Here is a 111,787-nt window from a genome sequence, read left to right on the forward strand (position 1 = left end):
CGGATCCGCTGCTTACGGCGCATGCGGTCGAGGAAGACGTTGGTGGTGATCCGGTGCAGCCAGCCCTCGAAGGTGCCCGGCTGGTAGGAGCCCAGCGAGCGGAACACCCGGATGAACACGTCGTGGGTCAGGTCCTCGGCATCGTGCACGTTGCCGGTCAGGCGGTAGGCCAGGCGGTAGACCCGCGCCGAGTGCTCGGTGACGATCTCCTCCCAGGTGGGCGGCACCCAGGCCTGATCGGGCCCACTCTCGGGTGCCGGGGCCTCGGGGCCCGTCGTCACGTTGGTCACCGTCTCCACCTCCGGCACGCCACCGCACGGCGGCGCTGTCTCGGGAACCACAGCAACCTGACGGTTGCCGAGGTCCCATGGTTCCCGACGAACCTGAGAGATTGCTGGGCAAGCGGTAGGGTCCGGTCCGCAGTGACTAGCCCGCAGGCACACGACAACCGGGTCTGAGCGCCTGAACGGGTCAACTCCCCCTGCGGCAGTAGGGTTGCGCCCATGAGTGCGCAGAAGCCGGCGAGCTGGGCCTATTCGGAAGAGTTCGTCGCCGAGAGTGACGTCATCGAGCAGGCCCGACTGCGCGGTGAGTCACTCGGCTGCGTGCCCGTCCTGCCCGGTGCCGGCGCGACCCTGCGACTGCTCGCCGCGTCCGTCGCGGCCAAGGCCGTCGTCGAGATCGGCACCGGCGCCGGGGTGTCCGGCCTGTGGCTGATGGAGGGCATGCCCAGCGACGGAGTGCTCACCACGATCGACGTCGAGGCCGAGCACCAGCGCGCGGCGCGCGAGGCCTACGCCCGTGCCGGCATCGCCCCGCAGCGCACCCGCGTCATCACCGGCCGGGCGCTGGACGTCCTGCCGCGACTCACCGACGGTGCCTACGACATGGTGGTCGTCGACGGCGACAAGGTGGAGTACCCCCAGTACGTCGAGCAGGCCGTCCGGCTGCTGCGCTCCGGTGGCGTGCTGGCGATGGACAACATGCTCTGGCACGACCGCGTCGCCGACCCGGCCGTCCGTGACGAGATCACCACCACCCTGCGCGACCTGGGCAAGCGCCTGCGCGACGACGAGGCGCTCATCCCCTCGATGCTGCCCGTGGGCGACGGGATCCTCGCGGCCGTCAAGCGCTGACCCCCGGCCCGCGTCCCGGCGCTCGCCGTCACAGGCCGAGCCGGCGGCGGGCCCCCTCGAGGAAGCGCCGGCCCTCGCGTGCCCGGAACGCCGGCAGGGTGGGCAGGCCCGGCGGCGCGTCCCACGTGCCGGCGACCACGAGGTAACCACCCATGGCCAGCAGGATGCCGGTGGCCGGGTCGCCGTCCACCCCGGCGAGCAACGGCGAGGACGTGACGATCTCGTCGAAGCGCGGGCTCTCGGCCCACTCCAGCGCGAACATGACCGTGTCGGCCCACCGCGGGCCGATCCGCGAGATCCCCCAGTCGACGAGGACGACCCCGCCGTCGGGACGGACGAGGATGTTGTCGTTGCGCACGTCCCAGTGGCACAGGGTCTCGCCCTGCAACGACAGGGACAGCGCCCCGAGGTGGCTGGCCACCAGCGCCTGACTGTCCCGGAACCAGTCCGGCAGGGCTCCCTGTCCGGTCGTCGCGGGCGCCTCGAGGGCCGCGGTCCACTTGGCGAGGTTCTTGTGCAAGCTGGGCACCCTGGCCGGCTCCACCGGGCTCGGTGAGAGCTCCTCGGCCTGGACCTCGAGCTGGGCCTGGACGGCGAGCACCTGACGGTCATCCCGCCAGTCGGGGTGCTCACCCTCGACGTCCTCCAGGAGCAGGGCGACCCACTCGCCGTCGTCGAACGTGTCGAGCAGCCGCGGCCGCCACGCGACGGTCGGGAGCGCGGCCAGGACCAACGCCTCGTGACGGTGCAGCCCGCCACTGTCGGCGTTCAGCTCGGCACCGACCGCCTTGACGAACGCCCGGCGCCCATCCGCCAGCCGCAGCCGCGCGGCGCATCCCGGCGACATGCCGCCCCGCTGCGTCTCGGCCACCACCACGGGCGCGCCGAGCGTGTGCGCGACCCAGTCACGCACACGCCCGGGCACGTCGTCGTAGTCGATCCGAACGCCCACGGCACGCAGGTGACCGTGTCCCCTCACGACTCCCCCTGCCCTCCTGCGCCGCACCGGCGCGGCGTGACCCGTCCGCCCGCCGGTGACGACGACGCGATGGGTTACTCGCCCGGGCCGGCGCCGTAGCTGAAGCCGGAGGGCCCCTCGGCGATCGCCACGACCTCGAACGGCTCGATGAAGACCGGGGCGGAGCCGATGATCTGGCTGCCCGGCGAGGTCGCTGCCTCGGCCGAGAAGGTGGCGGCGAAGCTGTCGCGCGCGGCCTTGCTCGCCCACACGTAGGTGCCCTCGAACCACTCGCCGGCACGCATGCGCCAGGTCTTGAACGACAGCCCCTCGCGACGGGCGAACTTGCCCATGGACTCACCCACGACGTAGTCGCGCAGCGTGGCCTCCACGCCCTCCGGGGCCTCGGCCAGGGACCATCGCACGCTCAGCCCGTAACCCGCACTCATCGCACACCCTCCAGGTAGCTCAGCAGCAGCCGGGCACCGAACCCGGTGGCCCCCCGGTTGAGGTGCCCGCTGTCCTTGTCGCTGCGTCCGGCCCCGGCGATGTCGAGGTGCGCCCAGCGGCGCCCCCCGACGAACTCGCGCAGGAACAGCGCCGCGGTGATCGAACCGGCTCCGACCTTGCCCGACGCGATGTGGTTCACGTCGGCGAGCTCGGAGTCGATGGCGGCACGGTAGTCCTCCACCAGAGGGAACGGCCACAGGGCCTCCCCCGTGGCGGTGGCCGCGGCCTGAAGGGCCCGCTCCAGCCGCGCGTCAGTGGTGTAGACCGGCGCCATGCCGCGCCCCAGCGCGAGGGTGGCGGCGCCGGTCAGCGTCGCGACGTCGATGAGCACGTCGGGGTCGAGGTGGGCGTCGGCGTAGGCCAGCGCGTCGGCCAGCACCAGCCGGCCCTCGGCATCGGTGTTGCCGATCTCCACGCGCCGCCCGCCGTACTGGGTGATCACGTCGCCGGGGCGGTAGGAGGAGCCCGAGACGGCGTTCTCGGCCAGCGCCAGCAGCCCGGTGACGCGCACCGGCACCTCGAGGTCGCGGCAGGCCGACAGCACGGCGAGGACGACGGCCGACCCGGACATGTCCGTCTTCATGGACAGCATCGCCTCGGCCGGCTTGATGTCCAGGCCACCGGTGTCGAACGTGATGCCCTTGCCGACCAGCACCACGTGGGGGATCTCCTCCCCCGCGCCCTCGGGCTGCCAGGAGAGCTCGACCAGCCGGGGCGGGGTGGCGCTGCCACCGCCGACCGCGAGCAGGCCGCCGAAGCCCTCGCGGCGCAGGTCAGCGTCAGAGCGCACGTGGACGGTCAGCCCGTGCCGGCGACCGAGGGTGCGGGCCTGAGCGGCCATCCACGCGGGGTTCTTGATGTTGGAGGGCGTGATGGCGAGGTTGCGCGCGAGCATCGTCGCGCGGCAGCGCAGCGCGGACCGCGCGAGGACGCGCTCGTCATACCGGCCGACGAGGGTGACCGCGCGCACCGGCGCGGTGGCCTCGGTGGCACCCCACCGCGGCGGCGTGTAACCCCCGAGGACCAGGCCCTCGACGAAGGCGCTGCCGACGGCGGCAGCGGAGCCCGCGGCGAGCGTCGTCACCAGCCGGGAGCGGCCGCGGACCGCCCGGCCCAGGGCCGCTCCGGCAGCGCGCAGGTCAGCCGGGCGCCCCTCGCCGACCCCGACGAGCAGGAGGGTGCGCGCGCCCCGGTCGCCGGGGACGAGCGCGATGCTGGTGACCGTGCCGGCCTTGGTGCCCGGCTCCCAGGCCGCCGTCAGCGCGGCCGGGTCCTGCCCCAGCGCGGCGAGCGCCGCCGCGACCCCGCCCGAGGTCGGCAGCGGGGCGTCCGGCGCCACCGGCAGGGCAAGCACCAGCTGCGGGTCGTCGGCGTCGACGACCGCGTCGGTGAGCACGCCGGGGCGCACCTGGATCTCGGGCAGCACAGGGCTCAGCAGGTCGGGCACGCGCGCGAGCCTACCCACTGGCCGGCCAGGGCCCCCGGGTGCGACGAAACCCCCGCCCGGCGGAGCCGGACGGGGGTCCAAGTCAGTGCTGGGTCAGCCGACGCCTTCGCAGCCCTTGATGGCCTCGCCGAGCGCCGCTGCCTCGTCGGGGGTCATCTCCACCACCAGGCGGCCGCCACCCTCGAGGGGCATGCGCAGGACGATGCCGCGCCCCTCCTTGGTGACCTCGAGCGGGCCGTCTCCGGTCCTCGGCTTCATCGCCGCCATGGGTGATCCCCTTCCTCGGGTGCGTGGAAATCTTCTCGTGCGCCTCGTCCACGCCGGGGGCGACCCCCACGAATGCACACACTCTTGTGACCATTATCGCGTCAAGGTCCCGCAGGACGAAATCCGGATGGGACAGACTGTGCCGCGTGCACGCCCGCTCCGCGCTGTTCGACCTGTTCGGCGACCACCTGCGCGACCGCGACGGCTGGGCGCCGATCGCGGGCATCGTCCGGCTGCTCGGCGCCGTCGACGTCGCTCCACCCGCCGTGCGCACCGCCGTGTCACGCATGGTGCGGGAGGGGTGGCTGGAGCCGGTCGAGCGATTCGGACAGCGCGGGTATGCCGCGACGCCCCGGGCGCGGGCGCGCCTCGCCGAGGCGCACGCCCGGATCTACCGCACGCGTGCCCCGGGGTGGGACGGCACGTGGCACGTGGTCGTGGTGGAGCACGCGGCCGACCGGGCGCGGCGCACCCGGGTCGCGGCGGCCCTGACCTATCTCGGCTACGCCCGGATGGCACCGGACACGTGGATCGCCCCGCGGGCCAGCGCGGAGCTCACCGCCGCCCTCGCCGCGGAGAAGGTCACGGCGCGCTCGTTCGACGCCCGCTACACCGCCCCGGGCGCCGAGCTCGCGGCGTCCTTGTGGGACCTCGAGAGCCTGGCCGCGGCATACCGGGAGTTCGTGGCGACTGTGCGGGCCGACCGGCCGCAGCGCACCGGGGCGCTCGGGCCGCAGGCGGCGTTCGCGACCCGGACCCTGCTCGTGCACGAGTGGCGCAAGTTCCTGTTCCGCGACCCGGGCCTGCCCGCGCAGGTCCTGCCCGCCGACTGGCCGGGCCACGACGCAGCCGTGTTGTTCGACACAACCGCCAGCGCGCTACTCCCCATGGCCCGCGAATTCGTGGACAGTTGCCTCGCACCCGATCCCAAGCCGAGGAGCTGAGCCGCGCCATGACCGACACCCCGACGACCACCGAGCAGGACCCGACCGCGGACGAGCCCGTCCTGGTCGACCTCGCGGACGGGGTCGCCACGGTCACGCTCAACCGGCCCGGCGCGATAAACTCCCTGGACATCGCCACCAAGGACGCGTTGCTTGCCGCCCTCAAGCGGGTCGCCGACGACCCGGCCGTGCGGTGCGTCGTCCTCACCGGGACCGGCCGCGCGTTCTGCGTCGGGCAGGACCTGCGCGAGCACATCTCCCTGCTGCAGGCCCAGGACGAGGCGCTGTGGCAGACGGTGCCCAGGCACTACAACCCGATCACCGAGCTCATCGCCACGATGAACAAGCCGGTCATCGCGGCCGTCAACGGCGTGGCCGCCGGGGCCGGTGCGGCGTTCGCGTTCGCCGCGGACCTGCGCGTGGTCGTCGACACCGGCGGCTTCAATCTGGCCTTCGCCGGGATCGCCCTGTCCTGCGACTCCGGCTCCTCCTGGTCGCTGCCGCGGCTGGTCGGGACCGCCAAGGCCAAGGAGCTGCTGCTGCTGCCGCGCACCGTCCCGGCCGCCGAGGCGCTCGAGCTCGGCCTGGCCACCAGGGTCGTCAGCGCCGAGGAGCTGCCGGCCGTCGTGGGCGAGCTGGCCCGCACCCTCGCCGACGGGCCGACCCTGGCCTACGGCTCGATCCGGCGGGCCGTCGCGTTCTCGGCAGGGCACGACCTCACCGCGTCGCTGGCCCACGAGAGCGAGCTGATGACGCTGACCGGCCAGAGCCAGGACCACCAGGCCGCCGTCGGGGCGTTCCTCGCCAAGGAGAAGCCGGTCTTCACCGGCCGCTGAGGCCGCCCGGCACCCGCTCCTCCCCCGCCGAGGTCGCCGAGGTCGACGAAGGGCACACGACCGCACGCTGTCGGTGTCACCTTCGTCGCCTCGGCGAGCAGGCGAGGGAGGCGGGAGCCCGGTCAGGGCGGGGAGTCCGACCAGGGGGTGTAGGCCAGCAGGGTGACCGTCCACAGCACCACGCCCAGCAGAAGCGCGAGGGTGAGCAGGCCCAGGCGACGCGGCCAGCCCTCGACGACGTGCCCGCCGTCGCCGCCGCGCACGGTCATGCTGACCGCGATCGCGGCCAGCGGGAAGTCCAGCAGCAGGAAGCGCCACATGCTCGTGATCGGCCGGACGACGGCCAGCAGGTACAGCGGGTAGGCCACCGCCCAGGCACGCACCTCGGCCGGCAGCCAGCGGCCGTGCCGGCCCAGCGCCAGGGAGATGTAGGACGCGACGATGCCGATGAACAGCAGGACGCCGACCAGCCCGATCCGGTCCCACGCCCAGGTGATCCACGGGACGAACGGGCCCTTGTCCGGTCGCTGCCCCCAGGCCGCCTGCACCTCGAAGAAGGCGTCGAGCCGGCCGGTCGCCAGCCCGACCACGAGCGGCCAGGCGACCGCCGAGACCGCCGTCGCAGCGAGCAGCACGCCGGCACTGACCCGCTGGGCGACCGGGAACGAGCGCCCCTCCCGCCGCCACCGCAGCACGAGGTGGACCAGGACCACGATGCCGACCGGCGGGGCGATGGCCCGGGTGAACCCGAGGGCGAGGACGACCAGCGCCGCCCACAGGTAGCTGCGGCGCATGAGCAGCAGGAGGAAGCCGGCGAGCAGCACCATCGCCAGCGCCTCGGTGTAGGCCACCTGGAGCACCGCCGTCGCGGGGTACAGGCACCACAGGAACGCCGCGAGCAGCGCCATGCGCTGGGCCAGCACCGTCGTCGCGCCGTACGACATGACCCGCCAGAGCAGCACGACCGCGCCGGCGCCCGCGACCAGGTTGACCAGCAGCGAGGCACCGATGAACGGCACGCCCAGCCCGGTCAGGGCCCGCACCAGCAGCGGGAAGGCCGGGTAGAAGGCCCAGGCGCTGAAGGTCACCCTGCCGTTGAGCAGGTCCACCGGCAGGGGCAGCGGGTAGCCGGTGGCGACGACCGTGCGGTACCACGCGCCGTCCCAGATGGGGACCATGTCGAGGTAGCCCGGGTGCAGCGAGTGCACCCCGGCGGGCTGCTGGACCCACATCGCGGTCGCCTGGATGACCAGGCCCACGACGACGCGGCTCACGACGAACGCCAGCACCAGCACGACCCACGTGGGGCGGGCCAGGAGGCGGTCGCGCATCGCCCGGATCACGGCGGGTTGTCCGTCGGTGGCACGAACCGCAGCAGCTCCCAGACCCACCACACCTGCCCGGCCAGGCCGAGCAGGACCAGCAGCCCGGCCCGCCAGCGCAGCAGGTGCTCACGCCGGTCGACCCAGCCACCGCCGACCGCGACCACCGCGAGCGGGAACATCGGCAGCAGGTAGCGGTAGATGCTCGTCCACGGGTCGAGGACGGCCACGAGGTAGCCCGCGTAGGCCAGGGTCCACACCCGCAGCTCCGGCCCGAGGCCACGTGCCCACGGCCCGAGCACCATCGCCAGCAGGACCACCGCGATGACGGCCAGCCAGATCGGCCCCCAGACATCACCGGCCAGGTAGTGCGCCATGTCCCACCACGGCTTGACCGGCACGATCTTGCCGGCCCCCCGCCACGTGGCCATGGTGTCGGTGTAGGCGGTCGGCGTGCCGGTGGCCCAGCCGGCGATCACCGGCCACATCAGACCCGAGACGCCACACCCGGCGAGGGCCGACAGGGCGCAGAGCCCCTCGCGCCACCCCAGGGGCTCCTCGGCGCGCCGCCGCCAGCGCAGCCACACCGCGACGAGCGTGACCACGGCGAGCGGGGCGGCGATCGGGCGGGTCAGGCCGATGCCGAGCGCCAGCGCCGTCGCGGTGAGCCACCGCTCCCGGCCGATGGCCAGCAGGTAGCCGCACAGCAACAGCATGGCCAGCGCCTCGGTGTAGGCCAGCTGCAGCACGGGTGCCGACAGGAAGGCGGCGTAGACGGCCACCCCCGCGAGCGCGGCGCGGCGGCCGACCCGGTCGCGCAGCAGCAGCCCCATGACCAGTGCGGCGCCGGTGCCGGCGACCAGGGAGATGGTGGACCCCACCACGGGGAAGCCCAGCCCGGTCAGGCGCATGACGCCGCGGGCCAGCATCGGGAAGGCGGGGTAGAACGCCCAGTCGTTCTGCTGCACGACGGCGTTGATCACCGGGAGCCGGTCGGGGTAGCCCACCTCGGCGATGTGGCGGTACCAGCTGCCGTCCCACAGCACGGTCATCGAGAAGTAGTCCGGGTGCGGCCCGGTCCAGCTCACGGGCGCCTGGTGCGTCGCCACGACGGCGATGACCACCGCGCTGAACAGGCGGCACAGGAGGTAGACCCCGAGGACCATGAGCAGGAACGGCCGCCGGGACAGTCGGGTCATGCGCCGCTCCGGTGGCACCCGGCCACGTGGTCGTCCACGAGCCCGCACGCCTGCATCGCGGCATACATGGTGGTGGGGCCGACGAAGACGAAGCCGTGGCGCTTGAGCGCTTTGGCGAGCGCCACCGACTCCGCCGACGTGGCGGGCACCTCCGCCATCGTGCGCGGCCGGTCGTGGCGCTGCGGGGCGTGCGACCAGACCAGGGCGTCCAGGCCGCCCCTGTCCCGCAGGGCCACCACGGCGCGGGCGTTGGTCAGGGCCGCGTTGACCTTGAGCCGGTTGCGCACGATGCCGGTGTCGGCCATGAGGCGAGCCACATCGGCCTCGCCGAAGCCGGCGACCGCCTCGGCGTCGAAGCCGGCGAACGCCGCCCGGAAGGCCTCGCGCTTGCGCAGGATCGTCAGCCAGGACAGCCCGGACTGGAACGCCTCCAGCGTCAGTCGCTCGAACAGCGGGGTCTCGCCGTGGACCGGCACGCCCCACTCCTGGTCGTGGTATGCCGTGTAGTCAGGAGTGCTCCCGGCCCACCCACAGCGCGCCAGGCCGTCCGTCCCGACGAGGGCGCCGCCCTCACTCACCGCGGGCCTCCCCCTCGGCGCGGGCGACCATCGCGTCGACGGCCCGGCCGAACATCGCGCGGTTGAGCGGGTCCACCGCCGGGGCCAGGAAACGGCCGACCCGCACCGGGCGCAGGGTGATCTCCTCGACCCAGCGCAGCCGCGTGCCGGCCGGGTCCGCCGGGTCCTGGTCCACGGACACCGCCGCCCACCCCGCGAGGACGCGCCCGGTCTTGCGCACCCGGAACTCCCCCCGCCCCTCGACCGGCGGGGACCACTGGGTGACGACCATGGAGTCGGTGAAGCTGACCGGCCCGATGCCGGAGACGCCGGCGAAGGAGAAGCCGAGGCGGGTCGGGCCGGGGTCCTGGCGCATCCGGGTCAGCGGCATCCAGTCGGCGTAGGCGGACCAGTCGGTCACGACACGCCACACCGTGGCGGGGTCGGCGCGCACCGCCCGCGTGATCTCGAAGGTTCCCATGCCCTGCCCCGTCGTCCGCCCGTGTCCGCCGCCGCGTGCGCGCCGGCTCAGCCCTCGGCCGCGCGCGGGGCTGACCGCAGCGCGGCCAGCTCCTCGTCGCGCGCCCGGAGCTCCTCGGTGAGCCGGTCGAGCACGGCGTCGACCTGGTCCATACGGTAACCGCGCAACCCGATGTCGAAGCGCAGGGTCTCGACGTCGCCCGGCGCCACCCGACCCGCGCCGAGACCCTCGAACGGCGAGCTGGACACCGGCTCGGCCATCACGCCACCGATCCGGCCGGTCACCAGGGCGGCGGTCAGGCCGATGAGCAGGACCACCACGAGCACAAAGAACACGATCACGGGATGATCGTGCCATGCCCCTCTCGGTTCCCCCCGGTCGTGACCTGCGCCTGCGCGGTCGCACCTTCTCCCCCGGCACGACGGGGCTCATGGCGATCATCAACCGCACCCCGGACTCCTTCTACGACCAGGGCATGTTCCTCGACGACGACGTGGCCCTCGAGGCGGTCGAGACGGCGGTCGCCGAGGGCGCCGACGCCGTCGACCTCGGCGGCGTGCGCGCCGGCCCGGGCCCGGAGGTCAGCGCCGCCGAGGAGGAGCGCCGGGTGGTGCCGTTCCTGCAGGAGGTCCGCCGGCGGCACCCCGACCTGATCATCAGCGTCGACACGTGGCGGGCCTCGGTCGCCGACGCCTCCTGTGCCGCCGGGGCCGACATCGTCAACGACGCCTGGGCCGGGCACGACCCGGAGCTGACCTCCGTGGCGGCGCGGTGGGGCGCGGCATACATCTGTGCCCACACCGGCGGCCACCCGCCGCGCACCGACCCGCACCGCGTCCGCTACCACGACGTGCTCGGCCAGGCCATGGACGACCTGCTCGGGCAGGCGGAGCGGGCGCTGGCAGCAGGGGTGCGCGAGGACGGCCTGCTCATCGACGCCGCCCAGGACTTCGGCAAGAACACCTACCACTCGTTGCGGCTCACCGGCGGGGTGGCCGCGCTGGTGGAGACCGGCTGGCCGGTGCTGCTGGCGGTGTCCAACAAGAAGTTCATCGCCGAGACCCTCGGGCTGGACGGCAAGAAGTCCGACCGCGTCACCGGCACGCTCACCACGACCGCCGTGGCGGCCTGGGAGGGCGTGCGGCTGGTGCGGGCCCACGACGTGGCCGCCACCCGGCAGGTCCTCGACATGGTGGCCGGGCTGCGCTCGGGCGTGCCGGTCCTGGCACGGCGCGCCCTGGCCTGACCGGGTCCGGCCGTGTCGGGTCCGGCCGTGTCGGGTCCGGCCCTGTCGGGTGGGTCGGAGCGGCCCGGGGCGGCTCAGCCCGTGGCGGTGTCGTCGATGACGTGCTGGTCGACCAGCGTGGCGGTCAGCATCCGGACCAGCTCGGGCACGTCCTCCTCCGCCAGGCGCAGCGTGGCCCGGCAGATGTCGTCCTGCCAGATCGAGAGGACGACGCGTCCGGCGTCGGGGTGCGAGGAGATCCGCAGCCGGCGACCTGCGGTGTCGCGGCCGGCGAGGTTGCTGCCCCGGCGGGGCAACGGCGAGACGACGGGCACGTGCTCACTATGCGACACGCCCGAGCCCCGGCGCCACGGCTTCGCCCGGATTGGTCAGGGCCCGGGCGCCCGCCGCCTCACTCGGGCCGCTGCGGCGGGTGGCCGTTCTCGGCGCGCAGGATGATGTCGACGGCCTCGGCCGGCTCGTCGGTCAGGTGCAGCAGGTCGATGTCGGGGACGCTGATCGTGCCGGCCGCACCGGCCGTGTGGCGCAGCCAGTCCAGCAGCCCGCCCCAGTAGTCCCGGCCCATGAGCACCAGGGGGAAGGACGTGACCTTGCGGGTCTGGACCAGGGTCAGCGCCTCGAACAGCTCGTCGAGGGTGCCGAAGCCACCGGGCAGGACGATGAACCCCTGGGCGTACTTGACGAACATCGTCTTGCGGGCGAAGAAGTAGCGGAAGTTCACGCCGAGGTCGACGTAGCGGTTCAGCCCCTGCTCGAACGGCAGCTCGATGCCGAGCCCGACCGAGGTGCCGCCCGCCTCCAGCGCGCCCTTGTTGGCCGCCTCCATGGCGCCCGGGCCACCACCGGTGATGACCGCGTAGCCGGCCTGCACCAGGGCGCGGCCCACCTCCTCCCCCAGCGCGTATGCCGGTTCGTCCGGCTTGGTGCGCGCCGAGCCGAACACACTGACCGCCGGGCCGAGCTCGGCGAGGGCGCCGAAGCCCTCGACGAACTCGCTCTGGATCCGCATGACGCGCCACGGGTCGGCGTGCAGCCAGTCGACCGGGCCGCGGCTGTCCAGCAGCCGCTGGTCGGTGGTGGTCCGGGGGACCTGGCTGCCCCGGAGGGTGACTGGGCCGGTGTGGTACTCGAGGTTCTTCTCGCTCACCCCGCCAAACCTACGGGAGGCGGCTACGCCAGCCAGCGCAGCAGGGCCGCCTCGGCGTCGATGAGCTGCTGCACCGGCACCCGCTCGTCATCGTGGTGGGCCAGGTTGGGGTCGCCGGGCCCGAAGTTCACGGCTGCGATGTCGAGGGCGGCGAAGCGCGCCACGTCGGTCCAGCCCTCCTTGGCGGTGACCGGCACGGCCAGGGCGTCGACGAAGGCCTTCGCGGACGGCAGGTGCAGCCCGGGGCGGGCCCCGTCCGCGCCGTCGGTGACCCGCACGTCGTAGCCGTCGAAGAGCTCGCGCAGGTGCGCCTCGGCCCCCGCGCTGTCCATGCTCGGGGCGAAGCGGTAGTTGACGGTCACCACGCACTCGTCGGGGATGACGTTGCCGGCGATGCCACCGCGGATGCCCACGGCGTTGAGCGCCTCGTGGTAGTCCAGCCCGTCCACCTCGACCGTCTGCGCCTCGTAGGCGGTGAGCCGGCCCAGGATCTTGGCCGTCTCGTGGATGGCGTTGAGGCCGTTCCACGGCCGGGCCGAGTGGGCCGCCTTGCCGCGGGCGGTGACCTCGACCCGGATGGTCCCCTTGCAGCCGCCCTCGATGCCGTTGGCCGTGGGCTCGAGCAGCACCGCGAAGTCGGCCTCGAGCAGCTCGGGACGGTTGCGGCCGACCCGAGCCAGGCCGTTGCGCTCGCTCTCGACCTCCTCGCAGTCGTAGAAGACGAACGTGATGTCCCGGCTCGGCTCGGCCACCGCCGCGGCGATGCGCAGCTGCACGGCGACCCCGCCCTTCATGTCCACCGTGCCCCGGCCGACGAGCTCGTCGGCCTCCCGGCGGGTCGGCAGGTTCGGCGGGGTGGTGAGCGGGACGGTGTCGAGGTGCCCGGCGAGGATGACCCGCTCGGGGCGGCCGAGCTCGGTGCGGGCCACGACCGTGTTGCCGTCGCGGGTCACCGTGAGGTGCGGCAGGGCCCCCAGCGCCTCCTCCACGGCATCGGCGAGCGCCTGCTCGTTGCCGCTCACGGACTCCAGGTCGCACAGGGCGGCGGTCAGGCTGACGACGTCGGTGCTCAGGTCCAGGCGGCTCATGCCCCGCAGCGTATCCGGCGGGTGGTCACCACACCCCTTGCCTCTTCTAGGCTGTGCGGCATGAACGACACGCGCACCGCCTGGGGCTGGGGACTGGCCACCGTCACGAGCGAGGGGAAGGTGCTCGACACCTGGTACCCGAGCCCTGCCCTCGGGGAGGCCGGCAGCGACGACACGTATGCCGCTCCCCCGGAGCTGGCCGCCCTGGCCAAGGAGGACCCGCGCCGGGGCGTGACCCTGCGCCTGGTCCACGTCGTCATCGACCTCGACGAGGCCCCCGAGGGCGCCTCCGACGCCTACCTGCGCCTGCACCTGCTCTCCCACCGCCTCGTGCAGCCCAACACGATCAACCTCGACGGTGTCTTCGGTGCCCTGGCCAACGTCGTCTGGACCAACTACGGCCCGTGCCCGGTGGAGGGCTTCGAGCAGACCCGGCTGCGGCTGCGCGAGCAGGGCCCGGTGCAGGTCTTCGGGGTCGACAAGTTCCCCCGGATGACCGACTACGTCGTCCCCGGGGGCGTGCGCATCGCCGACGCCGACCGCGTGCGCCTGGGCGCCCACCTGGCCGAGGGCACCACCGTGATGCACGAGGGCTTCTGCAACTTCAACGCCGGCACGCTGGGCACCTCCATGGTGGAGGGCCGCATCGTCCAGGGCGTCGTGGTCGGCGACGGCTCCGACGTGGGCGCGGGCGCCTCGATCATGGGCACCCTCTCCGGCGGCGGCACGGAGCGGGTCAGCATCGGCGAGCGGTGCCTGCTGGGCGCCAACGCCGGCATCGGCATCGCCCTGGGCGACGACTGCGTCGTCGAGGCCGGCCTCTACGTCACCGCCGGCACCAAGGTGACCCTCGAGGACGGGCGGATCGTCAAGGCCAAGGAGCTCTCCGGCACCCCGGGCCTGCTGTTCATCCGCAACTCGGTGTCAGGGGCCGTGGAGGCACGCTCGCGCACCGGGCAGGGCATCACGCTCAACAGCGCGCTGCATGCCAACGCTTGAGGACCTGGCGCCCCCCATGGCCACCGTGCGACCACACCGCCGACGACGGCGCTGGATCGGCCGCAGCATCCTGCTGCTGCTGGTCATCGCCGTCGGCACCGGCGGCTACCTGGGCGTCAAGGGCGTCATGAAGAACTTCGGCGGGCCGAGCTGCCGGGCGGCGGCCGCGGGCCAGACGACGACCTTCACCCCTGAGCAGATGGCCAACGCCGCGACGATCACCGCCGTGGCGGTGCGCCGCGGTCTGCCGGCGCGGGCGGCCACCATCGCGCTGGCGACCTCCATGCAGGAGTCCAAGCTGCGCAACATCCGCTTCGGCGACCGGGACTCCCTCGGCCTGTTCCAGCAGCGTCCCTCCCAGGGCTGGGGCACCGAGGAGCAGATCCTGGACCCCGTCTACGCCTCCAACCGGTTCTACGACGAGCTGGTCAAGATCCCCGGCTACCAGGGCATGGAGATCACCAAGGTGGCCCAGCGGGTGCAGAAGAGCGCCTTCCCGGAGGCCTACGCCGACCACGAGCGGGAGGGCCGCATCCTGGCCTCCGCGCTGGCCGGGCACTCCCCCGGCGGCCTCGGGTGCCGGCTCGACCCGGCCACGAGCGCGCGTCCCACCCCCGGCGTCGTCACGGCCATGACCCGGGAGTTCGCGGTCAAGCCGGCGGCGAGCGGCAAGCACGTCACCGTGCGCGCCGCGTCGGCCCAGCAGGCGTGGGCCGTCGCCTCGTGGGCGGTCGCCCACGCCGAGGCCGACGGCTTCACCACCGTCACGGTCGGCAACCGGACCTGGACCCGCGACCGCGACGAGCAGGCCTGGTCGTGGGGCAAGGCCCGCCGGCCGCTGCCCGCCACGACCGTGCAGGTCACCTCCGCCTGACTCGCCACCCGGCCTGCCGGCGGGTGGCGAGCACCCGGCATACCGGGGTCGTCGCCCCTCGCACAGCGCGAAGCCCCACCTCCCGTGCGGGAGGTGGGGCTTCGTCGTATGCCGGTGGGCTGGCTCAGCGGGCCGACAGCGGCACGTAGTCGCGCTGGTTCTCGCCGATGTAGAGCTGGCGCGGACGGCCGATCTTGGTCTCGGGGTCCTCGATCATCTCGCGCCACTGGGCGATCCAGCCCGGCAGGCGGCCGAGGGCGAACAGCACGGTGAACATGCGGGTCGGGAAGCCCATCGCCTTGTAGATCAGGCCGGTGTAGAAGTCGACGTTGGGGTAGAGCTTGCGGGAGACGAAGTAGTCGTCCTCCAGCGCCACCTGCTCGAGCTTCATCGCGATGTCGAGCAGCTCGTCGCGCTTGCCGAGCTTCTCGAGCAGCTCGTCGGCGGTCTTCTTGATGATCGCCGCGCGCGGGTCGTAGTTCTTGTAGACGCGGTGCCCGAAGCCCATGAGCTTCACGCCGTCTTCCTTGTTCTTCACCTTGCGGACGAACTCGTCGACGCTGCCGCCGTTGTCGCGGATCTGCTCGAGCATCTCCAGCACGGCCTGGTTGGCGCCGCCGTGCAGCGGGCCGAACAGCGCGTTGATGCCGGCCGAGACCGAGGCGAAGAGGTTGGCGTGCGAGGAGCCGACGAGGCGCACCGTGGAGGTGGAGCAGTTCTGCTCGTGGTCGGCGTGCAGGATGAGCAGCTGGTCGAGCGCCTTGACCATGACCGGGTCGAGGTCGTAGGGCTCGGCCGGGAAGCCGAAGGTCATCCGCAGGTAGTTCTCGACCAGGGACAGCGAGTTGTCCGGGTAGAGGAACGGCTGGCCGACGGACTTCTTGTAGGCGTAGGCCGCGATCGTGGGCAGCTTGGCCAGCAGGCGCACGGTCGAGATCTCGACCTGCTCGTCGTCGAAGGGGTTGAGGCTGTCCTGGTAGAACGTGGACAGCGCCGAGACCGCCGAGGAGAGCACCGGCATCGGGTGCGCGTCGCGCGGGAAGCCCTCGAAGAAACGCTTGAGGTCCTCGTGCAGCAGCGTGTGGCGGCTGATCCGGGAGGTGAAGTCCTCGAGCTCGGCCTCGGAGGGCAGGTGGCCGTAGATCAGCAGGAACGAGGTCTCGACGAACGTGGACTTCTCGGCCAGCTGCTCGATCGGGTAGCCGCGGTAGCGCAGGATGCCGGCGTCACCGTCGATGTAGGTGATCGCCGACCGGCACGACGCCGTGTTGACGAACCCCGAGTCGAGGGTGACGTTGCCGGTCTCCTTCATCAGCTTGGAGATGTCGTAGGCGTCGTTGCCCTCGGTGGCCTGGACCAGTGGGAAGGCGAGCTCCTTGTCGCCCGCGCGGAGAACCGCCCCCGTTGCGTCCGTCGTCATGAAGTCCCGTCCTCCTCATCGCCCGGCCTCGTTGCCGGGGCACACACAGTCGACATCGACGTTACCCCAGCGCCCCTACCGGTGGGTAAACGCCCCCGTCCGGGGGCATCGTCAGGCCAGTCGCTCCGCCGCCGCCTCGATGCGCTCGTCGGTCGCGGTCAGCGCGATCCGCACGTGCCGGGCACCGGCCGCGCCGTAGAAGCTGCCCGGCGCCACGAGGATCCCCCGATCGGCAAGCGCCGCAACGGTTTCCCAGCAGTCCTGGTCGAGCGTGCTCCACAGGTAGAGGCCCGCTTCGGAGTGGTCGACGCGGAAGCCGAAGGCCTCCAGCGCCGCGCGCAGCCGTCCTCGCCGCGCGGCGTAGCGCGCCTTCTGAGCGGCCACGTGGGCGTCATCGCCGACCGCGGCCAGCATGGCCTGCTGGACCGGCCACGGCACGATCATCCCGGCGTGCTTGCGGACCTCGAGCAGCGGGCGGACCAGCGCCGGGTCACCCGCGAGGAACGCCGCGCGGTAGCCGGCGAGGTTGCTCTGCTTGGACAGCGAGTAGACGGCGAGCAGGCCCTCGTGGCTGCCGCCGGTCACGCGCGGGTCGAGGATGCTCGGCACCGACCCGGGGCCGGCGTCCTCACGCCAGTCGAGCTCGGCGTAGCACTCGTCGCTGGCGAGGACCACGCCCCGCTCCCGCGCCCAGTCGACCAGCTTCTTGAGGTGCTCGACGCCGAGGACCTGGCCGGTGGGGTTGCTCGGGCTGTTGACCCACAGCAGCCTGGGCGTGCCGGCACTCGTCAGCGGGCCGAGCCCGGTGAGGCTGCGCATCGGCAGCGGGGTGGCCCCGGCGATCCTGGCCCCGACGTCGTAGGTCGGGTAGGCCACCTCGGGGAAGGCGACGACGTCACCGGCGCCGAGGCCGAGCAGGGTCGGTAGCCACGCCACGAGCTCCTTGCTGCCGACCAGCGGGAGCACCGAGTCGGGGTCGACGCCGGGCACGCCGCGGCGTCGCGCGAACCACGCCGCGACCGCTTCGCGCAGCGCAGGGGTGCCCCACGTCTGCGGGTAGCCGTGGGCGTCGGAGGCCTCGGCCAGGGCGAGGCGGACGACCTCGGGCGTGGGGTCGACGGGGGTGCCGACCGACAGGTCGACGATGCCCCCGGCATGAGAGCTCGCCCGCTCCTTGAACGGAGCGAGCGAGTCCCAGGGGAAGTCAGGCAGCTGCATCAATGACCTCGGCCGTCACTCGCATCGATGGTCGTGACTCCACGGGACGCTCCGGGCCTCGCTGCGCTCGTGTCCTCACGCCCCTGTCGTCACTCGTCGTGCTCCTGAGGGGGCAGCGCGGAGATCAGCGGGTGGTCCTTGGGGATGACGCCGAGCTTGGCCGCACCACCGGGGCTACCGAGGTCGTCGAAGAACTCGACGTTGGCCTTGTAGTAGTCCTTCCACTGCTCCGGCACGTCGTCCTCGTAGTAGATGGCCTCGACCGGGCAGACCGGCTCGCAGGCGCCGCAGTCGACGCACTCGTCCGGGTGGATGTAGAGCGAGCGCTCACCTTCGTAGATGCAGTCGACCGGGCACTCTTCGATGCAGGCCTTGTCCTTGAGGTCAACACAAGGCTGGGCGATGACGTAGGTCATGGTGGGTCGGTCCTCCTGCGCACGTGGCTGGCTACGCGGCCTAGTATGCCGAGTCCTCGCCTCCCGCAGTACGCGGGCCCACGCCTCGACCCGAAAGCCCACCGCGATGACCGCTGCCGACCCCGTCGAGGGGCTGCCCGTCGGCGCCCGCGTCGTCGTCCGGTCCCGGCTCAACCCCCGCGGGCAGGCGGACCCCGGCGGCCCGTCGATGACCGACGCGGTCGGCACCCTGGTCTCGGTGGACGCCGACAGCGTGGTGGTGGAGACCTCCCGCGGTGATGTCCGCATCGACCGTGACCGGGTCGTGGCAGCCAAGGTCGTCCCGCCCAGGCCCGCCCGCCGCGGGGCACCGCACCGCGCACTGTCCATCGAGGACCTGCAACGGGTCATGGTCGAGGGCTGGAGCCCGGTCGAGCGGGAGCCGCTGGGCGACTGGCTGCTGCGCGCCGCCGGCGGCTTCACCGGCCGGGCCAACTCGGTGCTCCCCTTGGGCGACCCCGGCAAGCCCCTGCCGGAGGCGGTGACCGAGGCAGAGCGCTGGTATGCCGCGCGCGGCCTGCCGCCGCGGTTCCAGGTCGCCGGGCCGGTCGGCTTCGCCGTGGCCGAGGACCGCCTCGGCGCGCACCTGCTCGAGCGCGGCTACCGCGAGGAGAGCCGCTCGGTGGTCATGACGGCTGCGGCCGCGGAGGTCGCCGCTGCCGCCGGCGCGGGGGGTGGCGCGGTCGACGTCGAGGTGGCCACGGACCTGGCGCCGGCGTGGCTGAGGGCCTACGCCCGGCAGCGCCAGGTGGTCCCCGGCGCGACGGAGGCGGTGCTCACCGGGTCAGCCGGCCAGCTCTTCGCCTCGGTCTCCGAAGGCGGCGCGGTGGTTGCCCTCGCCCGCCTCGGCCTCGGCCCCGGGTGGGCCGGGATCTACGGCGTGTGGGTGGACCCGCAGGTCCGCGGCCGCGGACTGGCGCGCGCCCTCACCGGTGCGCTGGCCGCGCAGGCCGGGGCACGCGGCATACGGTCCCTGTATCTGCAGACGCTGCACACCAACGAGCCGGCCGTCGGGCTGTACGCGTCGCTGGGGTTCGCCGCGCACCACAGCTACTCCTACCTCGAGCGCTGACCCGGCTGCTCACCCGGCCTGCGGGTGGGTGCAGCGCACGTCGTCCTCGGGGATGTAGTGCGTGCTGAACTGCGACGTGCGCACCGTGACGCCCGCCTTCTTCAGGATCCGGGTGACCGTCACGTCGAAGCCCGGCGTCGGGGTCTGCGGCACACAGGTGGGCCGGTCGTCGACGATCGTGCGCGGCTGCTTCACGTTGCGCCGCGGGCCCTTGACCGCCTCCACGTCCCAGACCTTGGTGCCGTAGAAGGTGACCGTGATGGAGCTGCCCGTCATGACGGTCTGGATGTAGATCGCGTGACCGGTGTCGTTCTGCCACCGGTTGTCCACCCCCGGCCACGACACCGTCGCCTCGCGCCCCTCGGGGTAGCGGGCGATGTAGAACGAGTGCGGGGTGTGCTCGAGGATCATGGCGCCGCTGAAGAACACCGCGTTGAACAACGTGGTCGAGACCTGGCTGACCCCACCGCCGTAGTCCGTCTCGAGCCGGCCACCGACGATCACCGGCGCCCGCTGATAGCCCTTGGCCGCGGTCCGCTGGCCCAGCAACCGGTTGAGGCTGAACGTCTCGCCGGCCTTGACGATGGTGCCGTCGAGGGTCCGCGCCGCCACAGTGATGTTGTTCGTGCGCGGCGGGTTGACCGGGAACGCGGTGGTGAAGGTGGAGACCAGGCCGGTGATCCCGAGGGCGCGGACGGCTGCCGTGGTGACCTTCGGCGGCGCGGTGGTGGTGGCCACCACAGCCGTGCGGGTGGCGGAGGTCAGCGCCCGGAGGAAGGCCGGCCCCACGACGGCGGGGTCGAGACGGCGACCGTCCACGGCGGGGACCACGACGGGACGCCCGGCACGGATCTCGATCCTGGCGTCGGCCGGCCCCCGCTCCATCGCCGGGTTCGCGGCGCGGACGGCGGCCACGACGGTCGGGCCGTCGACCACGGGGACCAGCCGGCCCGACGCGTCCACGCGGGTCCTGAGGGCGCCCCCGAACCGGGCCGGGGGGAGCACGGCCTTCTCCCCCGCCGCCTCGACGGTCACCGGCCCCGAGAGCGCCGGCGTCGCGAACGTGCGCACGAGGTCGGCGATCGCGGCCGGCGTCACCGTGGGCTGCACGGAGTCGACGACCGCCTCGATGGTCTCCTGGCGTGGCCAGGCCCGCTGCACCGCTCGCGCGGACTCGCCGACGTCGAGGTGGCGGCCCGGCACGGGCACGACGGTGGTGACGTGGCCGCCGGCGAAGGAGACCGAGCCCTGCTTGACCGGCTGGTCCACGCTACTGGCGAGGTTGGTGAGCGCCTCGCGGAGCCTGGCGTCGTCTGCGGTGATGCGCAGCGGCTGCGCCCTCGTGCCGGTGAGGTGCTGCCACAGGTCGCGCGGGTCGAGGCTGAAGCCGGTGAGGCCGGCGACAGTCGCGTCGACGTCGAGGGCCAGGCCGGCGGCGCTGGGGTCGATGTCGTGGACCTCGTCGCCGACCTGCAGGTGCACGGGGGCCGAGGCCCTGGTCGCGAGCGCCCGCTTGAGGGTCACCCCCGCCTGGGTCGGGCTCATGCCGCCGATCGGGATCCCGTCGACCGTGGTGCCCGCGGGCACGTGGCGGCCGAGGAACACCGCCAGCGCGAGGTAGGCAGCCGCCAGCACCGCGAGGGCCACCCCCGACCGCAGCGCGACCCTGCCTGCACCTTCCTGCTCCACCCGAGCCCCTCCCCCTGTGGCCGGCTAGGCCAGCGTCTCGTAGCGCCCGCGGTAGTACAGCAGCGCGTCCCCGGCATGCTCGACCGCCGCGACCGAGACGACCTCGCCCACGACGATGCTGTGGTCGCCGCCGTCATGGACGGCGGTGGTGCGGCACTCGAACGTCGCCAGCGACCCGTCGAGCAGGGCCACCCCCGTCCCGGCACCGCGGTGGTGGGCGATCCGGTCCAGCTGCCCGTGCAGCGGGCGCCCGCGCGTGGCGAGCCAGTCCGCGGTCGGCCGCCCGGCTGCCGCGAGGACGCTGACGCCCCAGACCCCCGCCTCGAGCACCGCGTCGTGGAAGCGTGCGTCGCGCTCCACGCAGACGAGCAGCAGCAGCGGGTCCAGCGAGACCGACGTGACGGCGTTGGCGGTCATCGCGTGGTCGTGGCCACCGGCCACGGTGCTCACGACGGTGACCCCGGTCGCGAAGCGACCCATCGCCCGTCGGAACAGGTCGACGTCCGGCAGTGACTCCTGAGCGCTCACAGGTCTCCCTCCTCAGGCAGCAGGCCGGTATGCCGTGCGGCATCCCCCGCAGTGTCCGTCACCGGGAGCCCGGTGGCGGGGTCGACCCGCACGAAGGCCTCGCGCCCGGCGAGCCGGGCGGCGATGTCGTTGGACAGGGCGTAGTAGCCCTCGAAGACGCGGACCTGGGTGGCGTGCTCGGCCAGGGCGGCCGACTGGGCCGCCACGTGCTCGGGCACCTCGACGACGTGCGTGGGCAGCGTGTCTGGCACCACAGACGGCGGCCAGGGGGCGTCGGCAGCCGGCACCTCCAGCGCCGGGTCGATGGTGGGGTCGACATGACCGGCCAGCCAGAGCCGGTCCTCGCGGGCCCAGGACCGGGGCGTGACGATGCTGTAGACGAGCGGCTGGCGCGCGGGCTCCAGCGAGGCGACCGCGGCCATGGTCACGCGGTGCGCCTGGATGTGGTCGGGGTGGCCGTAGCCCCCGTGCTCCTCGTAGGTGACGACCACGTCGGGGGCCAGCGCGCCCAGGTGGGCGGCCACCAGGCCGGCCGCGTCGGCCACGTCCGCCCCCGCGAAGGCGTCGGGGTGCGCCGCACTGGGCGTCCCCGCCATACCGGAGTCCCGGTAGCGGGAGAGGACCCCGGTCGCGGGGTCCTCTCCCAGCACGCTGTGCGCGACGCCGAGGCGGTCCATCGCCCGGCGCAGCTCCTCCCGGCGCCACGGCCCGAGCCGGTCCTCGCGGTCGGCGGCGAGGTGGCGCAGCTCGGGCGGGATCACCTCCCCCTCCTCGCCGAGGGTGCAGGTCAGGACGTGGACCTCGTGCCCCGCGGCGACGTAGTGCGCCATCGTCAGGCCGGTCGTGAGCGTCTCGTCGTCCGGGTGGGCGTGGACGAACAGCAACCGGCGGGGCGGGACGGGCGCGGTCACGACCGCCACCAGGTGGCGGCGCCGGCGTCGAGCGTGGACCGGATCATCGGACCGCGATCCCGGCGAGGTCGACGTAACCGCCGAGGGTGACGTTGTCGGAGTAGTTCCTGACCCCGGAGCCGTGGACGAACATGAGCTTCTGGTTGTCCAGGGCCACGTGGGCGCCGGCGCGGGCCAGCGCCTCGTCGAGGTCGCCCCAGGCCTGCTCGCGCTGGCGCGGGTCGACCAGCCGCTGCGCCCGGTCGATGCGGTCGTTGACCGCCGGGTCGTTGAAGTGTCCGAGGTCCTGCCCGGAGTCGCTGAGGCCGCTGCTGAGCCGTCCGTCGAAGACCGGCGGGATGACGGTGGACCCGGACGGCCAGTCCGGCCTCCAGCCCGACCAGAAGACGTCCGCGTCACCGGCCGAGCCCTGGACCGCCGAGTAGTAGTCCCCGGGGATGCCCTTGAGCGTGACCTTGAAGCCGGCCATCTCCCAGGTGACCTTCAGGGCGGCGAACGCCTTGTCGGCGGTGGGCCGCTTCCAGTAGGCGACGGTGATCGGCACCGGCAGCGTCAGGCCGCTGGACTCGAGCACCTTGCGGGCTGCCTGGGGGTCGCCCGCGGTGGGGGTGCCGAAGGGGTTGAAGTCCTTGAACGCCGGCAGGTAGCGGTTGATCACGCCGAAGGTCGGCTCCCCGGCGGCGGGGCCGCCGTAGGCGGTGATGTAGGCGTCGCGGTTGGTCGACATCGCCAGCGCCTGGCGGGCCTTGGAGTGGCTCATCGCCGAGCTGCGGAAGTTCGGCAGGAGGTAGTCCACGTCGGGCGCCAACGGGTTGGTCGACCGCGCGGCCACGCCCTTGCTGGAGCGGATCTGGGCCTGCAGCGCCGGCGGGACCGGCTCCTGTGACACAGCGAACCGGGCGTCCCCGCTGTCGGACATGATCCGCGGGATCGACGACTCGCTGGGCATGCCCTCGGTGTAGGTGATGCGGTCCGGGAAGCCCTTGCGGATGCTGTCCGACGCCGGCTTCCAGGCGGGGTTGCGCACGAAGGTGCCGCCCCGGTCCGGGGACCACTCGCCGGAGAGCATGTAGGGCCCGTTGGAGAAGACGGCGTAGCGGGAGGCCGAGCCCTTGTCCTTGTCCTGCCGGTAGGGACCGAACGCCGGCAGGGTCACCGCCTGGTTGAAGTCGGTGAAGGGCCGGCTCATGTGGAAGGTGATCACCTGGCCCGAGCACGTCACGGCCTGGTCGAACAGGCTCTGGCCGGTCCGGTCATAGGGGCCGAGGTAGGCGCTGGAGCCGTCGTCCCTGCGGGGGATGTCCAGGTAGAGCGCGGCGTAGTCGGGGCCGCCGCTGACCTGCTCGGAGAAGCTGCGCGAGACGCCGTACCTCACGTCCTTGCAGGTGACCGGCTTGCCGTCCTGCCAGGTCGCGTCGGAGCGCAGCGTGAACTTCCAGGTCCGCCCGCCGTCGGACATCCTGCCCGTGTCGGTGGCCAGGTCGGGGACCAGCTTCGACTGCTCGGCAGCACTGTGGCCGCTGCCGAAGGTGGTCAGTGTGCGTTCGAAGACGCGCCCGGCGAACGACATCGTCGCAGGGTCATACATCCGCTGGGGGTCCCAGGTCCGGACCGGGACCTGGTTGAGGACGGACAGCGTCCCGCCCCGCGCCGGAGGGGAGGCGGGGGTCGTCGCCTCGCCGTCCCCGGACGAGCACGCGGTGCCGGTGAGCACCACGAGCACGCCGAGAGCGGCGAGGCGACGGGACCTCGCAGCCGGCATCACGCGTCCGGGCAGCCGGACGGGGACACCACGTCGGGACGAGCGGCCATCAGACGACGGACCGCTCCTCCGGGAAGTGGCAGGCCACCCGGTGACCGGGCTGGATCTCGACGGGCAGGGGCACCTCGACGGCGCACTTCTCCTGGGCCTTCGGGCAGCGGGTCCGGAAGACACAGCCCGACGGGGGGTTCTGCGGGCTGGGCAGGTCACCCGTGAGCAGGATCCGGTCGCGCTTGGCCTCCCGGTCGGGGTCCGGCACCGGCACGGCGGACAGGAGGGCGTGCGTGTAGGGGTGCAGCGGCGCCTCGTAGAGGGTGTCGCGGTCCGCCTCCTCCATGACCTTGCCGAGGTACATCACCACGACGCGGTCGGAGATGTGGCGGACGACCGACAGGTCGTGCGCCACGAAGACGTAGGCGATGCCCTGCTCGTCCTGGATGTCCTCCAGCAGGTTGATCACCTGGGCCTGGATGGACACATCGAGCGCCGAAACCGGCTCGTCGCAGACCAGCAGCTTGGGCCGCAGGGCGATGGCGCGGGCCACACCGATGCGCTGCCGCTGACCGCCGGAGAACTCGTGCGGGTAGCGGTTGTAGTGCTCGGGGTTGAGGCCGACGCGCTCCATCAGGTCCTGCACGGCCTTGCGCACGCCACCCTCGGGCTCGATGCCCTGGATGTCGTAGGGCGCCGCGATGATCTTGCCGACGGTGTGCCGGGGGTTGAGCGAGCCGTACGGGTCCTGGAAGACCATCTGCATCTCGCGGCGCAGGCGCCGGAGCCGGTCGCCCCCGACCTTGGTGACGTCCTCACCGTCGAACTCGATGGTGCCGCCGGTGGGCTCGAGCAACCGGAGCATGGTGCGACCGGCGGTGGACTTGCCACAGCCGGACTCGCCGACCAGGCCGACGGTCTCGCCGCGCCGGACGTCCAGGCTGATCCCGTCCACGGCCTTCACCGGCGCGTCGGGCCGGGAGATGATGCCCGGCCGGCGCTGCGGGAAGTGCTTCTGCAGGTCGGTGATCCGCAGCAGCGGAGCGCCGGCACGGTCGGCGCTCTGCTGCGGGGCGGGTGCGTCCTGGACGCGGGGCGTGGTGTCCATGGGGTTCTCCGTCACAGCTTCTTCCCGAACAGGTTTTCCGCGATCTCCGTGCGGCGCATGGCGTCGATGTGGCACCGGGCGCTGTGACCCGGGCCGACCTCGAGCAGCTCGGGCTCGGTCGTCGTGCACAGGTCGCCGCTGACCTCGCCGCGGTGGGTGCAGCGCGGCGCGAACTTGCAGCCTGCCGGGGCGTTGATCAGGGACGGCGGGTTGCCCGGGATCGGGTCCAGCCGGGCCTTGCGCAGCTTGTCCAGGCGAGGCATGGACTGCAGCAGGCCCCAGGTGTAGGGGTGCTGCGGCTGGTAGAAGACCTCCTTGACACTGCCCTTCTCCACGGCACGACCGGCATACATCACCATGATGTCGTCGGCGACGTCCGCGACCACACCCAGGTCGTGGGTGATGATGATGATGGCCGACCCGAACTCGCGCTGCAGGTCCTTCATCAGCTCGAGGATCTGGGCCTGCACCGTCACGTCGAGGGCCGTCGTCGGCTCGTCGGCGATGAGCAGCTTGGGGTCGTTGACCAGCGCCATCGCGATCATCGCGCGCTGGCGCATGCCGCCGGAGAACTCGTGCGGGTACTGGTCGATCCGACGCTGAGGGTTGGGGATGCCGACCCGGTCGAGCATCTCGATCGCGCGGGCGCGGGCCTTGGCCTTGGACGCGTCCTTGTGGTGGATGCGGTAGCCCTCGATGATCTGGTCGCCCACCGTGTAGTACGGGTGCAGCGCCGAGAGCGGGTCCTGGAAGACCATCGCCATCTGGTCGCCGCGCAGGGCGCGGACCCGGGCGTCGGAGGCCGTGATCAGGTCCTCGCCCTCGAGCAGGATCTGGCCGGAGATCTTGGCCTTGGAGCGGCGGTGGAGCCCGAGGACGGCCAGGCTCGTCACGGACTTGCCGGAGCCGGACTCGCCGACGATGCCGATCGTCTTTCCGCGCTCGAGCGAGAAGCTGATGCCGTCCACGGACTTGACCAGGCCGTCATCGGTCGGGAACTGGACCTTAAGGTCCTTGACCTCCAGGAACGGGTGCTCGGAGGCTGCGGTCACTGCAATACCTTTCGCTGGTGGAACCGGCTCATCCTGGGGTCAGGCGAGGCGGACCCGGGGGTCGATCACGCCGTACAGCAGGTCGACGACGAGGTTGGCCACGACGATGAAGAACGCGGCGACGAGGACCAGGGCGACGATCACCGGCAGGTCGAAGACGGAGACCGCCTCGACGGTGGCCCGGCCCAGTCCGTTGAAGTTGAACACGGTCTCGGTGATCGCGGCACCGGCCAGCAGGCCACCGAGGTCGAGGCCGGCGACGGTCACGATCGGGGTCAGGGCGGCGCGCAGGGTGTGCTTGAGGACGACGGTGCGCTCACCCAGGCCCTTGGCGCGCGCGGTGCGCAGGTAGTCCTCGCCCATCGTCTCGAGCATGTAGGCCCGGGTGATGCGGATGTAGCCAGCGGCGTAGACGGCGGCCAGGGTCAGCCACGGCAGCTCGAGGCCCATGAACCAGCCGCGCGGGTCCTGCGTCAGCGGGACGTACTGCGGCACCGGGAAGAGGCCCCACTGCGTGGACAGGTAGTTGTAGGCCAGCAGCGCCAGGAAGAAGGTGGGGAACGAGTAGAGGACCAGCGAGACGCCGATCAGACCCCGGTCCGCGAGCTTGCCGCGTCTCAGCGCGGCGATGATGCCGAAGCCGACGCCGAAGACGATCCAGATGACGAACGCCCCGAGGGTGATCGACAGCGTGACGGGCAGGCGTTGCTTCACCAGGTCGGTGACCAGCTGCGTCTGCAGCGGGGAGTACCCGAGGCACGGGGCCGGGCAGTGGGTGACCTTGTCGGGGTTGTTCTTGATGAACACCGGGTCGTCCGGGAAGTCCCGGGCGACGACCAGGCCCTTCATGAAGTCGGCGTACTGCACGGACAGGGGCTTGTCCAGACCGAGGAACTTGCGGTTGGCCGCGATCGACTGCGGCGTGCAGTTCTTCCCGCAGGTGAGGCGGGCGGGATCAGTCGGGCTGGCATAGAAGATGCCGAACGTGACGATGCTGATGACGACGAGCATCAGCACCGCAGCCACGATGCGCCGGATGATGTAGTACAGCATGGGAGGTCACCACGGATGTGGTGAGGTCACCTCACTTCTCACTCAGCCGGCGTGGCGTTCGCCGGGGTTGGCTCCACGGCTGGAGGCACGTACCAATGTACGTGCCCCCAGTCGTGGGATGCGATGCCCCCACCGGGGTGATCATCCGAAGACGATCACCCCGGTGGAGTCGGTCACTTGACTCCGATGGTGCCCAGGTCCGGGTAGTCGCTGACGGACGGGTTGTCGATCCAGCCCTTGATGCCGGAACCCCACATCAGGAAGAACTTCTCGTAGGCGAGCGGGATGTAGCCCACGTCCTTGGCGAGAGACTCATCCAGGTCGCCCCACATCGCGGCCTGCTTGTTCAGGTCCGTGGTGGCGTACGCCTCGTCGATCTTCTTGTTGAAGTCGGCGTTGTCGTAGTAGCCGTAGTCCTGACCGTTGGAGGCGGACGAGAGGTTCACGCGGCTGTCGAACAGCGGCGGGATGACCGTGGAGGCCGACGGCCAGTCAGCACCCCAACCGCCCCAGGTGACGTCGTACTTCAGCGAGTTCGCCGGGTTCTGGATGACGTCGTAGTAGGTGTCGGTGAGCTCGTTCAGCGTGACCGCGAAGCCCGCCTTCTCCCAGCCGGCCTTCAGGGCCGCGGCGTACTTCTCCGAGGTGGGCGTGCCACCGCTGTAGGTGAAGGTGATCGGGTACGGCATCTTGACCTTGGCCTGCGTGAGCAGCTGCTTGGCCTTCGCCGCGTCGCCGTTGTCGGGAGCGTTGAACGCGTTGAAGTCCTTGTAGCCGAGCACCGACGGCGAGATCATCGTCTGCGACGGGCGACCAGCCGTGGACCCACCGAGAGCGGTGACGTAACCGGTCTTGTCGGTGGAGACCGCGAGGGCCTGACGGACCAGCGGGTTCGTCATCTTCTTGAAGTTCGGCACCAGGTAGTCGACGTAGGGGGCGTCAACGTTCTCGGAGCGGGACTTCATCTGCGGGTTCGCGAGGATCTGCGGCTGGAACGACGGCGGGACGCGGCGGTCGGTCACCGCGAACTTGTCGTTGCCCTGGTCGCTGATCATGCGCTGGGCGATGACCTCGTCGGTCAGGCCCTCGGTGAAGATGATCGTGTCCGGGTTGGCCTTGCGGACCGTGTCGGTCTTGGCGTCCCACTGGGGGTTGCGGACGAACGTGCCACCCTTGTTCTTCGTCCAGGTGCCCTGAAGCATGTAGGGGCCGCTGGAGAAGATGGAGTAGTTCGACTTGTCGCCCTTGTCCTGGTCCTTGCGGTAGGGGGCGAACGCCGGCATGGTCACCGTGTAGTTGAAGTCACCGACCGGCTTGCTCAGGTGGAAGGTGATCGAGTTGCCCGCGCAGGTGACTGCCTTGTCGAACAGTGCCTGGCCCTTGGCGTCGTTGGCGTACGGGCCCTTGTAGGCCGAGCCGCCCTTGGAGTCCTTGGGGATGTCCAGGAACTGGATGGCGTAGTTGGGGCCACCGGTGATGACGTCGACCGCGAAGGTGCGGGAGACGCCGTACTTGAAGTCCTCACACGTGATGGCCTTGCCGTCCTGCCACTTCACGCCGTCCTTCAGCGTGAACTTCCAGGTCTTGCCACCGTCGGAGGGCGTACCGGTGTCGGTCGCGAGGTCGGCGACGAGCTTGCTGGCGTCCTTGCCCGTGGCGACCGGGAAGGTCGTCAGCGTGCGGTACACCATGCGGGCCTCGTTCGCGATGTCGCGGCCGATGTAGGTGCGCTGCGGGTCAAGGTGCTCGGCGGCCCGCTTCGTCAGGTAGTAGAGGGTGCCCCCCTTTTGGGCAGCGGCGGAGGCTCCCCCACTCGCGGTGTTGCTGGAGGTGGCACCTCCACCGCCACAAGCAGCGGCGGTCAGGGCCACAACGCCAGAGAGCGCTACTGCAGCCACTCTCTTGTCTGTGCGCTTCATGCGCTCTCCTCTTGCAGTCGCTCCGCCACATCGGCGGCTGTCCGCCCCGCGGCGGGTCGCCCGGGGACATCTAGGGGGTGGTGACTCAGTGCCTGTCGGCCTTCGGGTCCATCGCGTCCCGCAGACCGTCACCGAGGAGGTTGCAGCACAGGACGAACACGAAGATGAACATGCCCGGGAGCAGGAAGTACGTCGGGTCGGCGCTGAGGAACGTCACCGAGTCGTTGAGGATGTTGCCCAGGGTCGGCGTCGGCGCCTTGACGCCCACACCGAGGTAGCTCAGCGCGGCCTCGGCCGAGACGTTGGTCGGCAGGATCAGCGTCGTGTAGACGAGGATCGGGGCCCACAGGTTGGGCAGCAGCTCGGTGAACCAGATCCGCGGGCCACGGGCACCCAGGGAGCGGGCGGCCTCGACGAACTCCCGCTCGCGCAGGGAGAGGACCTGCCCACGCACGATGCGGGCGAAGAACGGCCAGCCGAAGAAGCCCAGGACCACGATCAGGTAGACCACGGCGGAGGGGTTGCCCGGCGGCACGCCCATGGCGCTGATCCGGTCGATGAGCACCGGGGAGAGCGCCAGCAGCATGAGCAGCTGGGGGAAGGCCAGGACCAGGTCGGTGAAGCGGCCGACGCCGAAGTCGACCCACTTGCCCATGTAGCCGCTGATGATGCCGAGGATGGCGCCGATGACGACGCTCATCAGGGTGGCGGAGATCGCGATCAGCATCGAGAGCGTGACGCCCGCGACCAGGCGCGAGAGCAGGTCACGGCCGGTCTGCGGCTCGACGCCGAGCCAGTGGTCGGCGCTGACGCCACCGAACGCGCCGGTCGGCATGGACGCCGGCCCCTGCACGAGCTCGTTGTGCAGCGACTGGGGGTCGATGATGCCGAAGTGGTCCAGGATCGGCGCGGCGATGGCCATGAGGAGGAAGAGCACCACGACCACGAGGGAGGTCATGGAGACCTTGTCCTTGCGGAGCCGCGCACGGGCGATCTGCCACGGCGACCGGCCGACGATCTTCGAGGACTCCTCAGGCGCGACCGGCGGCGCCTCGGTCTCGAACTGGCCGGCACTGACAGTCATTCGGGAACTTCCTCTTTCAGCCGGGTGCGACGGGCGAATCATGGCCTTCGGACAGGCTGGTTCGTGGGAACTTTGCCTGCCCTTGACCTTGCGAAACCTTAGACCAGCCGGTCCCGGATGTAACCAGTGCCGAGCGGTTGTCGCCGGATCGTGACCGAATATGGACACATGCTTGACGCCCCGGAGCAACAGTGCTCCGGGGCGCCAAGGGGGTGGTGACCTGTGGTTACTTGCGGGCGCGGGCTGCGGCGCGGGCGCGCTCGGTCTGGTCGAGGTTGACCTTGCGGATGCGGACCGCGTCCGGGGTGACCTCGACGCACTCGTCCTCGCGGCAGAACTCCAGCGACTGCTCGAGGCTGAGCTTGCGCGGCGGGACGATCTTCTCGAAGTTGTCCGCGGAGGAGGCGCGCACGTTGGTGAGCTTCTTCTCCTTGGTGATGTTGACGTCCATGTCGTCGGCGCGGGAGTTCTCGCCGACGATCATGCCCTCGTAGACCTCCGTCGTCGGCTCGACGAACAGCGTGCCGCGCTCCTGGAGGTTGACCATCGCGTAGGCGGTCACGGCACCGCTGCGGTCGGCGACCAGCGAGCCGCTCGTGCGCGTGGTGATCGTGCCGAACCACGGCTCGTAGTCCTCGAAGACGTGGTGGGCGATGCCCGTGCCCCGCGTCTCGGTGAGGAACTCGGTGCGGAAGCCGATGAGGCCGCGGGAGGGCACGAGGAACTCCATGCGGATCCAGCCGGTGCCGTGGTTGGTCATCTGCTCCATGCGGCCCTTGCGGGCGGCCAGGATCTGGGTGATCGCGCCGAGGAACTCCTCGGGGGTGTCGATCGTGAGGCGCTCGACGGGCTCGTGCAGCTTGCCGTCGACCTGGCGGGTGACCACCTGCGGCTTGCCGACGGTCAGCTCGTAGCCCTCGCGGCGCATCTGCTCGACCAGGATGGCCAGCGCCAGCTCACCACGGCCCTGGACCTCCCAGGCGTCGGGCCGCTCGGTCGGCAGGACGCGCAGCGAGACGTTGCCGATGAGCTCCTTGTCGAGGCGGTCCTTGACCATGCGCGCGGTGACCTTGGAGCCACGGACCCGGCCCACCATCGGGCTGGTGTTGGTGCCGATGGTCATCGAGATCGCCGGCTCGTCGACCGTGATGACCGGCAGCGGGATCGGGTCCTCGGCGTCGGCGAGGGTCTCGCCGATCATGATGTCGGCGATGCCCGCGATGGCGATGATGTCACCGGGGCCGGCCTCCTCGGCCGGCTTGCGCTCGAGCGCCTCGGTCATCAGCAGCTCGGTGATCTTGACCCGCTCGACGGTGCCGTCGGTCTTGCACCAGGCGACCTGCTGGCCCTTCTTGATGGTGCCGTTGTGGACCCGCAGCAGGGCCAGGCGACCCAGGAAGTTGGAGGAGTCCAGGTTGGTGACGTGGGCCTGCAGCGGCGCCTCGGGGTCGAACGAGGGGGCCGGGATGGTCCCCAGGATGGTGGCGAAGAGCGCCTCGAGGTTCTCGTCGTCGGGCAGCTCGCCGTTCTCGGGGCGCGTCAGCGAGGCGCGGCCGTTCTTGGCGGAGGCGTAGACGATCGGGAAGTCGATCTGGTCCTCGGTGGCGTCGAGGTCCATGAACAGCTCGTAGGTCTCGTCGACGACCTCGGCGATGCGCGAGTCGGGACGGTCGACCTTGTTGATGCACAGGATGACCGGCATCTTCGCCGCGAGCGCCTTGCGCAGCACGAAGCGGGTCTGCGGCAGCGGGCCCTCGGAGGCGTCGACGAGCAGGACCACGCCGTCGACCATGGACAGACCGCGCTCGACCTCGCCACCGAAGTCGGCGTGGCCGGGGGTGTCGATGATGTTGATGGTCACCCCGCCCGGCTCCCCCGCCGCGGCGGCCGCAGGGCCGGCATACCGGATCGCGGTGTTCTTCGCGAGGATGGTGATGCCCTTCTCGCGCTCGAGGTCACCCGAGTCCATCGCACGTTCGTCGACGTGCTGGTGCTCTCCGAAGGCGCCGGCCTCCCAGAGCATCTTGTCGACAAGAGTGGTCTTGCCGTGGTCGACGTGGGCAACGATGGCGACATTGCGGATGTCGCCGCGGGTCTGCATGGGCATGTGCTCCAGTGTCTCAGGCTTTGGGCGTGCCGCTGACCACTGTGCTGTTCCGCGCGTACGCGCGCGCGAGGTCAAGCGGTGGGTCGGGGCGGCTGGCTCAACGCATCAGGGCGGCGACGGCGTCCACGATCGGCCGGTCCGCGGGCAGCCACGGCACGGCGTGGAGCTCGGCCGCCGGGAGCACGCGCAGCACGTCGTGGTCCTCCAGGGGCTGCGGCTCCCCGGCGGTGATGACCGCGAGCCAGACCGTCATGGCGTAACGGTCCCCCAGCGGCCAGGCCCCGCCCAGGGGCCCCTCGACGACCCGGCCGAGGCGGACCTCGACCCCGAGCTCCTCGGCGATCTCGCGGTGCAGGGCCTCGATCGGGTCCTCGCCCGGCTCGACCTTGCCGCCGGGCAGCTCCCAGCCGCCGGCGAGTGCGGCGGGCTCGGTCCGGCGCGCGGCCAGCAGGGTCGTGGGGCGGTGGAGGTCGTCGACGATCGCGGCGCCGACGACGAGACCGGAGGTGGTGTGGGCATCCATGGCGGTCACAGTGTGCCGTGCCCGGGCACCCCCTTGTGGACAGACCGCCGAAATGCGTCGGTTCGCCTTAGTTTGGCTCCACTGGAGAACGTTTGGGGGGCATGCCATGTATGGCGATCCGCAGCACCTTCGCGTCCTGGCCCACCGCCTCGCGGAGGAGGGGCTGCGGGTCGACGCCGGTGCCACCCGCCTGCGGCGCAGCGCGGCCGGCGTGCACTGGGAGTCCACCGCGGCCGGGCTGATGCGGCGCCGGGCCGAGGACCAGGTCCGGTCGATGCAGGAGGTGGCCCGGCGTTACGCCGAGGGCGCCTCGGCGATGCGTGACCATGCTGCCGCGGTGGAGCAGCAGCTGGACCGGATCCGGCGGGTCGAGGACCAGGTCCGTCAGCTCGGCGCCCGGCTGGAGCACCTGGCCGGCACCCCAGCCGCCGCCGTGGGGCCGGCGCGGCTCGAGGCCCTGGCACTGCCGCCGACCGGCCATCGCGACTGGCTCGAGGTGCCGGCCCGGCTCGCCCGCCTGGGGATCTCGCTGTGAGCGACGACGGCGGCTCAGTGGTGCTGCACGGACGCGGCGGGCCGGGTGGCATCGCGGTGCACCTGGGCGACCTGACCCGGCTCGCCGGGGTGCTCGCTGAGGAGGCGAAGGCCCTGGCCCTCGAGGCCTGGCGGTCCCGGTCCGCGTGCACCGACCCGGACCTCGCCCTGAGCGCACCCCTGTCGCCGACGACGGCTGCCGCCGCCGAGGCGGCGGTCCTGCGCGCGGTCGCCGGACCAGGTGGGGCGCTGGGCGCGGCCGCTGCCGCCGGGGTGCTCGGCGCCTCCCTGGAGGTGGCCGCCCGCGCCTACGACGCCGCCGAGCACGGCGTCGAGGGCCTGTGGACCGTCGTCGACGACGTGGTGGGGCTGCAGGTCGGCCTGCGGGCCCCGGCCCTGGCCGGGATCGGGCTCGCCGGCTGGGACGCGTGCCACGTCGGCGCCGACGTCCCGGGCCTGACGGGCGCGTGCAGCCTGGCCAGCGGCACGCTGCAGTCCACGCTGACCGCCCACCCCTGGCTCGTCGGACACCTCGTCCACGGCGGCGGCGGGCTGATCACCGGGATGTCGCTGTGGGCCGGGCCGGCCGGGGCGCTGGCGCGGCCGGCAGGCCTCCCCCCGCTGACCACCCGCGAGGCGTCCGGAGGGGTGCAGCAGCTGTTCCGCGACGGCACCTCGGTGGTGCGCGCCACGGGACCGATCGACCCCGACGGCACGCCGGCTTGGCAGAAGGACCCGGGGTCCGTCACCGGGGTCGGCGCGCTGGTGCAGAGCCTGAGGACCACCGCGGACAGGCCCGGCGGGGCGGTCGACATCCGCCGCGTGACGACCTGGGGCCCGGACGGCCGCGCGCGCACGGCATACATCGTCAACATCCCCGGCACGGACTCGTGGCTGCCGCCTCCCGCGCAGTGGCGCAGCCGGTCCGCACCCGACCTCGGCGGCAACCTGCGGCTGGTCGGTGACCGGTCCACGGTCTACTCCCGCGGGGTGCTCCAGGCGATGGAGCGCGCGGGCGTCCCCCGGGACGCGCCGGTGATGCTCGTGGGCCACAGCGAGGGCGGGATGACGGCCTACAAGATCGCCGCGGACCAGAGCCGGCTGCGGGCCGCCCAGGTCGCGCAGCATCACGAGAGCGGGCAGGTCCACGGGCGCGGGCCCGCCCGGCCCGAGGCGTTCCACATCACCCACGTGGTCACGGCCGGGTCGCCGATCGCGACGATGACCCGGCCGGAGGGCGTGCACGTGCTGTCCCTGGAGGCGTCCGGCGACATCGTCAAGGACCTCGACGGGGCGCCGAACCCGGACCGGCTGGACCACCTCACCTACGAGTTCGACCTCGACCGTCACCGCATCACCCTCAACCACGCCATCGACGGCTACGCCGCCGCCGCGGCAGCGGTCGACCGGGCCGCCGCGCAGCGCGATGCGGGTGCAGCGGGTTTCGTGGCGTCGCTGCGCCGCGACGGCTTCGTCGCCGACACCGGCGAGGCCACCGTCGCCACCCAGGGATGGACGGTGGACCGGGCGATCGGCTGAGGGCAGGCGCCGGCGCGCGACGCGGTGAGGCAAGCCTGCGTCGACACCGGGCCGGAACTTTGTCACGCTTCGTGCCGTGAGCCGACTGCTGACGTCCGAGGAGATCACCCGGCAGCTCGCCGACCTGCCCGGCTGGGCGCTCGAGGGCGAGGCGCTGGTCGCCGCCTACGACGCACCCGACTTCGCCGCCGCCATCCGTCTGGTCACCGAGGCGGCCGACGCCGCGGAACAGATGGACCACCACCCCGACATCGACATCCGCTGGAAGGTCACCCGCTGGAGGCTCTCGACGCACTCCGCCGGCGGCGTGACCCAGCTCGACATCGAGCTGGCCCACCGCATCGCCCAGGCCGCCGGCGCGCTCGGCGCCCGCACCCGCTGAGCACCACGTCCCCGAACGGAGCACATCCCGCATGACCATGGAGCACGTCGACGCCTCCGACAACGGCCACGACGAGCCGCACGGCAAGGACGTCGCCAGCCGGCTGAACTGGCTGCGCGCCGGTGTCCTGGGCGCCAACGACGGCATCGTGTCCACGGCCGGCATCGTCGTGGGTGTCGCCGGTGCCACGGCCAACCTCAGCGCGATCCTCACGGCAGGCATCGCCGGCCTGGCCGCCGGGGCGATGAGCATGGCCGTCGGCGAGTACGTCTCGGTGAGCACCCAGCGCGACACCGAGCACGCGCTCCTGGAGAAGGAGCGCCGCGAGCTGCGGGAGACCCCCGAGGAGGAGCTCGCCGAGCTCACCCAGCTCTACTCCGCCAAGGGCCTGTCCGACGACCTGGCCCACCAGGTCGCGGTCCAGCTCACCGAGCACGACGCGCTGGCCGCCCACGCCGAGGTCGAGCTCAAGATCGACCCGGAGAACCTCACCAGCCCCACCCACGCGGCGCTGGCCTCGTTCGTGGCGTTCACCGTGGGCTCGATCCTGCCGCTGCTGGCGATCGCCCTGCCGCCGGCCGGCGGCCGCGTGGCGGTCACCGTCGTCGCGGTGATCCTCTCCCTCGCCCTGACCGGCGTCATCAGCGCGCGACTCGGTGGCGCGAAGCGCACCAAGGCGGTGTGGCGCAACGTGGTTGGTGGCCTGGTCGCCATGGCCGTCACCTACGGGATCGGTGCGCTCGTCGGTATCGCGGTCTGACGCCACGGCGCGCCGCGGCTCCCGTCGGGGGCCCTACCAGCCCAGGGTGCCCGGCTCGCCCTTGAACGGGCCGACCACCTTGGTGGTGATCCAGCCACCGTAGAAGCCGCCGGGCTGCGGCTGCACCGGCTCACCGTCGACGGTGCAGCGGTCCATCGCCGCGGGGTAGACGGCGACGTGGTCGAGCAGGTCGGCGAAGCGAGGGTTGGGCCGCGGGTAGAACCAGGCGGCCCGCTCGGCCACGCGGTCGCCGGCCACGACGTCGAGGTAGTGCGCGGTGCCCTTCCACTCGCACCAGCTCGTGCCGGCCGCCGGCCGCAGCGCCCCCTCGGCGAACGCGCCGCGCGGCAGGTACCAGGTCGGCGGGTGGCTGGTCTCCAGCACCTGCAGCGCGGCACGAGTGTCGGCGACCAGCCGGCCGCCGAGCCAGACCTGGACGTGCTGGTGGGCGGCGCGCAGGGCCGGCGGGCGCGGGTAGTCCCAGACCGACTCCTGTCCGGGACCGGGCGGCTGCCTTCGCGGTGTGCTCACGGGGTCAGCGTAGGCACGGGACGCCCCGCCTACTCGCAGACGATGCCGTCGTGGTCGCGGTCCTGGTACCAGTCGTACTCGGGGTCCCGGCGGCTTACGTAGGGGCCGTAGCCGTGCGCCTTGGCCTCGGTGCAGGTGCCGAAGCGCGGGTCGAGCCCTCCCCCGACCGTGGGCGCCGGCGGCAGCGGGGCAGGCGGCACCGGGGCAGGTGCGGGCGCCGGCGTCTCCACCCGGCCCCCGCCGAGCCGGAAGGCGGGCGCGCTCGGCAGCGGCTGCCCGGGACACGCGGCGAGCACCCGGCGGATCGCTTCGCGCTCGGCGGCGGTGACCCACAGGTGGTAGCGCGCCTTCACCGCGACCTGCCGCGCGACATACGCGCACCGGTAGCCCTTGGCCGGCGGCAGCCAGGTCGCCGCGTCGCCGTCGCCCTTGCGCTCGTTGGTCGGCCCGTCCACGGCGAGCAGGTTGAGCGAGTCGTTGGCGAAGGCGACGCGCGTGGTGGGGCTCCAGCCCTGCGCACCCTTCTGCCAGGCGTCGGACAGCGCCACGACGTGGTCGATCTGGACGGCCAGGGACGTGGTCGTGCCCCGCACGAACGCGATGGTGCGCCCGGTGTAGGGGTCGTGCAGGCTGCCGCGCAGGACCAGGCACCCGTGGGTGCCGGCCTTGAGCACGTATGCCGTGAGGTCGCGTCGCAGGACGTCGTTGCGGGTGTCGCAGCCGTTGCGGTCGACGTCCGCCCACGCCTGGCCGAAGTCGGTGCGGGCGTAGCCGGTCTTCGGGGCGCGCCCCTTGACCGCCAGGGTGGCCAGCGCGGCGAGCGCCGAGCCGGGGCGGGCAACCTCCGGCGCCGCGGCTGTGGCGGTCGCGGGCAGTGACCGGGGCGCCGTGGTCGAAGGGGATGGGGCGGAGGCGGTCCCCGGGGCGGCGGGCGTGGGCGCCGTGGTGGGGCTCGGGGCGACGACGGACGGGCGCCCCGACGCGGCGAGCGTGGAGGGGCTGCGCGGCGCGGCCGCGGCGCTGCCGACGGCCAGCACCAGGCCGGCCGCGGCGATGCCGGCGCCGACCGTCCGGGACCGCACGTGGGCCCACCGCACCTGGCCTCGGAACGTCGCAGTCAGGCCGACCCCGGCCACGGCCAGACCCGCCAGGGCCAGCAGACCGGAGGCGGCCCCGTCGAGAAGCATCACCGGCAGCAGGAGCACGAGCACGCGACGACGGTAGGCCCAAGAGCCTTGCCGCGTGGGCGTTTTGGCGCGGAACCACCCATCCTTGCCGGCCTCCGAGGTGACGCGCCCCGGCCAGCTCGAGGGGGCCGGTGGTCCCGGTTGGTCCCGTCCCCGGACCGTCAGGCCGCTGCACCCTCCAGGTGCGACTTGAGGCCGCCCAGGGTGCTGGCGACGAGCCCGCGGATCACCCGCGAGCGGACGAAGCCCGGCAGCGGCAGGTTGTGGTGGATCGTCAGCTCGTAGGTCACCCGAACCCGCCCCGGCGCCAGAGGCGTCACCGTGTAGCGGCCCTCCTGCCCGGTCTGCAGCACCCCGGAGAGCATCGTCCAGCTCATGCCGTCGTCGTCGTGGTCGTAGGACAGCGTGTAGCGGTCGGTGCCGACCGTGGCCTTGGCCTTGAACCGCGCAGTCTCGGGCAGCCCGGAGTCGAAGGTCGTGAGCACCTCGGCCTCCAGGATCTCGGGGATCCAGTCGGGTTGGCCGGCCACGTCCCGCAGGGTGGCGAGGACGTCAGCCGCGGAAGCCGCGATCTCGACGCTCTGGGTCGAGGTGTCGGTAGGCATCTGGTCCTCCCTCTCCCTGGCCGCGCTAGACGGCCCGCGCCAGGGCCACGAGGTCCGCCAGCTCACGGTCGAGGCCGTCCAGGAGCTTCTCCGGCTCGGGGACGCACCCGGCGTCGACGAGGAAGCCCACCCGCAGGGTGTCGGCGTAGGTGAAGATGCACACCCCGACCGTCTGACGCCCCGAGCCGGGCACCCATCCGAGGGCCCCGCTGATCGGCACCCCGGCCAGGTAGCGCCGGCTGCTCGGCCCCGCGACGTTGGTCGTCACCCCGATCACCTTGTCCGCGAAGAAGTTGACCACGTATCGCTCGAGCTGGGCCGCGGTCCGGCCGATCGCGGTGATCAGCCCGAAGGTCACGGCCGCCTCCGGTGAGTGCTTGAGCCAGTCCATCCGCCGCTTCGTCTCCGCCAGCCGTTCGAGCGGCGCCTGCACGCTGCAGGGGAAGGTGAAGAAGACGAGCGCGAACTTGTTGCCGAGCTCGCGCGGCAGCGGCTTGTCCAGGGGCCGCACGTTGACCGGCACCATGGTCGCCAGGTCGACCGGCACGCCTCCGTGGTCGAGCTGGTAGCGCCCCAGGGCCCCCGCAACGGCGCTGAGCAGGACGTCGTTGAGCGTGGCTCCGGCCAGGCGCCCGATGTGCTTGAGGTCGGCCAGCGGCCACGGCTGGGACCACACGGCCCGCTTGGGCACCCCGGGTGTGCCGCCGAGCGCGGTGTCGGGGTTCTGGGTGAACAGCAGGTCACCCACCACCTGCCCGGTCCGGACCGTCAGCCCGACGGCGTCGGCCAGGCCGGCCGGCCGCGTGAGGCGCAGCGCAGCACCGACCGCGTGCTGCGCCGCCGACACCCCCGTGGACAGGGCGGCGACCAGGGGCCCGGCGACCGTGCCCGGCCGCAGCGGCACGAGGTCCCCGCCGCGCCCGGCGAGGTCATCCCCCGCCGACTCGTCGGTGAGCGAGAGCATCACCCGGGTCAGCGCGATCCCGTCGGCCAGCGCGTGGTGGAACCGGCAGAAGACGGCGGCGCCGCTGCCGTAGCCCTCGACGAGGTGGACCTCCCACAGCGGGTGGGCGTGGTCCAGCGGCACGTGCAGGTGCCGCTCGATGTGCCGTTGCAGGGCCAGGTCGTCGCCCGGAGGGCGCAGCCTCACCCGGCGCAGGTGCCGGGTGAGGGAGAAGTCGGGGTCGTCCTCCCAGTGCGGCAGCCCGACCGGCGTGCGCGGTGGCACCGCCCGCTGGTGGAACACCGGGAACGGCTCGATCAGCCGGGCCTGCACCACGCTGACGAACCGCTCCCACGCAGGGACGGCCTCGAGGAACATCACCGACTCGATCACCATGAGGTTGTTCGGCCGGTCCATGTTGAGCCAGATGGTGTCGACCGGCCCGATGCCGCGCCTGCCGCTCATCGGTCGGCCCCGGCGCCCGCCCCGTAGTAGCCGCGTCGCAGCAGGTCGGTGATCTCGGCGACCAACGGCATCCGGGGGTTGGTGCGGTTGCTCAGGTCCTGGAACGCGGTCATCGCCAGCTCGGGCAGCGCCGCGAGGAACTCCTGCTCGTCGACACCGGCCTCACGCAAGGTGCGCGGCATACCGACGGTGTCCAGCAGGTCCTCGACGGCGTGGAACAGCCGGCGCCGGCTCTCCTCCGCGCTGCGCCCACCGAAGATGACCCGCCCGAGCTGGGCGTACTTGTCGGGCGCGACGTAGGCCGTGTAGCCCGGTGCGGGCATGAACTTGGTGGGCAGCCCCGCGTTGTAGGCCAGGACGTGCGGCAGGAAGATCCCGTTGGCCCGCCCGTGGGCGAGGTGGAACCGGGCGCCCACCGCGTGGGCGAGGGCGTGGTTGGTGCCCACGAAGGCGTTGGAGAAGGCCAGCCCGGCCAGGGTCGCGGCGTTGGCCATCTCCGTGCGCGCGGACAGGTCCCCGGGGTCGGTGTGGACCCGCGGCAGGGCCTCGAAGACCAGCCGGGCGGCCTGCACGCAGAAGGCGTCGGTGTACGGCGAGGCGAACACCGACACGACCGCCTCAAGGGCATGCGTGAGCGCGTCGACCCCGCTGTCGAGCGTCACGGCGTCGGGCATCGACAGGGTCAGCAGCGGGTCCACGATCGCCATGTCGGGCACCAGGCTGTAGTCGACCAGGGTCTCCTTGCGGTCCCCCACGCTGATGACCGCTGCCGGTGACACCTCCGAGCCGGTCCCGGAGGTGGTGGGGATCGCGACGAGCCGGACGGTGTGCGCGTCGCGGGGGTAGTCGACCACCCGCTTGCGCGGGTCGAGGAAGGGCAGGGTCAGCCGGTCAAGGCTGAGCTCCGGGTGCTCGTGGAAGAGGCGCATGGCCTTGGCCGCGTCGATGACCGACCCGCCGCCGACGGCGACCACAAGGTCGGGGTGGACCCGCCCGAGGAGCTCGACCCCACGGCGGATCGTCGCCTCGTCCGGCTCCGGCGTGACCTCGCTGAACACCAGGACGTGGGCTGCCCGCAGCTTGGCCCGCACCGTCGCCGCGACGCCACGGTCCTCGCTCGGCCCGTCGGTGACGATCACGGCGCTGGCGGTGTCGACGTCGCGCAGGTTCTCCAGAGCCCCGGCGTTGAAGTAGGTGTTGGCCGGGACCCGGAACCACTGCGGCGGCGTACGCCGGTGCGAGACGGTCTTGATGTTGAGCAGCTGCCGGTAGTTGACGTTCTCGGTGGTGCTGGACCCGCCCCAGGTGCCGCAACCGAGGGAGAACGTCGGCGTGAGGTTGTTGTAGACGCCGCCGAGGGCGCCGACCGCCGTGGGTGCGTTGACAAGGATCCGCCCCGTGCGCACGGCCCGGCTGTAGGCGGAGACCACCGCGTCGTCGTTGGCGTAGATCGCCGAGGTGTGGCCCAGCCCCCCACGCTCCGTGACGAGCACGGCGACGTCGATCCCGTGCCGCTCGTCGGGTGAGCGGACGACACCGAGAACCGGCATCAGCTTCTCCTGGACCAGGGGGTGGGTCCGCAGCTCGTCGAGGTCCGCGGGCAGCAGGGCCAGCAGCACCTTGGTATGCGCGGGGACCGCGAACCCGGCCCGCCGGGCCAGCTCCGGCGCCAGCTGGCCCAGCGCCGCGAGGTTGACCTTGTCCCCACTGCCGAAGGCGAAGGCGGCCAGGAGCTCGGCCTCGGCCGGGGTGAGCACGTGGGCGCCCATGCGCTCGAACTCGGCGATGGTCTCGTCGTAGATCTCCTCGGCGATGATGCAGGTCTGCTCCGCCGGGCAGATGACCGAGGCGTCGAAGGTCTTGGAGATGAGGATGTCGACGACGGCGCCCTTCACGTCCGCGGTCCGGTGCAGGTAGACCGGGGCGTTCCCCGGGCCGACGCTCAGGCTCGGTTTCCCGGCCGCGTTGGCGAGCGCGACGATCTTGTGCCCACCGGTGACCCAGATGAAGTCGATGCCCGGGTGCGCGAAGAGGTAGTGGGTGACCCGGTGCTCCGCGTCGGGGATCACCTGGAGGGCACCGGCCGGCATACCGGCTGCCTCGGCGGCCTCCCGGAGGATCTCCACGGACCGCTCGCAGCAGCGGATCGCGAACGGCGAGGGACGGAACACGATGGCGTTGCGGGTCTTGGCCGCCACGATCGCCTTGTAGAGGACCGTCGAGGTCGGGTTGGTGACGGGCGTGATCGCCAGGACCACGCCGATCGGCTCGGCGACGTGCACGAGGTTGCGCTCGACGTCCTCGTCCACGACGCCGACCGACCGCTTGTCGCGCAGGTAGTCGGCCAGGAACTCGGTGGCGACGTAGTTCTTGACCACCTTGTCCTCGAAGACGCCGAACCCGGTCTCCTCGACCGCCAGCTGCGCCAGCTCGATGGCCGCCCGCACCCCGGCCTGGACCATGGCGTCGACGATGCGGTCCACCTGCCCCTGGTCGAGCTCCCGGAACGCCCGGGCTGCTTCGGCTGCGCGATCGACCGCGGCGTCAACAGCGGCGCGCTGCCCCGGCTCGAGGGCCACGCCGCCCGGGGCCGTCGGGTCGGTGACGGCCGGCTTCGGGGCGACCGTCGGCGCAGCCTCAGGCGCTCGCGTCCTGGTGGAGGTCATCCTCGGCTCCCCGGTCGGGTTGGTCCGTCCCGATCACCGTGTCGCGCCGGGAGCCGGCGAGGGCAGAGGCAATGGTCCCTGCGGGCCGCTCCGCGTCACCACGGTGACGCTCGCCTGCGGTGGGGCTTTCCTCCGGGGGTCGTCACCTCGGGTGCCGCCTCGGGGCCGACCATCACCCACGCGAAGCCCAGGGCGCCGCCGATCGCGGCCCGGCGCCTCAGTCCCGGGCGACCAGCCGGAACAGGCGAGGCCGCTGCTGGCCCGCCCACGCGCGATACGAGCGGTAGTTGGGGCTCAGGGTCTCGAAGAGGCCGTAGAGCCGCTCCCACTCCCCCTCCTCGCGAACCGGCACGGCTGTCACGTCACGGACCCGGCCGCCCAGGTGCACGCGCGCCGCCGGGTGGGTGAGCAGGTGGCGGTCCAGGCCGGGTGGCGCTCAGGCGCGCGCGCCCGCCAGCGACCCACTCGGCGACGCGGACGTCACGAACGCCTCGATGTCCTCGGCCACCCGGCGCTCCTGCTCCTTGCGCCAGATGCGGACCGCCTCCCGCGCCATCTCCGTCTGCGACTCCAGCACCGACTTTGCCGCCTCGACCTCCGCCTGGAGCTGGTTGCGCACCCGTGACTCGTGCGCCTCCAGCGCGGCGCTGGCCTCGAGCTCGGCCCGGGCCAGCTGCGCCTCAAGTTTGAGCCGTTCCTCGGCCAGCACGGCTTCGTCGCCGATGGTGACCAGCTGCTCGTAGAGCGAGGGCTTCCCGAGGGTGAGCAGGAACTTGAAGAGCACCGGCAGGCACTCGATCGAGGTCAGGAACAGGAACAGCATCGTGTGGGCGGTGCCCATGGTCGGGTCGCGCCGACCGAGCCGGTGCAGCGCCTCGAGCCGGGCGAGCAAGCCGTCGCCGTGGTTGACCGCCGAGTTGTTGCTGGCACTGTCGGCGTCACGCGCAGCCTGGATGCTGGCGATCCGCTCCTGCAGCCGCGTCACCTCGGGGCCTTGGGTGGCCCGCTCCGCCTTCGCCGTGCTCGCGAGGCTGGACTGCACCTGCGCCGTGCGCGTGTCCAGGGCCGACTGGAGCTGGCTGTGCTGCTGCTGCAGGTGGTCCCGCAGGCGGACCTTCTCCTTGAAGGCCGGGCCCGATCCGGCCTTGCCGCTGCCGCAGGTGCCCTCCTGCTCGCAGACCACGGCCTGCTCCGCCTTGCTGAGCTGGGTGTCGACGGCCGCGAGCCGGGAGCGCAGGTCGGCCACCGAGGGGTCGGAGAAGACGGCGTCCGAGGAGACGCCTCGCGCGAGGTCGTCCTGCATCTGGGCGAGTTTGGCCCGCAGTGCCGGGAGGTCGCGGTACCGGGGGTCATGGGCGAGGCGCATCTCGAACTGCGCCTTCTCCTCGGCGTGCATCACCGTGAGCTCGTCGTTGATCTCGCTGCTGAAGACCTGCAGCGTCAGCGGCGTCGAGACCACCGTCCCGATCACGACGGCCAGCGCGACGCGCGGCAGCGCCATCATCAGGTTCTTCAGCACCGTGGGCTGGCGGCTGCTCGCGGTCACCAGCCACTTGTCGAGGTTGGCGATGGCCATGCCCCAGAGCAGGCCGAGCACCACAGCGACCACGAGCGGCGCATGGACGGCCATCTTGAGGGCGAAGGCGAAGGAGAGAGCTCCGAGCCCGGCCGTCGTCAGGATCACCCCACCAGCCGTGGCGTGCTTGACCCGCTCGCCGGGGGCCGTCGCGAGGACGCTGCGGTTGGCGCCGGACATGGACAGCAGGAACTCGGTCACTGCGCCGCGACGGCGAACCGCGCGACCCGTGGCCCGGATGGCCCGGGCGACCCGCGGCCCGGTAGCCAGCAGCAGGCCGGCTGCACTACGAGTGAGGTTCCGCAGGACGTGAAAAGCCTTGCGGGGCGCCGCCATTGGCCGGCGACGGTTCATCGGTCCTCCTGGAGGAGTTGAGGTGAGTCGGAAGTGGTCGGCTGCGGTCGTGCGTCCGCGTGGCCCCTTCGGCCCGGGCGCAGCGGGTGCTCGCGCAGGAAGGTCATGCCCGGGAACGGCGCCGGCCGGCTCCTCAGCGACTCGGCCACATCATGGCCGCGGAGCACACCAGCGAGGGTGCTGACCAGGGGCGAGTCGTCGTGGCTGCCGAGACGAACCGTCGAGGACAGGGTGATCCCCGGCCCGGGAGGCATGGTGACGCTGGTGATCTGCGCCAAGGGAAGGGCGGGAACGCCGAGCGCCACCACGCGCGAGTCCGTGCCTCCCGGACCGTGTGCGGTCACGACGAAGCCGGCCTGGGCGTCCTCCTCGCCCACGACAACGTAGCCCGCGATGGGGTGGCCCCCGGCGCCGGCGACCGTGACGGAGTCGGCGTTGAGCGCGCGCCAGGACACCCGCGCCGCCCCCTCGGAACCCTCCGCAGTCGGGGTGACATTGAGCGAGACGAACTGCGGTGGGGCCGAGTCCAGCCGGGCGCGTAGCGGCTGGCGCCGACCCGCGGGAGCGTTCAGCGAGCCCGCACCTCGGTGGCCCCAGTCTCCGCCACGGCCCACCCGGCCGGCGCGGGCCCAGTCCGCATCCAGGTCCGCGGCGCCCCGGTCCTGGCGGCGGCTGCCGAGACCCCCGTCGCCGCCTCGACCCCAAGTGCTCCGCCAGTCGGTCGGCATGGTCGCCCGTGGTCCCGGGTCGGCCAGCCTGTCCCGGCGCGATCGCCACCAACGCCGAATCAAGGCGGGCAGCAGCGCGAGCAGCAGGAAGCTGAGGAGCGCACCGTTGAGGAAGTCCCGCAGGAACCCGGCGATCCGCCACGCCTCGAGGTGCCCCTGCCACGTGGTGTTGCCGGTCAGCGCGCCGACGCCCAAGACCGCGAGGAAGACGCCCCAGACGAACAGGATCGGGTCACGCCGGAGTGGCCGGTCGAACAGCGTCCGCACCCGCGCCTCATTTCCATGTTTCCGGGCCTGTGCCAGAAGTATGAAAGGCGCATCGGGGACCAACCGACCAAAACGGAGAAAATAGTCCTAAATGACCAGTCACCCGGGGGTCAGCTCCAGGAGCGCACGACCAGGGTCAGGCCGACCGGGAAGCCGACCGCCAGGCCGGCGAGGTAGATCCCGTAGCCCGAGCGCAGCTGCCGTCGCGCGAGGTGGGCGAGCGCGGCGATCCCCACTCCGACGACGACCATCCGGGCGGTCCGGGCCAGCGCCGCCGTGACGGCCAGCGCCGGCAGCGGGACGTGCTGGGCACCGGCCTGGGCCGCGTAGACCTTGACCGGTATGCCGTTGAGCACCTGCTCGAACATCGCCCGGGCCCCCTCGCCGGCCAGCTCGGCGCCGGCGGTCGCCTGCATCCGGGCCGTGGTCAGCGGCGCGGGCAGGGACACCCCGTGACGGGCCGCGAACGCGTGCACCAGCACGCCCGCCACCGAGCCGGCGGCCAGCGCCGGCACCAGCCGCCAGGCCCGGAACGCCGCCGACGGCACGACCAGCGCGAGCAGCAGCTCGGCGACCAGCGGCCAGGACAGCGCCTCGGCGACCCCCCAGCCGAAGGCCAGCGCCACGCCGGCGTGCCCGGTCGCGAGGCGGTGGGCAACCGCGTGGCTGCGGGCCTGCGCCGCGACGGCCGGCCCGCGTGCGGACAGGGCCGCCACCGCCTCCCGGGCCAGGGCGGGCGCCTCGGCGCGGCCGGGGTCGAGCGGCGCACCGAAGCGGACCTCGACTGGTCCCGGGGTCGGGCGCTTCGCATCCGCGGGCAGCAGCTCCCGGGTGCCCAGGATGGCGGCCGGGACGACCGGGACGCCGGCCTGGGCGGCGAGGCGGAACGCCCCCGAGTGGAACGCTGCCAGGTCGCCCGAGCGGGAGCGCGTGCCCTCGGGGAAGACGACCACCACGCGGCCGGCGCGGGTCTGGGCGCCGAGCGCGTTGAGGTCGGCCCACCCTCCCCCGCCCCGGCGCACCGGCCTCCCGCCGGTGAGTGAGCGGCAGACCCACGCCCGCCACGGGACGGCAAACCAGTGGTCGGCCGCGGCGGCGATGACCGGCGCGGTGGCTGGACGCAGCGCCGCGAGCAGGGCGGCGGTGTCCGCGTGCGAGCTGTGGTTGGCCACCACGACGCAGCCGCCGCGCGGGGGCTCGCCGGTCACCCGCACACCGGCGCCGCCGAGGGTGAACGCGCTGCGCCAGAGGGCGCGGCGCAGCGCGGCTGCGAGCCGGTGCCGCGGGCCCACCCCGGCGGCCGCCCGGGCCGGCACACGGGCAGAGGCCAGGGTCGTCGACCGGCTCACCACGTCAGCACCGCCGCGAGCGGCAGGACGATGAGCAGGGAGTCGACACGGTCCAGCAGGCCGCCGAAGCCGGGCAGCCACGCGCCGGCGTCCTTGACCCCGGCCTGCCGCTTGACCATCGACTCGAGCAGGTCACCCACGACGCCCCCGACTCCGACCGCGAGCACCCAGCCCGCGGTGAGATGGCCGGCGACGGCGAGGACCAGGGCGGCGCCCAGCACGGCGCCGACGACCCCGCCGACAGTCTTGTTCGGCGACAACGGGGACAGTGGACGGCGGGCCCAGCGCAGTCCCCCCAGTCCCTGTCCGCCGCACCACGCGGCCACGTCAGCGGCCGCCGCGGCGAAGCAGACGAGGTAGGCGTCCTTCCACAGGACCACGAGGTGTGCCAGCGACCAGCAGAGCCAGATAGCGCCGAAGGCGGTCAGGCTCGCCCGGCGGAAGCCCCCGCTGGTGTCGCCGTCCAGCAACGGCAGCAGCGCACACGCGAGGGCCACCAGCGGCGTGAGCGAGAGGTAGGCCGGGGCGAGCAGCGCCACCACCGGGAAGGCCACCGCCAGCACGACGAGCAGCCACCGGTCCCGGCGCGGCAGCGCCGTGAGGGCGGCATACTCGCGAACCGCTTGCACGGCCAGCAGCGTGGCGAGCACCGCGGTCGGGGCCGGGCCGAGCCAGATCGGCAGGCCGACGACGGGGGCGATGAGGGCCCAGGTGACCCAGCGGCGGCGCAGCTCGGCGCGGCGGGCGAGCGCCACGGCGACGCCGGCGAGGGCCAGCGCGGACACGGTCAGCCAGAACAGGAACACGCCCCGGCCGGTGGTCGCCACGTGGACCGGCCCCAGGTCGACCGCCAGGCCCCAGCGCGACCAGTCCGCCCAGGGCACGCTCATCGCGCCACCGCCGCGGGGACGCGGTCCGGAGCGGCCAGCTCGCGATGGGCGACGCGGAGCCGGTGCACCGTGGTGGCGACCGACCCCAGTCCCAGCACGAGGGCGACGACCCCGAGGTATGCCGGGAGGCCGGCTGCGAGGACGGCGAGCGCGCAGCGCTCGGTCTTGCCGACGGGCCCTCCGTTGAGCCGGGGCCCGCCGGCGGCCGCGCTCGCCAGGGAGGCGAAGGTGGGCAGCGTCGCTGCGCCCGCCGCGACCAGGACGAGCACCAGCGCCGAGACGTGCACGGACCCGACCCCCACCGTCGAGGGGCGGGGCTCGTGGATGACCGCCAGACCGACCAGGCCGGCGAACATCAGCGCGTCGCCGGCGCGGTCGCCGATCTCGTTGAGCACGAAGCCCCATGGGCGGGAGACACCCCTGGCCCGGGCGACGGCGCCGTCGAGGTTGGCCCCGGCCAGGCGGCCCGCGAGCAGGATCCCGGCCGCCGGCCACCACCCTGCGGCGATCGCGACCACGGCGGCCCCTGCGCAGGCCACCCCCCAGGGCCGTGAAGAGGTCGGGGCTGAGCCGGCGGCGCGAGGCGAGGGCGACGGCGGCGGAGAGCCGGGCGGTGTACCAGGGCTTGAGCGCGTAGAGACCGCGCATCGGTGCCTCCAGGGGTCAGGACGGGCGGGGCGGCCCGTCCTCCCACTGTCCCGATGTACGCGGGCCGGCGGATGAGTACCCGCACCCATTCGGTGCCACCCCTGTGGTGGAGGCGGTGACGCTCCGCCCGCCGCCACGGGCCGCCCGGCGGGCGTGTTCAGCGGGCGCGTTCAGCGGGCGTCGTGCCCGGCGGGTGCCCCGGGCTTCTCAGGCGCCTCGGGCACCGCGGAGGCCCGGACCGGGAGCCGGACCGTCAGGACCGTCCGACCCGGACGGGAGTCGATGGCGATCGCGCCGCCGTGGCGCTCCTGGACGATGCGCCGGGCGATGTCGAGGCCGAGGCCGGTCCCCTGCCCCACGTCCTTGGTCGTGTAGAACGCCTCGAACGCGCGGGCCGCCACCTGCGGGCTCATCCCCGGCCCGGTGTCGCCGATCTCCACGACGACCTCCCCGTCCTCGCCGCGCGTCGCGATCCGCAACGTGCCGGCCCCGCCCATCGCGTCCACGGCGTTGTCGATCAGGTTGGTCCACACCTGGTTGAGCTCGCCGGCGTAGGCGGTGAGGGGCGGCACGTCCTGGCCGTACTCCCGCACGACCGTGACCCCGTCACGCAGCTTGTGCCCCAGCATCACGAGGGTGCTCTCCAGGCCGTCGGTCACGTCCACGACCTGCATCGAGGCGCGGTCCATCTGCGAGTAGGAGCGCACTGCCGCCACGAGGTCGGAGACCCTGCGGGTGGACTCCCGCACCTCGCCCAGGAGCGTGGTGGTGTCCAGGGTGCTGGCCACCCAGGCCAGCCCGGGCGCGAGCGCGGTCCCCTGGAGAGCGGCGGCGGCCCGGTCGCACCAGTCCCGGTCCACGCCGGCGACGGCGAGCGTCGAGGCGATGCTCCCCGCCCGGGCCACCCCGTGCTCGGTGAGCCAGTCGGCGAGCTCGTCCTCGAGGTCGGCAACCGCCAGCGGATCGAGCGCCCTTGTCCCGGGCCGGATCTCGCGGCGCAGCTCGTCGAGGGCGGTGAACTGGCGGGCCGAGATCTCGTCGTGCGCGAGCCGGCCGAGCGAGGAGAGCAGCGTGTCGCACGCGTCCTCGAGGGCGGCGACGGCCCGGGTCGCGGCGGCTGCCGGGTTGTTGATCTCGTGGGCGAGGCCGGCGGCCAGGGTGCCGAGGGTGACCAGGGCCCCGCGCTGCCGGACGGTCGACTCGATGGAGCGCGCCGTGCCGTAGAGCCCCTCGATGAGGTGGCCGGCGAAGGGGAACCAGGCGAAGGACCGCTCGCGCAGCGCCGCCGCAGGCACCCGCAGCACCCGCCCGTCCGCCACGCCCCGGCCGGTCGCGAGGTAGACGCCGTGCTCGTCCCAGGCGCGGAACCCCCCGGCCCAGCGCCCCGGCACGTCCATGCTGCCGACCACGGTCTCCTCCCGGCCGACGTGCCGGACCAGGTGGATCGACCCGTCGACCAGCACCCACCAGTGGTCGGCGTGCTCGCCCTCACGGAACAGGTCGACCCCGGGCTGGATCCGCACCTCCGTCCCGGCCGCCAGCAGCTCGGCCAGCTGGGTGTCGGTCAGGCCCTCGAAGACGCTGAGCGGGCGCAGGTCGTCGACGCGCATCAGGTGGTGGCCAGGTAACGGTGGACGAGGTGGACGGCCATGGCCCCCTCGCCGACGGCGGAGGCGACCCGCTTCATGGAGTCGAGGCGCACGTCGCCGGCCGCGAACACCCCGGGCACGCTGGTCTCCAGCGCGAACGGGGCCCGCGGCTGCGACCATCCCGTCGGGCGTCCCGGCAGCAGCAGGTCCTGGCCGGTGACGACGAAGCCCTTGTCGTCGCGGACGACGTCCGGGCCGAGCCACCCGGTGCGCGGTGAGGCGCCGATGAACACGAACAGCCAGCTCGCGGGCACCTGCTCGATCGCGCCGGAGTCCCGGTCCACGAGCGTCAGCGACTCCAGGTGACCCTCCCCGGAGGCCGCGCGCACCTCGCTGCGGCAGCGCACCTCGATGTTGGGTGCCGCCGTGATCCGCTCGACGAGGTAGCGCGACATCGTCAGCTCCAGCGTCGCCGCCCGGACCACCAGGACCACCCGCTTGGCGAACCGGGCCAGGTTGAGCGCGGCCTGGCCGGCCGAGTTCGCGGCACCGACGACGTAGACGTCCTCACCCTCGCACTGGCTCGCCTCGCTGGCGCTGGCGCCGTAGTAGACGCCCCGGCCGGTGAGCTCGGCGAGGCCGTCCGCCTCCAGGCGGCGGTAGGACACGCCCGTGGCCACGACCAGCGCCCGGGCCTCGATCTCGCCGCCGCCCTCGAGCAGCACCGCGCGGACCGGACCGCGCGGCTCGAAGCCGCTGACGTCCCGGGCCAGGACCAGCTCGGCGCCGAAGCGGACCACCTGGGCCAGCGCCCGCTGGGCCAGGTCGGACCCGGTCAGGCCCTTGGGGAAGCCGAGGTAGTTCTCGATCGACGCGCTCTGCCCCGCCTGTCCGCCCGGCGCCTCCCGCTCGACGACCACGGTGCTCAGACCCTCCGAGGCGGCGTACACGGCAGCGGCCAGGCCGGCCGGCCCCCCGCCCACGATGCACACGTCATACAGGGGCTGGCGTGCGGTGGTGCGCAACCCCAGCGCTCCGGCGAGGTCCAGCACCGACGGGGAGGTGAGGGTCGCCCCCTCGGGCAGCAGCACCAGCGGGAGGTCGGCGGCGGACGCCTGCGCGAGCCCGGCCAGCCGCTGCGCCTCGGCGTCCCGCTCGACGTCGTACCAGCGGTAGGGCACGTGGTTGCGCGCGAGGAAGGTCTTGACCTCATAGCTGCGCTCGGACCAGCGGTGCCCCACCACCCGGACGTCGGAGGTGTGGTCGGGGTTGGCCTGGTGCCAGTCGCCGAGGAGGTCGTCGAGGACGGGGTAGAGCCGCTCCTCGGGCGGGTCCCACGGCTTGAGCAGGTAGTGGTCCAGCCCGATCTCGTTGATGGCCGCGATGGCCACGTCGGTGTCGGCGTAGGCGGTGAGCAGCACGAGCTTGGCCGTCGGGGCGTGCGTGCGGGACTGCTCGAGCAGCTCGATGCCGGTCATCTGCGGCATGCGCTGGTCGGCCGCGATGAGGGCCACGGGCTGGTCGCGCAGCGCGAGCTCGGTCAGCGCGGCCAGCGCCTCGGCCCCGGACGTCGCGCGCACGATCCGGTAGTCCTCGCCGTAGCGGCGGCGCAGGTCGCGGCCGATGGCGGCGGAGACCTGGGGGTCGTCGTCGACGGTCAGGATGGTCGGTCTGGTCATGACCTCAGCCTTCGGGCGACCTCGTGGCCCGCCGCGTGCAAAGGCCTGAGGGACGATGGAACCGGCTACCTCCGCAGCATAGGTGCGGGGTGGGCCGCGGCGGCAGGGCCCGAGCGGCCACACCCGCGGCGGATGATGGGGCGGTGAGCAGTCCGCTGCCCTACTGGGTCGCCGTGGGCATCGGCGCGGTGACCTGCACGGTCCTGTGCGTGGCGTGCCGGCGGTCGCCCGGGCCGTGGACCCGCTGGCCAGGGCGGGTGATCGCGGTCGTGCTGGCGACCGACGCGGTCGTCTTCCTGCTGTCCCCCGTGGTCAACGGGCGCTGGTCGGTGCAGACCTCGTTGCCGCTGGCCCTGTGCGACCTGGCCCTCATCGTCGCCGCCGTGGCGTGCTGGGCACCGTGGTGGGCGCTTGCCGTGGAGCTGACCTACTTCTGGGGCCTGACCGGCACGCTGCAGGCGGTCCTGACCCCGGACCTGTCCGCGAGCTTCCCGCAGCTGGAGTTCTTCGAGTTCGTCGTCGGGCACGTCGGGATCGTCATCGCCGCGCTCTACCTGGTGGTGGGTCTGCGGCTGCGCCCCCGGCCGGGGTCGGTGCCCCGCGTCTTCGCCATCACCGTGGCGTGGACGGCCGTGGTGGGCGTGTTCGACTGGGCCACCGGGTCCAACTACATGTTCCTCGCCGCGACCCCGCAGAACGTCTCGCTGCTCTCGGTCCTCGGCCCGTGGCCCTGGTACATCCTCAGCGCCGCCGGGGTGGCCTTGGTCCTGTTGCTGCTCCTGGACGCACCCTTCCGACGCCGCCGCACCGTCTCCCGGTGACGCGCCCTCGTCCGCCTCCGCCCGGCATCTCGCGCCGCTGGGTGAGGACAGCAGCGGTATCGCGCGGGCGCGGCTGTGCCGCGTCCCTCACCGACCGGTCCCGCCCCTCACCGACCGTCCCTCACCCAGGTGAGTGGCGGCATACTTGGGGCCCGAGGACAGACAGGAGTGCCCGTGGGCCGGTGTTCGCGCTACCACTCCGACGGGGAGCGCTGCGCGAACGCGACCGACGCCTCGGACGGCTGGTGCCGGCAGCCGGGCTGTCAGGGCTTCATCCGCCCCAGCGGCGACCTCGCCCCGGAGAGCCACCGCGCGCTGCGCGGCACGGCCCGGCACATCCGCGAGACCGGTCACGTGCCGGTCGACATCGAGCTCGACGAGGTCGAGGACATCCGGATCAGCCAGCGCGCCGAGGACAGCTTCCGCTTCCACCACGGCGGCTCCGGCGCGGCGGCCCGCACGCAGCTGACGGCGATGCTGGAGGACTTCCTGCTCAAGAGCGCCCGGTCCTACCGTGACGGCTACGCCCACCTGGCGCGGGCCGGCTTCCACCTGTCCCTGTCCCCCGACCTCAGCACCGTCGTCGGCTACTCGACCGTGCACCGCGAGCGCACCTGGGAGCAGGTCAAGGCCGACGTGCCCTCCCGCTTCCCCAAGGTGCGCCGCGCCTCCCCCAGCCCACACCGCCGCGACCGCTCCGGCGCGCAGCCCCCGGCCGGTCCGGTGCTCGACCCGGCCGACGTGGGCGCGGCAGTGGACCCGTCGACGGTCCACCTCACCGGCCTGATCCGCACGAACTTCGCGCGGTTCGCCGGGCTGCGGCAGGCCAGTGACGAGGAGCTCGACGCGGCGCTGCGGGCCCGGCTGGGCGCCCTCGCCGGCGGCGAGCTGGGCGCGCCGCGCGAGTTCGGCGTGGAGATCATCGCCGGTGGGCTGCGCTGGATCATCAGCCCCGACGCCCGGATGGCGATCAACGTCGGGCGGCTGCGCGGCGCCGACGCCCAGGCGGACGATCGGGCGGACGAGCCCCGAGCGGGGTGATCGGTGCGGGGCTCGTCCGCGGCAGTGCGGGTGGGCCGTCCGAACGTGAGGACGGGGGCGCCGCACGGTGTGAGACTGGCGGGAGACCCCGACCGAGGAGGACCGGCATGTCACGCGTGGTGCACTTCGAGATCCAGGCCGACGACGTCGAGCGGGCCAAGGCGTTCTACGCCGCGGCGTTCGGCTGGGACTTCCAGGACTGGAGCGGGACCACCGGCTCGGCGTACTGGGGCATCCTCTCCGGCCCCGAGGACGAGCCGGGCATCAACGGCGGCCTGCTCCAGCGGCCGGTCCCGGCGCCGGCGCCGCAGCAGGGCACCAACGCCTTCGTCTGCACGATCGGCGTCGGTGACTACGACGAGACCGAGCGCCGCATCCTGGGCGCCGGCGGGCAGGTGGCCCTGCCCAAGATGGCCCTGACCGGGATGGCGTGGCAGGGCTACTACCTCGACACCGAGGGCAACACCTTCGGCATCCACCAGCCCGACCCGAACGCGGCATAGCCGGCCCGGGCCACTCGCGCGGTCGACGCCTCAGGACGGTGGGGAGTCCGGGCCCGCCCCGCCGCGCCAGTAGCCGGGGTCGGTGCCGGGCTCGACCCGCTCGACGTCGAGCGAGCCCTCTGCCAGCAGGTCGTCGACCAGCTCGACGCTGCCGCCGATGCCGGTCCACGGCAGGTCGATCTCGGTGGCGACGAACCACGCGCGGTCCGCGGGCCACATCAGGTTGGGGCTGTTGCCCGGGCGCGGCTGGCCGGGCGCCATCTCGGCGGCGCCCCACTGCCCCGCCTGGCCCAGCGGCCCACGGAAGAGCAGGTAGTCGCGCGCCGGGATCCTGACCCGCGGGCCGGCCATCACCTCCGGCGGGAACGCGGGAGCGACGGTGAGCCGGACGGCCTGTCGCGCCAGGCGGCGCTGGACGAACCCCTGGTACATCGCGATCGACGGACTGCCCCGGATCCAGCCGAACCCCTCCCACAGGCCGAAGAAGCAGTCCCCCGGTGTTGTGGTGTGCCGGCCCAGGACGGTCAGCAGCCGCTGCAGGGTCGCCGGTTCGAGGTCGCCCCGGCGGTTCATGAGGTCATCCGGGTCGCCTGCGTCGTCACCCTGGCCGGCCGGGTGGAACAGGCGCGCGTATCGCGCGTAGCCGCCCGGTCCCAGCGCGCACAGCTGCCGCCACTGCTCCGTGCGAAGCGCGAACCAGTCGGCCTGCGACACGTCCGGCTCGAAGCGAAGGGACATGCGCCGACCGCCCTTCGCTGCGCTGGAGCGGGCGCCCCCCGTTGGCCCCCGCGATGGTCACGGTCTATGGCATCCAGCGGCGTCGGTCAACCAGCAACGGCCCGGAGGTCGGCGACGATGACCGTGACGTCGTCCTCGGCCTCGGACACGGCGAAGGTGTCCATGAGGTGGTCACAGAGGTCGGCCGCGGACTCGGGCCCGCCCCGGACGGCGGACTGGAGCAGGGCCAGGGAGTCCTCGAGCCGCATGTCCCGCCGCTCGATCAGACCGTCGGTGTAGAGGACGAGCCGCGTCGACGGGCCGATGGCCTTGCCCTTCTGCCGGTACGGCGTGTTGGCGACCACGGCCAGCGGCGGCTGCCCGGTGCCGCCCAGCAGCGTGGTCGTGGCAGAGGAGCTGAGGACCGGCGGCGGGTGACCGGCGTTGGCCCAGGTGATCCGCCCCTGATCCGGGTCGATCGTCAGGTAGCAGCAGGTGGCCAGCAGGTCATCGCTGCCCAGCTCCATCGCCGTCCGGTTGAGCCGGCGCATGACGGTGCACGGCTGGGACCCCGGGCGGGAGCGGTCCCGAAGGCTCTGGCGCAGCTGTCCCATCCGGGCCGCGGCCGTGACGCCGTGCCCGGACACGTCGCCGATGACCACGGCGAACCTGCCGCGCGGGAGCTCGAAGGCGTCGTACCAGTCGCCGCCGACCTGCGCCGTCAGCCCGGAGGGGCGGTAGCGCACCGCGAGGTCCAGCCACGGCAGCCGGGGCAGCGTCCCCGGCAGGAGGGCGCGCTGGAGCTCCTCTGCGATGTCGTGCTCGGCCTGGTAGAGCCGCGTGCGTTCGAGCGCGGCCGCGCACAGGTCGGCGATCAGCTGCATGGTCTCGAGCTCGGCCGGCGGGAACGACTGCTCCTCGCTCCAGCCGAACCCCACCGATCCGAGCGCCACGTCGCCGTGGACCAGGGGCAGGATCGCGAAGGCACGCTCGGCCACCGTGACGGATGCCAGCGCGGGATAGAGCTCGTCGCGTTCGCGGATCGAGCGCATCAGGACCGGCCGGCGCTCGGACAGCGCGTCGCGGGTCGGCAGCGGGGCATCGAGCGGGTAGGTCGCGAACTCCTCCGCCACGTCGCTCGGGGTCCCCGTCGCCGCGACCAGGTGCAGGGTCCGGGTCCGTGGGTCCAGCAGCGAGACGTCGGACAGGCTGGCCCCCAAGGCAGCGGGCGCCTCGGCGGCGAGGACGTCGACGACGTCCCCCGGCACCCGGGCATACGCCAGGCGGATCGTCAGCGAGGTGATGGCCCGGGTCCGCGCCAGCTCCTCCTCGACGGCACGGACCCGCCGGCGCAGGGCAGCCGTGTCGGTCTGGGCCTCCGCAGCGACCGACGGCGCGCCGGCCGGAGGAGGAGCGACGTCGTGCCCGGTCACACGTCAAGGCTCGGGTCGGGCCGGGCCCGCCGTCCAGATGCCGTTGGTCCGAGGTTCGTCAGGCAAAGGGAGCAGGCGCCCGCGGAAGGCCTAGCTGAAGGGGACGGTGACTGGGCCCGGCGACCGTTGGTACACCGCGAAGAAGTCGCGGTCGTCGGGGACGAGGTAGCGGGTGTCCGACTGCATCGGGTTGCGTCCGACCTGGGTCGGGGTGAGGCCGTGGAGGTGGGTGTAGGTGACGAACGTGTGCCATTCGGGGTTGATGTCGAACTCCATCGCCCGCACCGCACCGAGGTGCTGGAGGATCTTGGCCAGGGTGATCACCGTCTGGCCGGGGGCGGCGACGTAGATGAGATTGCCGCGTCGGTCGATGCCGACGCCGGTCCGCCAGACACGGGTGACCCCGCCGAGCGTGTAGCCCCATTGGGGGCTGTTCGGGTTCGAGTTCAGCGCGGGATTGACGCGGCCGTTCTCGACGATCGGTGCCAGGCTCTGGCGGGCCCACGCCACGTCCGGCCCGGCGTTCGCGCCGCCCCTCCAGCTCACGATGTCGACGTGCCCGTCGCGATAGCCCACGAGCGTGGCGTTGCCGCGCTTCAACGGTTCGTTCACGAGGCCGTTGTCGGTCGAGCCGTTGTGGCCGTCCACGTAGGTGAAGCCCCCGTTGAAGGTGGCAAGCAACCGCGAGCGCTGCGAGTTCGGGACCATCATCGGCCCGCGCACGGCGGCGCGCGGTGGCTCGTACCGGCCGGGGTAGAAGCCGATCGCGGTACGCGTGTGGTCGAACCAGCCGACGTACGCGACGATGCTCGGGTAGTCCGGATCAGGGCGATAGGTCGTCACCAGCACCGGTGCGCCCTTGTCGAAGCGCGGGCCGACGGGCACCCAGACACCTTCACCGGCCAGCGGGTGCGGGAAGACCGGCGTGACCGGCCTCGGCCAGGCCGAGGCCTCCCCGGGCGCCGCGGGGGCCTGCAGGCGGCTCCGTGGGGGCTGGCGCAGCCCGACGGCGGGCAGGCTCTTCAGCGACGGCCCGCCCCTCTGGGGCGCGGTCCAGCTGTAGTAGGCGTGCTCGACCTCGTCGACCAGCGGGTTGCCGAAGGGCACCTCGGCCCTCACCCACTCGACGCTGCGCACGCCGGGAGACATGCTCGTCGGCTGCAGCATCCAGGCCCCGTACGACACGATCGCCCACAGCAGCAGGGCCAGGAGGGGCACGGACGCCAGGAGGCGTCGACGTCGTCGACGTGCGACAGCAGCCGGGTCGCGCAGCTTCCGCCGGCGGTCCCGCCCGGTCCCGCCGGGGGCCGCGCCGGGCAGTGAGTCAGCCGCCGCAGGTGGCACGCCCACCCCGGGACCCGTGCCCGTGCGTTGTGGATCATCCATCCTGACCGCCCGTCCTCTGCCCCTCCAACGCCTGACCGCCCGCGTGTGCTGCGCCTCCTCGTCCTCCGGCAGTTCGAGAGCGCCACCGTGCTGACGGGCTCATCTAAGCCTCAACAGCTTCAGGCTGTCTGTGAAACGCCTGCACAGTGGGCTGCGCAGACGGTCGCCGTCGTCGGTGGCTCAGGGGCGTGGCACCGGGTAGCCCAGGCGCTCCAGCCTGCTGGGCTTCCTCGGGGACGAACGTCCAGAAGACCCAGCGTCTGCCGTCATCGAGGAGCAGCTCGATCCCGGTCGACCACCAGATGCGCGTCGCGCGAACCCTTCGCACCTGCGCTCGATCGACGCTCCAGGGGCCGGTGAGCTGGCGAAGTCCGAACCGCGGCCGGAACGACAGTCGCTCGCTCGTGGCGAGAAGGCTGACCAGCGGCCACGTCACGTTCTGCATGGGTGACCGTTGCAGGCCGCCAACGGCCTCCCACGCGTCGTCGCCCATTGCCCGCCTCCCCTGCCTGACCGTCACAGTCTGGCGGAGGCGCCGTCGGCTCAGACGTTGAAGCGGAACTCGACCACGTCGCCGTCGGCCATGACGTAGTCCTTGCCCTCCATGCGGACCTTGCCGCGCGACTTCGCCTCGGCCATCGACCCGGCGTCGACGAGGTCGTCGAAGGAGACGATCTCGGCCTTGATGAACCCGCGCTGGAAGTCGGTGTGGATGACGCCGGCGGCCTGCGGGGCGGTCCAGCCCTTGCCGATCGTCCAGGCGCGCGACTCCTTCGGCCCGGCGGTCAGGTAGGTCTGCAGGCCGAGGGTGTGGAAGCCGACCCGGGCGAGCTGGTCCAGGCCTGACTCCTCCGCGCCGAAGCTCTGGAGCAGCTCCAGCGCCTCGTCGGCCTCCATCTCCATGAGGTCCATCTCGAGCTTGGCGTTGAGGAAGACGGCGTCGGCGGGCGCGGCGAGCTCGCGCAGCGAGGCCTGCAGCTCGGTGTCGGCCAGCTGGTCCTCGTCGAGGTTGAAGACGTAGATGAACGGCTTGGTCGTGAGCAGCCCGAGGGTCTTGGCCTCGGCGAGGTCGACCCCGGCAGCCGGCCCGGCGGCATACAGGGTGTGGCCCTCCTCGAGGACCTTCTGCGCGGCGACGGCCAGCTCGAGGGAGGCCTTCTTGTCCTTGTTGATCCGGGCCTCCTTCTCGAGGCGCGGCACGGCCTTCTCGAGGGTCTGGAGGTCGGCGAGGATCAGCTCGGTGTGGATCGTCTCGATGTCGCTGGCGGGGCTGACCTTGCCGTCGACGTGGACGACGTCACCATCCTCGAAGGCCCGCACGACCTGGCAGATCGCGTCGGCCTCGCGGATGTTGGCCAGGAACTTGTTGCCCAGGCCCTCCCCCTCGGAGGCGCCGCGGACGATGCCGGCGATGTCGACGAAGCTCACCGTGGCCGGCAGGATCTTCTCCGACCCGAAGATCTCCGCGAGCCGGCCCAGGCGCGAGTCGGGCAGCGGCACCACGCCGACGTTGGGCTCGATCGTCGCGAACGGGTAGTTCGCCGCGAGCACGTTGTTCTTGGTCAGGGCGTTGAAGAGCGTGGACTTGCCGACGTTGGGCAGGCCGACGATGCCGATAGTGAGAGCCACGGGGTCAGGAGTCTAACGGCCAGACCCGGTATGCCGTGAATGCAGCAGGAGGGCCCGGTCACCTGGACCGGGCCCTCCCTCGCGTCAGGACGCGATGTGCTGGATCAGAACGCGCTGGTGCCGTTCGGCGTGCCCAGGCCCGTCGGGCCGTCCCAGCCGGCGCCGGAGGTGCACCACACGGTGGTCGTGCAGGTGCCGTTGGAGCCGGAGGTGACGTCGTTCAGGCCGGAGGTGTGCGCCCAGGTGTAGGACGCGGGGTAGCCGGAGGTGTTGCCGGAGAGGGCGTAGACGCTGCCGATGATCGGCGACGAAGCGCTGGTGCCGCCGTAGACCTGCCAGCCGCTACGGCCCTGGTAGACGGTGGAGTCGTAGACCGCGACGCCGGTGTTCGGGTCGGCGACCGCGGAGACGTCCGCGTTGGCCTTGCCCGAGCACTGGGTGGCCGAGGTCTGCCAGGTCGGCTTGGCGTTGAGGGTGGAGCAGCCGCTGCCGGCGCCGCTCCACGCGCTCTCGCTCCAGCCGCGGGCGTTGCCAGCCTTGGTCAGGCTCGTGCCACCGACGGCCACGACCGTCTTGAAGGAGGCGGGCGACTCGATGCCGTAGCCGTTGTCACCGGTGGACGCGGTGATCGCGATGCCGGGGTGGTCGTAGGCCGCAAGCTGGGAGCTGTCCGAGCCGCCGTAGCTGTTGCTGATCGCGGCGACGCCCTGGGTGGCGGCGTAGTTGACGGCCGTACCCAGGTCGGCGAACGAGGCGGACTTGGCCTCGACGAGCAGGATCTTGCAGTCGGGGCAGGCCGCCGAGACCATGTCGAGGTCCAGGCTGATCTCGGTCGCCCAGCCGGCGTCGGTCCTGGGAAGAGCGGTGGTGCTGCCGGTCTGGCTCACCTTGCGGAAGCAACCGTTGGCCGTGGTGCAGGCCGGCAGCCCGAACTGCGAGCGGTAGGTGGCGAGGTCGGCCTCGGCTGTCGGGTCGTTGTACGCGTCGACGATGGCGACGGTGCGGCCACCGCTGGAGGCGCTGGTCAGGCCGTAGGCCGAGCGGATGTCGCTGGGGCCGAGGCCGCTGGGGGTCACGTTCGCGACCGGCTTGCCCGAGGCGTCGGTGACGACGATCGCGTTGCAGCTGGCGTAGCCCTTGGCGGGCGCGGCGCAGATGTGCTCGGTGCCACGGGCGGAGCCGGAAGGTGTTGGCTGGGCCATGGCGCTGGTCGTCGTGCCGACCAGCAGGGCCGCGGCAGCCGATCCGACCGCCACAGACAGGGTGAAGCGCTTCATGAGACCTCCAGATCGGGGGTGGCCCGGGCTGGGCCACGGCGGGATCGTGTGTCGTGAGACGGACGTCACGCCATCCCAAACGGGCGATTCCGGAAGTTCTTGCACTGGATCGGCGCAATCATGACGATCCCTTGACCTGCGTCAGGCAACCGCATGGCAATGCAGGGCGTTGCGGCCGAGCCGTTGTCGGTGGCGTGTGCGACGGTCTGCGCCATGGGAATCGTGTTGGCGTTGCTGGGAGGCCTGCTGCTGGGGGCCTTGGGAGCGGTTGTGGTCTGCCGCCTGCTGTTCGCGGGGCGCTCGGCCGCTCTGACGACCGAGCGTGACCTGCTGCGCGAGCGCATCGTCGACCTGGAGGCGGCCGTCAGCGACGACGCCCAGACCGCGACGATCCTTGCCCCCCTGCGTGACGCCCTCGGCCGGGTGGAGCGGCAGGTGAGCACCCTCGAGCGGGACCGGGTCGAGCAGTTCAGCGCCCTGGGCCAGCAGCTGACCGCCGTGTCGAGCACGACGGAGGCCCTGCGCTCCCAGACGGCCTCCCTGGCCGGTTCGCTCAACGCCTCCACGGTGCGGGGCTCCTGGGGCGAGGTGCAGCTGCGCCGGGTGCTGGAGCACGCGGGCATGCTCCCGCGCTGCGACTTCGACGAGCAGGTCAGCGCGATCAGCAGCCACGACAAGGGGATTCGCCCTGACGTCCTCGTGCGCCTCCCCGGCGGCAAGTGCCTCGTCGTGGACTCCAAGGCGCCGATGACGGCCTTCCTTGCTGCGCAGAGCGACACGATCGACGCCTCCGAGCGGACCCGCCTGCTGGCCAGCCACGCCGCCTCCCTGCGCGGCCACGTCGAGCAGCTCGCCGCCAAGGCCTACTGGTCGGCGTTCACCACCTCACCGGAGATGGTGGTCTGCTTCGTGCCCGGCGACGCCATCCTCGCGGCGGCGCTCTCGGCCGAGCCCGGCCTGCACGAGCAGGCCCTGAGCCGCAAGGTCGTCATCGCCTCCCCCGGCACGCTGATGGCGCTGCTGCGCACCGTCGCCTTCACGTGGCAGCAGGACGCGCTGACCACCAATGCCCGCCAGCTGCTCGATCTCGGCAACCAGCTGTACGCGCGGCTGGGCACCCTGGGCTCGCACGCCACGAAGATGGGCGCCTCCCTGCAGAAGTCCGTGGAGAGCTACAACGCGCTCGTCGGGGCGCTGGAGGCCCGGGTGCTCGTGACCGCCCGCAAGATGCACGACCTCGAGCTCGCCGACACCCCGCTGCCCGAGCTCATGCCGCTGGAGGTGGGGCCCCGTCCGCTCACCGCGGCCGAGCTGCTCGACGCGCTCGACACCGAGGTGGCTCGCCCCCAGATCGGTCCGCAGGTCGCGCCGCAGCACGTGGACGGCGCGGCCGAGGGGCACCGCTCCGCGTCCTGAGGACGTGCTCACCACGGGCCGGCGCCCTCGGGGCGCCGGCCCGTGGGCAGTGCAGGGAGCTCGCGGTCAGTGCAGAGAGCTCGCGTCCAGCGCGGACGGGTCGTGGCGGACCTTCTCGGGGTCCTGCCCCGACAGGCGCTTCATGTCGCGGCGCAGCTCGTTCGGCAGGGCGAACAGCAGGCTCTCCTCGGCCGAGACGACGGTCTCGACGTCGCCGTAGCCGCGCTCGGCCAGGAAGGCCAGGACGTCGCGGACCAGCACCTCGGGGACGCTGGCGCCGGAGGTGACGCCGACCGTGGCGACGCCTTCCAGCCAGGCCGGGTCGATCTCGTCGGCGTAGTCGACCAGGTGCCCGGCCTTGGCGCCGTGCTCCAGGGCCACCTCGACCAGGCGCACCGAGTTGGAGGAGTTGCGCGACCCGACGACGATCATCAGGTCCGTCTGGGCGGCCATCTGCTTCACCGCGAGCTGGCGATTCTGCGTGGCGTAGCAGATGTCGTCGCTCGGCGGGTCCTGCAGCTCGGGGAAGCGCTCCCGCAGCCGGCGCACCGTCTCCATCGTCTCGTCGACCGACAGCGTGGTCTGCGAGAGCCACACCACCTTGGCGGGGTCACGCACCTCGACGTTGGCCACGTCGTCCGGGCCGTCGACCAGCGTGATGTGCTCGGGCGCCTCGCCGGAGGTGCCGACGACCTCCTCGTGGCCCTCGTGGCCGATGAGCAGGATGTCGTAGTCGTCGTTGGCGAAGCGGACCGCCTCGCGGTGGACCTTGGTGACCAGCGGGCACGTGGCGTCGATCGTCTTCAGCGAGAGGGCCCTGGCCTCCTCGTGGACGATCGGCGCGACACCGTGCGCCGAGAAGATGACCGTGGCGCCCTCAGGGACCTCGTCGGTCTCGTCGACGAAGATCGCGCCGCGCTTCTGCAGCGTGGTGACGACGTGCTTGTTGTGCACGATCTCCTTGCGCACGTAGACCGGCGGCCCGTACAGCTCCAGGGCCTTCTCGACCGTCACCACCGCACGGTCGACACCGGCGCAGTAGCCACGCGGCGCGGCGAGCAGGACACGCTTCGTCGAGTCAGTCACCGCCCCATCGTAGGTCGACTGCCGGTGCCCGACGGTCACGGGGACCCTCGTCGCCGTTGTCGGGGACCCCGCCGAGGCGGGGGGCCGGAGATGCCCAACCGGCATACCGGCGTCGGTCCCCGCACCTAGGGTTGCGGCGTGAGCAGTCCAGCCCCCCTCCCCGAGCGCGCGGCCGACACCACGGCTGAGCAGCCGTGGCCGGTGCGGCTGCTCAGCCTCAAGATCGCCGACTACGTCGACAAGATGTCCCCGCTGTGGGTCGAGGGGCAGGTGGTCCAGCTCAACCGCCGGCCCGGGGCCGCGACGGCCTACCTCACCCTGCGTGACGCCGACGTGGACATGTCGCTCAGCGTCACCATCCGGGTCAACGCCCTCGACGCGATGGCGGCGCCCCTGACCGACGGCGCCCGGGTGGTCATCCAGGCCAAGCCCACCTTCTGGACCAAGCGCGGCACGCTGCAGCTCGACGCCCGCCAGATCCGGCCGGTCGGGGTCGGCGAGCTGCTCGCCCGCCTCGAGCACCTCAAGCGCACCCTCGCCGCCGAGGGGTTGTTCGACCACGACCGCAAGCGCCCCCTGCCGTTCCTGCCCCGCACCGTCGGCCTCGTCTGCGGGCGGGCCAGCGCCGCCGAGAAGGACGTCGTCGAGAACGCCCGGCGCCGGTGGCCGGCGGTGCGCTTCGCCATCCGCCAGGTCGCGGTCCAGGGTCCCGGCACCGTGCCGGAGGTGACCGAGGCCCTGCGTGAGCTCGACGCCGACACCGAGGTGGACGTCATCGTCATCGCCCGCGGCGGCGGCTCCTTCGAGGACCTGCTCGGCTTCAGCAACGAGGCGCTCGTGCGCGCGGTCGCCGACTGCCGGACGCCGGTGGTCAGCGCCATCGGGCACGACGTCGACACCCCGCTGCTGGACTTCGTCGCCGACTGGCGCGCCTCCACCCCCACCGACGCCGGCAAGCGGGTCGTGCCCGACGTCCACGAGGAGCGGGCCGGCCTGCGGACCAGCTGCGAGCGCATCCGCCGGGTGGTCGGCGGCCGGGTCGAGTCCGAGCGGCGGCACCTGTCCACCCTGATGTCCCGACCCGTCATGGCCGACCCCCACGCCGTCCTGTCCGTCCACCGCCGTGAGCTCGACGGGCTGACCCACCGGGCCCGGCAGCGCGTCGAGACGGGGTTGCACCGCGCCCAGGACCAGGTCGGCCACCTGCGGGCCCAGGTCCGGGCACTCTCACCGCAGGCGACCCTGGACCGCGGTTACGCGGTGGTCCAGCACGCCGACGGGCACGTGGTCATGGACCAGGCCGAGGTCCGGGCCAAGGAGCTGCTGCACGTGCGTGTGGCCCGCGGCGACTTCGGCGCCACGGCGGTCGGCTGAGGGCCGGCGGACAGGCGCCCGGGGGCTTGCGTGATGCGAAACCGACAATTGGGCCTAGGGTGATGGGCGTGGCAGCCAAGGATCAGCAGGGCTTCGGCGACTCCGAGGGACAGTTCCCCGACATCGCCGACCTGACGTACGAACAGGCCCGCGACGAGCTCATCGCCATCGTCGCCCGCCTGGAGTCGGGGCAGGTCGGCCTCGAGGAGAGCCTCGGCCTGTGGCAGCGCGGCGAGGCCCTGGCGGCCCACTGCAGCACCTGGCTCGACGGCGCCGAAGCCAAGCTCGGCAAGGTCAGCAGCAGCAGCAGCTCCTGACCGGAGCGCTCAGCGGACCGGGCGGAGGGTGGCCGCGAAGGCGGCCAGCTCGTCATACGGGCCGGTGCCGGTCACGATCGTGGTGAGGTCCTTGGGCCCGCTCCCCCGGCGCACGAGGCTGAACTGCACCTTGTCCTTGCGGTCGACCTTGGTCCACGTCGAGCCCGCCACCTGCAGCGTCCCCTCCTCGCGGCCCCGGTTGGTCTGCGCCTCGACCCACTCGCTCGTCGCCCCCTGGGTCTGCTCGATCGCGACGTAGTCGCCCTTGGGCGACTGGTAGCCCGCGTGCCAGGTCATGAAGTCGCCGGTGGAGCGGACGAAGCGCACGCTCGTGGCCTTCCAGCCGTCCGGCAGGCCCTGCGGCTGCAGGATCGGCCAGTGGGTCTGCGCCCGCACCTGCTGGGCGACCGAGGTGACGTCCACCGGAGGCTGGGAGATCGCGTTCGGCCGGGGCACCATCGCCACCCACACCACGACGAAGGCCATCACGACCAGCATCGAGATGATCATGCTGCGCAGGTTGCCCATGCCACGGCGGCGACCGCCCTGCCCGGGGGCCGCACTGGGGGTCGCACTGGTGGGGGAACTCGTCGCGCTCACCCCCCTATCGTCGCCGACGACACGACCGCGGGTCGAACCGGCCCGTCACCGGGCGTCAGCGACCTGCGCGGGACCCCGCTAGAGTCGCCCTGTCGCCGCCGTTGACGGAAGGACCCGCATGTCCGAGGACCACCTGCCCGCAGCCCTGAAGGTCGGCTACGAGCGCCCCGACCGCAACCTCGCCCTGGAGCTGGTGCGGGTCACCGAGGCCGCCGCCATGGCCGCGGGCCGCTGGGTGGGCCGCGGCGACAAGAACGGCGCCGACGGCGCGGCCGTGCAGGCCATGCGCACGATGATCTCGACGGTCTCGATGAACGGCGTGGTGGTCATCGGCGAGGGCGAGAAGGACGACGCCCCGATGCTCTTCAACGGCGAGCAGGTCGGCGAGGGCACCGGCCCGGACGCCGACGTGGCGGTCGACCCGATCGACGGCACGACGCTGTGCGCCAAGGGCCAGAGCAACGCCATCGCCGTGCTCGCCGTCGCCGACCGCGGCACGATGTACGACCCGAGCGCCGTGTTCTACATGGACAAGCTCGTCACCGGCCCGGAGGCGGCCGAGGTGGTCGACATCCGGCTGCCCGTCGCGGAGAACATCGCCCGGGTCGCCAAGGCCAAGGGCGACAACCCCTCCGACATCACCGTGGTGATGCTCGACCGGCCCCGCCACCAGGGGCTGATGGAGCAGGTCCGCGCCACCGGCGCCCGGCTGCGGCTGATCTCCGACGGCGACGTCGCCGGCGCGATCATGGCCGCCCGCGAGGACACCGGCGTCGACCTGCTGCTGGGCACGGGCGGCACCCCGGAGGGCATCATCGCCGCCTGCGCGATCAAGTGCCTGGGCGGCGTGATCCAGGGTCGGCTGATGCCCCGCGACGACGAGGAGCGGCAGAAGGCCCTCGACGCCGGGCACGACCTCGACGCGGTCCTCACCACCCACGACCTGGTGCGCGGTGAGAACTGCTTCTTCGTCGCCACCGGCATCACCGACGGCGAGCTGCTGCGCGGCGTGCGCTACCGCGCCGGCGGCGCCTCGACCCACTCGCTGGTGATGCGCTCCAAGAGCGGCACGATCCGGGTGATCGAGAGCGAGCACAAGCTCTCCAAGCTGCGCGCCTACAGCGCCATCGACTTCGAGCACGCGTCGCCGGCCCAGGGCTGACCGCCGTGGCCGAGCGCACGCTGGTCCTGGGCGAGGCCCTCGTCGACGTCGTGCACGAGGCCGACGGGACCCAGCGCGAGCACCCGGGCGGCAGCCCCACCAATGTCGCGGTGGGTCTCGCCCGCCTCGGCCACGCGGTCGAGCTGGCGACCCGGATCGGGCAGGACGAGCGGGGCCGGGAGATCACCGACCTGCTCGACTCCGAGGGCATCGCGCTCGTCGAGGGCAGCCAGGTGGCCGCCCCCACCTCGGTCGCCGAGGCGACCCTGGACGCCACCGGCGCCGCGAGCTACCACTTCGACATCCACTGGGACCTGCCCGGCCAGGTCGACACCGGCGACGTCGCGCACGTGCACACCGGCTCCATCGCGGCGGTGCTGGAGCCGGGCGGGGCCAAGGTGCTCGACCTGGTGCGGGCCACGCGGGACCACGCCACGGTCTCCTACGACCCCAACGCCCGCCCCTCGCTGATGGGCGACCCGGCCACGGCCCGCGAGCGCGTCGAGGCCCTCATCGCCCTCAGCGACGTGGTCAAGGCCAGCGACGAGGACATCGCCTGGCTCTACCCGGGCGCGGCGCTCCCCGAGGTGCTGCGCCGCTGGGGCACCCTCGGCGCCGTCGTCACCGTCGTGACCCGGGCCCACGAGGGAGCCGTCGTCGGGCTGAGCACCACCGGACAGCTGGTGAGCGTCGGCGCCACGATGGTCGACGTCGTCGACACGGTCGGCGCGGGCGACTCGTTCATGTCGGGCCTGCTCTCCGGCCTGCTCGACGCCAACCTGCTCGGCGGACCGGAGGCCCGGGAGCGGCTGCGCGCGGCTGCGCTGACCGACATCGAGCCGGCCGTCCACCGCGCCCTCACGTGCGCGGCCGTCACTGTCTCGCGCGCCGGCGCCAACCCCCCGGGTCGCCACGAGCTCTGAGCCCCGGTGTGCCGGGTCCCCGCCACGCGCGGGCAGCCGTAGGTCAGGCTCCCGTGAGGTCCTTGTCCTGCATCTCCCACGCGTGGTCCAGCACGTGCCAGGCGATGCGCCGCGCCGCATAGCGCGGCGGCCAGCTCCTGGCGCGACCGAGGCCCAACGCCTCACCGTCCCAGGGGCGGCGCAGCGCCGCAGCGATGCCGACCCGCAGGGCCCGGACCGCCGCCTCGTCGCCCAGCTCCGGCTTGGGCGCCGCCACTCCGATCTTGCGGGCATAGGCGTGCTCGGCGCCCAGGACGTGCGCCAGCATCGGGTCACGGTCGCGTCCCCCGCCCCGTGGCCCCTTGGCCAGGTCGACCGAGGTCCGGGCAGCCACCGCGTCGAGCTCGGCCCAGGCCGCCTCCACGCAGCGGGCGAGCCGGTCGCCCTCCTCCGTGGACATCGGGCGCTCGTCCCCGGGCAGGACCGCGTCGATGGCCCCGAAGTCGGTCGTGGCGTTGCCGGGCACCCGCTCGACCACCTCGAAGGTCACCGCGTCCGGCGCGAAGACCACTGGCAGCCCGGTGCGCCGCGCCACGGGCAGGTAGCGGCCGGCATACTCCGCGAGCGCGTCCAGCGCGGCCTCGTCACCCCTGCCGGAGCGCGCCCATCCGGGCCAGTCCAGCGCGACGGCGAACGTCCTGCTGCGTCCCTGCTCCAGGTAGACCGGGATCGCACCCATCACCCCTCCAGCGGCTCGCTCGTTGGACGAGTGGATCCTGCCACGGCGGCCCGACACCCAGCCCGAGCAACCGTGACGCACGTCTCCACTGGTGTGCTCATTACTCTGGGGGGCGTGGCGGGAGGCCGTCACCACCTGGAGACACCCGAAGGAGCGTCAGTGCCCGAGTTCGTCTACGAGGACCTGCTACCCACCGGACCCGACCACACGGCATACCGCCTGCTCACCACGGAGGGCGTGCGCACGGTGGAGGGCCCGGGCGGCCGGATGTTCCTGGAGGTGGACCCCGAGGCCCTGCGGCTGCTCACCGAGACGGCGATGCACGACATCGCGCACTACCTGCGACCGGCCCACCTGGCCCAGCTGCGCCGGATCATCGACGACCCCGACGCCAGCAACAACGACAAGTTCGTCGCGCTCGACCTGCTCAAGAACGCCAACATCGCCGCCGGCGGCGTGCTGCCGATGTGCCAGGACACGGGCACGGCGATCGTCATGGGCAAGCGCGGGCAGCACGTCCTCACCGAGGGCGGCGACGAGTCCGCGATCGCGCGAGGCGTGTTCGACGCCTACACCCGGCTCAACCTGCGCTACTCGCAGATGGCCCCGATCACGACGTGGGAGGAGAAGAACACCGGCTCCAACCTCCCCGCGCAGATCGAGCTCTACGCCGACACCGCCGAGGGCCACGAGACGGCCTACAAGTTCCTCTTCATGGCCAAGGGCGGCGGCAGCGCCAACAAGTCCTTCCTCTACCAGGAGACCAAGGCCGTCCTGAACCCCGAGCGGATGCTCGCCTTCCTCGACGAGAAGCTGCGCTCCCTCGGCACGTCGGCCTGCCCGCCCTACCACCTGGCCATCGTCATCGGCGGCACCAGCGCCGAGTTCGCGCTCAAGACGGCCAAGTACGCCAGCGCGAAGTACCTCGACGAGCTGCCGCGCGAGGGCACCGTCGCCGGCCACGGGTTCCGCGACACCGACCTCGAGGAGCAGGTGCTCGAGCTCACCCGCAACTTCGGCATCGGAGCGCAGTTCGGCGGCAAGTACTTCTGCCACGACGTGCGCGTCATCCGCCTCCCCCGCCACGGCGCCTCGCTGCCGATCGCGATCGCGGTGTCCTGCTCGGCCGACCGCCAGGCGCTGGGCAAGATCACCCCCGAGGGCGTCTTCATCGAGGCCCTGGAGACCGACCCGGCACGGTTCCTGCCCGAGACCACCGACGAGCACCTCGAGGACGACGCCGCGGCCGACGTGGTGCGCATCGACCTCAACCGGCCGATGGACGAGATCCGCGCGGAACTGACCCGGCACCCGGTCAAGACCCGGCTGTCCCTGACCGGACCGCTGGTCGTGGCCCGCGACATCGCCCACGCCAAGATCAAGGAGCGCCTCGACGCCGGCGAGGAGATGCCGCAGTACCTCAAGGACCACGCCGTCTACTACGCCGGCCCGGCCAAGACCCCCGAGGGCTACGCCAGCGGGTCGTTCGGCCCGACCACGGCGGGGCGGATGGACTCCTACGTCGAGCAGTTCCAGGCCGCCGGTGGCTCGATGGTCATGCTGGCCAAGGGCAACCGCTCGGGCCAGGTGACCAGCGCCTGCGAAGCCCATGGCGGGTTCTACCTCGGCTCGATCGGCGGCCCGGCCGCCCGGCTGGCCCAGGACTGCATCAAGTCCGTCGAGGTGCTGGAGTACCCCGAGCTGGGCATGGAGGCCGTCTGGAAGATCCAGGTCGAGGACTTCCCGGCCTTCATCGTCGTCGACGACAAGGGAAACGACTTCTTCGCCTCGACGATCAAGCCGATGGCGATGAGCATCCAGAAGCGGCCGGGCCTGTGAGCGGGCCGGTGCAGGACCGCCCCAGCACCCCCAGCGAGGCGTGGGCCGCGCTCGAGCAGGGCAACGCGCGCTTCGTCTCCGGACGTCACGAGCACCCCAACCAGGACGTCGCGCGCCGGCACGAGCTGGCCGCGGCGCAGAAGCCGTTCGCGCTCGTCTTCGGCTGCGGTGACTCGCGCGTCGCCGCCGAGATCATCTTCGACCAGGGCCTCGGCGACCTGTTCGTCGTCCGCACCGCCGGGCACGTCATCGACTCCGGCGTGCTGGGCTCGATCGAGTTCGGCGTCGCCGTCCTCGAGATCCCGCTCGTGGTCGTCCTCGGCCACGACTCCTGCGGGGCGGTCTCCGCCACGATGAACGCGGTCGAGCACGGCGTCCTGCCCGCCGGCTACATCCGCGACATCGTCGAGCGGGTCACCCCGAGCGTCCTGACGGCCCACCGCAAGGGCCTGACCACGGCCGACGAGGTCGAGGCCGAGCACGTGCGCCAGACGATCCGGCTGCTCGCCGAGCGCTCCTCGATCGTCGGCGACCGGGTCGGCGACGGGCGCCTGGCGGTCGTCGGCGCGACCTACGCGCTCGACGAGGGGCGCGCCCAGCTGGTGGAGGCGATCGGCGACATCGACTGGGACTTCAGCGACGTCTGAGCACCGAGCGCCCCCACGCGCCGCCCCTGTGCAAACGACGACGGCCCGCCCGGATCTCCCGGGCGGGCCGTCGTGGCGTTCGTGGGTCGCCGCTCAGGCGAGGCGCGCCACCACGTCGATGTTGCCGCGGGTCGCCTTGGAGTACGGGCAGAACTCGTGGGCGAGGTCGACCAGCTTGCGCGCCACGTCGGGCTCCACACCGGGCACGTCGACGACGAGCTCCACGGCCAGGCCGAAGCCGGTGGTCCCGGTCTTGCCGAAGGACACCTCGGCGGTCACGGTCGCGGCGCTGACGTCCACGCCCTCCTTGCCGGCCATGAAGCCGAGCGCGCCGGAGAAGCAGGCCGCGTAGCCGGCGGCGAACAGCGTCTCGGGGTTGGCCTTGGGCTCGGCGAAGCTGCCGGGGCGGGCCAGCTCGAAGTCCACCACGCCGTCGGCGCTGCTGACGCGGCCGGTCCGGCCGCCCGTGGCGGTGGCGGCGGTGGTGTAGGCGACCTCGGTGACTTCCTCGAACGGCATACAGGACTCCCTGGGTGGGTTGGCTGGGGACTGCCCAGTATGGCGACCGGTCACCCGCGCGAGCGCGGGCACCCCCACCGTGTGGCACGGACGCGCACCGTCGCGGACGTGCGACGATGCGCGAATGCGCCTGTCCCAGATCAACATCCACCCGCTCAAGAGCGGGGCGATCCTGCCGGTCGACCACGCCCGGGTGGAGCCGTGGGGCCTGGCCGGCGACCGTCGCTGGATGGTCGTCGACGGTGCGGGGGTCCTGCTGTCGGCCCGGGAGGAGCGACGGCTCTTCACGATGCGGGCGGCCACGACGGACGCGGCCGACACCCTGACCCTGGAGGCGCCGGGCGCGGTGCCGCTGCGGGTCGGACGCCCCGAGGCCGACCACGTGCCGGTCCGGCTCCACCGGCACGACCTCCTGGCCCGGCCCGCGGGCGACGAGGCGGATGACTGGGTCCGCGCCGTCCTCGGGCGCCCGGACCTGCGCCTGGTCTGGTGCGACGACCCGACCCGCCGCTCCCCGAACCCGGCCTACGGCCGCCCCGGCGACAGCGTGTCCCTTGCCGACGGCTACCCGCTCACCCTGGTCACCACCGCATCCCTGCGCCGGCTCAACGACTGGATCACCGAGGCCGCGCTCGAGCGCGGCGAAGCGGCACCCGATCCCCTTCCCGCGCAACGGTTCCGCCCCAACCTCGTCATCGCAGACGTGAGCGAGGCGTTCGCCGAGGACGACTGGAGGCGGGTGCGCATCGGCAAGGTCGAGCTGCGCGCCGTCAAGGGCATCGACCGTTGCGTGATGACCACCGTCGACCCCGACGACCCGCAGCGCCGCGACAAGGAGCTGATCCGCACCCTGTCGCGACACCGGAAGTGGGACGGGGTCACGTGGTTCGGCCGCCAGCTCATCCCGGACACCCTCGGCACCCTGCGGGTCGGCGACGAGCTCACCGTCCTCGCCTGAGCAGCCTGCGGACGGACCACGGGTATGCCGAAGGCCCGGTCCCAGCGGGACCGGGCCTTCGCACGAGGTCGGCTCAGAGGGCCAGGTGCTTCTCCACGACGGCGGCGAGGCGCTCGGCCGCCGCAGTGGCGCGGTCCTGGTCGTCGGCCTCGACCATGACGCGCACGACCGGCTCGGTGCCGGACTTGCGCAGCAGCACGCGGCCGGCGCCGGCCAGCTCGGCCTCGACGGCGCGCACCTCGGCCTGCACGTCGACGTGGTCGTCCACGCGGGTCTTGTCGACCCCCTTGACGTTGATCATGACCTGCGGCAGGCGGGTCATCACTGACGCGAGGTCCTGCAGGCTGCGACCGGTCTCGGCGACGCGGGAGGCGAGCAGCAGGCCGGTGAGCACCCCGTCGCCGGTGGTGCCATGGTCCAGGGCGATGACGTGCCCGGACTGCTCGCCGCCGAGGGAGAGCTTGGAGGCCTTCATCTCCTCGAGGACGTAGCGGTCGCCGACCGCCGTCTGCTTGACGGTGATGCCCTCGCGCTCGAGTGCCTGGAACATGCCCAGGTTGCTCATGACCGTGGCCACGAGGGTGTCCTGGGCGAGCGTGCCGTGGTCGCGCATCGCCAGGGACAGGATCGCCATGATCTGGTCGCCGTCGACGACCTCGCCGCGGGCGTCCACCGCGAGGCAGCGGTCGGCGTCACCGTCGTGGGCGACCCCGAGGTCGGCGCCGTGCTCCACGACGGCCTTGCACAGGTTGTCCAGGTGCGTGGAGCCGTAGCCCTCGTTGATGTTCAGGCCGTCGGGCTCGCCACCGATGACGACGACGTCGGCGCCGGCCCGGCGGAACGCCTCCGGTGAGACCTCACTGGCGGCGCCGTGGGCGGCGTCGATGACGATACGCAGGCCGTCGAGCCGGTGCGGCAGGGCCGCGAGGAGGTGCTCGACGTAGCGCTCGGCACCGCCCTCGAACGGGCGCAGACGTCCGACACGGTCACCGGTCGGGCGCTCCCACGGCTCGCGCATGCGGGCCTCGATGGCGTCCTCGACGTCGTCGGGGAGCTTGTGGCCGCCGCGGGCGAAGAACTTGATCCCGTTGTCCGGCATCGCGTTGTGCGAGGCCGAGAGCATCACGCCGAGGTCGGCGTCGGAGTCGGCGGTGAGGAAGGCGATCGCCGGGGTCGGCAGGACCCCGGCGTCGAGCACGTCGACGCCGGCGGACAGCAGTCCGGCGGTGACGGCGGCGGCGAGGAACTCCCCCGACGCGCGGGGGTCGCGGCCCAGCACGGCGCGCGGGCGGTGGCCCTCGAAGGCGCCGGCCTCGGCCAGCACATGGGCCGCGGCGACGGACAGGTCCAGGGCGAGCTCGGCGGTGACGAAGCGGTTCGCGAGCCCGCGAACGCCGTCGGTGCCAAAGAGTCGAGCCACAGGTTCAACCTCTCGGTGGAGTCAGGCCCCGCACCGGCCCACCCTGCCGACGGCAGGGGCGAGCAGCGTGAGGCATCTGAGGAAACGTACCCCCAAAGCCGCAGTGGCGGCTCCGAAGGCCCCCGCACCGCGGTGCAGGGTCGGAGCCGCCACTGGCGGGACTGCGAAAAGTCAGCGCTTGCTGTACTGAGGCGCCTTGCGGGCCTTCTTCAGACCAGCCTTCTTGCGCTCCGGGACGCGGGCGTCGCGGGTCAGGAAGCCGGCCTTCTTCAGCGTCGGGCGGTTGGCCTCGGCGTCGACCTCGTTCAGCGAACGGGCCACACCCAGGCGCACGGCGCCGGCCTGGCCGGAGGGGCCACCACCGTGGACGCGCACGAGCACGTCGTAGGAGCCGTCGAGCTCGAGCACCTTCAGGGGCTCGTTGACGATCTGCTGGTGGACCTTGTTCGGGAAGTACTCATCCAGCGTGCGGCCGTTGATCTTCCACTCGCCGGTGCCGGGGACGATGCGCACGCGGGCGATGGCCTGCTTGCGACGGCCGGTGCCGGCGCCGGGGGCGGTCACGACCGGGCGGCGCGCCTCGGACGCGGCCGGGGCCTCGGACTCGCTGGTGTAGTTGGAAAGCTCCTGCTCGTCGGCCGCGTTGTCAGCGGTCTCGACGGGGGTGGTGTCAGCCACGATTCTCCTCGTTCGTTTTCTGCACAGGTCAGGCGGAAGCCGGACTTACTGCGCGACCTGTGAGATCTCGAAGGGCACCGGCTTCTGGGCCTGGTGCGGGTGGGCGCTGCCGGCGTAGACCTTCAGCTTGGACAGCTGCTGGCGGCCGAGGGAGTTCTTGGGGATCATGCCGCGGATGGCCTTCTCGACGGCCTTCTCGGGGCTCTTGGCGAGCAGCTCCTGGTAGGTCGTGGCCTTGAGGCCGCCCGGGAAGCCGGAGTGGCGGTAAGCCTTCTTCTTCTCCAGCTTGGCGCCGGTGAGGGCGACCTTGTCGGCGTTGATGATGATGACGAAGTCACCGGTGTCGACGTGCGGGGCGAAGGTCGGCTTGTGCTTGCCCCGCAGGAGGATCGCGGTCTGGCTCGCGAGGCGGCCAAGGACGACGTCAGTCGCGTCGATGACGTGCCAGGCGCGGGTGACCTCGCTGGCCTTGGGGGTGTACGTACGCACGGATATGCCTTCGTTCTCTCGTGATTTCTCAGCGACGTGGAGTGCGCTGCGCCCGACGGAGCGGGCGCCTGCGACCAGGGCCGCCAATCGCACAACGAGGAATGAGTTTACCGACGGCGTGAACGGCCCTCCAAATCCACGCCAGGACCCCTGTCCTGAGCACGAATCCCCCGGTCAGGGCGCTTTTCGCGCCTGCCGCACCGGCCTTGTGCAAAGAGATTGTGCACACGTATTGTGCATCCGTGACCGGCGCTCCTGCATCCTTCCACGTCGACGGACCGGGCCTGCGCGTCCTCGCCCACCCGGTCCGGGCCCGCCTGCTGGCCGAGCTGCGCAGCACCGGACCGGCCACCGCGACCCGGCTGGCCGTGGCCCTGCGGACGAACTCCGGTGCGACCAGCTACCACCTGCGCAAGCTCGCCGAGGTGGGACTCGTCGTCGACACCGGCGAGGGCGCCGGGCGGCAGCGGGTCTGGGCAGCCAACCCGGGTGGCAGCCCGCGACCTGAGCCCGAGGACGACGGCGGCGACGACGCCGCGCTGGACTGGCTGGCCCGCGACTACGTCCAGCACTTCAGCGAGAAGGCCCAGGACTGGCTGGACTCCCGCGAGGACTGGCCCGAGCCCTGGCAGGAGCAGATCGGCCTCGAGGACCACCTCGTGCTGGTCACCCCCGAGCAGCTGGCCGAGCTCCGCGCGCAGATGCAGGAGCTGCTCGGCCGTTACCGCCGGGTCGGCGCCGGCAACCCGCAGGCCAAGCGGGTCACCGTCTACACCTGCCCGCTGCCGGTCGACCCGCCCCGCCGCCCCTGACCTTTGCTCAGCCCAGGCCGGTTTGCTCATCCCAGACCGCTCGAGCACGCCGGGAGCCGCCGACAGAGCGGTCTGAACTGAGCAAAGCCGTCTCGAGTGAGCACCCGGACGGGTAGTCCGCAGCGGAGGTGTTCGCACACGGTCCGCCGGCGGACGATGGGGCCGTGGGTACGACCACCCCCCACCCGCCGACCTCGCGGGCCCCGGAGCCCTACACCTGGCCGATCCTGGCGATGGTGGCGGCGATCCTGCCGCAGGTCCTGGTCCCTGCCCGCTACCGCGTGGGCCCCATCGCGCTGGTGCCGCTCGTCGAGCTGGCCGTCGTGGGCGTCATGGTCCTCATCGCCGCCCGGCCGGGACCGGTCCCGCGCGGTGCCCGCCCAGCCGTCCTGACCCTGTTCGGCGTGCTCGTCGGCGCCAACACGGTCGGCGCCGGCCGCCTGGTCGCCCTGGTCCTGAGCGGCCACCCGGTCGACGGCACGCCCCTCACGGCCGACCGGCTCCTGGTCGCCGGCGCACTCGCCCTGACGACCAACATGTTCACCTTCGCGCTGCTGTACTGGCAGGTCGACGGCGGTGGCCCCAATACGCGCGCCCTCGGGCCGGCCCACCGCCCCGACTTCCAGTTCCCCCAGACGCTCGACATGGAGCTCGGCGGACCCGACTGGGTGCCGCGGTTCGGGGACTACCTCTACGTGGCCTTCACCAACCTGATCTCGTTCAGCCCGGCCGACGCATCGCCGCTGACCGGCCGCGCCAAGGCACTCATGGCGTTGCAGTCCCTGATCGCCCTCATGGTGATCGTGGTGGTCCTCTCCCGGGTCATCAACATCCTGCCGACACCCGCGAGCTGAACACACGAGAGGCCCCGGTATGCCGGTTGGCCGGCACATCGGGGCCCCTCACCTCCGCGGACCGAGGTCAGTGCTGCACGAACACCGCCACGGTGCGGGCGGGCACCGTCAGCGTGCCGTTGGCCGGGTCCCAGGTGGAGGTCTTGACCACGGGGTCGGCTCCCCCGGCCTGGACCGGGGACAGCGCGAGGTGCGCACCCGCCATACCGGGCAACTTCTGCGCCACGGCGTCCGGCGAGGCGTTGAGCACCACGACGAGCCCGTCGAGCGCCGGGTCCTTGTCGGTGCCCTTGGTGTCGTCGATCCGCATGACGACCACGCCCGGGTGGGCGTCGGCGGTCCCGGAGACCGGGAAGCCGACCTTGGCCCGGATCGCGTCGGCCGAGCCGAGGCGGAACAGCGGCGAGGAGAACCGCAGCCGCAGCAGGTCCTGGGCCTGGGCCGAGGCGGTGGCCACGTCCGTGGCCGAGGGCTTGAGCGCCGGGTTGGCCAGCAGCGGCTTCATGTAGGACCACTTGTTGCTGTTCGAGCCCTCACGGGGCAGGCCGTGCCCGAAGCCGTTGTCCGCGCCGGTCCAGTCCAGGGTGTTGAACCAGTCGCCGCTGTCGTAGCTGTCGCGGTCGAAGCTCTTGCTGCGCAACAGGTCCGCGCCGGCGTGCCAGAACGACGGCGTCTGCGACAGGGCTGTCGTCGCCAGGGACAGCGTGTTCATCCGCACGCGCTCGGCCATCGTCGTCGCCACCGGCAGCTTGTAGGTCAGCGAGTCCCACAGCGTCTCGTTGTCGTGGGCGTCGACGTAGCTGACGACCTCGTCCGGCTGGTCGGCGTAGCCCGCCGGCGAGCCGTTGTAGTCGACCTGGTCACCCCGGACGACCGCACCCTCGGTGTCCTTGAAGGTGAACGCCCGCAGGTTGCCGGCCATCCCGAGCTCGACGAGGTCGGTGTCGTGCCGCAGCGAGGAGGCAGCGCCGCTGTTGACGGGCGCACCGTTGGGGTCGGTCGACTCGCCGCTGCCGAAGCCCTGCTTGCGCGGGTCCTCGTCGAACGGCCCACCGCCGCGGACCGCGTCCCGCAGCCGGTCGGAGAACGTGCCGATGTGGGTGCCGCCGAGCTGGCCCTGCGTGGCCTGGGTGAACAGGGCGTTGTTGGCCACCTCGCCGAAGTTCCAGCCCTCGCCGTAGAGGTAGATCGAGCGGCCGTCGACACCGTCGTGCTGCAGCGTCAGCGCATCCAGGGCGTGGCGCACCGCGAGCATCGTGTCGCGGCTGTGGTGCCCCATCAGGTCGAAGCGGAAGCCGTCGACGTGGTAGCTGCGGGCCCACGAGACCACGGCGTCCACCATGACCTTCTGCGCCATGGCGTGCTCCGTGGCGACGTTCTGGCAGCACGTCGAGGTCTCCACCGCGCCCGTGGCGTTCAGCCGCTGGTAGTAGCCGGGCACAACCCGGTCGAGCACCGACGTCGGCGCCTGGCCGCTCGCCGGGGTGTGGTTGAAGACCTGGTCCAGGACGACCCGCAGGCCGTCACGGTGCAGGCCACCGACCATGGTGCGGAACTGCGCCACCCGCTCGCCGCCGTCGGCCGCCGCGGCGCTGGAGGCGTAGGAGCCCTCCGGGGCCATCCAGTGCCACGGGTCGTAGCCCCAGTTGAACGCGTCCTTGCCGGCCACGGCGGTGACGCACTTCTGCTGCTCGGTGCTGTCCGGCGCGTAGGAGCGCAGGTCACAGGCCGGCGTGGCCTGCTTGGCCGGGTCCTCCTCGATCGAGGCGATGTCGAACGTCGGCAGCAGGTGCACGGTGTTGAGCCCCGCGGCGGCGAGCGCCTTGAGGTGCTTCGTGCCGTCGCCGTTGTCCGCGAACGCCAGGTAGGAACCACGGTGGTCGGCCGGCACGCTGGTGTCGCCGATGGAGAAGTCCCGCACGTGCAGCTCGTAGATCGTGGAGTCCACGTCCTGCTTCAGCGCCGGGGACGGGGTGCCGGACCACAGCGCCGGCCGGTAGGCCGGGTCGGCCAGGTCCACCGCCACCGAGCGGGTGGAGTCCCGCGTCAGCGCCACCGAGTAGGGGTCGGTGACCAGGTTGTGCTCGACCTTGCCGGTGGTGGGGGCGAACACCTCCACGTCATAGAGGTATCGCGCGCCGCGCCACTGCGGGCGGCCCTCCACCGTCCACGAGCCGTCACCCTGGCGCTGCATGGTCACCCGGGTCGCGGCGCTCACCGGGGCGTCGCCGGCCGAGCCGGCCGGCCACGTCAGCAAAGAGACGGACCGGGCCGTCGGCGCCCAGAGGGCGAAGGACGGCGTGCGCCCGTCCCAGCTGACCCCGAGCGCGCGGCGGGAGGCGGCCGGCGCGTAGAGGTCATCGAGCACGCCCGGGGTCTGCACCCCGGTAGCGTCCAGGAGCCGGCCGAGCTCGTCGTAGAGCCCGACGGCGACCTGGCCGCGCAGGATGTCCCCGGCCTGCCTCGCGACCCTGGGGTCCAGCCGCAGCGCGAGGTAGCCCTTGAGCTCGGGGTGCGCGGCGGTGACCGACTCCGGGAGCCCGGACGCGTCATACGTCAGGTCCGCGGTGGAGCCGCCGGTGACGGCCTCGGCGTCGACGCCGAGGTCGCCGGTGGGCGACCAGTGCAGGCGCCAGTGCAGCAGGGCGGGGTTGCTCCCGGCCGGCACGCCGTTGGCGGGCCAGGCGAGCAGGTCGCGGCCGACCCAGTAGGCCTTGGCCTTCTTCAGGTCCGGCGCGGCCCCGGCGCGCGAGGTCTTCACGCTTGCCTGGTGGGTCGCCAGGACGTAGGAGAAGGTCACGACGGTGCCGTCCGAGGGCACCGAGAAGCCGATGTTCGCGCCGCCGGGTGCGCCGCCGGCGCCGTAGTTCTCGTCCCAGCTCAGGCCGTGCGCGACCTTGAACTCGTAGCTGCCGGCAGGGATCTGGTCGGTCGACCAGGTGTAGGTGCCGTCCCCGTCGGGGTCCTGCAGCCACGGGCGCATGCAGTCCGGGCTCCAGTCCGCGGGGCAGCCGAGCTTGCTCTGGAAGGAGCCGGGCGCGGTGATGATCGGGCCCTGCGCGGTGTTCGTGGCGTAGTGGGTGGCGTGGTCGTAGTAGAAGGTCACCGGGCCGCCGGGCGCGGTGTAGGCGATGTTGCTGCCGCCCCTGGCCCCGCCGGCGCCGTAGTTCTCGTCCCAGCTCTTGTTGATCGCGGCCTTGTACTCGTAGTCCCCGGCCGGGATCGAGGTGGACGTGCCCTTCCAGACCTGGTCCTTGGCGTCCAGCGACAGCTGCGCCTGGGCGCAGTCGGGCTGCCAGTCGCCGGAGCAGCCCATCTCGGAGTTGTCGCTGCCCGGCACGCTGACGTAGTCCGGCTGGGTGACCGGGCCGACGCCGCCGGAGCCGCCGGAGCTCCCCGCAGCCTGGGCGTCACCGACGACGCCGTAGGAGGAGCTGGCCGAGAGGTTGCCGCTGCTGTCCTTGGCGACCGCGCGGTACTCCAGCAGGGTGCCCTTGGCCAGGCCGCTGACGTCGTGGAAGACGCGGTACGGCGCGTTGTCGTCGGTGCCGAGGGCGTGCCACTGGCTCGTGCCGGCCGCCCGCCAGGCGAAGCTCACCTGGGCGAAGGCGTTGTCCGCGATGGCCGCCCCGATCTCGGCGCGGCCCCCGACGACTCCCCCTGCCTGCGGCGAGGTGAGGTAGACCGCCGGTGCGCTGCGCCGGTGCGCCAGGCCGCTGCGGGCCTTCCACACCGACACCGACAGGGCCGGGACGGTGACGCTGACCCGGTCGTCGGCACCGGAGACGAGGTCGCCGTCGGCGCCGTAGAGCGGCGCGAAGTGCATGCGGTCGCTGTAGGTGCTGAAGGTCGCCGACCTGGCGGTGCTGGCGTTGTTGGCCACGACGACGTACTCGGTGCCCGTCGCCGCGTCGACCCGGCTGAAGGCGTAGACGCCCGGCCCGTCGGAGGCGTAGCGGTGGACCTGGGCGCCGTCGGCCAGCCCCGGGTTCGCGGCACGCAACCGCTCCAGGGACTGGATCTGCCGGTAGAGCGGCGAGGACTCGTCATACCGGTCCCGGCTGCCGGAGGTGCCACCGAGCACCTCCTGCGAGGCGTACTCGGGCACCTTGGTGGCGAACATGTCCTGGCGGGCGTCCTTGTCACCGCCGCTGCCGATGAAGCCCTGCTCGTCGCCGTAGTAGACGACCGGCTGGCCACGGGTGAGGAACATCAGGTCGTTGGCGAGCTTCGTGCGCGCCATCAGGTCCGGCCCGCTCGAGCCGGAACCCTTGAGCATCATGGCGACCCGGCCCATGTCGTGGTTGCCGAGGAAGGTCGGCAGCTCGTAGGCGTTGGAGTCGGTGTCGGTGTAGTAGTCGTCGTTGGCGAAGAAGTCGCGCAGCCCCGTCGTGGCCTTGCCCTGCGCGAACGCCAGGGCGCCCGACTGGAAGCCGAAGTCCAGCGTGGCGGGCAGCCGGCCGGTGGTGGTGTAGCGGCTCATGAGCTTCGGGTCGGCGTCGTAGACCTCACCGAACTCGAAGAACCTGTCGTTGCCGTCGGCCTTGGCGCGGGCCTGGATGGCCGGCACGAACTGCTGCCAGAACTCCATATTGACGTGCTTGACAGTGTCGATCCGGAAGCCGTCGACGCCGAAGTCGACCCACTTGCTGTAGACGTCGGTCATCCCCTGGACGACCTTGGGCTGCTCGGTCCACAGGTCGTCGAGACCGGCGAAGTCGCCGTACTCCGCGGACTCGCCGGCATAGGTCGAGTCGCCGCGGTTGTGGTAGAGCGTCGGGTCGTTCAGCCAGGCCGGGACCTTCACGGTCTTGTCGGCGTCGCTGTGGAACACCGGCTTGTAGGGGAAGGACGTCTCCGGGTCCAGCGCCGGGAAGGTGCTGCCGCCGGCATACGCCTTGTCGTCAAAGGCCTTCCCGCTGGCGTCGGTGTAGGGCCGGGTCGTCTTGGAGATGTAGCCGTGCTGGTCGCCCTGGTAGTCGATGACGTCGGCGGTGTGGTTGGTGATGATGTCGAAGAAGACCTTCATGCCCTTGGCGTGCGCCGCGGCGATGAGCTGCTTCATCTGCGCGTTGGTGCCCAGGTGCGGGTCGACCTGCGTGAAGTCGGTGATCCAGTAGCCGTGGTAGCCGGCGCTGGCGTTGGCGCCACTGCCCTGCACCGGGCGGTTCTTGAACGCCGGCGTCAGCCAGATCGCCGTGGTGCCAAGGGACTTGATGTAGTCGAGCTTCTGGGTCAGGCCGGCGAGGTCACCGCCGTGGTAGAAGCCCTTGTCGGTCGGGTCGTAGCCGGTGTCCATGCGGGTGCCGGTCAGGCCACCGGTGTCGTTGGCCTTGTCGCCGTTGGCGAACCGGTCGGCCATGACGAAGTAGAACCGCTCGCGGGTCAGCGGCCCGCGCAGGCTGGAGCCGGCGAGCGCCTTGTCGGCGGCCGTTGCCGGGCCGGGCAGGTCCGTCGGCGCGATGCCGATCTTGTGCGTCTGGTCGTCGTAGGACACGTGCAGGGTGGCCGGGCCCTGCAGCACCAGCGGGATGTTGGCGCCGCCCTTGACGCCGTCGGCGCCGTAGCTCTCGTCCCAGCTGCCGTTGATGGCCACCTTGAGCTCGTACTTCCCGGCCGGCACCCGGAAGTCCCTGCTGTATGCCGTGCTGTCACCCTCGCGGGTCAGCACGGTGGCCGCACAGTCCGGTTGCCAGTCGTCGGAGCAGCCCAGCTCGGACTGCAGCGACCCGACGAGGGTGGCCGTGCGCTCGGCCGCCGCGGCGGTCGGCGCCGACGACGGCATCAGCCCGATCCCGGCGAGGGTGGATGCTGCGACGGCAGCGACGAGGGTGGACCAGCGACCGGTCACGGGCACTCCTGGACGTCAGCGAGCGCCCCCTGAGGCCGCCCGTCGGTGAGTCGCGGCCCCCGCCCCGGCGGACCGCCCCGGGAACGCTAGGGCGGTGAGCCGCCGGAAACCAGAGGTGAAGTGCAAAGTTTCAGCAACTTCTTGCAAGCCGCCGTGCTCACCTCAAGCCGCTTTGCGCAGCCCAGGCCGCTCACCGGCGCCGGATCACGCCCGGAAAGCGGTCTGGGCTGAGCAAAGCTGCGCGCGCGTCAGCGGGCCCGCTGGACCCGGCCCTCGTCCCACACCGGCTCGTCGGACTCGTAGACGCTGCCGTCCTGGCCGAACACCAGGTAGCGGTCGAACCCCTTGGCGAACCACCGGTCGTGGGTCACGGCGAGCACCGTGCCGTCGAAGGCGGCCAGGCCCTCCTCCAGCGCCTCGGCGGAATGCAGGTCGAGGTTGTCGGTCGGCTCGTCCAGCAGCAGCATCGTCGCGCCGCTCAGCTCCAGCAGCAGGATCTGGAACCGCGCCTGCTGGCCGCCCGACAGCGAGGCGAACGGCTGCTCCGAGGAGCGGGCCAGGCCGTAGCGGTCCAGCGCCCGCGCCGCCTCGTCGCGCGGCTTGCCGGCCCGGTGCTCGTCGCCGCGGTGCAGGATCTCCAGCAGCGTGCGGCTCATCAGCTCGGGGTGGTCGTGCGTCTGGGCGAACCAGCCGGGACGGACCCGGGAGCCCAGGCGCGCGATACCGGTGTGCTCGACCGGGGAGGGGACCACGTCCCCGACCGGCCGGTGCTCGATGTCCGGGTCGCTGCCGCCGCGGGCCAGGAGACGCAGGAAGTGCGACTTGCCCGAGCCGTTGCTGCCCAGGACGGCCACCCGCTCGCCGTACCAGATCTCGAGGTCGAACGGCTTCATGAGACCCGTCAGCTCCAGGCCCTCGACGATGACCGCCCGCTTGGCGGTGCGACCACCGGTGAGGCGCATCCGCACGTTCTGCTCGACGGCCACGGCCTCGGGCGGGCCGGCCTCCTCGAACTTGGCCAGCCTGGTCTTGGCCGCCTGGTAGCGGCTGGCCAGCCCGTCGTTGTAGGCGGCCTTGGTCTTGTACATCAGCACCAGGGCCTTGAGCTTGGCGTGCTCCTCGTCCCAGCGCCGGCGCAGCTCCTCCAGCTTGGCGTTGCGGTCGATCCGCGCCTGCTGGTACGTCGAGAACCGGCCCGGGTGGACCCACAGCGTGCTCCCGGCCGCGCCCGGCTCCAGGGTCGCGACACGGGTGGCCACCCGGTCGAGCAGCTCGCGGTCGTGGCTGACGAACAGCACCGTCTTGGGCGAGGCGACCAGCTGCTCCTCCAGCCAGCGCTTGGTCGGCACGTCGAGGTAGTTGTCCGGCTCGTCCAGCAGCAGCACCTCCTCCGGGCCGCGCAGCAGCGCCTCGAGGACCAGCCGCTTCTGCTCGCCGCCGGAGAGGGTCCGCACGGTGCGCCACTGCGCCTGCTCGAAGGGCACGCCGAGGGCGGCGACGGTGCAGACGTCCCAGAGCGTCTCGTGCTCGTAGCCGCCGGCGTCGGCCCAGTCGGCCAGCGCCTGGGCGTAGGCCATCTGCACCTTCTCGTCGTCGTGCTCCATCATCGCCAGCTCGGCCGCGTCGACGGCCTCGGCGGCCTGCCGGACGGCGGTCGGGGCGACACCGACGAGCAGGTCGCGCACGGTGGTGTCATCGCGCACCTTGCCGATGAACTGGCGCATGACGCCGAGCCCGCCGCTGCGGGTCACGGCCCCCTCGTGGGCGTCGAGGTCGCCGCTGACGATGCGCAACAGCGTGGTCTTGCCCGTCCCGTTGGGGCCGATCAGGGCCACCTTCGCGCCCTCGCCGACGCGGAGGCTGACCTCCCCGAGCAGGGGTCGCCCGTCGGGCAGGGAGTAGCTGATGGCGTTGATGTCGACGTGGCCCACAACCGCCCACTGTCCCTCACCCGGGGCCGCCGAGTCATCCCGGTTTCGCCCGCAATGCTCCCGGCGGGGCCGGGGCCGTTGGTCAGGGGTTCGTCAAACGCGCCCGCGCGAGGGGGCACCCGACCTCATCCTGAACCCCCGGCACCCCTGCTGCCGGTGACGCCGGAGTGGAGGCAGCATGGCTCGGCACGTGGCCCCTGTTCGCGTTCTCACCCTGACCCTGGCCGCCGCGGCCGCAGGTCTCCTGGGCCTGGCCGCCGCAACCCCGGCCCTGGCCGCCAGGGTCAAGCACGCCAGCCCTCCCCCGACTCCACCGACCCGGGCCATGTGGGTGTGGACCGCCGACGACCCGGCCCAGGTCGTGGCCTACGCCCAGGGCCAAGGGGTCACCCGGCTCTTCGTGGCGGTGCCACCCCAGGTGACCTTCTCCCCCGACCTGCCCCGCCTGCAGCAGCTCAGCACCCAGGCCCGGGCCGCGGGGATGCAGGTCGACGCCCTCGGCGGCGACCCCACCTGGGTCGACTCCCCGTCGTGGGTGGTCTCCAGCTGGCTGACCCCCGCCCTGGCCACCGGGCTGTTCACCGGCGTCCACGTCGACGTGGAGCCCTATGCGCTGGCGTCGTGGTCGACCGACCAGTCCGGCACGGTCAAGCGCTACGTCAGCCTGCTCTCGACGCTGGTGTCCTCGGCCGGCACGAGCCACCCGGTGGAGGCCGACATCCCGTTCTGGTTCAACACGGTCAGCTACGGCCGGACGCCGCTGGACCGGGCCGTCATGACCCGGGTCGCCGGGACCGCCGTGATGGCCTACCGCAACCACGCTGCCGGCACCGACGGCACGCTGGACATCGCCGCCGCGGCGCTGGCCAGTGCGAAGGCGACCGGCAAGCCGATCCGGATCGGCCAGGAGACCAACGACCTCGGCAGCGACCCGGCCGACGTCAAGCAGACCTTCTTCGGGATGACCCGCACCCAGATGGAGGCCGAGCTCGCCCAGGTCGACGCCGCCCTGATGGGCAGCGCCACCTACGCCGGTATCGCGGTCGAGGACTACCGCGGCTGGTCCGCCATGGCTCCCTGACCCGCACAGCGGGTGTCCCGGGTGCGGGCTACCGCGCCGGGCTCGCACCTGCCGGGTCCGACGTCGCGTCGACCGTGCGCACGGCGCGGGCCTCCCGGGCCCGGGCGGCCAGCTCCGGGGCGGGCGGGTAGGAGACCTCTTCCAGGGACAGGCCGTGCGGCGGCATGACGACCACCCGCGGGTCGCGCTGACCGGCGGTGAGGACCTGGGCCGGCCACTCCACCGGCTGGCGCCCCTCCCCCACGGGCAGCACCGCCCCGACGAGCGAGCGGACCATCGAGTGGCAGAAGGCGTCGGCCTCCACCCGCGCGAGCAGCGTGCCGTCCTCGGCGCGGGTCCACGCGTAGTCCAGCAGGGTGCGGATCGTCGTGGCGCCCTCACGCTTCTTGCAGAACGCGGCGAAGTCCTTCAGCCCCAGCAGCAGCTGGGCCGCGGCGTGCATCGCCTCGACGTCGAGCCGGTGCCGCACCACGACGGTGTCCCGGCGGCGCAGCGGGTCGGCGAGCTCGGGGCGGTCGCAGATCCGGTAGAGGTAGCGCCGCTGCACGGCCGAGAAGCGGGCGTCGAAGCCCTCCGGCGCCACGGCCACCTCGCGGACCACGACGTCCGGGGGCAGCACCCCGTTGAGCCGGGTCACGGCCGCCTCGACCGGGGTGCGGTCCGACCGGCCGGGCAGCCGGGAGAACGCCAGCGGGTCGATGTCGGCGTGGCACACCTGCCCGCGCGCGTGCACGCCGGCGTCGGTCCGGCCGGCCACCGTCAGGCGCACCGGCTCCGGCGCCCGCAGCACCGTGGTCAGCGCGCCGGAGAGCACCTCCTCGACGGTGCGCAGGCCGGGCTGGGCCGCCCAGCCGGAGAAGTCCGAGCCGTCGTAGGCGAAGTCGACCCGGACGCGGACGAGCCCGCCGCCCCCTGGGTCGGGGACGACGGGCTCGTCACGGGTCATGCGGTGCAGCCTAACGAGGCCGCGTGAGCCGATCGGCTCAGGCGTCGGCCTTGCCGGCCTCGTCCGTGGCCTCGACGGCCGGGGCCTCGGTGGCCTCGACCTCGGTGGCCTCAGCCGCGGGAGCCTCGACGGTCTCCTCGGCCGGGGCCTCCTTGGCCTTCTTGTCCTTGGCGGACCGCTTGGTCGCAGCCTCGGCCTCGGCGACAGTGGCCTTCTTCGGGGACAGCGGCTCGCGCACCAGCTCGATCACGGCCATGGGGGCGTTGTCGCCCTTGCGGTTGCCGATCTTGGTGATGCGGGTGTAGCCACCGGGACGCAGCTCCATGTCGGGAGCGATCTCGGTGAACAGGCGGTGCACGACACCCTTGTCACGGACGACCGTGAGCACCCGGCGGCGGGCGTGCAGGTCACCGCGCTTGGCGAACGTGATCAGACGCTCGGCCAGCGGGCGCAGGCGCTTGGCCTTGGCCTCGGTGGTCGTGATCTGGTCGTGCTCGAACAGCGAGGTGGCCAGGTTGGCCAGGATGAGCCGCTCGTGCGCCGGACCGCCGCCGAGGCGGGGACCCTTGGTGGGCGTGGGCATGGGTTGTTCTCCTCAGAGTTCTGACCGAACCGCCGAATGCGGGTTGGTCACAGAGTCGGTCAGGTGGGTCAGTACTGCTCGTCCTCGACGAAGGACTGGTCCTCGTCGAAGTCGTCGTCGAAGCTGCCCACGACAGCGCTCGGGTCGAACCCGGGCGGGCTGTCCTTGAGCTGCAGCCCCATGCCGACCAGCTTGGCCTTGACCTCGTCGATCGACTTCGCACCGAAGTTGCGGATGTCGAGCAGGTCGGCCTCGCTGCGGGCCACGAGCTCACCCACGGTGTGGATGCCCTCGCGCTTGAGGCAGTTGTAGGAACGGACCGTGAGGTCCAGGTCCTCGATCGGCAGCGCCAGGTCGGCCGCCAGGGCGGCGTCGGTCGGGCTCGGGCCCATGTCGATGCCCTCGGCCTCGACGTTGAGCTCACGGGCCAGGCCGAACAGCTCCACCAGCGTCTTGCCGGCCGAGGCCATGGCGTCGCGCGGGGCGATGCTGTTCTTGGTCTCGACGTCGACGATCAGCTTGTCGAAGTCGGTGCGCTGCTCGACGCGGGTGGCCTCGACCTTGTAGGTCACGGCCAGCACCGGGCTGTAGATCGAGTCGACCGGGATGCGGCCGATCTCGGCGTCGCCGCTCTTGTTCTGGGCGGCGGAGACGTAGCCACGGCCACGCTCGACCGTCAGCTCCATCTCGAGCTTGCCCTTGCCGTTGAGCGTGCCGATGTGCAGGTCCGGGTTGTGGACCTCGACACCGGCCGGGGGGGCGATGTCAGCAGCGGTGACGGCGCCGGGGCCCTGCTTGCGCAGGTACATGACGACCGGCTCGTCATGCTCGCTGGAGACGACCAGGCCCTTGATGTTCAGGATGATCTCGGTGACGTCCTCCTTGACACCGGGGACCGTCGAGAACTCGTGGAGCACGCCGTCGATGCGGATGCTGGTGACCGCGGCGCCCGGGATGCTCGAGAGCAGGGTGCGGCGCAGGGAGTTGCCGAGGGTGTAGCCGAAGCCCGGCTCGAGCGGCTCGATGACGAACCGCGAGCGCGCGTCGGAGACGACGTCCTCGCTGAGGGTGGGGCGCTGTGCGATGAGCACTTTTTTCTTCCTTCCCACGGGCGACCGCTATTTGACGCCTCGTGAAACTGCGGACCCGCGACGGTCCGCGGCCCCTGGCACCTCTGTCCGTGCCACGAGCCCGGGGTATGCCGGGTGGTTGCCTCCCGGGGGAGGTGGCCACCCGGCATACCGGGTGAAAAACCTCAGTTCTTCGAGTAGAGCTCCACGATGAGCTGCTCCGTGAGGATCGTGTCGATCTGCGCACGGACGGGCAGCTGGTGGATCAGGACCCGGAGCGAGCCGGGGACGACCTGCATCCAGGCCGGGACGGGACGCTCACCGAAGGTCTGGCGGGCCAGCTCGATCGGGAAGGTCTCGGCCGACTTCGGACGGACGTCGATGATGTCGTACTGCGAGACGCGGTAGGACGGGACGTCGACGCGGACGCCGTTGACCAGGAAGTGACCGTGGGTCACCAGCTGGCGGGCGGCGCGACGGGTCCGGGCCAGGCCGGCGCGGTAGATCACGTTGTCCAGGCGGGACTCGAGGATCTGCAGCAGGTTCTCACCGGTCTTGCCGGGGCGGCGCGAGGCCTCCTCGTAGTAACCGCGGAACTGCTTCTCCATGACGCCGTAGGTGAAGCGGGCCTTCTGCTTCTCCTGCAGCTGGGTGAGGTACTCCTTCTCCTGGATCCGGCGACGGCCGTGCTGGCCGGGCGGGAAGGGACGGAGCTCGAAGTTCTTGTCGCCGCCGACGAGGTCGACCTTGAGGCGACGCGACTTCTTGGTGATGGGGCCGGTGTAACGAGCCATGTCTTATCTCTCTCCCGGTCTCAGACGCGACGGCGCTTGGGCGGACGGACGCCGTTGTGCGGCGAGGGCGTGACGTCGCTGATGGCGCCGACCTCGAGGCCGGTGGCGGTCAGCGAGCGGATGGCGGTCTCACGACCGGAACCCGGGCCCTTGACGAAGACGTCGACCTTGCGCATGCCGTGCTCCATGGCACGACGCGCGGCGGCCTCGGCGGCCATCTGCGCTGCGAACGGGGTGGACTTGCGGGAGCCCTTGAAGCCGACCTGGCCGGCAGAGGCCCACGAGATCACGGCCCCGGTGGGGTCGGTGATCGAGATGATGGTGTTGTTGAACGTGCTCTTGATGTGAGCGTGCCCGTGGGCGACGTTCTTCTTCTCCTTGCGGCGCACCTTCTTGGCGCCCGCAGCCGTACGGCTCTTGGGAGGCATGCGGTAGATCTCCTACGTGGTTGAAGTGTGGTCCGACTCGGTTCGCCGTCCCGCGGATGTGCGGCCCGGCGATCGGATCACGAGCGGACTTACTTCTTGCCGGCCTTCTTCTTGCCGGCCACAGTGCGCTTCGGGCCCTTGCGGGTGCGCGCGTTGGTCTTGGTGCGCTGACCGCGAACGGGCAGGCCGCGACGGTGACGCAGACCCTCGTAGCTGCCGATCTCGACCTTGCGGCGGATGTCGGCGGCGACCTCACGGCGGAGGTCACCCTCGACCTTGAAGTTGCCCTCGAGGTAGTCGCGGAGCTTGACCAGCTCCTCGTCGCCGAGGTCGCGGACGCGGGTGTCGGGGTTGACGCCCGTCGCCGCAAGGGTCTCCTTCGCGCGGGTGCGCCCCACGCCGAAGATGTAGGTGAGTGCGATCTCCACGCGCTTCTCGCGCGGGAGGTCCACACCAACAAGACGTGCCATCTTGTGTGTTCTCCTGATCAACACGGAGGTCTGGAGCAACGCCGGTCCGCTTCCGGCCGCGGGATCTGTCCCGTGGCCCACGGTCCCCGGCCTCCGTGCCGGGGGTGACGTCCAGGTGGTCCTGGGGTCGGGCGCTGCGTTGTTGTCTTGCGTTCTCGGAAGAGCGCGAGTGGTGCTCGGTGGGTTTCTGCTCAGCCCTGGCGCTGCTTGTGGCGCAGGTTCTCGCAGATCACCATGACCCGGCCGTGACGGCGGATCACCTTGCACTTGTCGCAGATCTTCTTGACGCTCGGCTGAACCTTCATCTGCCTGCTGTCTTTAGATCGGGCCCCCCGTCGCCCACCGCGCGGACGCGGCGGAACCCCGGGGAGTCTGGTGGGATCGGGAGTGGTGAGACACCCGGTCAGCGGTAACGGAAGACGATGCGGCCACGGGTCAGGTCATACGGGCTGAGCTCCACCACCACGCGGTCCTCGGGGAGGATCCGGATGTAGTGCTGGCGCATCTTGCCCGAGATGTGAGCGAGGACCTTGTGACCGTTGGTGAGCTCCACGCGAAACATCGCGTTCGGCAGAGCCTCGACGATCGTGCCCTCGATCTCGATGACACCGTCCTTCTTGGCCATTTCCTCCGCAATCCGATGATCGGGTCGACCCCCGGCGGGGGCCGGCCAGTGACCTCCACTGACGTTTCAACCCGGCACACGGGACGGCACGCGCGGCATGCCTCGGGCGGGCCCGGGGCATGCAGGACGAGACATTCGTGAGCCGACGCACCAGCCTACGCCATCCCCCCACAGGAGGAGAAATCGGCGAGGTGCGGATCGCGGCTGGTCAGGCCCGGTGCGCAGCACCGGGGAGGGTCAGTCCAGCGGTGCGTATGGCGCGCCGAGGGCTTCCAGCCTCGCCTGGCCGCCGTCGAGCTCGGTGAGCACCCAGAGCCCGGCCTCGGTCACGGCGACCGAGTTCTCCCAGTGCGCGGCGCGCGAGCCGTCGGTGGTCACGACCGTCCAGTCGTCCTCCAGGACCGCCGTGTCGGCCGAGCCCAGGGTGACCATCGGCTCGATGGCGACCGTGAGACCCGAGCGCACCGTCGGGCCACGGTCGCGCACGCGATAGTTGGGCACCTGCGGGTCCTGGTGCATCTCGGTGCCGATGCCGTGGCCGACGTAGTCCTCGACGATGCCGTAGTCGGCGCCGTTGGAGGCGGCAGCCGCGGTGACGGCGTCCTCGACAGCCGCGCCCACGGCATACAGGGGCTCGCCGACCCTGAGCGCGGCGATGCCGGCCCACATGGAGGCCTCCGTGGCGTCGATGAGCGCCAGGTCTGCCGGCGTGCCGGCCTCGCGACCGCCGACGACCAGGGAGATGGCGGCGTCGCCGTGCCAGCCCTCGACGATGGCGCCGCAGTCGATGGAGACCAGGTCACCCTCGCGCAGCTCGCGGCTGCCCGGGATGCCGTGGACGACCTCCTCGTTCACGCTGACGCACAGGGTGCCGGTGAAGCCGTGGTAGCCCAGGAAGGACGGGACCGCCCCCGCACCGCGGATGTGCTCCTCGGCCACGCGGTCGAGGTCGGCGGTGGTCATGCCCGGGCGGACCTGCTCGCGCAGCAGGGCCAGGGTCTCCCCCACGACCAGGCCGGCCCGGCGCATGCGCCGGATCTGGTCCTCGGTCTTGGTGTCGAGGCGGTTGCGTCCGAACACGGGCCTCAGGCCCCGAGGGCCGACTCGAGGCGGGCGGTGACGGCGTCGACGTCACCCATGCCGTCCACCTGGCGCAGCAGGCCCCGCTCGCGGTAGATCGCAGCCAGGGGCGCGGTCTCCTCGACGTAGACCTCCTGGCGGTGCCGGATGACCTCTTCGGTGTCGTCGGCGCGCCCCTCGAGCTCGGCACGCTTGAGCAGCCGGCTGACGACCTCGTCGGTGTCGGCGGTCAGCTCGAGCACGGCGTCAAGGCGGTGGCCGCCCTCGGCCAGCATCGCGTCGAGCTCGGCCACCTGGGCCTGGGTGCGCGGGTAGCCGTCCAGCAGGAAGCCCTTGGCGGCGTCGTCCTGCTCCAGGCGGTCACGCACGATCGCGTTGGTGACCTCGTCCGGCACGTACTTGCCCGCGGCGAGGATCTCCTGGACCTGCTTGCCCAGGGCGGTGCCGTTCTTGATGTTGCTGCGGAAGATGTCGCCGGTCGAGATCGCCGGGATACCGAGGCGGTCGGCGATGCGGGCAGCCTGCGTGCCCTTACCGGCGCCGGGCGGGCCGAGGATGATGAGACGCATCAGCGGAGGAACCCTTCGTAGTGACGCTGCTGCAGCTGGGACTCGATCTGCTTCACCGTCTCCAGGCCGACACCGACGATGATCAGGATCGAGGTGCCGCCGAAGGGGAAGTTCTGGTCAGCGCCGACGAGGACGAAGGCGATGAGCGGGATCAGGGAGATGAGTCCGAGGTAGAGGGCGCCCGGCACGGTGATCCGGGTGAGGACGTAGTCGAGGTACTCGGCCGTGGGTCGCCCGGCCCGGATACCCGGGATGAAACCACCGTACTTCTTCATGTTGTCGGCGACTTCATCGGGGTTGAACGTGATGGACACGTAGAAGAACGTGAAGAACAGGATCAGCCCGACGTAGGCGAGCATGTAGATCGGGTGGTCACCGCGGGTGAGGTTCTGGTCCACCCAGGTCACCCAGGCCGGCGGCCGGCCGGTGCCGCGCTGGAACTGCGCGATCAGCGAGGGCAGCGACAGCAGCGACGAGGCGAAGATGACCGGGATGACACCCGCCATGTTGACCTTGAGCGGGATGTAGGTGGAGGTGCCGCCGTACATCCGGCGACCGATCATCCGCTTGGCGTACTGCACGGGGATGCGGCGCTGGGACTGCTCGACGAACACGACGGCCGCGATGACCACCAGGCCGAGCACGATGACGATGAAGAACTTGTCCCAGCCCTTGGTGCGCAGCGCCCACAGCGAGGTCGGGAAGCGCGCGGCGATCGAGGTGAAGATCAGCAGGGACATGCCGTTGCCGATGCCGCGGTCGGTCACCAGCTCACCGAGCCACATGATGACGCCGGTGCCGGCGGTCATCGTGAGCACCATGATGAGGATGGTGGGCAGGCTCTGGTCCGGCATGATGCTGGTGCACTGGGAGCCGAAGAGCTGGCTGGGGTTGCGCGCGATCGTCACCAGGGTGGCCGACTGGAGGATGGCCAGTCCGATGGTGAGGTAGCGGGTGTACTGCGTCAGCTTCGCCGTGCCGGTCTGACCCTCCTTCTTGAGGGTCTCGAAGCGCGGGATCACCACGGTGAGCAGCTGGATGATGATGCTCGAGGTGATGTAGGGCATGATCCCCAGCGCGAAGATCGACAGCTGGAGCAGCGCGCCACCGCTGAACAGGTTGACCAGCGACAGCACGCCGGTCGTCGAGGCGCCCTTGATGCAGTTCTGCACCTGGCTGTAGCTCACGCCCGGGGTCGGCACCAGTGAGCCGAGGCGGAACACGGCCATGATCGCCAGCGTGAACAGGAGCTTCTTGCGCAGGTCCGGCGTCCTGAACGCACGGGCGAAAGCGGTGAGCACTGGTCCTCCTGCGGGCCACCGGATCCGGTGGCCATCTGATGGGGCGAACGAACGGGGGACGACGAGGCTCCCCCGGTCATCCGGTGAGCCTACCGTCCTAGACAGCGCCCCGGGCTTCCGGGCCTCGGGGACCCGGCGCCCGGGGCGCTGACTTACTGCTTCAGTATGCGGTTGTCGACCGGACCGTGTCTGGTCAGACCTCGGTCGCCGTGCCGCCGGCGGCCTCGATCTTGTCCTTGGCCGAGGCCGAGAACTTCTGCACGGAGACGTTCACCTTGACGGTGATCTCGCCGGTGCCGAGCACCTTGACCGGGGCGCCCTTGCGGACGGCACCCTTGGCCACGAGGTCCTCCACGGTGATGTCGCCACCGTCGGGGTACAGCGCCGAGATGCGGTCGAGGTTGACGACCTGGTACTCGGTGCGGAACGGGTTCTTGAAGCCCCGGAGCTTGGGCAGCCGCATGTGCAGCGGCATCTGCCCACCCTCGAAGCGCTCGGGAACCTGGTAACGCGCCTTCGTACCCTTGGTACCGCGACCAGCGGTCTTGCCCTTGCTGCCCTCACCACGACCCACGCGGGTCTTGGCGGTCTTGGCACCAGGAGCCGGGCGAAGGTGGTGCACCTTCAGCGCGGACGGGTCCTTGGCCATGATCAGTCAACCTCCTCGACGGTGACCAGGTGGGTCACCGTGCGGACCATCCCGCGGATCTCGGGGCGGTCCTCCTTGACGACGACGTCGCCGATGCGCTTCAGACCGAGGCTGCGCAGCGTGTCGCGCTGGTTCTGCTTGCCGCCGATCTCTGAACGGGTCTGGGTCACCTTCAGACGAGCCATCAGGAGTTCACCCCCGCGGCACGGGCACGCAGCAGCGCGGCCGGGGCGACGTCCTCGAGGGGCAGGCCACGGCGAGCCGCGACAGCCTCGGGGCGCTCGAGGCCACGCAGGGCCTCGACCGTCGCGTGGACGATGTTGATGGCGTTGTCCGAGCCCAGGGACTTGGACAGCACGTCGTGGATGCCGGCGCACTCGAGCACGGCGCGCACCGGACCACCGGCGATGACACCGGTACCGGGAGCGGCCGGACGGAGCAGGACGACGCCCGCGGCAGCCTCACCCTGGACGGGGTGGGGGATGGTGCCCTGGATGCGGGGGACGCGGAAGAAGTTCTTCTTCGCCTCCTCGACACCCTTGGCGATCGCCGCGGGCACCTCCTTGGCCTTGCCGTAGCCGACGCCCACGGTGCCGTCACCGTCGCCCACCACGACCAGCGCGGTGAAGCTGAAGCGACGACCACCCTTGACGACCTTGGCGACGCGGTTGATGGTCACGACGCGCTCGACGTAAGCGGTCTTCTCCGCAGCGTTGTCGCGACGGTTGTCGCGGTCACGACGGTTGCCGCCACGGTCGCTGCGCTCGTTGCCGGCAGTGCCGGCACCGGTGGCGCCTCGGCGCTGGGGTCCAGCCATCAGACGTTCCTCTTCTCTGAAATCTCGAAGGCAGTGCAGTGGGTCATCACAGAGCCAACCCACCCTCACGGGCGCCGTCGGCGACCGCCGCGATCCGGCCGTGGTAGCGGTTGCCGCCCCGGTCGAAGACGACGGAGTCGACGCCGGCGGCCTTCGCGCGCTCAGCGACGAGCTCGCCGACCTTGCGGGACTTGGCCGACTTGTCGCCCTCGAAGGAACGCAGGTCCGCTTCCATGGTCGAGGCCGAGGCCACCGTCTTGCCGACGGTGTCGTCGATGACCTGGACGAAGACGTGACGGCTCGAGCGCGTGACCACCAGACGGGGACGCAGCGCCGTACCGGCGACCTTCTTGCGGACGCGCAGGTGGCGACGACCGCGAGCAGCGCTCTTGCTCTTGCCGCGCTTGACGATCAATGCCATGGCTTACTTACCAGCCTTTCCGACCTTGCGACGGATCTGCTCGCCCGCGTAGCGAACGCCCTTGCCCTTGTACGGGTCGGGCTTGCGCAGCTTGCGGATGTTGGCGGCGACCTCGCCGACCAGCTGCTTGTCGATGCCCTGGACCGCGAAGCGGGTGGGGTTCTCGACGGTGAAGGAGATGCCCTCGGGCGCCTTCACGGTGATCGGGTGGCTGTAGCCGAGGGCGAACTCGAGGTCCGAGCCCTTCGCGGCCACGCGGTAACCCGTGCCGTGGATCTCCATCTTCTTCTCATAGCCCTCGGTGACACCGAGAACCATGTTGTTGATGAGCGTGCGGGTCAGGCCGTGCAGCGAACGCGAGAGGCGCTCGTCGTTCGGGCGCTTGACCTCGACCGCGCCGTCCTCGGCCTTGTTGACCGTGATCGGCTCGCGCACGACGTGCTCCAGCTGGCCCTTGGGCCCCTTGACCGTGACGGCCTGGCCGTCGATGGTCACGTCGACACCGGCAGGCACGGAAACAGGAAGTCGTCCAATACGGGACATGGGTTCTTCTCCTCCTCTTCCTGTTACCAGACGTAGGCGAGGACTTCTCCGCCTACACCCTTCTTGGCCGCCTGCTTGTCAGTGAGCAAGCCGGACGACGTGGAAATGATGGCCACACCGAGACCGCCGAGGACCTTGGGCAGGTTCGTCGACTTCGCGTAGACGCGCAGACCGGGCTTGGACACGCGACGCACGCCAGCGATGGAACGCTCGCGGTTCGGGCCGTACTTCAGGTCGATGGTCAGCGTCTTGCCGACCTCGGCGTCCTCGACCTTCCAGCCGGCGATGTAGCCCTCGGCCTGGAGGATCTCAGCGATGTGGGACTTGAGCTTGGAGAACGGCATGGAGACCACGTCGTGGTGCGCCGAGTTGGCGTTCCGGACGCGGGTCAACATGTCCGCAATCGGGTCTGTCATTGTCATTGGGCTTCTCCGCCCTTCCTCACCGGGGTTTCAGCGGCCCACGGTTCTGCCGCCGACCTACGGTGTAAGAGGTTTGTAGGGATTACCAGCTGCTCTTCGTCACACCGGGCAGCTCGCCACGGTGGGCCATCTCGCGAAGGCACACGCGGCACAGGCCGAACTTGCGGTAGACCGAGTGCGGACGGCCACACCGCTGGCAGCGGGTGTAGGCGCGAACCTTGAACTTGGGCTTGGCGTTGGCCTTGTTGATCAGCGCGGTCTTGGCCACGGTCAGTTCTCCTTGAACGGGAATCCGAGGTGACGCAGCAGCGCACGACCCTCGTCGTCATTGGTCGCCGTCGTGACGACGGTGATGTCCATGCCCCGGACGCGGTCGATCCTGTCCTGGTCGATCTCGTGGAACATCGACTGCTCGGTCAGACCGAACGTGTAGTTGCCACGGCCGTCGAACTGCTTCGGCGACAGACCGCGGAAGTCGCGGATGCGCGGCAGGGCGACGGACAGCAGACGGTCCAGGAACTCCCACATGCGGTCGCCGCGCAGCGTGGTGTGCGCGCCGATGGGCATGCCCTCGCGGAGCTTGAACTGGGCGATCGACTTGCGGGCCTTGGTGACGACCGGCTTCTGGCCGGTGATCGCGCTCAGGTCGCGGACAGCGCCCTCGATGAGCTTGGCGTCGCGGGCTGCGTCGCCAACACCCATGTTGACGATGACCTTGACGACACCGGGCACCTGCATGACGTTCGCGTAGCCGAACTCCTGCAGCAGCGCCGGCTTGATCTCGTCGGCGTAGCGCGTCTTCAGACGCGGCTTGGTAGCGGTCTCAGTCATGTTCACAGGTCCTTACCGGAACGCACGGCGACGCGGGTGCGGACGGTCTTGGTCTTGCCGTCACGCTCCACCGTCTCGACGCGGGTCTTGATGCGGGTCGGCTTCTTCGTCTCCGGGTCGACGACGGCCACGTTGCTCACGTGGATCGGCGCCTCCTGGGTGACGATGCCGCCGGTGCGGGCGCCACGACCGGTGGTGCCGGCCTTGGTGTGCTTGGTGATCCGGTTGATGCCCTCGACCAGCACGCGCTGGGTGTCGGGGTAGACCGCGATGACCTTGCCCTGCTTGCCCCGGTCGCCGCCGTTCTTCTGCGCGCGACCGCTGATGACCTGAACCAGGTCACCCTTCTTGATCTTCATCTTCGCCATGGGTTACAGCACCTCCGGAGCGAGCGAGATGATCTTCATGAACTTCTTCTCGCGCAGCTCGCGGCCCACCGGGCCGAAGATGCGGGTTCCACGCGGGTCGCCATCGTTCTTGAGGATGACGGCCGCGTTCTCGTCGAAGCGGATGTAGGAACCATCCGGCCGACGGCGCTCCTTGGCGGTGCGCACGATGACGGCCTTGACGACGTCGCCCTTCTTGACGTTGCCGCCGGGGATGGCGTCCTTGACGGTGGCGACGATGACGTCACCAATGCCGGCGTACCGACGACCCGAGCCACCGAGAACACGGATGCAAAGGATCTCCTTGGCACCGGTGTTGTCGGCGACGCGCAGTCGCGACTCCTGCTGGATCACTGTCGAACTCCTGTCGTCGCGCTGGTTCTCATCGCTGAGCCTTGCGGAACGGATCTGTGGTCATTGGTCCGGGTGGGGCGGGTGGCCTGGTGGGCCACCCGCCGCCCGGAGTCCGTGTCTTACTTGGCGCGCTCGAGGATCTCCACCACGCGCCAGCGCTTGGTGGCCGAGAGCGGGCGGGTCTCCATGATCAGGACGCGGTCACCGATGCCGGCCGAGTTGGCCTCGTCGTGCGCCTTGACCTTGTGGCTGCGACGCATGACCTTGCCGTAGAGCGCGTGCTTGACGCGGTCCTCGACCTCGACGACGACGGTCTTGTCCATCTTGTCGCTGACGACGTAGCCCTGGCGCGTCTTGCGGTAGTTGCGCTCGTCGCTCACAGTGCTCTCCTGCTTGTTCTCGCTCATGTGCGTCACTCAGCCTTCTCGGACCGACCGATGTTGAGCTCGCGCTCACGCATCTCGGTGTAGATCCGTGCGATGTCCTTGCGGACGGCGCGCAGACGGCCGTGGTTCTCCAGCTGGCCGGTGGCCGACTGGAAGCGGAGGTTGAACAGCTCCTCCTTGGCCTTGCGCAGCTCGTCGACCAGACGGTCGTCCTCGAGACCACGCAGCGAGGCGGGAGTCAGGTCCTTGGAACCGACTGCCATCAGATGTCACCACCCTCACGCCGAACGAAGCGGCACTTCATCGGCAGCTTGTGCATCGCCAGACGCATGGCCTCACGGGCGATGGGCTCCGGAACACCGGAGAGCTCGAACATGACACGACCCGGCTTCACGTTGGCGATCCACCACTCCGGGGAACCCTTACCGGAACCCATGCGGGTCTCGGCGGGCTTCTTGGTGAGCGGACGGTCGGGGTAGATGTTGATCCACACCTTGCCGCCACGCTTGATGTAACGGGTCATCGCGATACGAGCGGACTCGATCTGACGGTTGGTCACGTAGGCCGGCTCGAGAGCCTGGATGCCGTAGTCACCGAACGCGATCGAGGTGCCGCCCTTCGCAGCGCCCGAGCGACCCGGGTGGTGCTGCTTGCGGTGCTTGACTCGACGAGGAATCAACATCAGGACTCAGCTCCCTCAGTGCTCGCAGCCGGGGCCTCGGTCGTCGCGGTGGCCTCGCTGGCCGGGGCCTCGGTGGCCTCGGTGCGGGCGGGACGACGGCCGCGGGCCGGACGGTCAGCGCCGTCACGACGCGGGCCACGGGCCGGACGCGGTGCGGCGGCCTGCTCGCGAGCGAGCTCCTTGGCCGTGACGTCACCCTTGTAGATCCAGACCTTCACACCGATGCGGCCGAACGTCGTACGAGCCTCGTAGAAGCCGTAGTCGATGTTGGCGCGCAGGGTGTGCAGCGGCACGCGACCCTCGCGGTAGAACTCCGAGCGGGACATCTCGGCGCCGCCGAGACGACCCGAGCACTGCACCCGGATGCCCTTGGCGCCGGCGCGCAGGGCGGACTGCATGCCCTTGCGCATGGCGCGACGGAAGGACACGCGGGCCGAGAGCTGCTCGGCGATGCCCTGGGCGACCAGCTGCGCGTCGATCTCGGGGTTCTTGACCTCGAGGATGTTCAGCTGGACCTGCTTGCCCGTCAGCTTCTCGAGCTCGCCACGGATGCGGTCCGCCTCGGCGCCACGGCGACCGATGACGATGCCCGGACGCGCCGTGTGGATGTCGACGCGGACGCGGTCACGCGTGCGCTCGATCTCCACGCGGGAGATGCCCGCGCGCTCCATGCCCGAGGACATGAGCTTGCGGATGGCGACGTCCTCCTTGACGTAGTCGCGGTAACGCTGACCCGTCTTGGTGCTGTCGGCGAACCAACGGCTCTTGTGCTCGGTCGTGATGCCCAGGCGGAAGCCGTGCGGGTTGACCTTCTGACCCATTAGCGGGTTCCTCCCTTGCTCGCGTTGTCCGGAAGCGCAACGTGCACGGTGATGTGGCTGGTGCGCTTGCGGATGCGGTAGGCACGACCCTGAGCACGCGGCCGGAACCGCTTCATCGTCGGACCTTCGTCGACGTAGGCGGCGCTGATGACCAGGCCACGCTCGTCGAATGCTTCATTTGCCTTGTCGGCCTTCACACGAGCGTTCGCAATGGCGCTCTCGAGCACCTTGCGAATCGGCTCGCTCGCGGCCTGCGGTGCGAACTGCAGCACCGCCACGGCCTCGGTCGCCTGCTTGCCACGGATCAGGTCCACGACGCGGCGGGCCTTCTGGGGCGTGACACGGACGTGCCGCGCCTGCGCCTTGGCTTCCATCGCTGTCCCTTGCTTTCGTTCGAAAATTTCGAATGGTGTTGTGGGTTGTGGACCACCGCTTAGCGGCGGCGACCCTTCTTGTCGTCCTTCTCGTGACCCTTGAACGTGCGGGTCGGCGCGAACTCACCGAGCTTGTGGCCGACCATCGACTCGGTCACGAAGACCGGGACGTGCTTGCGGCCGTCGTGCACGGCGAGCGTGTGACCGAGCATGTCCGGGTTGATCATGGACCGGCGCGACCAGGTCTTGATGACGTTCTTCGTGCCCGCTTCGTTCTGAGCGTCCACCTTCTTGGCGAGGTGGTCGTCGATGAAGGGGCCCTTCTTCAAGCTACGAGGCATTTCCCAGGGCTCCTATCAGCGCTTCTTGCCAGTACGGCGGCGACGCACGATGAGCTTGTCGCTTTCCTTGTTGGGGCGGCGGGTCCGACCCTCGGCCTGGCCCCACGGGCTGACCGGGTGACGACCACCGGAGGTCTTGCCCTCACCACCACCGTGCGGGTGGTCGATCGGGTTCATGGCCACACCACGGACGGTCGGGCGCTTGCCCTTCCAGCGCATGCGGCCGGCCTTGCCCCAGTTGATGTTGCTCTGCTCGGCGTTGCCGACCTCGCCGACGGTGGCGCGGCAGCGCGCGTCGACGTTGCGGATCTCACCGGACGGCATACGCAGCTGGGCGTAGGGGCCGTCCTTGGCGACGAGCTGGACGCGCGCACCGGCGGAGCGGGCGATCTTGGCGCCGCCACCGGGACGGAGCTCGATCGCGTGCACGACCGTACCCACGGGGATGTTGCGCAGCGGCAGGCTGTTGCCCGGCTTGATGTCGGCGCCCGGACCGTTCTCGATCGGGTCGCCCTGCTTGAGCTTGTTCGGCGCCAGGATGTAGCGCTTCTCGCCGTCCGCGTAGTGCAGGAGGGCGATACGCGCGGTGCGGTTGGGGTCGTACTCGATGTGAGCGACCTTGGCCGGCACGCCGTCCTTGTCGTGGCGACGGAAGTCGATGACGCGGTATGCGCGCTTGTGACCGCCACCGATGTGGCGGGTCGTGATGCGACCCGCGCTGTTACGGCCACCGCTCTTGGTGAGCGGACGGACCAGCGACTTCTCGGGCGTCGACCGCGTGATCTCCACGAAGTCCGCGACGCTCGAGCCACGACGCCCAGGCGTCGTCGGCTTGTACTTACGGATACCCATTGTCTGTGATCCTCAGTTCCCTAATCGTCTCGATCGATTCGTTGACCCGGTCAGGCGACCGGACCCCCGAAGATGTCGATCGAGCCTTCCTTCAGGGTGACGATGGCGCGCTTGGTGTCCTTGCGCTTGCCGATGCCGAAGCGGGTGCGACGGGTCTTGCCCTGGCGGTTCAGCGTGTTGACCGAGTCGACCTTGACGCCGAAGACCCGCTCGACCGCGATCTTGATCTCGGTCTTGTTGGCCCGCGGGTCGACGACGAAGGTGTACTTGCCCTCGTCGAGCATCCCGTAGGACTTCTCCGACACGACCGGCGCGAGCAGGATGTCGCGCGGGTCCTTGCCCAGGTTGCTCACTTGGTGTCCTCCTCAACGGACTCGGCCTTCTTCGCCGCAGCCTTCTTGGCCGGCTTCTTGGCCTTGGGGGCCTCGGGGGCCTCCTCGACCTCGACGGCGACCTCGACCTCGGCGGCGGCCTTGCCCTTGACGGGGCCGGCCAGGAAGGTGCTCAGCGCACCCTCGGTGAAGACGACCTCGTCGGCGCACAGCACGTCGTACGTGTTGAGCTGGTCCGGGACCAGGACGTGGACGTTCTCCAGGTTGCGCAGGCTCTTCCACGACGTCGTGTCGGTGCGCTCGACCACCACGAGGAGGTTCGGGCGCTCGGACAGACCGTCGAGGATGGACCAGGCGGACTTGGTCGACGGGGCGTCGCCCTCGACCAGCGCGCTCAGGACGTGGATGCGGCCGTGACGGGCGCGGTCCGACAGGGCGCCGCGCAGGGCAGCGACCTTCATCTTCTTGGGCGTCCGCTGGGCGTAGTCACGCGGCTGCGGGCCGTGGACGGTGCCACCGCCGGCGAACTGCGGGGCGCGGGTCGAACCCTGACGGGCGCGGCCGGTGCCCTTCTGCTTGTAGGGCTTGCGACCACCACCGCGGACCTCGCCGCGGGTCTTGGTGGAGTGGGTGCCCTGGCGAGCAGCGGCCAGCTGAGCGACGACCACCTGGTGGATCAGGGGGACGTTGGTCTGGACGTCGAAGACCTCGCCGGGCAGGTCGACCGAGCCGGCCTTCTTGCCCTGGGGGCTGATGATGTCAATCGTCGTCATGGCGATCAGGCTCCCTTGGCAGCCGTGCGCACCAGGACGATGCCGCCGCGGGGGCCGGGAACGGCACCCTTGATCAGCAGCAGACCCTTGTCAGCATCCACGGCGTGGATCGTGAGGTTCTGGGTGGTCTGGCGGACGCCGCCCATGCGACCAGCCATGCGCATGCCCTTGAACACGCGGCCGGGGGTCGCACAGCCACCGATGGAACCGGGCTTGCGGTGGTTGCGGTGCGCACCGTGGGAGGCGCTGACGCCCTTGAAGCCGTGACGCTTCATGACACCCGCGTAGCCCTTGCCCTTGGTGGTGCCGATGACGTCGATCTCCTGGCCGGTCTCGAACGTCTCGACCGTGAGCTCCTGGCCCAGGGAGTAGTCAGCGGCGTCCGCGGTGCGGAGCTCCACCAGGTGGCGGCGCGGGGTGACGCCGGCCTTCTCGAAGTGGCCCGTCATGGGCTTGTTGACCTTGCGGGGGTCGATCGCGCCGTAGGCGATCTGGACCGCGGCGTAGCCGTCGGTCTCACCGTTGCGCACCTGCGTCACGACGCAGGGGCCGGCCTTGATCACCGTCACGGGCACGAGGCGGTTGTCGGCGTCCCAAACCTGGGTCATACCGAGCTTCTCGCCAAGCACGCCCTTGACGCTGCGCTGGATAGCGTTGGTCATGTCGGCGTCCTCAGAGCTTGATCTCGATGTTGACGTCAGCCGGCAGGTCGAGACGCATCAGCGAGTCGACGGCCTTGGGCGTCGGGTCGATGATGTCGATCAGACGCTTGTGCGTGCGCATCTCGAAGTGCTCGCGGCTGTCCTTGTACTTGTGCGGCGACCGGATGACGACGAAGACGTTCTTCTCCGTCGGCAGCGGCACCGGACCGACAACGGTCGCTCCCGCCCGCGTCACCGTGTCGACAATCTTGCGCGCCGAGTTGTCGATGACCTCGTGGTCATACGACTTCAGTCGGATGCGGATCTTCTGTCCCGCCATCGCTTCGTCTGACTCTCTCTCGTCGTACAGCTGAACTGGCCGATTCGTAGGCCTCCGACCCCCGCGGTCGGGTGTGTCGCACCCGCTGCGTTCCGCGGCGCATGCGGAAACCCGCTGCGCCACTTCTGGTCCTTCGAAGGCCCCGTAGAACCGGGGCTTGCGCTTCCCTCCGTACCGTCGACCCGTCATGCAGGTCGTGGCCGCCAAGGGTGGCGGTGCAGGCATGGGCCTTCACCGCGCGTCAAGCAACCGGTCTAGTGTGCCAGAGCCCGACCCATCCGACCAAATCGGCGCATGCCGCTCCCCCGGCGACAGGACAGACCCGGTGGGGCCTCCGCCCAGGCAGTGGCTCTTGGGCCTGCTCGCAAGCTCCCTTGACGGCCCGGCGAGCCACCGCCCGCGCTGCGGCCGGCTCCGGCGCCAGGACCAGGAGCTGCCTCGCTCAGGCCGAGGGCGTTGGCGCTACCCGCCCGGCGAGGCCCTTGCGACCGGAAGGTGACGGATCGGTCGGGGCTGGGGATGAGGAGTCGCAGGCCATCAAGGGAGCCTGCGAGCAGGCCAAGACCCCTCATCCCCAGCCCACGCAAGCCAGCCCTGCGGGCTTGTGCACTCTCACGCCCGGCCCGCGAAGAGCCAGCCGGGCGGGCGTTTCCGCCATACCGGAAAGCACAGCGGGGCCCGGACCGAAGTCCGGGCCCCGCTGGGTGGTGCTGGTGTCGCGTCAGATCACTTGAGGATCTTGGTGACGCGGCCCGCGCCGACGGTACGGCCGCCCTCGCGGATGGCGAAGCGCAGACCCTCCTCCATGGCGATGGGCTGGATCAGGTCGACCTTCATCTCGGTGTTGTCACCGGGCATGACCATCTCGGTGCCCTCGGGCAGGTGGACAACGCCGGTCACGTCAGTCGTACGGAAGTAGAACTGCGGACGGTAGTTGTCGTAGAACGGCGTGTGACGGCCACCCTCATCCTTGGACAGGATGTAGACGTTGGCGTCGAACTCCGTGTGCGGGGTGATCGAGCCCGGCTTGACGATGACCTGGCCGCGCTCGACGTCCTCGCGCTTGGTGCCACGCAGGAGCAGACCGACGTTCTCGCCCGCACGACCCTCGTCGAGGAGCTTGCGGAACATCTCGATGCCGGTGACCGTGGTCTTGGAGGAGGTCTCCTTGATGCCCACGATCTCGACCTCCTCGTTGACCTTGAGGATGCCGCGCTCGATACGACCGGTGACGACGGTGCCACGACCGGTGATCGTGAAGACGTCCTCGACGGGCATGAGGAACGGCTTGTCGACCTCACGCTCCGGCTCCGGGATGGACTCGTCAACCGCGTCCATCAGCTCCATGAGCTTGTTGCCCCACTCGGCGTCGCCCTCGAGCGCCTTCAGCGCCGAGACACGCACGACCGGCAGGTCGTCGCCCGGGAACTCGTAGGACGACAGCAGCTCACGGACCTCCATCTCGACGAGCTCGAGGATCTCCTCGTCGTCGACCATGTCGGCCTTGTTGAGCGCCACCACGATGTAGGGGACGCCGACCTGGCGGGCCAGGAGGACGTGCTCCTTCGTCTGCGGCATCGGGCCGTCGGTGGCGGCGACCACGAGGATCGCGCCGTCCATCTGCGCCGCACCCGTGATCATGTTCTTGACGTAGTCAGCGTGACCGGGGCAGTCGACGTGAGCGTAGTGACGCTTCTCCGTCTGGTACTCGATGTGCGCGATCGAGATCGTGATACCGCGCTGCTTCTCCTCCGGCGCCTTGTCGATCTCGTCGAACGGCGTGAAGGGGTTCAGGTCCGGGTACTTGTCGTGCAGGACCTTCGAGATCGCTGCCGTCAGCGTCGTCTTACCGTGGTCGATGTGACCGATGGTGCCGATGTTGACGTGCGGCTTGGTCCGCTCGAACTTCGCCTTCGCCACTGGGGTCCTCCTCAGGACTTGATGTGTAACGCCGTACGGCCAAGCAGGACGTGGCGACGTCTGGGGTGGTGATGCGCGACGGGGAGTCTATCCCGCGTCACTCGCCTCGGGTCTTCTTGATGATCTCCTCCGCGACGTTCCGGGGAACCTCGGCGTAGGAGTCGAACTGCATCGTGTACATCGCACGACCCTGGGTCTTGGACCGCAGGTCGCCAACGTATCCGAACATCTCCGACAGCGGGACAAGGGCGCGAACGACCTTGGCTCCGCTGATGTCCTCCATGGCCTGGATCTGGCCACGGCGGGAGTTGAGGTCGCCGATGACGTCGCCCATGTAGTCCTCGGGCGTACGCACCTCGACGGCCATCATCGGCTCGAGGAGCACGGGGTCGGCCTTGCGGACGGCCTCCTTCAGCACCATCGAACCGGCGATCTTGAACGCCATCTCCGAGGAGTCGACGTCGTGGTAGGCACCGTCCAGGAGGGTGGCCTTGATGCCGACCAGCGGGTAGCCGGCGAGCACACCGAGCTGCATGGCGTCCTGGATGCCGTGGTCCACGGAGGGGATGTACTCACGCGGGATGCGGCCACCGGTGACCTTGTTCTCGAACTCGTAGAGCTCGCCCTCGGCGGTGTCCAGCGGCGCGAAGGCCATCTGCACCTTGGCGTACTGACCCGAACCACCGGTCTGCTTCTTGTGGACGTAGTCGATCTTGTCCACGGTGCGACGGATGGTCTCGCGGTAGGCCACCTGCGGCTTGCCGACGTTGGCCTCGACCTTGAACTCGCGGCGCATGCGGTCCACGAGGATGTCCAGGTGGAGCTCGCCCATGCCGGCGATGATGGTCTGGCCGGTCTCCTCGTCGAGGCGGACCTGGAACGTCGGGTCCTCCTCGGCGAGCTTCTGGATCGCCGTGCCGAGCTTCTCCTGGTCACCCTTGGTCTTGGGCTCGATGGCCACGGAGATCACGGGCTCGGGGAAGGTCATCGACTCGAGGACGACCTGCTCCTGCGGGTCGCACAGGGTGTCACCGGTGGTGGTGTCCTTCAGGCCGATCATCGCGTAGATGTGGCCGGCGGACGCGTTCTCGACCGGGTTCTCCTTGTTGGAGTGCATCTGGAAGAGCTTGCCGACGCGCTCCTTCTTGCCCTTGGTGGAGTTCACCACGGGGGAACCGGAGGCGACCTTGCCCGAGTACACGCGCACGTAGGTCAGGCGACCGAAGAACGGGTGGCTCACGACCTTGAACGCCAGGGCCGAGAACGGCTCGTCGGCGGACGGCGCACGGCTGATGACCGTCTCCTCGTCACCCACCGCGTGGCCCTGCATCGGGGGCACGTCCAGCGGGGACGGGAGGTAGTCGACGACCGCGTCGAGCATGGGCTGGACGCCCTTGTTCTTGAAGGCGGTGCCACAGAAGACGGGGTTGACCTCGCCGGCGATCGTCATCTTGCGGATGGCGGCCTTGAGCTCGGCAACGGTCAGCTCCTCGCCACCGAGGTACTTCTCGAGCAGCGCCTCGTCGGACTCGGCGACCTTCTCGATGAGCTCGTGGCGGTACTCCTCGGCCTTCTCCTGGAGGTCGGCCGGGATCTCCTCGATCGCGTAGTCCTCACCCTTGGCGGTCTCGCCGCGCCAGGTGAAGGCCTTCATCGAGAGCAGGTCGACGACGCCGATGAAGTCGGACTCGGAGCCGATCGGCAGCTGCAGGACCAGCGGAGTCGCCCCGAGGCGCTCGACGATGGTCTTGACGGTGAAGTAGAAGTCCGCACCGAGCTTGTCCATCTTGTTGACGAAGCAGATGCGCGGGACGTGGTACTTGTCCGCCTGGCGCCACACGGTCTCGGACTGGGGCTCGACACCCTCCTTGCCGTCGAAGACGGCAACGGCGCCGTCGAGGACGCGCAGGGACCGCTCGACCTCGACCGTGAAGTCGACGTGACCGGGCGTGTCGATGATGTTGATCTGGTTGTTCTTCCAGAAGGTCGTCGTCGCGGCCGACGTGATCGTGATGCCGCGCTCCTGCTCCTGCTCCATCCAGTCCATCGTGGCAGCGCCATCGTGGACCTCACCGATCTTGTACGTGATGCCTGTGTAGAACAGGATCCGCTCGGTCGTCGTCGTCTTGCCGGCATCGATGTGGGCCATGATGCCGATGTTGCGGACCTTGGTCAGGTCCGTAAGGACGTCGAGTGCCACGGTTTCTTGTCTCGTCTCGTCTCGAAGGATGTTTCGACAGTGCTCGGGGCCGGGTTCTGGCCTCCGACCACCAGGTGTCCTCCCCGGGCTGCTCAGGTGAACAGCCCGGGAAGGATCCGGATTACCAGCGGTAGTGCGCGAAGGCCTTGTTGGACTCGGCCATCTTGTGCGTGTCCTCGCGGCGCTTGACAGCGGCGCCGAGGCCGTTGCTGGCGTCGAGGATCTCGTTCATGAGGCGCTCGGTCATGGTCTTCTCACGACGCTGACGCGAGTAGCCGACCAGCCAGCGCAGGGCCAGCGTGGTGGAGCGGCCGGCGCGGACCTCGACCGGGACCTGGTACGTCGCGCCACCGACACGGCGGCTGCGGACCTCGAGGGTCGGCTTGACGTTGTCCAGCGCACGCTTGAGCGTGACGACGGGGTCGGTGCCGGTCTTCTGACGGCAGCCCTCGAGGGCGCCGTAGACGATGGTCTCGGCGATGGACTTCTTGCCGTCCAGCAGGATCTTGTTGACCAGCTGCGTCACGAGCGGGGAGCCGTAGACGGGGTCGATGACCAGGGGACGCTTCGGGGCGGGACCCTTACGAGGCATTACTTCTTCTCCATCTTCGCGCCGTAGCGGCTACGGGCCTGCTTGCGGTTCTTGACACCCTGGGTGTCGAGCGAGCCGCGCACGATCTTGTAGCGAACACCGGGAAGGTCCTTCACACGGCCACCACGCACGAGCACGATGGAGTGCTCCTGCAGGTTGTGGCCCACGCCCGGGATGTAGGCCGTGACCTCGATGCCGCTGGTGAGGCGCACACGGGCGACCTTGCGCAGGGCAGAGTTCGGCTTCTTCGGGGTGGTGGTGTACACACGCGTGCACACGCCGCGGCGCTGGGGGCTGCCCTTCAGCGCCGGGGTCTTGGTCTTGCCGACCTTGTCCGCGCGGCCCTTGCGGACCAGCTGGTTGATCGTAGGCACCTAGTCTCCGTACGTCGTCATGTTGTCCGCCCGCGCCACACCAGCAGGTGCGTCACGGGCTCCTTGTGGTTGCCCTGCCCGACCCCCGAGCTCGGGTGTGTCGGGCGGGGTGCTCTCCCCTGCACTTCCCGTTCCGCGCCTCTGGAGGGAGGTGCGAGGTGGGCTGCCCGGCGAGAGGTCGAGCCCCGACCCCTCCCCCGCGGCGCTGCGGCCACCGGGTCCTGGTCAGGCTCACGCGTCCGGGAGACCCCAGACACAGTGTTCAAGGTTACCGCCTGCCCGGAAACCAACCAAATCCGATAGCACGTCCCCGCCGCGGCCGCCCGCGCAGGCCCGGGGCCCGCGGCCGGCAGGCGACGGGGCCGGCGCCAGGGCCGGTGACGGGAGCGGTGCCGCAGTCGGCGCGGGATCCGGTGGGGGCCGCGGTGTCAGGCCGGCCGGCGTCCCTTGCGGGCCGGTGCCGCGGCCCGTCCCCGGCGACCGGTGCCGGAGAGCACGGCGCTGACGGACTCGGCGAAGTCGGCCCACCCCGAGGCCCCGGCCGCCAGGGCGTCGAGCCCGGCCGGGGTGATCGTGAACCACTTGCGGCCCGGGCCGCCGTCGCCGGCCGCCCAGGCGCTGGTGACCAGGCCGTCCTGCTCGAGCCGGGCCAGCAGCGGGTAGACCGTGCCGCCCTTGAGCCCGTGGATGCCCGCCTCGTCGAGGGAGCGCATCACCGCGTAGCCGTAGCTGCTGCCGCCCGTCGCGAGCCGGGCGAGGACCGCCAGGTCGAGCACGCCCCGCAACCACTGTGCCTGCCGATCCGCCGGAGCCTGCGCTGTCGCCACCACTAGATCGTCCCACACACTAGATGGCGCCGCTGCACGGGTCGGTGCGCCACCCATCGAGCCTCCCATCGAGCCTCCGTGGCGACCCATCCCGCGACGGCGCCCGGCCGGCATACCTGCCGGGCGGTGCGGGACGGCACGCACGGGAAGCACAAAAGGAACGGGACGGACCCTGCGGTCCGTCCCGTTCCCTTCAGCGGTATCGCGCGCGATCAGTCGCGGTCGAAGCCCAGCGTCGCGTCGTCCAGCCGCACGGCCTCGCCCGAGCCCGGCCCGAAGACCGGGTAGTCGAACTGCTCGTAGCTCGGCATGGCGTACATCGCCGCCTTGGCCTCCTCGGTCGGCTCCACCTTGATGTTGCGGTAGCGGGGCAGGCCGGTCCCGGCGGGGATCAGCTTACCGAGGATGACGTTCTCCTTGAGGCCGAGCAGCGGGTCGGACTTGGCCTGGATGGCCGCGTCCGTGAGGACCCGCGTCGTCTCCTGGAAGGACGCCGCCGAGAGCCAGGACTCCGTGGCCAGCGAGGCCTTGGTGATGCCCATGAGCTCGGGACGACCGGAGGCCGTCTTGCCGCCCTCGGACAGGACCCGACGGTTCTCGGTCTCGAAGCGACCACGCTCGGCGAGCTCGCCCGGGAGCAGGTCGGCGTCGCCGGCCTCGATGATCGTCACGCGGCGCAGCATCTGCCGCACGATGACCTCGATGTGCTTGTCGTGGATCGACACACCCTGCTGGCGGTAGACCGCCTGAACCTCGTCCACCAGGTGCATCTGCACCGCGCGCGGACCGAGGATGCGCAGGACCTGCTTGGGGTCGATGGCACCCTGGACCAGCTTGGTGCCGACCCCGACGTGGTCGCCGTCCGCAACCAGCAGGCGCGAGCGCTTGCTGACCGGGTAGGCGTGCTCCTCGGAGCCGTCGTCCGGCACGAGGACGATGCGACGGGTCTTGTCGGTGTCCTCGACGCGGACCCGGCCGGTGGCCTCGGCGATCGGGGCCACACCCTTGGGGGTGCGGGCCTCGAAGAGCTCGACGACACGCGGCAGACCCTGGGTGATGTCGTCACCGGCCACACCACCGGTGTGGAAGGTACGCATCGTCAGCTGGGTGCCGGGCTCACCGATCGACTGGGCGGCGATGATGCCGACGGCCTCGCCGATGTCGACCAGCTTGCCGGTGGCCAGCGAGCGGCCGTAGCAGCGAGCGCAGGTGCCCACCTTGGAGTCGCAGGTCAGGACCGAGCGGACCTTGACCTCCTCGACGCCGCTGGCGATGAGGGCGTCGATCACCACGTCACCGAGGTCGATGCCGGCGAGCGCGAGGGTCTCCCCCTCGTGCACGACGTCCTCGGCCAGGGTGCGGGCGTAGACGCTGGTCTCGACGTCCTCGTGCTCGCGAAGGGTGCCGTCGGTGCCCTTGACCGCGATCGGCATGGTCAGGCCACGGTCGGTGCCGCAGTCGTCCTCGCGGATGATGACGTCCTGGCTGACGTCCACCAGACGACGGGTCAGGTAACCCGAGTCGGCGGTGCGCAGGGCGGTGTCGGCCAGACCCTTACGGGCACCGTGCGTGGAGATGAAGAACTCCAGCACGGACAGGCCCTCACGGAAGTTCGCCTTGATGGGACGCGGGATGATGTCACCCTTGGGGTTGGACACCAGACCACGCATACCGGCGATCTGCCGCAGCTGCATCCAGTTACCACGGGCACCGGAGGAGACCATCCGGAAGATCGGGTTGGTCTTGGGGAGGTTGCCCTCCATCTCCTTCGCGACCTCGTTGGTGGCCTGGGTCCAGATCTCGATGAGCTCCTGGCGACGCTCGTCGTCGGTGATCAGACCGCGCTCGTACTGCGTCTGCACCTTGGCGGCCTTGGCCTCGTAGCCCTCGAGGATCTCGACCTTGCGCGGCGGGGTGACCACGTCGGAGATCGACACGGTCGTGCCCGAGCGGGTGGCCCAGTGGAAACCGGTCTCCTTCAGGGCGTCCAGCGACGCCGCGACCTGCACCTTGGAGTAGCGCTCGGCGAGGTCGTTGACGATGGTCGACAGGGCCTTCTTGTCGACGGGGGCGTCGACGAAGGGGTAGTCCACCGGCAGCGTGTCGTTGAACAGCGCACGACCCAGCGTGGACTCGACGGTCAGGGACGGGACGGTGCCGTCCTCCTTGGCCTCGACACCCTCGGGCAGCTCGGTGCCCAGCGGCGGGACCACGTCGATCATCCGGATCTTGACCCGCGAGCCCAGCTCGAGCTCGCCGGCGTCGAACGCCATCCGGGCCTCGGAGACGGAGGAGAACGCGCGACCGGCGCCCTTGCCGTCCTCCACCTCGGTGGTGAGGTGGAACAGGCCGATGATCATGTCCTGGGTGGGCATGGTCACCGGACGGCCGTCGGCCGGCTTGAGGATGTTGTTGCTCGAGAGCATCAGGATGCGCGCCTCGGCCTGGGCCTCGGCGGACAGCGGCACGTGCACGGCCATCTGGTCACCGTCGAAGTCGGCGTTGAAGGCCGAGCAGACGAGCGGGTGGATCTGGATGGCCTTGCCCTCGACCAGCTGCGGCTCGAAGGCCTGGATGCCGAGGCGGTGCAGCGTGGGCGCACGGTTGAGCAGCACCGGGTGCTCGGTGATGACCTCTTCGAGGACGTCCCACACCACGGGGCGGGCGCGCTCGACCATGCGCTTGGCCGACTTGATGTTCTGGGCGTGGTCGAGGTCGACCAGGCGCTTCATCACGAACGGCTTGAACAGCTCCAGCGCCATCTGCTTGGGCAGGCCGCACTGGTGCAGCTTCAGCTGCGGGCCGACGACGATGACCGAACGGCCGGAGTAGTCGACGCGCTTGCCGAGGAGGTTCTGACGGAAGCGACCCTGCTTGCCCTTGAGCATGTCGGACAGGGACTTCAGCGGACGGTTGCCGGGGCCCGTCACCGGGCGACCACGACGGCCGTTGTCGAACAGCGAGTC

At 71.4% G+C, this 111,787-nt stretch carries 117 protein-coding genes (2 of these 117 cut by a window edge); 25 read left to right on the forward strand and 92 right to left on the reverse strand.

Features of this window, described 5'->3' with window-relative positions:
- Positions 1-290 carry the beginning of an RNA polymerase sigma factor SigE gene (gene sigE / locus AC3ANM_RS07220; protein WP_488287463.1) on the reverse strand. It extends 352 nt beyond the left edge of the window, so only the first 290 of its 642 coding nucleotides appear in the window; it begins with the start codon at positions 288-290; its stop codon lies beyond the left edge, outside the window.
- A gap of 213 nt (positions 291-503) precedes the next feature.
- On the opposite strand from sigE, the gene AC3ANM_RS07225 reads away from it, so the two are divergent.
- Complete coding sequence (locus tag AC3ANM_RS07225) at positions 504-1,136, forward strand: O-methyltransferase (protein ID WP_488287464.1); 633 nt, start codon at positions 504-506, stop codon at positions 1,134-1,136.
- A gap of 28 nt (positions 1,137-1,164) precedes the next feature.
- Here the strand turns inward: AC3ANM_RS07225 and AC3ANM_RS07230 are convergent, their stop codons facing one another.
- The 4 genes from AC3ANM_RS07230 to AC3ANM_RS07245 all read right to left on the reverse strand — a co-directional run bounded on the left by AC3ANM_RS07230 (position 1,165) and on the right by AC3ANM_RS07245 (position 4,318).
- Positions 1,165-2,088, reverse strand: coding sequence for a phosphotransferase family protein (locus AC3ANM_RS07230; protein ID WP_488287465.1), 924 nt, complete (start codon positions 2,086-2,088; stop codon positions 1,165-1,167).
- A gap of 101 nt (positions 2,089-2,189) precedes the next feature.
- Positions 2,190-2,543, reverse strand: coding sequence for a hypothetical protein (locus AC3ANM_RS07235; protein WP_488287466.1), 354 nt, complete (start codon positions 2,541-2,543; stop codon positions 2,190-2,192).
- Entirely contained in the window at positions 2,540-4,051 is a 1,512-nt protein-coding gene (locus AC3ANM_RS07240; protein ID WP_488287467.1) for a leucyl aminopeptidase family protein, read from the reverse strand. Before AC3ANM_RS07240 ends, AC3ANM_RS07235 begins: the two co-directional genes overlap by 4 nt.
- Positions 4,052-4,144: 93 nt before the next feature.
- The gene (locus AC3ANM_RS07245) at positions 4,145-4,318 is read right to left on the reverse strand and encodes a DUF3117 domain-containing protein (protein ID WP_141789273.1); all 174 of its coding nucleotides are present in this window, start codon (positions 4,316-4,318) and stop codon (positions 4,145-4,147) included.
- Between the two features lie 146 nt (positions 4,319-4,464).
- On the opposite strand from AC3ANM_RS07245, the gene AC3ANM_RS07250 reads away from it, so the two are divergent.
- Both AC3ANM_RS07250 and AC3ANM_RS07255 read left to right on the forward strand, forming a co-directional pair.
- Positions 4,465-5,262 carry a PaaX family transcriptional regulator gene (locus tag AC3ANM_RS07250; protein ID WP_488287468.1) on the forward strand — a complete coding sequence of 266 codons (798 nt, stop codon included), beginning with the start codon at positions 4,465-4,467 and terminating at the stop codon, positions 5,260-5,262.
- An 8-nt stretch (positions 5,263-5,270) separates the two neighbouring features.
- Entirely contained in the window at positions 5,271-6,098 is an 828-nt protein-coding gene (locus AC3ANM_RS07255; RefSeq protein WP_488287469.1) for an enoyl-CoA hydratase/isomerase family protein, read from the forward strand.
- Positions 6,099-6,220: 122 nt separating this feature from the next.
- Here the strand turns inward: AC3ANM_RS07255 and AC3ANM_RS07260 are convergent, their stop codons facing one another.
- From AC3ANM_RS07260 to AC3ANM_RS07280, 5 genes are read right to left on the reverse strand one after another with little or no spacing between them, the layout of a single operon-like run.
- On the reverse strand, positions 6,221-7,429 hold the full coding sequence (locus tag AC3ANM_RS07260) for a hypothetical protein (protein ID WP_488287470.1): 1,209 nt from the start codon (positions 7,427-7,429) through the stop codon (positions 6,221-6,223).
- A gap of 8 nt (positions 7,430-7,437) precedes the next feature.
- Positions 7,438-8,619 carry a hypothetical protein gene (locus tag AC3ANM_RS07265; protein WP_488287471.1) on the reverse strand — a complete coding sequence of 394 codons (1,182 nt, stop codon included), beginning with the start codon at positions 8,617-8,619 and terminating at the stop codon, positions 7,438-7,440.
- Positions 8,616-9,197: a DNA-3-methyladenine glycosylase I gene (locus AC3ANM_RS07270; protein WP_488287472.1), complete on the reverse strand. Its 582-nt coding sequence runs from the start codon at positions 9,195-9,197 to the stop codon at positions 8,616-8,618. Before AC3ANM_RS07270 ends, AC3ANM_RS07265 begins: the two co-directional genes overlap by 4 nt.
- A complete protein-coding gene (locus AC3ANM_RS07275) occupies positions 9,190-9,657 on the reverse strand; it encodes an SRPBCC family protein (protein ID WP_488287473.1) in 468 nt (155 codons plus the stop codon). Before AC3ANM_RS07275 ends, AC3ANM_RS07270 begins: the two co-directional genes overlap by 8 nt.
- 47 nt (positions 9,658-9,704) lie before the next feature.
- Complete coding sequence (locus tag AC3ANM_RS07280) at positions 9,705-9,998, reverse strand: DivIVA domain-containing protein (protein ID WP_488287474.1); 294 nt, start codon at positions 9,996-9,998, stop codon at positions 9,705-9,707.
- A 14-nt stretch (positions 9,999-10,012) separates the two neighbouring features.
- Between AC3ANM_RS07280 and folP the strand changes: the two genes are divergently transcribed.
- The gene (gene folP, locus AC3ANM_RS07285; RefSeq protein WP_488287475.1) at positions 10,013-10,903 is read left to right on the forward strand and encodes a dihydropteroate synthase; all 891 of its coding nucleotides are present in this window, start codon (positions 10,013-10,015) and stop codon (positions 10,901-10,903) included.
- Positions 10,904-10,977: 74 nt separating this feature from the next.
- Here the strand turns inward: folP and AC3ANM_RS07290 are convergent, their stop codons facing one another.
- The 3 genes from AC3ANM_RS07290 to dapE form a co-directional block, all read right to left on the reverse strand.
- Positions 10,978-11,217: a hypothetical protein gene (locus tag AC3ANM_RS07290; RefSeq protein ID WP_488287476.1), complete on the reverse strand. Its 240-nt coding sequence runs from the start codon at positions 11,215-11,217 to the stop codon at positions 10,978-10,980.
- A gap of 77 nt (positions 11,218-11,294) precedes the next feature.
- Positions 11,295-12,050 (reverse strand): LOG family protein, encoded by a 756-nt coding sequence (locus AC3ANM_RS07295; protein ID WP_488287477.1) that lies wholly within the window; start codon positions 12,048-12,050, stop codon positions 11,295-11,297.
- A gap of 23 nt (positions 12,051-12,073) precedes the next feature.
- Positions 12,074-13,138, reverse strand: coding sequence for a succinyl-diaminopimelate desuccinylase (gene dapE / locus AC3ANM_RS07300; protein ID WP_488287478.1), 1,065 nt, complete (start codon positions 13,136-13,138; stop codon positions 12,074-12,076).
- Between the two features lie 60 nt (positions 13,139-13,198).
- Between dapE and dapD the strand changes: the two genes are divergently transcribed.
- Positions 13,199-14,137, forward strand: a complete 939-nt coding sequence (gene dapD / locus AC3ANM_RS07305; RefSeq protein WP_488287479.1) for a 2,3,4,5-tetrahydropyridine-2,6-dicarboxylate N-succinyltransferase — start codon at positions 13,199-13,201, stop codon at positions 14,135-14,137.
- Positions 14,138-14,153: 16 nt separating this feature from the next.
- The gene (locus AC3ANM_RS07310) at positions 14,154-15,011 is read left to right on the forward strand and encodes a hypothetical protein (RefSeq protein ID WP_488287480.1); all 858 of its coding nucleotides are present in this window, start codon (positions 14,154-14,156) and stop codon (positions 15,009-15,011) included.
- Between the two features lie 124 nt (positions 15,012-15,135).
- Here AC3ANM_RS07310 and AC3ANM_RS07315 read toward each other — a convergent pair whose 3' ends face one another.
- The 3 genes from AC3ANM_RS07315 to fdxA form a co-directional block, all read right to left on the reverse strand.
- Positions 15,136-16,431, reverse strand: coding sequence for a citrate synthase (locus AC3ANM_RS07315; RefSeq protein WP_488287481.1), 1,296 nt, complete (start codon positions 16,429-16,431; stop codon positions 15,136-15,138).
- Positions 16,432-16,542: 111 nt separating this feature from the next.
- On the reverse strand, positions 16,543-17,649 hold the full coding sequence (dapC, locus tag AC3ANM_RS07320; RefSeq protein WP_488287482.1) for a succinyldiaminopimelate transaminase: 1,107 nt from the start codon (positions 17,647-17,649) through the stop codon (positions 16,543-16,545).
- Between the two features lie 89 nt (positions 17,650-17,738).
- On the reverse strand, positions 17,739-18,065 hold the full coding sequence (fdxA, locus tag AC3ANM_RS07325; RefSeq protein ID WP_488287483.1) for a ferredoxin: 327 nt from the start codon (positions 18,063-18,065) through the stop codon (positions 17,739-17,741).
- 106 nt (positions 18,066-18,171) lie between these two features.
- Here fdxA and AC3ANM_RS07330 point away from each other — a divergent pair, with 106 nt between their 5' ends.
- Positions 18,172-19,176 (forward strand): GNAT family N-acetyltransferase, encoded by a 1,005-nt coding sequence (locus AC3ANM_RS07330; RefSeq protein ID WP_488287484.1) that lies wholly within the window; start codon positions 18,172-18,174, stop codon positions 19,174-19,176.
- A gap of 9 nt (positions 19,177-19,185) precedes the next feature.
- Here AC3ANM_RS07330 and AC3ANM_RS07335 read toward each other — a convergent pair whose 3' ends face one another.
- The 11 genes from AC3ANM_RS07335 to AC3ANM_RS07385 form a co-directional block, all read right to left on the reverse strand.
- On the reverse strand, positions 19,186-20,865 hold the full coding sequence (locus AC3ANM_RS07335; RefSeq protein ID WP_488287485.1) for a VanW family protein: 1,680 nt from the start codon (positions 20,863-20,865) through the stop codon (positions 19,186-19,188).
- Between the two features lie 24 nt (positions 20,866-20,889).
- Positions 20,890-21,393, reverse strand: coding sequence for a flavin reductase family protein (locus AC3ANM_RS07340; RefSeq protein WP_488287486.1), 504 nt, complete (start codon positions 21,391-21,393; stop codon positions 20,890-20,892).
- Positions 21,390-22,304 carry an N-acetyl-1-D-myo-inositol-2-amino-2-deoxy-alpha-D-glucopyranoside deacetylase gene (mshB, locus tag AC3ANM_RS07345; RefSeq protein WP_488287487.1) on the reverse strand — a complete coding sequence of 305 codons (915 nt, stop codon included), beginning with the start codon at positions 22,302-22,304 and terminating at the stop codon, positions 21,390-21,392. Before mshB ends, AC3ANM_RS07340 begins: the two co-directional genes overlap by 4 nt.
- Positions 22,305-22,347: 43 nt before the next feature.
- A complete protein-coding gene (locus AC3ANM_RS07350; RefSeq protein WP_488287488.1) occupies positions 22,348-24,066 on the reverse strand; it encodes an ABC transporter substrate-binding protein in 1,719 nt (572 codons plus the stop codon).
- A 49-nt stretch (positions 24,067-24,115) separates the two neighbouring features.
- The gene (locus AC3ANM_RS07355; protein ID WP_488287489.1) at positions 24,116-25,165 is read right to left on the reverse strand and encodes an ABC transporter ATP-binding protein; all 1,050 of its coding nucleotides are present in this window, start codon (positions 25,163-25,165) and stop codon (positions 24,116-24,118) included.
- Positions 25,166-25,176: 11 nt separating this feature from the next.
- On the reverse strand, positions 25,177-26,217 hold the full coding sequence (locus AC3ANM_RS07360) for an ABC transporter ATP-binding protein (RefSeq protein WP_488287490.1): 1,041 nt from the start codon (positions 26,215-26,217) through the stop codon (positions 25,177-25,179).
- A gap of 39 nt (positions 26,218-26,256) precedes the next feature.
- Complete coding sequence (locus AC3ANM_RS07365) at positions 26,257-27,270, reverse strand: ABC transporter permease (RefSeq protein ID WP_488287491.1); 1,014 nt, start codon at positions 27,268-27,270, stop codon at positions 26,257-26,259.
- Positions 27,271-27,443: 173 nt separating this feature from the next.
- On the reverse strand, positions 27,444-29,189 hold the full coding sequence (locus AC3ANM_RS07370) for an ABC transporter substrate-binding protein (RefSeq protein ID WP_488287492.1): 1,746 nt from the start codon (positions 29,187-29,189) through the stop codon (positions 27,444-27,446).
- Positions 29,190-29,274: 85 nt separating this feature from the next.
- Entirely contained in the window at positions 29,275-30,273 is a 999-nt protein-coding gene (locus AC3ANM_RS07375; protein ID WP_488287493.1) for an ABC transporter permease, read from the reverse strand.
- 226 nt (positions 30,274-30,499) lie between these two features.
- The gene (gene typA / locus AC3ANM_RS07380; RefSeq protein WP_488287494.1) at positions 30,500-32,380 is read right to left on the reverse strand and encodes a translational GTPase TypA; all 1,881 of its coding nucleotides are present in this window, start codon (positions 32,378-32,380) and stop codon (positions 30,500-30,502) included.
- 97 nt (positions 32,381-32,477) lie between these two features.
- A complete protein-coding gene (locus tag AC3ANM_RS07385; protein WP_488287495.1) occupies positions 32,478-32,903 on the reverse strand; it encodes a (deoxy)nucleoside triphosphate pyrophosphohydrolase in 426 nt (141 codons plus the stop codon).
- A gap of 106 nt (positions 32,904-33,009) precedes the next feature.
- Between AC3ANM_RS07385 and AC3ANM_RS07390 the strand changes: the two genes are divergently transcribed.
- From AC3ANM_RS07390 to AC3ANM_RS07405, 4 genes are all read left to right on the forward strand, one after another.
- Positions 33,010-33,438 (forward strand): hypothetical protein, encoded by a 429-nt coding sequence (locus AC3ANM_RS07390; protein ID WP_488287496.1) that lies wholly within the window; start codon positions 33,010-33,012, stop codon positions 33,436-33,438.
- Complete coding sequence (locus tag AC3ANM_RS07395) at positions 33,435-34,976, forward strand: hypothetical protein (protein WP_488287497.1); 1,542 nt, start codon at positions 33,435-33,437, stop codon at positions 34,974-34,976. Before AC3ANM_RS07390 ends, AC3ANM_RS07395 begins: the two co-directional genes overlap by 4 nt.
- A 76-nt stretch (positions 34,977-35,052) precedes the next feature.
- Positions 35,053-35,358, forward strand: coding sequence for a 4a-hydroxytetrahydrobiopterin dehydratase (locus AC3ANM_RS07400; RefSeq protein WP_488287498.1), 306 nt, complete (start codon positions 35,053-35,055; stop codon positions 35,356-35,358).
- Between the two features lie 31 nt (positions 35,359-35,389).
- Positions 35,390-36,118, forward strand: a complete 729-nt coding sequence (locus tag AC3ANM_RS07405; RefSeq protein WP_488287499.1) for a VIT1/CCC1 transporter family protein — start codon at positions 35,390-35,392, stop codon at positions 36,116-36,118.
- A gap of 33 nt (positions 36,119-36,151) precedes the next feature.
- On the opposite strand, the gene AC3ANM_RS07410 is transcribed toward AC3ANM_RS07405, so the two are convergent.
- The 13 genes from AC3ANM_RS07410 to AC3ANM_RS07470 form a co-directional block, all read right to left on the reverse strand.
- Positions 36,152-36,649: a DUF427 domain-containing protein gene (locus AC3ANM_RS07410; protein ID WP_488287500.1), complete on the reverse strand. Its 498-nt coding sequence runs from the start codon at positions 36,647-36,649 to the stop codon at positions 36,152-36,154.
- A gap of 29 nt (positions 36,650-36,678) precedes the next feature.
- Positions 36,679-37,860, reverse strand: a complete 1,182-nt coding sequence (locus tag AC3ANM_RS07415; protein WP_488287501.1) for a GmrSD restriction endonuclease domain-containing protein — start codon at positions 37,858-37,860, stop codon at positions 36,679-36,681.
- Positions 37,861-37,997: 137 nt separating this feature from the next.
- On the reverse strand, positions 37,998-38,441 hold the full coding sequence (locus AC3ANM_RS07420) for an SRPBCC family protein (RefSeq protein ID WP_488287502.1): 444 nt from the start codon (positions 38,439-38,441) through the stop codon (positions 37,998-38,000).
- A gap of 25 nt (positions 38,442-38,466) precedes the next feature.
- Complete coding sequence (locus AC3ANM_RS07425) at positions 38,467-39,849, reverse strand: wax ester/triacylglycerol synthase family O-acyltransferase (RefSeq protein ID WP_488287503.1); 1,383 nt, start codon at positions 39,847-39,849, stop codon at positions 38,467-38,469.
- Positions 39,846-42,515: a bifunctional acetaldehyde-CoA/alcohol dehydrogenase gene (gene adhE, locus AC3ANM_RS07430; protein WP_488287504.1), complete on the reverse strand. Its 2,670-nt coding sequence runs from the start codon at positions 42,513-42,515 to the stop codon at positions 39,846-39,848. Before adhE ends, AC3ANM_RS07425 begins: the two co-directional genes overlap by 4 nt.
- A gap of 217 nt (positions 42,516-42,732) precedes the next feature.
- Complete coding sequence (locus AC3ANM_RS07435; RefSeq protein ID WP_488287923.1) at positions 42,733-42,939, reverse strand: nitroreductase/quinone reductase family protein; 207 nt, start codon at positions 42,937-42,939, stop codon at positions 42,733-42,735.
- Between the two features lie 12 nt (positions 42,940-42,951).
- Positions 42,952-44,445 carry a DUF4407 domain-containing protein gene (locus AC3ANM_RS07440; RefSeq protein WP_488287505.1) on the reverse strand — a complete coding sequence of 498 codons (1,494 nt, stop codon included), beginning with the start codon at positions 44,443-44,445 and terminating at the stop codon, positions 42,952-42,954.
- Entirely contained in the window at positions 44,442-45,440 is a 999-nt protein-coding gene (locus AC3ANM_RS07445) for a hypothetical protein (RefSeq protein ID WP_488287506.1), read from the reverse strand. The genes AC3ANM_RS07440 and AC3ANM_RS07445 overlap by 4 nt, the downstream gene beginning before the upstream one ends.
- 110 nt (positions 45,441-45,550) lie before the next feature.
- Positions 45,551-46,789 carry a lysophospholipid acyltransferase family protein gene (locus AC3ANM_RS07450; protein WP_488287507.1) on the reverse strand — a complete coding sequence of 413 codons (1,239 nt, stop codon included), beginning with the start codon at positions 46,787-46,789 and terminating at the stop codon, positions 45,551-45,553.
- A complete protein-coding gene (locus AC3ANM_RS07455) occupies positions 46,786-47,679 on the reverse strand; it encodes a phosphatidate cytidylyltransferase (protein WP_488287508.1) in 894 nt (297 codons plus the stop codon). The genes AC3ANM_RS07450 and AC3ANM_RS07455 overlap by 4 nt, the downstream gene beginning before the upstream one ends.
- Positions 47,676-48,197, reverse strand: a complete 522-nt coding sequence (locus AC3ANM_RS07460) for a CDP-alcohol phosphatidyltransferase family protein (RefSeq protein WP_488287509.1) — start codon at positions 48,195-48,197, stop codon at positions 47,676-47,678. The genes AC3ANM_RS07455 and AC3ANM_RS07460 overlap by 4 nt, the downstream gene beginning before the upstream one ends.
- Before the next feature lie 300 nt (positions 48,198-48,497).
- Positions 48,498-49,937: an ATP-binding protein gene (locus tag AC3ANM_RS07465; RefSeq protein ID WP_488287510.1), complete on the reverse strand. Its 1,440-nt coding sequence runs from the start codon at positions 49,935-49,937 to the stop codon at positions 48,498-48,500.
- The gene (locus AC3ANM_RS07470) at positions 49,937-51,595 is read right to left on the reverse strand and encodes an NAD(P)/FAD-dependent oxidoreductase (RefSeq protein ID WP_488287511.1); all 1,659 of its coding nucleotides are present in this window, start codon (positions 51,593-51,595) and stop codon (positions 49,937-49,939) included. Before AC3ANM_RS07470 ends, AC3ANM_RS07465 begins: the two co-directional genes overlap by 1 nt.
- A 143-nt stretch (positions 51,596-51,738) precedes the next feature.
- Between AC3ANM_RS07470 and AC3ANM_RS07475 the strand changes: the two genes are divergently transcribed.
- The 3 genes from AC3ANM_RS07475 (at position 51,739) to AC3ANM_RS07485 (ending at position 53,960) form a co-directional block, all read left to right on the forward strand.
- Positions 51,739-52,416: a YwaF family protein gene (locus AC3ANM_RS07475; protein ID WP_488287512.1), complete on the forward strand. Its 678-nt coding sequence runs from the start codon at positions 51,739-51,741 to the stop codon at positions 52,414-52,416.
- Positions 52,417-52,590: 174 nt separating this feature from the next.
- Complete coding sequence (locus AC3ANM_RS07480; protein WP_488287513.1) at positions 52,591-53,457, forward strand: hypothetical protein; 867 nt, start codon at positions 52,591-52,593, stop codon at positions 53,455-53,457.
- Between the two features lie 107 nt (positions 53,458-53,564).
- Positions 53,565-53,960, forward strand: coding sequence for a VOC family protein (locus AC3ANM_RS07485; protein WP_488287514.1), 396 nt, complete (start codon positions 53,565-53,567; stop codon positions 53,958-53,960).
- Between the two features lie 30 nt (positions 53,961-53,990).
- Here the strand turns inward: AC3ANM_RS07485 and AC3ANM_RS07490 are convergent, their stop codons facing one another.
- From AC3ANM_RS07490 to AC3ANM_RS07510, 5 genes are all read right to left on the reverse strand, one after another.
- Complete coding sequence (locus AC3ANM_RS07490) at positions 53,991-54,698, reverse strand: hypothetical protein (protein WP_488287515.1); 708 nt, start codon at positions 54,696-54,698, stop codon at positions 53,991-53,993.
- Positions 54,699-54,784: 86 nt separating this feature from the next.
- On the reverse strand, positions 54,785-56,110 hold the full coding sequence (locus tag AC3ANM_RS07495; protein WP_488287516.1) for a PP2C family protein-serine/threonine phosphatase: 1,326 nt from the start codon (positions 56,108-56,110) through the stop codon (positions 54,785-54,787).
- Positions 56,111-56,200: 90 nt separating this feature from the next.
- On the reverse strand, positions 56,201-57,328 hold the full coding sequence (locus tag AC3ANM_RS07500; protein ID WP_488287517.1) for a phosphodiester glycosidase family protein: 1,128 nt from the start codon (positions 57,326-57,328) through the stop codon (positions 56,201-56,203).
- A 711-nt stretch (positions 57,329-58,039) separates the two neighbouring features.
- The gene (ychF, locus tag AC3ANM_RS07505) at positions 58,040-59,125 is read right to left on the reverse strand and encodes a redox-regulated ATPase YchF (RefSeq protein ID WP_488287518.1); all 1,086 of its coding nucleotides are present in this window, start codon (positions 59,123-59,125) and stop codon (positions 58,040-58,042) included.
- Between the two features lie 104 nt (positions 59,126-59,229).
- On the reverse strand, positions 59,230-60,402 hold the full coding sequence (locus AC3ANM_RS07510; RefSeq protein ID WP_488287519.1) for a S53 family peptidase: 1,173 nt from the start codon (positions 60,400-60,402) through the stop codon (positions 59,230-59,232).
- Positions 60,403-60,615: 213 nt separating this feature from the next.
- Here AC3ANM_RS07510 and AC3ANM_RS07515 point away from each other — a divergent pair, with 213 nt between their 5' ends.
- On the forward strand, positions 60,616-61,818 hold the full coding sequence (locus AC3ANM_RS07515; RefSeq protein ID WP_488287520.1) for a DNA recombination protein RmuC: 1,203 nt from the start codon (positions 60,616-60,618) through the stop codon (positions 61,816-61,818).
- A 66-nt stretch (positions 61,819-61,884) separates the two neighbouring features.
- Here AC3ANM_RS07515 and AC3ANM_RS07520 read toward each other — a convergent pair whose 3' ends face one another.
- On the reverse strand, positions 61,885-62,904 hold the full coding sequence (locus AC3ANM_RS07520) for a 4-hydroxy-3-methylbut-2-enyl diphosphate reductase (RefSeq protein WP_488287521.1): 1,020 nt from the start codon (positions 62,902-62,904) through the stop codon (positions 61,885-61,887).
- A 138-nt stretch (positions 62,905-63,042) separates the two neighbouring features.
- Here AC3ANM_RS07520 and xseA point away from each other — a divergent pair, with 138 nt between their 5' ends.
- Positions 63,043-64,278, forward strand: coding sequence for an exodeoxyribonuclease VII large subunit (xseA, locus tag AC3ANM_RS07525; protein ID WP_488287522.1), 1,236 nt, complete (start codon positions 63,043-63,045; stop codon positions 64,276-64,278).
- A gap of 68 nt (positions 64,279-64,346) precedes the next feature.
- Entirely contained in the window at positions 64,347-64,595 is a 249-nt protein-coding gene (locus AC3ANM_RS07530) for an exodeoxyribonuclease VII small subunit (protein ID WP_488287523.1), read from the forward strand.
- 9 nt (positions 64,596-64,604) lie between these two features.
- On the opposite strand, the gene AC3ANM_RS07535 is transcribed toward AC3ANM_RS07530, so the two are convergent.
- Positions 64,605-65,195, reverse strand: coding sequence for a DUF4245 domain-containing protein (locus AC3ANM_RS07535; RefSeq protein ID WP_488287524.1), 591 nt, complete (start codon positions 65,193-65,195; stop codon positions 64,605-64,607).
- Between the two features lie 118 nt (positions 65,196-65,313).
- Between AC3ANM_RS07535 and glpX the strand changes: the two genes are divergently transcribed.
- Together glpX and AC3ANM_RS07545 are read left to right on the forward strand one after the other, a co-directional pair.
- Complete coding sequence (glpX, locus tag AC3ANM_RS07540) at positions 65,314-66,357, forward strand: class II fructose-bisphosphatase (protein ID WP_488287525.1); 1,044 nt, start codon at positions 65,314-65,316, stop codon at positions 66,355-66,357.
- A gap of 5 nt (positions 66,358-66,362) precedes the next feature.
- A complete protein-coding gene (locus AC3ANM_RS07545; protein WP_488287526.1) occupies positions 66,363-67,280 on the forward strand; it encodes a carbohydrate kinase family protein in 918 nt (305 codons plus the stop codon).
- A gap of 43 nt (positions 67,281-67,323) precedes the next feature.
- On the opposite strand, the gene AC3ANM_RS07550 is transcribed toward AC3ANM_RS07545, so the two are convergent.
- Complete coding sequence (locus AC3ANM_RS07550) at positions 67,324-67,998, reverse strand: hypothetical protein (RefSeq protein ID WP_488287527.1); 675 nt, start codon at positions 67,996-67,998, stop codon at positions 67,324-67,326.
- Positions 67,999-68,157: 159 nt separating this feature from the next.
- Here AC3ANM_RS07550 and AC3ANM_RS07555 point away from each other — a divergent pair, with 159 nt between their 5' ends.
- Together AC3ANM_RS07555 and AC3ANM_RS07560 are read left to right on the forward strand one after the other, a co-directional pair.
- Positions 68,158-69,837: a fumarate hydratase gene (locus tag AC3ANM_RS07555; protein WP_488287528.1), complete on the forward strand. Its 1,680-nt coding sequence runs from the start codon at positions 68,158-68,160 to the stop codon at positions 69,835-69,837.
- On the forward strand, positions 69,834-70,484 hold the full coding sequence (locus AC3ANM_RS07560) for a carbonic anhydrase (RefSeq protein WP_488287529.1): 651 nt from the start codon (positions 69,834-69,836) through the stop codon (positions 70,482-70,484). Before AC3ANM_RS07555 ends, AC3ANM_RS07560 begins: the two co-directional genes overlap by 4 nt.
- 93 nt (positions 70,485-70,577) lie before the next feature.
- Here the strand turns inward: AC3ANM_RS07560 and AC3ANM_RS07565 are convergent, their stop codons facing one another.
- Entirely contained in the window at positions 70,578-71,003 is a 426-nt protein-coding gene (locus AC3ANM_RS07565) for an Ohr family peroxiredoxin (protein ID WP_488287530.1), read from the reverse strand.
- A 124-nt stretch (positions 71,004-71,127) separates the two neighbouring features.
- Between AC3ANM_RS07565 and AC3ANM_RS07570 the strand changes: the two genes are divergently transcribed.
- The gene (locus AC3ANM_RS07570; RefSeq protein WP_488287531.1) at positions 71,128-71,961 is read left to right on the forward strand and encodes an MOSC domain-containing protein; all 834 of its coding nucleotides are present in this window, start codon (positions 71,128-71,130) and stop codon (positions 71,959-71,961) included.
- A 73-nt stretch (positions 71,962-72,034) separates the two neighbouring features.
- On the opposite strand, the gene glmM is transcribed toward AC3ANM_RS07570, so the two are convergent.
- From glmM to rplM, 3 genes are all read right to left on the reverse strand, one after another.
- Positions 72,035-73,381: a phosphoglucosamine mutase gene (glmM, locus tag AC3ANM_RS07575; RefSeq protein ID WP_488287532.1), complete on the reverse strand. Its 1,347-nt coding sequence runs from the start codon at positions 73,379-73,381 to the stop codon at positions 72,035-72,037.
- 171 nt (positions 73,382-73,552) lie between these two features.
- A complete protein-coding gene (gene rpsI / locus AC3ANM_RS07580; protein WP_488287533.1) occupies positions 73,553-74,059 on the reverse strand; it encodes a 30S ribosomal protein S9 in 507 nt (168 codons plus the stop codon).
- Between the two features lie 45 nt (positions 74,060-74,104).
- Positions 74,105-74,548, reverse strand: coding sequence for a 50S ribosomal protein L13 (gene rplM / locus AC3ANM_RS07585; RefSeq protein WP_488287534.1), 444 nt, complete (start codon positions 74,546-74,548; stop codon positions 74,105-74,107).
- Positions 74,549-74,790: 242 nt separating this feature from the next.
- Between rplM and AC3ANM_RS07590 the strand changes: the two genes are divergently transcribed.
- Both AC3ANM_RS07590 and AC3ANM_RS07595 read left to right on the forward strand, forming a co-directional pair.
- Positions 74,791-75,360, forward strand: coding sequence for a winged helix-turn-helix domain-containing protein (locus AC3ANM_RS07590; protein WP_488287535.1), 570 nt, complete (start codon positions 74,791-74,793; stop codon positions 75,358-75,360).
- Positions 75,361-75,524: 164 nt separating this feature from the next.
- A complete protein-coding gene (locus tag AC3ANM_RS07595; protein WP_488287536.1) occupies positions 75,525-76,214 on the forward strand; it encodes a hypothetical protein in 690 nt (229 codons plus the stop codon).
- A 67-nt stretch (positions 76,215-76,281) separates the two neighbouring features.
- On the opposite strand, the gene pulA is transcribed toward AC3ANM_RS07595, so the two are convergent.
- Together pulA and AC3ANM_RS07605 are read right to left on the reverse strand one after the other, a co-directional pair.
- The gene (gene pulA / locus AC3ANM_RS07600; RefSeq protein ID WP_488287537.1) at positions 76,282-82,065 is read right to left on the reverse strand and encodes a pullulanase-type alpha-1,6-glucosidase; all 5,784 of its coding nucleotides are present in this window, start codon (positions 82,063-82,065) and stop codon (positions 76,282-76,284) included.
- A 248-nt stretch (positions 82,066-82,313) separates the two neighbouring features.
- Positions 82,314-83,996: an ABC-F family ATP-binding cassette domain-containing protein gene (locus tag AC3ANM_RS07605; RefSeq protein ID WP_488287538.1), complete on the reverse strand. Its 1,683-nt coding sequence runs from the start codon at positions 83,994-83,996 to the stop codon at positions 82,314-82,316.
- 178 nt (positions 83,997-84,174) lie between these two features.
- Here AC3ANM_RS07605 and AC3ANM_RS07610 point away from each other — a divergent pair, with 178 nt between their 5' ends.
- Positions 84,175-85,077, forward strand: coding sequence for a hypothetical protein (locus AC3ANM_RS07610; RefSeq protein ID WP_488287539.1), 903 nt, complete (start codon positions 84,175-84,177; stop codon positions 85,075-85,077).
- A gap of 28 nt (positions 85,078-85,105) precedes the next feature.
- On the opposite strand, the gene truA is transcribed toward AC3ANM_RS07610, so the two are convergent.
- From truA to AC3ANM_RS07800, 38 genes are all read right to left on the reverse strand, one after another.
- Positions 85,106-86,023, reverse strand: a complete 918-nt coding sequence (gene truA / locus AC3ANM_RS07615; protein ID WP_488287540.1) for a tRNA pseudouridine(38-40) synthase TruA — start codon at positions 86,021-86,023, stop codon at positions 85,106-85,108.
- A 37-nt stretch (positions 86,024-86,060) separates the two neighbouring features.
- Positions 86,061-86,606, reverse strand: coding sequence for a 50S ribosomal protein L17 (gene rplQ / locus AC3ANM_RS07620; RefSeq protein WP_488287541.1), 546 nt, complete (start codon positions 86,604-86,606; stop codon positions 86,061-86,063).
- A 68-nt stretch (positions 86,607-86,674) separates the two neighbouring features.
- A complete protein-coding gene (locus AC3ANM_RS07625) occupies positions 86,675-87,697 on the reverse strand; it encodes a DNA-directed RNA polymerase subunit alpha (RefSeq protein ID WP_488287542.1) in 1,023 nt (340 codons plus the stop codon).
- Positions 87,698-87,861: 164 nt separating this feature from the next.
- Positions 87,862-88,470: a 30S ribosomal protein S4 gene (rpsD, locus tag AC3ANM_RS07630; RefSeq protein WP_488287543.1), complete on the reverse strand. Its 609-nt coding sequence runs from the start codon at positions 88,468-88,470 to the stop codon at positions 87,862-87,864.
- Between the two features lie 20 nt (positions 88,471-88,490).
- A complete protein-coding gene (gene rpsK / locus AC3ANM_RS07635; protein ID WP_091756329.1) occupies positions 88,491-88,898 on the reverse strand; it encodes a 30S ribosomal protein S11 in 408 nt (135 codons plus the stop codon).
- An 89-nt stretch (positions 88,899-88,987) separates the two neighbouring features.
- A complete protein-coding gene (gene rpsM / locus AC3ANM_RS07640; protein WP_141789336.1) occupies positions 88,988-89,368 on the reverse strand; it encodes a 30S ribosomal protein S13 in 381 nt (126 codons plus the stop codon).
- 191 nt (positions 89,369-89,559) lie between these two features.
- Positions 89,560-89,673, reverse strand: coding sequence for a 50S ribosomal protein L36 (gene rpmJ / locus AC3ANM_RS07645; protein WP_010148647.1), 114 nt, complete (start codon positions 89,671-89,673; stop codon positions 89,560-89,562).
- Positions 89,674-89,771: 98 nt separating this feature from the next.
- Positions 89,772-89,993, reverse strand: coding sequence for a translation initiation factor IF-1 (gene infA, locus AC3ANM_RS07650; RefSeq protein ID WP_006946284.1), 222 nt, complete (start codon positions 89,991-89,993; stop codon positions 89,772-89,774).
- A gap of 237 nt (positions 89,994-90,230) precedes the next feature.
- Positions 90,231-91,073, reverse strand: a complete 843-nt coding sequence (gene map, locus AC3ANM_RS07655) for a type I methionyl aminopeptidase (RefSeq protein WP_488287544.1) — start codon at positions 91,071-91,073, stop codon at positions 90,231-90,233.
- Positions 91,074-91,078: 5 nt separating this feature from the next.
- Complete coding sequence (locus AC3ANM_RS07660; protein ID WP_488287545.1) at positions 91,079-91,642, reverse strand: adenylate kinase; 564 nt, start codon at positions 91,640-91,642, stop codon at positions 91,079-91,081.
- A complete protein-coding gene (gene secY, locus AC3ANM_RS07665; RefSeq protein ID WP_488287546.1) occupies positions 91,642-92,943 on the reverse strand; it encodes a preprotein translocase subunit SecY in 1,302 nt (433 codons plus the stop codon). The genes AC3ANM_RS07660 and secY overlap by 1 nt, the downstream gene beginning before the upstream one ends.
- A gap of 193 nt (positions 92,944-93,136) precedes the next feature.
- Complete coding sequence (rplO, locus tag AC3ANM_RS07670; RefSeq protein ID WP_141789340.1) at positions 93,137-93,592, reverse strand: 50S ribosomal protein L15; 456 nt, start codon at positions 93,590-93,592, stop codon at positions 93,137-93,139.
- Positions 93,593-93,594: 2 nt separating this feature from the next.
- The gene (rpmD, locus tag AC3ANM_RS07675) at positions 93,595-93,777 is read right to left on the reverse strand and encodes a 50S ribosomal protein L30 (protein WP_141789341.1); all 183 of its coding nucleotides are present in this window, start codon (positions 93,775-93,777) and stop codon (positions 93,595-93,597) included.
- The gene (rpsE, locus tag AC3ANM_RS07680) at positions 93,777-94,409 is read right to left on the reverse strand and encodes a 30S ribosomal protein S5 (protein ID WP_488287547.1); all 633 of its coding nucleotides are present in this window, start codon (positions 94,407-94,409) and stop codon (positions 93,777-93,779) included. The genes rpmD and rpsE overlap by 1 nt, the downstream gene beginning before the upstream one ends.
- Before the next feature lie 46 nt (positions 94,410-94,455).
- A complete protein-coding gene (gene rplR, locus AC3ANM_RS07685) occupies positions 94,456-94,830 on the reverse strand; it encodes a 50S ribosomal protein L18 (protein ID WP_488287548.1) in 375 nt (124 codons plus the stop codon).
- A 3-nt stretch (positions 94,831-94,833) separates the two neighbouring features.
- The gene (gene rplF / locus AC3ANM_RS07690) at positions 94,834-95,373 is read right to left on the reverse strand and encodes a 50S ribosomal protein L6 (RefSeq protein WP_488287549.1); all 540 of its coding nucleotides are present in this window, start codon (positions 95,371-95,373) and stop codon (positions 94,834-94,836) included.
- 23 nt (positions 95,374-95,396) lie between these two features.
- Positions 95,397-95,795: a 30S ribosomal protein S8 gene (gene rpsH, locus AC3ANM_RS07695; RefSeq protein WP_141789344.1), complete on the reverse strand. Its 399-nt coding sequence runs from the start codon at positions 95,793-95,795 to the stop codon at positions 95,397-95,399.
- Between the two features lie 82 nt (positions 95,796-95,877).
- Positions 95,878-96,063, reverse strand: coding sequence for a type Z 30S ribosomal protein S14 (locus AC3ANM_RS07700; protein WP_050347855.1), 186 nt, complete (start codon positions 96,061-96,063; stop codon positions 95,878-95,880).
- 2 nt (positions 96,064-96,065) lie between these two features.
- A complete protein-coding gene (rplE, locus tag AC3ANM_RS07705; RefSeq protein ID WP_488287550.1) occupies positions 96,066-96,626 on the reverse strand; it encodes a 50S ribosomal protein L5 in 561 nt (186 codons plus the stop codon).
- Between the two features lie 2 nt (positions 96,627-96,628).
- On the reverse strand, positions 96,629-96,994 hold the full coding sequence (gene rplX / locus AC3ANM_RS07710; RefSeq protein ID WP_488287551.1) for a 50S ribosomal protein L24: 366 nt from the start codon (positions 96,992-96,994) through the stop codon (positions 96,629-96,631).
- 3 nt (positions 96,995-96,997) lie between these two features.
- Complete coding sequence (gene rplN / locus AC3ANM_RS07715; protein WP_488287552.1) at positions 96,998-97,366, reverse strand: 50S ribosomal protein L14; 369 nt, start codon at positions 97,364-97,366, stop codon at positions 96,998-97,000.
- 119 nt (positions 97,367-97,485) lie between these two features.
- Positions 97,486-97,773: a 30S ribosomal protein S17 gene (gene rpsQ / locus AC3ANM_RS07720; RefSeq protein ID WP_488287553.1), complete on the reverse strand. Its 288-nt coding sequence runs from the start codon at positions 97,771-97,773 to the stop codon at positions 97,486-97,488.
- Between the two features lie 5 nt (positions 97,774-97,778).
- On the reverse strand, positions 97,779-98,015 hold the full coding sequence (rpmC, locus tag AC3ANM_RS07725) for a 50S ribosomal protein L29 (RefSeq protein ID WP_488287554.1): 237 nt from the start codon (positions 98,013-98,015) through the stop codon (positions 97,779-97,781).
- Complete coding sequence (gene rplP / locus AC3ANM_RS07730) at positions 98,015-98,434, reverse strand: 50S ribosomal protein L16 (protein ID WP_488287555.1); 420 nt, start codon at positions 98,432-98,434, stop codon at positions 98,015-98,017. The genes rpmC and rplP overlap by 1 nt, the downstream gene beginning before the upstream one ends.
- Complete coding sequence (gene rpsC, locus AC3ANM_RS07735; RefSeq protein ID WP_488287556.1) at positions 98,434-99,255, reverse strand: 30S ribosomal protein S3; 822 nt, start codon at positions 99,253-99,255, stop codon at positions 98,434-98,436. The genes rplP and rpsC overlap by 1 nt, the downstream gene beginning before the upstream one ends.
- The gene (gene rplV, locus AC3ANM_RS07740) at positions 99,255-99,629 is read right to left on the reverse strand and encodes a 50S ribosomal protein L22 (protein ID WP_488287557.1); all 375 of its coding nucleotides are present in this window, start codon (positions 99,627-99,629) and stop codon (positions 99,255-99,257) included. Before rplV ends, rpsC begins: the two co-directional genes overlap by 1 nt.
- 59 nt (positions 99,630-99,688) lie before the next feature.
- Entirely contained in the window at positions 99,689-99,970 is a 282-nt protein-coding gene (rpsS, locus tag AC3ANM_RS07745) for a 30S ribosomal protein S19 (RefSeq protein WP_488287558.1), read from the reverse strand.
- A gap of 15 nt (positions 99,971-99,985) precedes the next feature.
- Positions 99,986-100,822, reverse strand: a complete 837-nt coding sequence (rplB, locus tag AC3ANM_RS07750) for a 50S ribosomal protein L2 (RefSeq protein ID WP_488287559.1) — start codon at positions 100,820-100,822, stop codon at positions 99,986-99,988.
- A 50-nt stretch (positions 100,823-100,872) separates the two neighbouring features.
- Complete coding sequence (gene rplW, locus AC3ANM_RS07755; protein WP_488287560.1) at positions 100,873-101,175, reverse strand: 50S ribosomal protein L23; 303 nt, start codon at positions 101,173-101,175, stop codon at positions 100,873-100,875.
- Positions 101,172-101,927, reverse strand: coding sequence for a 50S ribosomal protein L4 (gene rplD / locus AC3ANM_RS07760; protein WP_488287561.1), 756 nt, complete (start codon positions 101,925-101,927; stop codon positions 101,172-101,174). Before rplD ends, rplW begins: the two co-directional genes overlap by 4 nt.
- A 5-nt stretch (positions 101,928-101,932) precedes the next feature.
- Entirely contained in the window at positions 101,933-102,589 is a 657-nt protein-coding gene (gene rplC / locus AC3ANM_RS07765; protein ID WP_488287562.1) for a 50S ribosomal protein L3, read from the reverse strand.
- Between the two features lie 10 nt (positions 102,590-102,599).
- Entirely contained in the window at positions 102,600-102,908 is a 309-nt protein-coding gene (gene rpsJ, locus AC3ANM_RS07770) for a 30S ribosomal protein S10 (protein ID WP_009775966.1), read from the reverse strand.
- A gap of 726 nt (positions 102,909-103,634) precedes the next feature.
- Entirely contained in the window at positions 103,635-104,828 is a 1,194-nt protein-coding gene (gene tuf / locus AC3ANM_RS07775) for an elongation factor Tu (RefSeq protein ID WP_488287563.1), read from the reverse strand.
- Positions 104,829-104,925: 97 nt separating this feature from the next.
- On the reverse strand, positions 104,926-107,028 hold the full coding sequence (gene fusA / locus AC3ANM_RS07780) for an elongation factor G (RefSeq protein ID WP_488287564.1): 2,103 nt from the start codon (positions 107,026-107,028) through the stop codon (positions 104,926-104,928).
- 121 nt (positions 107,029-107,149) lie between these two features.
- Positions 107,150-107,620: a 30S ribosomal protein S7 gene (gene rpsG / locus AC3ANM_RS07785; protein ID WP_141789358.1), complete on the reverse strand. Its 471-nt coding sequence runs from the start codon at positions 107,618-107,620 to the stop codon at positions 107,150-107,152.
- Entirely contained in the window at positions 107,620-107,994 is a 375-nt protein-coding gene (gene rpsL / locus AC3ANM_RS07790) for a 30S ribosomal protein S12 (protein ID WP_488287565.1), read from the reverse strand. Before rpsL ends, rpsG begins: the two co-directional genes overlap by 1 nt.
- Positions 107,995-108,422: 428 nt before the next feature.
- Complete coding sequence (locus AC3ANM_RS07795) at positions 108,423-108,821, reverse strand: PadR family transcriptional regulator (protein WP_488287566.1); 399 nt, start codon at positions 108,819-108,821, stop codon at positions 108,423-108,425.
- A 212-nt stretch (positions 108,822-109,033) separates the two neighbouring features.
- Positions 109,034-111,787 carry the 3' portion of a DNA-directed RNA polymerase subunit beta' gene (locus tag AC3ANM_RS07800; RefSeq protein ID WP_488287567.1) on the reverse strand. 1,134 nt of this gene lie beyond the right edge of the window, so only the last 2,754 of its 3,888 coding nucleotides appear in the window; its start codon lies off the right edge, out of view — the gene reads right to left on this strand; the stop codon is at positions 109,034-109,036.

The sequence above is a fragment of the Oryzihumus sp. JJN4-3R genome, assembly GCF_057747915.1.

What these genes read in the sequence shown, in the direction of transcription:
- AC3ANM_RS07225 (WP_488287464.1), top strand. Translation starts at nt 504, where the DNA reads ATGAGTGCGCAGAAGCCGGCGAGCTGGGCCTATTCGGAAGAGTTCGTC.
- AC3ANM_RS07235 (WP_488287466.1), bottom strand. Translation starts at nt 2,543, where the DNA reads ATGAGTGCGGGTTACGGGCTGAGCGTGCGATGGTCCCTGGCCGAGGCC.
- AC3ANM_RS07245 (WP_141789273.1), bottom strand. Translation starts at nt 4,318, where the DNA reads ATGGCGGCGATGAAGCCGAGGACCGGAGACGGCCCGCTCGAGGTCACC.
- AC3ANM_RS07255 (WP_488287469.1), top strand. Translation starts at nt 5,271, where the DNA reads ATGACCGACACCCCGACGACCACCGAGCAGGACCCGACCGCGGACGAG.
- AC3ANM_RS07260 (WP_488287470.1), bottom strand. Translation starts at nt 7,429, where the DNA reads ATGCGCGACCGCCTCCTGGCCCGCCCCACGTGGGTCGTGCTGGTGCTG.
- AC3ANM_RS07265 (WP_488287471.1), bottom strand. Translation starts at nt 8,619, where the DNA reads ATGACCCGACTGTCCCGGCGGCCGTTCCTGCTCATGGTCCTCGGGGTC.
- AC3ANM_RS07275 (WP_488287473.1), bottom strand. Translation starts at nt 9,657, where the DNA reads ATGGGAACCTTCGAGATCACGCGGGCGGTGCGCGCCGACCCCGCCACG.
- folP (WP_488287475.1), top strand. Translation starts at nt 10,013, where the DNA reads ATGCCCCTCTCGGTTCCCCCCGGTCGTGACCTGCGCCTGCGCGGTCGC.
- dapE (WP_488287478.1), bottom strand. Translation starts at nt 13,138, where the DNA reads ATGAGCCGCCTGGACCTGAGCACCGACGTCGTCAGCCTGACCGCCGCC.
- dapD (WP_488287479.1), top strand. Translation starts at nt 13,199, where the DNA reads ATGAACGACACGCGCACCGCCTGGGGCTGGGGACTGGCCACCGTCACG.
- AC3ANM_RS07310 (WP_488287480.1), top strand. Translation starts at nt 14,154, where the DNA reads ATGGCCACCGTGCGACCACACCGCCGACGACGGCGCTGGATCGGCCGC.
- AC3ANM_RS07315 (WP_488287481.1), bottom strand. Translation starts at nt 16,431, where the DNA reads ATGACGACGGACGCAACGGGGGCGGTTCTCCGCGCGGGCGACAAGGAG.
- dapC (WP_488287482.1), bottom strand. Translation starts at nt 17,649, where the DNA reads ATGCAGCTGCCTGACTTCCCCTGGGACTCGCTCGCTCCGTTCAAGGAG.
- fdxA (WP_488287483.1), bottom strand. Translation starts at nt 18,065, where the DNA reads ATGACCTACGTCATCGCCCAGCCTTGTGTTGACCTCAAGGACAAGGCC.
- AC3ANM_RS07330 (WP_488287484.1), top strand. Translation starts at nt 18,172, where the DNA reads ATGACCGCTGCCGACCCCGTCGAGGGGCTGCCCGTCGGCGCCCGCGTC.
- AC3ANM_RS07350 (WP_488287488.1), bottom strand. Translation starts at nt 24,066, where the DNA reads ATGCCGGCTGCGAGGTCCCGTCGCCTCGCCGCTCTCGGCGTGCTCGTG.
- AC3ANM_RS07355 (WP_488287489.1), bottom strand. Translation starts at nt 25,165, where the DNA reads ATGGACACCACGCCCCGCGTCCAGGACGCACCCGCCCCGCAGCAGAGC.
- AC3ANM_RS07365 (WP_488287491.1), bottom strand. Translation starts at nt 27,270, where the DNA reads ATGCTGTACTACATCATCCGGCGCATCGTGGCTGCGGTGCTGATGCTC.
- AC3ANM_RS07370 (WP_488287492.1), bottom strand. Translation starts at nt 29,189, where the DNA reads ATGAAGCGCACAGACAAGAGAGTGGCTGCAGTAGCGCTCTCTGGCGTT.
- AC3ANM_RS07375 (WP_488287493.1), bottom strand. Translation starts at nt 30,273, where the DNA reads ATGACTGTCAGTGCCGGCCAGTTCGAGACCGAGGCGCCGCCGGTCGCG.
- typA (WP_488287494.1), bottom strand. Translation starts at nt 32,380, where the DNA reads ATGCCCATGCAGACCCGCGGCGACATCCGCAATGTCGCCATCGTTGCC.
- AC3ANM_RS07385 (WP_488287495.1), bottom strand. Translation starts at nt 32,903, where the DNA reads ATGGATGCCCACACCACCTCCGGTCTCGTCGTCGGCGCCGCGATCGTC.
- AC3ANM_RS07390 (WP_488287496.1), top strand. Translation starts at nt 33,010, where the DNA reads ATGTATGGCGATCCGCAGCACCTTCGCGTCCTGGCCCACCGCCTCGCG.
- AC3ANM_RS07405 (WP_488287499.1), top strand. Translation starts at nt 35,390, where the DNA reads ATGACCATGGAGCACGTCGACGCCTCCGACAACGGCCACGACGAGCCG.
- AC3ANM_RS07420 (WP_488287502.1), bottom strand. Translation starts at nt 38,441, where the DNA reads ATGCCTACCGACACCTCGACCCAGAGCGTCGAGATCGCGGCTTCCGCG.
- AC3ANM_RS07425 (WP_488287503.1), bottom strand. Translation starts at nt 39,849, where the DNA reads ATGAGCGGCAGGCGCGGCATCGGGCCGGTCGACACCATCTGGCTCAAC.
- adhE (WP_488287504.1), bottom strand. Translation starts at nt 42,515, where the DNA reads ATGACCTCCACCAGGACGCGAGCGCCTGAGGCTGCGCCGACGGTCGCC.
- AC3ANM_RS07440 (WP_488287505.1), bottom strand. Translation starts at nt 44,445, where the DNA reads ATGAACCGTCGCCGGCCAATGGCGGCGCCCCGCAAGGCTTTTCACGTC.
- AC3ANM_RS07455 (WP_488287508.1), bottom strand. Translation starts at nt 47,679, where the DNA reads ATGAGCGTGCCCTGGGCGGACTGGTCGCGCTGGGGCCTGGCGGTCGAC.
- AC3ANM_RS07465 (WP_488287510.1), bottom strand. Translation starts at nt 49,937, where the DNA reads ATGCGCGTCGACGACCTGCGCCCGCTCAGCGTCTTCGAGGGCCTGACC.
- AC3ANM_RS07470 (WP_488287511.1), bottom strand. Translation starts at nt 51,595, where the DNA reads ATGACCAGACCGACCATCCTGACCGTCGACGACGACCCCCAGGTCTCC.
- AC3ANM_RS07485 (WP_488287514.1), top strand. Translation starts at nt 53,565, where the DNA reads ATGTCACGCGTGGTGCACTTCGAGATCCAGGCCGACGACGTCGAGCGG.
- AC3ANM_RS07490 (WP_488287515.1), bottom strand. Translation starts at nt 54,698, where the DNA reads ATGTCCCTTCGCTTCGAGCCGGACGTGTCGCAGGCCGACTGGTTCGCG.
- AC3ANM_RS07510 (WP_488287519.1), bottom strand. Translation starts at nt 60,402, where the DNA reads ATGAAGCGCTTCACCCTGTCTGTGGCGGTCGGATCGGCTGCCGCGGCC.
- AC3ANM_RS07515 (WP_488287520.1), top strand. Translation starts at nt 60,616, where the DNA reads ATGGGAATCGTGTTGGCGTTGCTGGGAGGCCTGCTGCTGGGGGCCTTG.
- glpX (WP_488287525.1), top strand. Translation starts at nt 65,314, where the DNA reads ATGTCCGAGGACCACCTGCCCGCAGCCCTGAAGGTCGGCTACGAGCGC.
- AC3ANM_RS07550 (WP_488287527.1), bottom strand. Translation starts at nt 67,998, where the DNA reads ATGGGTGCGATCCCGGTCTACCTGGAGCAGGGACGCAGCAGGACGTTC.
- AC3ANM_RS07565 (WP_488287530.1), bottom strand. Translation starts at nt 71,003, where the DNA reads ATGCCGTTCGAGGAAGTCACCGAGGTCGCCTACACCACCGCCGCCACC.
- AC3ANM_RS07570 (WP_488287531.1), top strand. Translation starts at nt 71,128, where the DNA reads ATGCGCCTGTCCCAGATCAACATCCACCCGCTCAAGAGCGGGGCGATC.
- AC3ANM_RS07610 (WP_488287539.1), top strand. Translation starts at nt 84,175, where the DNA reads ATGGCTCGGCACGTGGCCCCTGTTCGCGTTCTCACCCTGACCCTGGCC.
- truA (WP_488287540.1), bottom strand. Translation starts at nt 86,023, where the DNA reads ATGACCCGTGACGAGCCCGTCGTCCCCGACCCAGGGGGCGGCGGGCTC.
- rplQ (WP_488287541.1), bottom strand. Translation starts at nt 86,606, where the DNA reads ATGCCCACGCCCACCAAGGGTCCCCGCCTCGGCGGCGGTCCGGCGCAC.
- rpsD (WP_488287543.1), bottom strand. Translation starts at nt 88,470, where the DNA reads ATGGCTCGTTACACCGGCCCCATCACCAAGAAGTCGCGTCGCCTCAAG.
- rpsK (WP_091756329.1), bottom strand. Translation starts at nt 88,898, where the DNA reads ATGCCTCCCAAGAGCCGTACGGCTGCGGGCGCCAAGAAGGTGCGCCGC.
- rpsM (WP_141789336.1), bottom strand. Translation starts at nt 89,368, where the DNA reads ATGGCACGTCTTGTTGGTGTGGACCTCCCGCGCGAGAAGCGCGTGGAG.
- rpmJ (WP_010148647.1), bottom strand. Translation starts at nt 89,673, where the DNA reads ATGAAGGTTCAGCCGAGCGTCAAGAAGATCTGCGACAAGTGCAAGGTG.
- infA (WP_006946284.1), bottom strand. Translation starts at nt 89,993, where the DNA reads ATGGCCAAGAAGGACGGTGTCATCGAGATCGAGGGCACGATCGTCGAG.
- AC3ANM_RS07660 (WP_488287545.1), bottom strand. Translation starts at nt 91,642, where the DNA reads ATGCGTCTCATCATCCTCGGCCCGCCCGGCGCCGGTAAGGGCACGCAG.
- rplO (WP_141789340.1), bottom strand. Translation starts at nt 93,592, where the DNA reads ATGGCCAAGGACCCGTCCGCGCTGAAGGTGCACCACCTTCGCCCGGCT.
- rpmD (WP_141789341.1), bottom strand. Translation starts at nt 93,777, where the DNA reads ATGGCTCGTCTGAAGGTGACCCAGACCCGTTCAGAGATCGGCGGCAAG.
- rpsE (WP_488287547.1), bottom strand. Translation starts at nt 94,409, where the DNA reads ATGGCTGGACCCCAGCGCCGAGGCGCCACCGGTGCCGGCACTGCCGGC.
- rplR (WP_488287548.1), bottom strand. Translation starts at nt 94,830, where the DNA reads ATGGCATTGATCGTCAAGCGCGGCAAGAGCAAGAGCGCTGCTCGCGGT.
- rplF (WP_488287549.1), bottom strand. Translation starts at nt 95,373, where the DNA reads ATGTCCCGTATTGGACGACTTCCTGTTTCCGTGCCTGCCGGTGTCGAC.
- rpsH (WP_141789344.1), bottom strand. Translation starts at nt 95,795, where the DNA reads ATGACAATGACAGACCCGATTGCGGACATGTTGACCCGCGTCCGGAAC.
- rplE (WP_488287550.1), bottom strand. Translation starts at nt 96,626, where the DNA reads ATGACTGAGACCGCTACCAAGCCGCGTCTGAAGACGCGCTACGCCGAC.
- rplX (WP_488287551.1), bottom strand. Translation starts at nt 96,994, where the DNA reads ATGGCGAAGATGAAGATCAAGAAGGGTGACCTGGTTCAGGTCATCAGC.
- rpsQ (WP_488287553.1), bottom strand. Translation starts at nt 97,773, where the DNA reads ATGAGCGAGAACAAGCAGGAGAGCACTGTGAGCGACGAGCGCAACTAC.
- rpmC (WP_488287554.1), bottom strand. Translation starts at nt 98,015, where the DNA reads ATGGCAGTCGGTTCCAAGGACCTGACTCCCGCCTCGCTGCGTGGTCTC.
- rplP (WP_488287555.1), bottom strand. Translation starts at nt 98,434, where the DNA reads ATGTTGATTCCTCGTCGAGTCAAGCACCGCAAGCAGCACCACCCGGGT.
- rpsC (WP_488287556.1), bottom strand. Translation starts at nt 99,255, where the DNA reads ATGGGTCAGAAGGTCAACCCGCACGGCTTCCGCCTGGGCATCACGACC.
- rplV (WP_488287557.1), bottom strand. Translation starts at nt 99,629, where the DNA reads ATGGAAGCCAAGGCGCAGGCGCGGCACGTCCGTGTCACGCCCCAGAAG.
- rpsS (WP_488287558.1), bottom strand. Translation starts at nt 99,970, where the DNA reads ATGCCTCGTAGCTTGAAGAAGGGCCCCTTCATCGACGACCACCTCGCC.
- rplB (WP_488287559.1), bottom strand. Translation starts at nt 100,822, where the DNA reads ATGGGTATCCGTAAGTACAAGCCGACGACGCCTGGGCGTCGTGGCTCG.
- rplD (WP_488287561.1), bottom strand. Translation starts at nt 101,927, where the DNA reads ATGACGACGATTGACATCATCAGCCCCCAGGGCAAGAAGGCCGGCTCG.
- rplC (WP_488287562.1), bottom strand. Translation starts at nt 102,589, where the DNA reads ATGACCAACGCTATCCAGCGCAGCGTCAAGGGCGTGCTTGGCGAGAAG.
- rpsJ (WP_009775966.1), bottom strand. Translation starts at nt 102,908, where the DNA reads ATGGCGGGACAGAAGATCCGCATCCGACTGAAGTCGTATGACCACGAG.
- rpsG (WP_141789358.1), bottom strand. Translation starts at nt 107,620, where the DNA reads ATGCCTCGTAAGGGTCCCGCCCCGAAGCGTCCCCTGGTCATCGACCCC.